This window comes from Pengzhenrongella frigida (genome assembly GCF_004168625.1).
Lineage (GTDB): Bacteria > Actinomycetota > Actinomycetes > Actinomycetales > Cellulomonadaceae > Pengzhenrongella > Pengzhenrongella frigida.
In genome coordinates this window covers 57,097-143,873 of sequence record NZ_SDWW01000004.1, presented here as the reverse complement: position 1 = coordinate 143,873, position 86,777 = coordinate 57,097, and the positions used below count along the sequence as shown (strand labels likewise).

At 71.9% G+C, this 86,777-nt stretch carries 73 protein-coding genes, 3 tRNA genes, 1 other RNA gene, 1 pseudogene and 1 riboswitch (1 of these 79 running past the window's edge); of the genes and pseudogenes, 34 read left to right on the top strand and 44 right to left on the bottom strand.

Annotated elements, in window-relative coordinates:
- The first annotated feature begins 249 nt into the window (after positions 1 to 249).
- The 4 genes from istA to EUA98_RS02775 all read left to right on the top strand — a co-directional run bounded on the left by istA (position 250) and on the right by EUA98_RS02775 (position 4,311).
- A complete protein-coding gene (gene istA, locus EUA98_RS02795; protein WP_130101132.1) occupies positions 250 to 1,797 on the top strand; it encodes an IS21 family transposase in 1,548 nt (515 codons plus the stop codon).
- Positions 1,794 to 2,609 (top strand): IS21-like element helper ATPase IstB, encoded by an 816-nt coding sequence (gene istB / locus EUA98_RS02790; RefSeq protein ID WP_305038276.1) that lies wholly within the window; start codon positions 1,794 to 1,796, stop codon positions 2,607 to 2,609. Before istA ends, istB begins: the two co-directional genes overlap by 4 nt.
- A 281-nt stretch (positions 2,610 to 2,890) precedes the next feature.
- Entirely contained in the window at positions 2,891 to 3,169 is a 279-nt protein-coding gene (locus tag EUA98_RS02780; protein WP_130101130.1) for a hypothetical protein, read from the top strand.
- A 197-nt stretch (positions 3,170 to 3,366) separates the two neighbouring features.
- The gene (locus EUA98_RS02775; protein WP_130101129.1) at positions 3,367 to 4,311 is read left to right on the top strand and encodes a hypothetical protein; all 945 of its coding nucleotides are present in this window, start codon (positions 3,367 to 3,369) and stop codon (positions 4,309 to 4,311) included.
- Between the two features lie 172 nt (positions 4,312 to 4,483).
- On the opposite strand, the gene EUA98_RS02770 is transcribed toward EUA98_RS02775, so the two are convergent.
- The 4 genes from EUA98_RS02770 to EUA98_RS20005 form a co-directional block, all read right to left on the bottom strand.
- Positions 4,484 to 5,506, bottom strand: coding sequence for a hypothetical protein (locus EUA98_RS02770; RefSeq protein WP_130101128.1), 1,023 nt, complete (start codon positions 5,504 to 5,506; stop codon positions 4,484 to 4,486).
- Complete coding sequence (locus EUA98_RS02765; RefSeq protein ID WP_130101127.1) at positions 5,503 to 6,093, bottom strand: RNA polymerase sigma factor; 591 nt, start codon at positions 6,091 to 6,093, stop codon at positions 5,503 to 5,505. Before EUA98_RS02765 ends, EUA98_RS02770 begins: the two co-directional genes overlap by 4 nt.
- 493 nt (positions 6,094 to 6,586) lie before the next feature.
- Positions 6,587 to 6,811, bottom strand: coding sequence for a DUF1254 domain-containing protein (locus tag EUA98_RS20010; RefSeq protein ID WP_207218947.1), 225 nt, complete (start codon positions 6,809 to 6,811; stop codon positions 6,587 to 6,589).
- A gap of 15 nt (positions 6,812 to 6,826) precedes the next feature.
- The gene (locus tag EUA98_RS20005; protein WP_207218946.1) at positions 6,827 to 7,030 is read right to left on the bottom strand and encodes a hypothetical protein; all 204 of its coding nucleotides are present in this window, start codon (positions 7,028 to 7,030) and stop codon (positions 6,827 to 6,829) included.
- A gap of 294 nt (positions 7,031 to 7,324) precedes the next feature.
- Between EUA98_RS20005 and EUA98_RS02755 the strand changes: the two genes are divergently transcribed.
- The 5 genes and pseudogenes from EUA98_RS02755 to EUA98_RS02740 all read left to right on the top strand — a co-directional run bounded on the left by EUA98_RS02755 (position 7,325) and on the right by EUA98_RS02740 (position 11,239).
- Positions 7,325 to 7,720, top strand: a complete 396-nt coding sequence (locus tag EUA98_RS02755) for an ArsR/SmtB family transcription factor (RefSeq protein WP_130101126.1) — start codon at positions 7,325 to 7,327, stop codon at positions 7,718 to 7,720.
- Positions 7,717 to 8,220, top strand: a pseudogene (locus tag EUA98_RS20515) (ABC transporter ATP-binding protein); the annotation flags it as partial. The gene EUA98_RS02755 and the pseudogene EUA98_RS20515, both read left to right, overlap by 4 nt.
- A 151-nt stretch (positions 8,221 to 8,371) precedes the next feature.
- Positions 8,372 to 8,587, top strand: a complete 216-nt coding sequence (locus EUA98_RS20165; RefSeq protein WP_242511233.1) for a DUF4162 domain-containing protein — start codon at positions 8,372 to 8,374, stop codon at positions 8,585 to 8,587.
- 40 nt (positions 8,588 to 8,627) lie between these two features.
- Entirely contained in the window at positions 8,628 to 10,226 is a 1,599-nt protein-coding gene (locus tag EUA98_RS02745; RefSeq protein WP_130101125.1) for an ABC transporter permease, read from the top strand.
- A 146-nt stretch (positions 10,227 to 10,372) separates the two neighbouring features.
- Entirely contained in the window at positions 10,373 to 11,239 is an 867-nt protein-coding gene (locus EUA98_RS02740) for a hypothetical protein (RefSeq protein ID WP_130101124.1), read from the top strand.
- 29 nt (positions 11,240 to 11,268) lie between these two features.
- On the opposite strand, the gene EUA98_RS02735 is transcribed toward EUA98_RS02740, so the two are convergent.
- The 9 genes from EUA98_RS02735 to EUA98_RS02695 all read right to left on the bottom strand — a co-directional run bounded on the left by EUA98_RS02735 (position 11,269) and on the right by EUA98_RS02695 (position 27,357).
- On the bottom strand, positions 11,269 to 11,781 hold the full coding sequence (locus tag EUA98_RS02735; RefSeq protein ID WP_130101123.1) for a gamma carbonic anhydrase family protein: 513 nt from the start codon (positions 11,779 to 11,781) through the stop codon (positions 11,269 to 11,271).
- Between the two features lie 66 nt (positions 11,782 to 11,847).
- The gene (locus EUA98_RS02730; protein ID WP_165372693.1) at positions 11,848 to 12,876 is read right to left on the bottom strand and encodes an RDD family protein; all 1,029 of its coding nucleotides are present in this window, start codon (positions 12,874 to 12,876) and stop codon (positions 11,848 to 11,850) included.
- Positions 12,877 to 13,058: 182 nt separating this feature from the next.
- Positions 13,059 to 15,398, bottom strand: coding sequence for a transglutaminase-like domain-containing protein (locus EUA98_RS02725; RefSeq protein ID WP_130101121.1), 2,340 nt, complete (start codon positions 15,396 to 15,398; stop codon positions 13,059 to 13,061).
- Positions 15,395 to 16,570 carry a DUF58 domain-containing protein gene (locus EUA98_RS02720; protein WP_130101120.1) on the bottom strand — a complete coding sequence of 392 codons (1,176 nt, stop codon included), beginning with the start codon at positions 16,568 to 16,570 and terminating at the stop codon, positions 15,395 to 15,397. The genes EUA98_RS02725 and EUA98_RS02720 overlap by 4 nt, the downstream gene beginning before the upstream one ends.
- A gap of 16 nt (positions 16,571 to 16,586) precedes the next feature.
- A complete protein-coding gene (locus tag EUA98_RS02715) occupies positions 16,587 to 17,549 on the bottom strand; it encodes an AAA family ATPase (protein WP_130101146.1) in 963 nt (320 codons plus the stop codon).
- Positions 17,550 to 17,679: 130 nt separating this feature from the next.
- Complete coding sequence (locus EUA98_RS02710; RefSeq protein ID WP_130101119.1) at positions 17,680 to 23,580, bottom strand: Ig-like domain-containing protein; 5,901 nt, start codon at positions 23,578 to 23,580, stop codon at positions 17,680 to 17,682.
- Positions 23,580 to 25,202 carry a serine/threonine-protein kinase gene (locus EUA98_RS02705; protein WP_130101118.1) on the bottom strand — a complete coding sequence of 541 codons (1,623 nt, stop codon included), beginning with the start codon at positions 25,200 to 25,202 and terminating at the stop codon, positions 23,580 to 23,582. The genes EUA98_RS02710 and EUA98_RS02705 overlap by 1 nt, the downstream gene beginning before the upstream one ends.
- Entirely contained in the window at positions 25,199 to 26,494 is a 1,296-nt protein-coding gene (locus tag EUA98_RS02700; protein WP_130101117.1) for an FHA domain-containing protein, read from the bottom strand. The genes EUA98_RS02705 and EUA98_RS02700 overlap by 4 nt, the downstream gene beginning before the upstream one ends.
- On the bottom strand, positions 26,491 to 27,357 hold the full coding sequence (locus EUA98_RS02695; protein WP_130101116.1) for a PP2C family protein-serine/threonine phosphatase: 867 nt from the start codon (positions 27,355 to 27,357) through the stop codon (positions 26,491 to 26,493). Before EUA98_RS02695 ends, EUA98_RS02700 begins: the two co-directional genes overlap by 4 nt.
- 337 nt (positions 27,358 to 27,694) lie before the next feature.
- Here EUA98_RS02695 and EUA98_RS02690 point away from each other — a divergent pair, with 337 nt between their 5' ends.
- The gene (locus EUA98_RS02690) at positions 27,695 to 28,354 is read left to right on the top strand and encodes a hypothetical protein (RefSeq protein ID WP_207218944.1); all 660 of its coding nucleotides are present in this window, start codon (positions 27,695 to 27,697) and stop codon (positions 28,352 to 28,354) included.
- Here EUA98_RS02690 and EUA98_RS02685 read toward each other — a convergent pair.
- On the bottom strand, positions 28,345 to 31,386 hold the full coding sequence (locus EUA98_RS02685; RefSeq protein WP_130101115.1) for a bifunctional [glutamine synthetase] adenylyltransferase/[glutamine synthetase]-adenylyl-L-tyrosine phosphorylase: 3,042 nt from the start codon (positions 31,384 to 31,386) through the stop codon (positions 28,345 to 28,347). The genes EUA98_RS02690 and EUA98_RS02685 overlap by 10 nt on opposite strands.
- Before the next feature lie 59 nt (positions 31,387 to 31,445).
- Positions 31,446 to 32,783 carry a glutamine synthetase family protein gene (locus EUA98_RS02680; RefSeq protein WP_130101114.1) on the bottom strand — a complete coding sequence of 446 codons (1,338 nt, stop codon included), beginning with the start codon at positions 32,781 to 32,783 and terminating at the stop codon, positions 31,446 to 31,448.
- A gap of 163 nt (positions 32,784 to 32,946) precedes the next feature.
- Between EUA98_RS02680 and EUA98_RS02675 the strand changes: the two genes are divergently transcribed.
- Together EUA98_RS02675 and panB are read left to right on the top strand one after the other, a co-directional pair.
- Positions 32,947 to 34,605: an NAD+ synthase gene (locus EUA98_RS02675; RefSeq protein ID WP_130101113.1), complete on the top strand. Its 1,659-nt coding sequence runs from the start codon at positions 32,947 to 32,949 to the stop codon at positions 34,603 to 34,605.
- Between the two features lie 22 nt (positions 34,606 to 34,627).
- Complete coding sequence (panB, locus tag EUA98_RS02670; RefSeq protein WP_130101112.1) at positions 34,628 to 35,488, top strand: 3-methyl-2-oxobutanoate hydroxymethyltransferase; 861 nt, start codon at positions 34,628 to 34,630, stop codon at positions 35,486 to 35,488.
- A 94-nt stretch (positions 35,489 to 35,582) separates the two neighbouring features.
- Here panB and EUA98_RS02665 read toward each other — a convergent pair whose 3' ends face one another.
- Complete coding sequence (locus EUA98_RS02665; RefSeq protein WP_130101111.1) at positions 35,583 to 35,774, bottom strand: SPOR domain-containing protein; 192 nt, start codon at positions 35,772 to 35,774, stop codon at positions 35,583 to 35,585.
- 56 nt (positions 35,775 to 35,830) lie between these two features.
- Between EUA98_RS02665 and map the strand changes: the two genes are divergently transcribed.
- The 4 genes from map to EUA98_RS02645 all read left to right on the top strand — a co-directional run bounded on the left by map (position 35,831) and on the right by EUA98_RS02645 (position 39,046).
- Entirely contained in the window at positions 35,831 to 36,703 is an 873-nt protein-coding gene (map, locus tag EUA98_RS02660) for a type I methionyl aminopeptidase (protein ID WP_207218943.1), read from the top strand.
- Positions 36,700 to 37,491, top strand: coding sequence for a polyphosphate--glucose phosphotransferase (gene ppgK, locus EUA98_RS02655; RefSeq protein WP_130101110.1), 792 nt, complete (start codon positions 36,700 to 36,702; stop codon positions 37,489 to 37,491). The genes map and ppgK overlap by 4 nt, the downstream gene beginning before the upstream one ends.
- A 6-nt stretch (positions 37,492 to 37,497) precedes the next feature.
- Positions 37,498 to 38,316: an MBL fold metallo-hydrolase gene (locus EUA98_RS02650; RefSeq protein ID WP_130101109.1), complete on the top strand. Its 819-nt coding sequence runs from the start codon at positions 37,498 to 37,500 to the stop codon at positions 38,314 to 38,316.
- Between the two features lie 118 nt (positions 38,317 to 38,434).
- The gene (locus EUA98_RS02645; RefSeq protein ID WP_130101108.1) at positions 38,435 to 39,046 is read left to right on the top strand and encodes a hypothetical protein; all 612 of its coding nucleotides are present in this window, start codon (positions 38,435 to 38,437) and stop codon (positions 39,044 to 39,046) included.
- An 18-nt stretch (positions 39,047 to 39,064) separates the two neighbouring features.
- Here EUA98_RS02645 and EUA98_RS02640 read toward each other — a convergent pair whose 3' ends face one another.
- The 3 genes from EUA98_RS02640 to EUA98_RS02630 form a co-directional block, all read right to left on the bottom strand.
- On the bottom strand, positions 39,065 to 40,105 hold the full coding sequence (locus tag EUA98_RS02640) for an RNA polymerase sigma factor (protein ID WP_130101107.1): 1,041 nt from the start codon (positions 40,103 to 40,105) through the stop codon (positions 39,065 to 39,067).
- Positions 40,105 to 40,488: a YciI family protein gene (locus EUA98_RS02635; RefSeq protein WP_130101106.1), complete on the bottom strand. Its 384-nt coding sequence runs from the start codon at positions 40,486 to 40,488 to the stop codon at positions 40,105 to 40,107. Before EUA98_RS02635 ends, EUA98_RS02640 begins: the two co-directional genes overlap by 1 nt.
- Positions 40,489 to 40,789: 301 nt before the next feature.
- Positions 40,790 to 41,257, bottom strand: coding sequence for a VOC family protein (locus EUA98_RS02630; RefSeq protein ID WP_130101105.1), 468 nt, complete (start codon positions 41,255 to 41,257; stop codon positions 40,790 to 40,792).
- A 106-nt stretch (positions 41,258 to 41,363) separates the two neighbouring features.
- Between EUA98_RS02630 and EUA98_RS02625 the strand changes: the two genes are divergently transcribed.
- On the top strand, positions 41,364 to 42,341 hold the full coding sequence (locus EUA98_RS02625; protein WP_130101104.1) for a helix-turn-helix transcriptional regulator: 978 nt from the start codon (positions 41,364 to 41,366) through the stop codon (positions 42,339 to 42,341).
- 140 nt (positions 42,342 to 42,481) lie between these two features.
- Entirely contained in the window at positions 42,482 to 43,327 is an 846-nt protein-coding gene (locus EUA98_RS02620) for a hypothetical protein (protein WP_130101103.1), read from the top strand.
- Positions 43,328 to 43,433: 106 nt separating this feature from the next.
- On the opposite strand, the gene rnpB is transcribed toward EUA98_RS02620, so the two are convergent.
- Positions 43,434 to 43,828: RNase P RNA component class A (rnpB, locus tag EUA98_RS02615), an RNA gene on the bottom strand.
- Positions 43,829 to 43,898: 70 nt separating this feature from the next.
- Between rnpB and EUA98_RS02610 the strand changes: the two genes are divergently transcribed.
- Positions 43,899 to 44,765: a YaaA family protein gene (locus EUA98_RS02610; RefSeq protein ID WP_165372692.1), complete on the top strand. Its 867-nt coding sequence runs from the start codon at positions 43,899 to 43,901 to the stop codon at positions 44,763 to 44,765.
- 54 nt (positions 44,766 to 44,819) lie between these two features.
- Here EUA98_RS02610 and EUA98_RS02605 read toward each other — a convergent pair whose 3' ends face one another.
- The 3 genes from EUA98_RS02605 to EUA98_RS02595 are packed head-to-tail and all read right to left on the bottom strand — an operon-like array spanning position 44,820 to position 48,043.
- Complete coding sequence (locus EUA98_RS02605) at positions 44,820 to 46,046, bottom strand: bifunctional RNase H/acid phosphatase (protein WP_130101101.1); 1,227 nt, start codon at positions 46,044 to 46,046, stop codon at positions 44,820 to 44,822.
- Between the two features lie 3 nt (positions 46,047 to 46,049).
- A complete protein-coding gene (locus EUA98_RS02600) occupies positions 46,050 to 46,796 on the bottom strand; it encodes a zinc ribbon domain-containing protein (protein ID WP_130101100.1) in 747 nt (248 codons plus the stop codon).
- Positions 46,793 to 48,043: a Nif3-like dinuclear metal center hexameric protein gene (locus tag EUA98_RS02595; protein ID WP_130101099.1), complete on the bottom strand. Its 1,251-nt coding sequence runs from the start codon at positions 48,041 to 48,043 to the stop codon at positions 46,793 to 46,795. Before EUA98_RS02595 ends, EUA98_RS02600 begins: the two co-directional genes overlap by 4 nt.
- A 187-nt stretch (positions 48,044 to 48,230) precedes the next feature.
- On the opposite strand from EUA98_RS02595, the gene EUA98_RS02590 reads away from it, so the two are divergent.
- Both EUA98_RS02590 and EUA98_RS02585 read left to right on the top strand, forming a co-directional pair.
- Positions 48,231 to 49,442 (top strand): serine/threonine-protein kinase, encoded by a 1,212-nt coding sequence (locus EUA98_RS02590; protein WP_242511229.1) that lies wholly within the window; start codon positions 48,231 to 48,233, stop codon positions 49,440 to 49,442.
- Complete coding sequence (locus EUA98_RS02585; RefSeq protein WP_130101098.1) at positions 49,439 to 49,909, top strand: mucin-associated surface protein; 471 nt, start codon at positions 49,439 to 49,441, stop codon at positions 49,907 to 49,909. Before EUA98_RS02590 ends, EUA98_RS02585 begins: the two co-directional genes overlap by 4 nt.
- A 91-nt stretch (positions 49,910 to 50,000) precedes the next feature.
- Here the strand turns inward: EUA98_RS02585 and EUA98_RS02580 are convergent.
- The 3 genes from EUA98_RS02580 to EUA98_RS02570 form a co-directional block, all read right to left on the bottom strand.
- Positions 50,001 to 50,074: transfer RNA gene (locus EUA98_RS02580), tRNA-Val, on the bottom strand.
- 91 nt (positions 50,075 to 50,165) lie between these two features.
- The gene (locus EUA98_RS02575) at positions 50,166 to 50,648 is read right to left on the bottom strand and encodes a peroxiredoxin (protein ID WP_130101097.1); all 483 of its coding nucleotides are present in this window, start codon (positions 50,646 to 50,648) and stop codon (positions 50,166 to 50,168) included.
- A complete protein-coding gene (locus tag EUA98_RS02570; RefSeq protein WP_130101096.1) occupies positions 50,649 to 51,083 on the bottom strand; it encodes a DUF3052 domain-containing protein in 435 nt (144 codons plus the stop codon).
- A gap of 284 nt (positions 51,084 to 51,367) precedes the next feature.
- Between EUA98_RS02570 and aceE the strand changes: the two genes are divergently transcribed.
- Positions 51,368 to 54,112 (top strand): pyruvate dehydrogenase (acetyl-transferring), homodimeric type, encoded by a 2,745-nt coding sequence (aceE, locus tag EUA98_RS02565; RefSeq protein WP_130101095.1) that lies wholly within the window; start codon positions 51,368 to 51,370, stop codon positions 54,110 to 54,112.
- Positions 54,113 to 54,188: 76 nt separating this feature from the next.
- Here the strand turns inward: aceE and EUA98_RS02560 are convergent, their stop codons facing one another.
- A complete protein-coding gene (locus EUA98_RS02560; RefSeq protein WP_130101094.1) occupies positions 54,189 to 54,875 on the bottom strand; it encodes a hypothetical protein in 687 nt (228 codons plus the stop codon).
- 146 nt (positions 54,876 to 55,021) lie between these two features.
- On the opposite strand from EUA98_RS02560, the gene EUA98_RS02555 reads away from it, so the two are divergent.
- From EUA98_RS02555 to EUA98_RS02535, 5 genes are all read left to right on the top strand, one after another.
- A complete protein-coding gene (locus tag EUA98_RS02555; RefSeq protein WP_130101093.1) occupies positions 55,022 to 56,188 on the top strand; it encodes a PucR family transcriptional regulator in 1,167 nt (388 codons plus the stop codon).
- Positions 56,189 to 56,267: 79 nt separating this feature from the next.
- Positions 56,268 to 57,245, top strand: coding sequence for an ACP S-malonyltransferase (locus EUA98_RS02550; protein ID WP_130101092.1), 978 nt, complete (start codon positions 56,268 to 56,270; stop codon positions 57,243 to 57,245).
- Positions 57,242 to 58,246, top strand: coding sequence for a beta-ketoacyl-ACP synthase III (locus EUA98_RS02545; RefSeq protein WP_130101091.1), 1,005 nt, complete (start codon positions 57,242 to 57,244; stop codon positions 58,244 to 58,246). The genes EUA98_RS02550 and EUA98_RS02545 overlap by 4 nt, the downstream gene beginning before the upstream one ends.
- 54 nt (positions 58,247 to 58,300) lie before the next feature.
- Entirely contained in the window at positions 58,301 to 58,549 is a 249-nt protein-coding gene (locus EUA98_RS02540; protein ID WP_130101090.1) for an acyl carrier protein, read from the top strand.
- A 94-nt stretch (positions 58,550 to 58,643) separates the two neighbouring features.
- Positions 58,644 to 59,888, top strand: a complete 1,245-nt coding sequence (locus tag EUA98_RS02535; RefSeq protein WP_130101089.1) for a beta-ketoacyl-[acyl-carrier-protein] synthase family protein — start codon at positions 58,644 to 58,646, stop codon at positions 59,886 to 59,888.
- 142 nt (positions 59,889 to 60,030) lie between these two features.
- Here the strand turns inward: EUA98_RS02535 and EUA98_RS02530 are convergent, their stop codons facing one another.
- From EUA98_RS02530 to EUA98_RS02500, 8 genes are all read right to left on the bottom strand, one after another.
- Positions 60,031 to 60,528, bottom strand: coding sequence for a DUF3145 domain-containing protein (locus EUA98_RS02530; RefSeq protein ID WP_130101088.1), 498 nt, complete (start codon positions 60,526 to 60,528; stop codon positions 60,031 to 60,033).
- A gap of 116 nt (positions 60,529 to 60,644) precedes the next feature.
- On the bottom strand, positions 60,645 to 61,133 hold the full coding sequence (gene def / locus EUA98_RS02525) for a peptide deformylase (protein ID WP_130101087.1): 489 nt from the start codon (positions 61,131 to 61,133) through the stop codon (positions 60,645 to 60,647).
- Positions 61,134 to 61,290: 157 nt separating this feature from the next.
- Positions 61,291 to 61,530, bottom strand: coding sequence for a BldC family transcriptional regulator (locus tag EUA98_RS02520; protein ID WP_130101086.1), 240 nt, complete (start codon positions 61,528 to 61,530; stop codon positions 61,291 to 61,293).
- A 16-nt stretch (positions 61,531 to 61,546) separates the two neighbouring features.
- A riboswitch (cyclic di-GMP riboswitch) is annotated at positions 61,547 to 61,620 on the bottom strand.
- Between the two features lie 348 nt (positions 61,621 to 61,968).
- Positions 61,969 to 62,298, bottom strand: coding sequence for a hypothetical protein (locus EUA98_RS19655; RefSeq protein ID WP_165372691.1), 330 nt, complete (start codon positions 62,296 to 62,298; stop codon positions 61,969 to 61,971).
- Between the two features lie 37 nt (positions 62,299 to 62,335).
- Positions 62,336 to 62,608 (bottom strand): hypothetical protein, encoded by a 273-nt coding sequence (locus EUA98_RS02515; protein WP_130101085.1) that lies wholly within the window; start codon positions 62,606 to 62,608, stop codon positions 62,336 to 62,338.
- A 357-nt stretch (positions 62,609 to 62,965) separates the two neighbouring features.
- Entirely contained in the window at positions 62,966 to 64,828 is a 1,863-nt protein-coding gene (locus EUA98_RS02510) for a substrate-binding domain-containing protein (RefSeq protein ID WP_130101084.1), read from the bottom strand.
- 217 nt (positions 64,829 to 65,045) lie between these two features.
- Positions 65,046 to 65,122, bottom strand: a tRNA-Ile gene (locus tag EUA98_RS02505).
- Positions 65,123 to 65,401: 279 nt separating this feature from the next.
- Positions 65,402 to 67,030 (bottom strand): methyl-accepting chemotaxis protein, encoded by a 1,629-nt coding sequence (locus EUA98_RS02500; protein ID WP_130101083.1) that lies wholly within the window; start codon positions 67,028 to 67,030, stop codon positions 65,402 to 65,404.
- 149 nt (positions 67,031 to 67,179) lie between these two features.
- Between EUA98_RS02500 and EUA98_RS02495 the strand changes: the two genes are divergently transcribed.
- Both EUA98_RS02495 and EUA98_RS02490 read left to right on the top strand, forming a co-directional pair.
- Complete coding sequence (locus EUA98_RS02495; RefSeq protein ID WP_130101082.1) at positions 67,180 to 67,689, top strand: hypothetical protein; 510 nt, start codon at positions 67,180 to 67,182, stop codon at positions 67,687 to 67,689.
- Positions 67,690 to 67,713: 24 nt separating this feature from the next.
- A tRNA-Asn gene (locus tag EUA98_RS02490) sits at positions 67,714 to 67,789 on the top strand.
- A 148-nt stretch (positions 67,790 to 67,937) separates the two neighbouring features.
- Here the strand turns inward: EUA98_RS02490 and dnaG are convergent.
- The 7 genes from dnaG to EUA98_RS02450 all read right to left on the bottom strand — a co-directional run bounded on the left by dnaG (position 67,938) and on the right by EUA98_RS02450 (position 78,546).
- A complete protein-coding gene (gene dnaG / locus EUA98_RS02485; RefSeq protein WP_130101081.1) occupies positions 67,938 to 69,935 on the bottom strand; it encodes a DNA primase in 1,998 nt (665 codons plus the stop codon).
- 59 nt (positions 69,936 to 69,994) lie between these two features.
- Positions 69,995 to 71,293 (bottom strand): deoxyguanosinetriphosphate triphosphohydrolase, encoded by a 1,299-nt coding sequence (locus EUA98_RS02480; RefSeq protein WP_434063469.1) that lies wholly within the window; start codon positions 71,291 to 71,293, stop codon positions 69,995 to 69,997.
- A 137-nt stretch (positions 71,294 to 71,430) separates the two neighbouring features.
- The gene (locus EUA98_RS02475) at positions 71,431 to 72,336 is read right to left on the bottom strand and encodes an endonuclease domain-containing protein (RefSeq protein ID WP_130101080.1); all 906 of its coding nucleotides are present in this window, start codon (positions 72,334 to 72,336) and stop codon (positions 71,431 to 71,433) included.
- A 386-nt stretch (positions 72,337 to 72,722) separates the two neighbouring features.
- The gene (locus EUA98_RS02465) at positions 72,723 to 74,582 is read right to left on the bottom strand and encodes a glycoside hydrolase family 13 protein (RefSeq protein ID WP_130101078.1); all 1,860 of its coding nucleotides are present in this window, start codon (positions 74,580 to 74,582) and stop codon (positions 72,723 to 72,725) included.
- The gene (locus EUA98_RS02460; protein ID WP_130101077.1) at positions 74,579 to 75,487 is read right to left on the bottom strand and encodes a sugar ABC transporter permease; all 909 of its coding nucleotides are present in this window, start codon (positions 75,485 to 75,487) and stop codon (positions 74,579 to 74,581) included. The genes EUA98_RS02465 and EUA98_RS02460 overlap by 4 nt, the downstream gene beginning before the upstream one ends.
- Position 75,488: 1 nt before the next feature.
- Positions 75,489 to 77,141 carry an ABC transporter permease subunit gene (locus EUA98_RS02455; RefSeq protein WP_242511228.1) on the bottom strand — a complete coding sequence of 551 codons (1,653 nt, stop codon included), beginning with the start codon at positions 77,139 to 77,141 and terminating at the stop codon, positions 75,489 to 75,491.
- 178 nt (positions 77,142 to 77,319) lie between these two features.
- Positions 77,320 to 78,546: a sugar ABC transporter substrate-binding protein gene (locus tag EUA98_RS02450; protein WP_130101076.1), complete on the bottom strand. Its 1,227-nt coding sequence runs from the start codon at positions 78,544 to 78,546 to the stop codon at positions 77,320 to 77,322.
- Between the two features lie 176 nt (positions 78,547 to 78,722).
- Between EUA98_RS02450 and EUA98_RS02445 the strand changes: the two genes are divergently transcribed.
- Together EUA98_RS02445 and EUA98_RS02440 are read left to right on the top strand one after the other, a co-directional pair.
- The gene (locus EUA98_RS02445) at positions 78,723 to 79,760 is read left to right on the top strand and encodes a LacI family DNA-binding transcriptional regulator (protein ID WP_130101075.1); all 1,038 of its coding nucleotides are present in this window, start codon (positions 78,723 to 78,725) and stop codon (positions 79,758 to 79,760) included.
- Positions 79,761 to 79,872: 112 nt separating this feature from the next.
- Positions 79,873 to 81,660 carry a glycoside hydrolase family 13 protein gene (locus EUA98_RS02440; protein ID WP_434063468.1) on the top strand — a complete coding sequence of 596 codons (1,788 nt, stop codon included), beginning with the start codon at positions 79,873 to 79,875 and terminating at the stop codon, positions 81,658 to 81,660.
- Positions 81,661 to 81,681: 21 nt separating this feature from the next.
- Here the strand turns inward: EUA98_RS02440 and dusB are convergent, their stop codons facing one another.
- Together dusB and EUA98_RS02430 are read right to left on the bottom strand one after the other, a co-directional pair.
- Entirely contained in the window at positions 81,682 to 82,845 is a 1,164-nt protein-coding gene (gene dusB, locus EUA98_RS02435) for a tRNA dihydrouridine synthase DusB (protein WP_130101074.1), read from the bottom strand.
- Between the two features lie 43 nt (positions 82,846 to 82,888).
- Entirely contained in the window at positions 82,889 to 84,274 is a 1,386-nt protein-coding gene (locus EUA98_RS02430) for a glycine--tRNA ligase (protein ID WP_130101073.1), read from the bottom strand.
- A gap of 149 nt (positions 84,275 to 84,423) precedes the next feature.
- Here EUA98_RS02430 and EUA98_RS02425 point away from each other — a divergent pair, with 149 nt between their 5' ends.
- The 3 genes in view from EUA98_RS02425 to EUA98_RS02415 are tightly spaced (at most 20 nt apart) and all read left to right on the top strand, a layout consistent with a single transcriptional unit that may run on beyond the window.
- A complete protein-coding gene (locus tag EUA98_RS02425; RefSeq protein ID WP_130101072.1) occupies positions 84,424 to 85,371 on the top strand; it encodes a metal ABC transporter substrate-binding protein in 948 nt (315 codons plus the stop codon).
- Complete coding sequence (locus EUA98_RS02420; RefSeq protein ID WP_130101071.1) at positions 85,362 to 86,141, top strand: metal ABC transporter ATP-binding protein; 780 nt, start codon at positions 85,362 to 85,364, stop codon at positions 86,139 to 86,141. The genes EUA98_RS02425 and EUA98_RS02420 overlap by 10 nt, the downstream gene beginning before the upstream one ends.
- A 20-nt stretch (positions 86,142 to 86,161) precedes the next feature.
- Positions 86,162 to 86,777: the 5' portion of a metal ABC transporter permease gene (locus EUA98_RS02415; protein WP_130101140.1), read on the top strand. 263 nt of this gene lie beyond the right edge of the window; only the first 616 of its 879 coding nucleotides appear in the window; it begins with the start codon at positions 86,162 to 86,164; its stop codon lies off the right edge, out of view.

Sequence of the window (86,777 nt, the reverse complement as noted above, 5' to 3'; positions counted from 1 at the left end):
TTGCGGCCCCGGCTACGAACAGGTCCCATCACGTCCTCCAACACCTCTCGGTGTTGCGACGTTCGCTGGAATCCGCCCTGCCCGGAGGCGGCCAATTAGCTGCCCGGTGGCGGACATGAGAGTTGCCCGCTGGCGGTCATGAGATCTGCCCGACACGACGTTCTTCGCCTCGCCGCTTGCAGCGGTTGAGGCCCCTCCTGGGGTGCGGTTGGCGGTGCTGATGCGCCGTTCGCCCCCAGGAGGGACACCGTGAAGTCTGCCGAGGAGATCATGAACATGTTGGAAGCGTTCGACTTGACCGGGTCGTTGCGTGATGCCGGGGAGCTGTCCGGGGTCTCCCACCACACCGTGGCCCGCTATGTCGCGGCCCGCGACGCGGGTGCGTTGTCCGATCGGGCCGCGGCCCGCGCGCAGCTGATCGACGAGTTTCTGCCCAAGATCGAGGAGTGGGTCGAGAGGTCCAAGGGCAAGGTCCGCGCGGACGTCGCCCACGACAAGCTCGTCGCGTTGGGCTTCACCGGCTCCGAGCGCACCACGCGCCGGGCGGTAGCGGTGGTCAAGGCGAGCTTCCGGGTCGGGCGGACCCGGGTCCACCGCCCGTGGGTGACCGAGCCCGGGATGTGGCTGCAGTACGACTTCGGCGACGGGCCCGTCATCGACGGGGCCAAGACCACGTTGTTCATCGCGTGGTTGGCGTGGTCGCGGTTCCGGGTGGTGCTCGCGATCAGGGACAAGACCTCACCGTCGGTGATGGCCGCCCTGGACGTCACGCTGCGGCGCATCGGTGGGGCGCCGACGTATCTGCTCACCGACAACGAGAAGACCGTGACCGTCGAGCACGTGGCCGGCATGGCGGTCCGCAACCCCGCGATGGTCGCCTTCGCCCGCCACTACGGCGTCACCCTGCACACCTGTGTCCCGGTGGACCCGGCCACCAAGGGCGGTAGCGAGTCGTCGGTGAAGATCGCCAAGGCGGACCTGGTCCCCAAGGACACCAACCTCCTGGACGCCTACGCCTCGTTCGCGGACCTCGAGGACGCGTGCGAGGCGTTCTGCGCGCAGGTCAACGCCCGCGTCCACCGCGTCACCCGCCGGACCCCGGACGCGATGCTCGCCGAGGAACACACCCGCCTGCACCCCGTCCCGGTCGACCCGCACACGGTCGCGTTCGGCCTGACACGGGTCGTGCCACCCAAGACGCCGATGGTCACGTTCGACTCCGGGCAGTACTCCGTGCCGCACGAGCTGCTCGGGGCCACGGTCTGGGTGCGGGTCCACGGGCGCGGCGCCGACGAGCAGGTCGTCATCGTCCACGTCGGGGCCACCGGACCGCTCGAGGTCGCCCGCCACGCCCGCGCGACCCCGGGCAGCCCCCAGATCATCGACGCCCACTTCCCACCTGCGCCGCCCGGCGCGCTCGGCCGGGTCCCGCTCGCGCGGACCACCGCCGAGGCCGCGTTCCTGGTCCTGGGCGACGGCGCCAGGGTGTGGTTGGCCGAGGCCGCCGCCGCGGGCACGACCAAGATGCGCGTGAAGATGGCCCAGGCCGTGGAGCTCGCCAAGCTGTTCACCCCCGAAGAGGTCGACTGGGCGCTGGGCCACGCCGCGGTCCATGCCCGGTTCGCCGAAGCCGACCTCGCCTCGATCCTGGACCACCACCACGCGGCCACCGCAGCCGGACCGGTCAACCAGGCCGGCGAGGACCGGTCGTTGACCCAGGGCACCCGCGGCTGGGCCACCCTCGGCACAGCGACCTCTGCAACCACGGCGACCACGGCGACGGAGGTGACCGCGTGAGCGCCCCGTCCCGGACCCGCGAGGCGTCCGTGCCGGTGATCGGGGTCCCGGCCGCGCCGGCGATGCCCGAGGACGTCCAGGCGCTGTTGCACCGGTTGCGCCTGCCGCACATCCGCCGCCACGCCCCGGACGTGATCGCCACCGCCAAGGCCCAGCGGTGGGAGCCCGTGGAGGTGCTGCGCGCCCTGCTGGTCGAGGAAGCCGCCGGGCGCGAACGCTCCGCGCTGGCAACCCGGCGGGCCGGCGCGGGGTTCCCCACCGGCAAGACCTTCGACGCCTGGAACCCCGCCGCATCCTCGATCCCGGCCCCGACCCAGCAAGCGCTCCGCACCCTGGAATGGGTGCACCGCCGCGAGAACCTCGTGGTCTGCGGACCCTCCGGGACGGGCAAGACGTTCCTGCTCGAGGCCCTCGGGCAGCACGCCGTCGAGCAAGGACTACGGGTGGCCTGGTTCACCCTGGAAGACCTCGACGCGCTGCTGCGCCACCACCGAGCGGACGACTCGGTGACCAAGGCCATCGCCCGGGTCCTGCGCGCCGACCTCGTCGTGGTCGATGACATCGGGCTGCTGCCGGTGGCGCAGGACGCGGCCGAGGGTCTCTACCGGCTCGTCGACGCCGCCTACGAGAAACGCTCGGTGGCGATCTCGTCCAATCTGCACCCGGCCGCGTTCGACGAGCTGATGCCCAAGACCCTGACCACGGCGACCGTCGACCGACTCCTGCACCACGCGCACGTCTGCCAGACCAGCGGCGAGAGCGTCCGCCAGGCCCAAGCCCTCGCTGGCCAAGGGGTGAGTCCGTTGAGCTGAGCACCCGGGCCGTTGATGGTCAGTACTGGGCAGATCCCATGGCCATCACCGGGCACTTCTCGTGGCCGTCACCGGGCAGGTCTCACGACCGCCTCTGGGCAGAACTCAATGGCCCTTGACACCGAAGGATCTTGATCGCTCGTGGGCCAAGCCCATGCAGGGCGAGAAGTTGGCGCTCGCTGGCGCCCTCGAGGTCGGCGATCGCGCGATATCCGGCGGACTCACAGGCGCGAGCCGCTGGACGGCCCACTATCGCCAGTAGTGGTGCTGATGAGTCGGCCATGCCCGACAGCGTTCACGCGAACCGCGCAATCGGCAAGGGGCAACCACCCGGTCCGGTCGCGATCCGCGCTGCCCGCGACACCGTCTACTGGTCGCCAAGTGCCTCCGGTCCGCTACGGGTGGCGCGGAGCCAAGGCCGACGGATCCGCACCTGCGGATCGATCGCATCGAGCAGCCTCAACGCCTGCACGACGGAGCTCGCCGTCGTGCAGGCAACGGTCGCCCGGCTGGTCGCGGGCGAGCTGCGGTCGGCCACGTACCCGGGCCACCGAGCTTGATCGTTGGACGTCCGGTCACCTCCGCGCCTTCGTAGGGTGAGGTCATGTACACAGCAGGGGATCTTGTGGGCACCGGGCGCGGACGACGACTTTGCTACGAGCTCGCACAGCGCAGCGGGAGCGGGGACGAGGTGCGCTGGGCCATGTTTGCCGAGGTGCACCGTGTGCATGAGGAGCGAGGGGACCTGGGTGGGAGCGTGGCTTGGGCCGTCTTAGGAACGGCGGGCGGCAAAGCGCCGGACCTGCCTCCCGCGCGCGCCCTCAGCGACGTGCTCACCGAAGTTGATCCGACCACCTTGAACATGGGTTCGAGAGATCTGCTCGCGGCGCTCTCCGACACCGTGACCTCGGCCATGGGCTGGCAGCCGCCGCACGCGGAAGACGTCGTGCTCGCCCACCCCGCGGTCCGAGCCGCGCTGACCCCGATCGCCGACGTCGTGGCGGACAACCCGAGATCTGGATGGTGGACGGCACCGCTGGACCGTGACACTCAGATCTACACCCGGTTCGAGCCGACGACGGTCGTCGGCCGGCCACGGGGCACCGCCGCCGAGCGGCTGCGCCGCTGGCGGGACGGCATCGCGGACCAGGAACGCGCCGCTGCGCAGTACCGCGCCAGCCACCCGTCGACCCCGTTGGGCGGCATGTGGTGGGTGACCCCTGCCCTCGCCGGACTCGACAAGACGACTCGCGCACTGCCCGACGCGGGATCTGCAGCCCTATGGCTCACGGAGGACGAGATGGGATGGGAGTCTGCGGACCTGGTGCCGTGCACCGTCGACCCTCATGCCCTCGTGCTCGAGATCGACGGGCCCGACGCCTGGGCGTCCCTCGTGGCGAGCTACCCGCTCGACGTCACCTCCTCGCGAGCGCCCGACTGGTGGGGCGCGGTGGACGCACACGAAGGCGACTGGCTGATCCCCGACTGGTCAGCCGTGGCGGCGGACTTCGCTGGGGTTCACGTCAGCGTCCTGGCCTGGCTGATGACGTCCGGCGAGGCCGTCTCTCCGCGGCCCCGTGCCACGACGACGCTGGCCGGCTGGGACCCCGACGCCACCTGGTGGCTCACCGACGGAGTGCACCATGCCGACACCGGCCACCTCTGGGTCCGCCAGGACCAGAACTGGGTGCGCGCCAGCTGATTCAGTCGCACTTGCCACAGCGCAAGGCTGTCGTCAAGCGCTGGGTCGGTCCTGAGGGGCAGTGCCGCGCCGTCGATTTGGCCGGACCGGTTACTCCAACGGTCAATGGTGGGCTGCGGCCGGTCCCCGCCCGTGATCGGGCGGGTCCCGGCCGCAGCGAGCGGCCTTCTGTCTACGGGGTTGTGGTGCTCGGTCCGCGGAGCGTGATCTCGATGCTTCCCCCGACGGCCATATCGACCCGTGTGCACGATGCTGCGGGGTCTTCGATTGCGGTCAACGGCCAATGGTGGGCATCTCCGAGCGCGCTTGTCGCGACTGCCTTCGCCTCACCCAGGTTCACGCACTTGTCCGCGATGCCGATCCGCAGCGAATCCCGAAGTTCGAAGACGAAAGGGTCAGTTCCGTGACCATTGTGTGTCTCGATGTCATCCCGGTTGTTCGGGGTGACAACCAGCGCGAGTTGATCCGGGTCGACGAACGCGGTCGCACAGATCCACGGTCCCTCCGGTTCGCCATTGACGGGCGGTGGTGGACGCGTGCCGGGCGCCTTGTTGGTGACCGACCAGTCCGTCAACCCGAGCCGGTCCAGCTCGGCCTGGGCGAACACGTTCGCGTCATCCGCGGCCAAGCAGCTCGAGCCGAGTCCGTCGACCATGTCCACAGTGCTCGCGTCGAGTTCGAACAGCACCTCGTCGCGCGGCGTGACCGCGGGAAACAGGGTGGCGTCCGCTGGCACCTGATCTCGGGGGGCCACGAAGACCATCGGGTTGCCGGCACGGAAGGCAACGGGGTCATCGATCGGGGGCCGGCCGCTTAGTGCCTGGTATTGCTGGCAATCGGCCACTGGATCGGCTGTCAGAGGCGGGCCGCCGGTGCTGTCTGCAAACCCGTCGTTGTTCCCCACCCAGTGCGTGAGGCAGGTGATCCCGTCCGCTGCGCCGCCTCCGCCGACGTACCCCAGCTGGTGCGCGGCGAAGGCGGCCCCGCCACCGAGCAGTGCGACCGTGACGATCGCACCGGTCACGCCGCGTCGCCCGATCCGTCTCCTGGAACTGTGTGCCAACGGCAACTGTCGACCGGTCATGGTGATCCCCTCTCGAAGGGCGACCAGCGCCCCCGCGTCGACGGGTGAGAGGTCCGCCTCGGATACCGGGTTCACCGCACCCAACTGCGCGAGCACGTCGTCGTTCCTCATCGGGCCTCCTCCGTTCCGGGACGGGCGGGCGCCCTTCCACTCATGACATGTCCGGATACTGCGGGCCGTTTTAGCGGCCCTACCCCGGGCGCGTCGCTCTCCACCGACTGCATCTCGGCGAGCAAGCGGCGACGCGCTCGATGCAAACGCACCCGAACGGTCGCGCGCGGTATCTGCAGCACCATCGCGATCTCCTCGCGGGCCAACTCCTCCCACGCGACCAGTCGCAGAAGCTCCCGGTCATCAGGACTCAAACGCTCCATCGCGATCTCGACGGCTGTGGCGCAAACCTGGGGCGGTGGCACTGCCACCTCGCGCAGCGAGGTCCGCAGCCGCTCGCCCAACGCGAGTCGGCGATGCTCGCCGCGGTAGTAGTTCGCCAGGACTCTGCGTGCGACGCCGAACAACCACGCACGCGCCTGCTCATCAGGCGGCACCTCGTCCAGCCGCCGCCACGCGACTAGGAACGTCTCGGCGACGATGTCGGCCGCGTCCGCGGGATCAGCAACCCGCCGCACGGAGTAGGCAAGTAGAGGTTGATGGGTGCGATTGAACAGAACGGCGAACCGCTCTTCCGGTGAGATCACTGGGCCCCTTCCACGGGTAAGAGTCTCTCAACCCGTTCATGTCCAGGTAGGGCCGAACCGTTACACGTCGCGGCACATTGCCAAGACCGCGCCGCTTGGCTGTCGCTTTGCGCTGTTGTCCATCCGGGCCGCCGGAGCTCGCTGGTACGCGTTCCCGCGGGAACGCCTTTCCAGAGCGGATGTCGGACAACGGTCGCAAAGGATCGACTCGCGATTCCGACAGGCCACCGTGGGTCGGGTGGCCTGATGCCCGACGAGATGCCCTGCGAGGTGCACCACCAACCCGGATCGGGAGGCGGGGAGCCATCGTCTCGGGCGTCAGAATGTTGCCTTGAGAAGCCGTCGTGTTCCTTGCCAAGTTCGAGATCCTCCGGCGGTCGGTAGCCCATACGCTCCGACAAGTGCATCAGGATCTCGAGCACCCGGTCGCGTGTCTTGTCCATCGCGCTTCCAAGAGTTCGAAACTCCGCGGTCGGAGCGTCGCAGATCTGGATTACCTCGATGTGCCGCCCTTGCCGTGGTCCGGGCCGGTGAGGCCGACATCGACGACCCAGTGATACCAGTGGTCGTCGATCGCCCCCAGGACGCCCTGCGGCACCTCGGCGACCAGGGGGCCGCCGTGGAGGTCGATCCACATCCAGGAGTACGGCGTGGTCGTGTTGGCAGTGAGTCCGATGTAGTGGGGGTGGATCAGTCGCTCCCAGGTCGGCAGCGTCACGTTCGGCGGCCCGAACTACAGTAGCCCCTTCTTCATGGCCACCTGGTTCACCGGCGCCAACGCCAGCAGGTACGCCTGCACCGCCCGCTGGAAGTCCAGGTTGTCGAACAGCGTTGCCGTCGTGGCGTCGTCGGGGAACCCGTCGAAGAACCGCAACGTGCCCAGTCGAGACTCGACAGCATCCGGAGTCTCGACGCCAGGCGGTGTAGGCGTCGTCATTGCAGCCTCCTGAAGAGATCCGAAAAACTACTCTCGCCGAGGACGATGAGTGCTTCACCCCGCACGGATTCGGCCCGCTACGTCCTGAAATGCACACTCAGCCGACACCGCGACGCTCCCTCCGGACCCTTCGCGCGCACAGCCGTCGGCGTGGACCGAGACCCCCAGCTTCGCGTCTCGCGGTCGCCACGTCGGCGCCGGAGGCGATCAGCAACCAAGCGTAGAAGCGTCAGACCTAGACAGTTAAGTGGTTGCGCAACTATGGTGATGGAAGAGCGATCGAAGGAGATGGTCATGAACCTCGACCCCCACCCAGCAGCACCCGACCGCGCCGTCCTCGATGACGCCGCCGAGGTGTTCGCTCTGCTCAGCGCGCCGGGGCGTCTGCACCTTCTCTGGATCCTCTCGAACGATGAGGTCGACGTGACCACGCTGGTCGCCGCCGTCGGCGGGACCAAAGCAGGGATCAGCCAGCACCTCGCCAAGCTCCGCCTGGCGGGGTGGATCGATCGGCGCCGCGAGGGGCGCCACGTCCTCTACCGGGTCGTCGACCCCCACATCGTCACCCTGGTCCACCAGGCTGTCGAGCACATCCTCGACCTGCGCGCCCACGGGACCACGGGGCCACAGACACCTGAGATGACACCCGGCGGACGCGCCAGCATCGCTCACGAGAAGGAACTCCGATGACACCCGCGATCGCGACCCACGATCTGAGCAAGCACTTCGGATCCGTGGCTGCCCTCGAGGGGATGGACCTCGAGGTCCGCCAGGGCGAGACGTTCGGGTTTCTCGGCCCGAATGGAGCCGGCAAGTCGACCACGGTGCGGCTGCTGCTGCACCTGATCCGCCCGACCCGCGGATCCGCCGAGATCATGGGCATCGACGTCGGCGATGTCGAGCGCGCCCACCGCCACGTCGGGTACGTGGCCGGCGACGTCGCCCTGTGGCCGCAGCTCACCGGAACCGAGACCCTCGACCTGCTCGGCAACCTGTCCGGCCACGTCGACACCGCGTTCCGCGCCGAGCTCATCGACCGCCTCCAGCTCGACCCGTCCAGGCGCGTGCGGTCCTACTCCAAGGGAAACCGGCAGAAGATCGCACTCGTCGCGGCCTTCATGACCCGACCCGACGTGCTGCTGCTCGACGAGCCGACATCGGGCCTCGACCCGCTCATGGAAGCCGTGTTCCAATCCCTCGCCCGTGAGGCGGCCGCCCGCGGGCAGACCGTCTTCTTGTCCTCGCACATCCTCGACGAGGTCGAGGACCTGTGCGACCGCGTCGGGATCCTGCGTGCCGGCAAGCTCGTCGAGGTCGCCACCCTCGACGACCTGCGCGCGCGTGCACACCACGGTCGTCGAGATCGTCGTCGACGGCCCCTTCCCCCTGTTCGACGACGTCCCCGGCGTCACCGCCGTCGACCTGATCCCGGGCGGCGCGCGCCTGTCCGTGACCGGCTCACCGGCCGCGCTGCTCACCCGGTTCGCAAATCTGCCCGTGCTGCGCATGCGAACCGACGAGCCCTCGCTCGAAGAGATCTTTCTCACCTACTACTAGGGGCCGCGCACCGCAAGCGCCGGCCAAGGAGCATCGCCCGATGAGTGGAAACCGTGGCACCAGGTGGGCCGTCGAACGGCTCACCATCCGCCTGACCCGGCGCTCGACGCTGCTGGCATCGCTCGCGCTTGCGGGCTACGCCGCGCTCGAGTTCCGCGTGATCGAGGCGACCTATCCCGACGACGCGGCGCGCGCCGCGCTCCTGACCTTCGGTGACTTCCCCCTGTTGCGGACGATGCAGGGAGTCCCCTACAGCACCGAGTCGGGCGCGCTCGTCGCGTGGGACGCCGGTTGGATGATGTCACTCGTCGTCGGGGTCTGGGCGATCACGACGACCGCCCGGATCCTTCGCGGCGACGAGGACGACGGGCGCGCCGAGGTCACCCTTGCCGGGCCCGTCCGGGCCTCAAGGATGCTCGCACGTCAGGCCGCCGTCTTGCTCGCCTCCTGCGCGGGCGTCGGCCTCGCAGTGGGCCTCGCGCTGATCACGTCGGGAACCCCGCCAGTGGGTGCGCTGCTCTTCGGGGCGACGATCTGGGCGGTCGGTGGGGCGTTCGTCGGTCTGACGGCACTGACCGCGCAGGTCTTCGCGTCCCGTTCCCGGACGCTGGGTGTCAGCACGGGCCTTCTCGGCGCGGCGCTCGTGCTGCGGATGACGGCGAACAGCACGGACTCGCGCAGCTGGCTCGCGTGGGTCACTCCCCTCGGCTGGTCCGACCACGTCCGGCCGTTCGGCGACAACCAGGCGCTCGCCCTGCTCGTCCCCGTCCTCGTCGTCGGGGGGCTCGTGGGCTGCGCGATCGCGCTTCGGGTCCGCCGCGACTCACGCACCGGATTTGTGCGGGAGCGAGGCGAACGGCCCTCCCGTGCCTGGGGCCTGACCAGCCCGCTCGCCTTCGCGTGGCGGACCAGCGTCGGCACGCTCGTCACCTGGGCGATCGCGCTCGCCGGATGGGGCCTGGCCACCGGCGCCCTCGTCCCGACGATGAATGACTTCGTCGCTGCCGACCCGGCCTTCCAAGACGTCCTGGCGGGCATGGGGATGAACGTCTCCGACGTCACCAAGGGTTTCGTCGGAATGACGGCGACGATCACCGGAGTGGCGTTGTCGGTCTTTGCCGCGACCCGGATCGGTGCGGCCCGCACCGAGGAGTCGTCCACGAGGCTGGACCAGATCGCGACACGATCGGTGCTCCGCCGGCACTGGCTCGCGGGGCACATCGTCCTGGCCCTCGCCTCGGTGATCCTCCTCGCCGTCGTCGCGGGATCCTCGACCTGGGCGGTCGCGGCCGCCATGGGTTCCGACCTGACCCTGCGCGACGCGATGGCTGCGGTCCTGAACACTGTTCCCGTCGCCGTCGTCTTCGGGGGGCTCGCGGTCCTGCTGCTCGGGTTCGCGCCGCGCGCCACCGTGACCGTGGCCGCGACGGGCGCCGCCGTCGCCTACTTGCTGCCGATCATCGGACCGGCCCTCGACTGCCCCGACGCCGTCGTGGGCGCGTCACCGTTCTGGCACCTCGGCGCCGTCCCGATCGACGCGGTCGACCTCACCGCGGCCGTCGCGCTGGTGGCCATCGGTGCTGTGTTCGCCGTCGTCGGCATGCTCGCCTTCGAGCGCCGCGACCTGGTCGGCGCCTGAAGCGCCGACACGCCGCCGATGGAGGGCAATCCGGACAACTGTGCTCTGATAGCACCTGTCACCCCTGGAACGAGGGGTCGACAGCTCGCACACCTGAGTCGCGGGACTGGCCGCGGTCACCGCCCCCGGGCGGGGAGGGGGTCCGCGTGGTCTACACGCTGTCAACGCCCACGATCATTGCCGGCGACGCGGCAACCCACCCGTACGCGGGCCAGCTGCTCGCCGCGCTCAGCGCCGTTTTCCGGCTCACCGAGCAGGGCGTCACCGCACTCGGAATGTGCGCCCTGGATGCCGACCCGGACGCCACCGCGCGCGCCTGGGACCTGGCGGAGTACGCCGACGCGTCCGCGCTGACCACCGCGCACGCCCTGCGCACGGTCAGTGTCGGCGGTCGGCGCGGCGCCAGCGAGGAGCTGTCGCGGGCACGGTTCGGGCACGTGGGCGACGTCGCGAGGCTCGTGGTGGCCGAGGCGGGCCGGTGGCCGGACCGCGCTCGGGTGGCGGTCCCCGGCGCGGGACTGTCACCCGGGTCCGCCGCGGCTGCTGCTGCCGTGGTCGCCGGGTGGTGGGTCCGCCCGCACCTCGCCGCCGCCCCCTTCGAGGTCCTCACCGAGCCGTGGCACGCCGCCCTCCGGTCGCAGGAGGGCGCGCTGGTCGAGGCGGCTGACCTGTACGGACCGCGCGGGGGCTACGTGGTCGACGTCCAAGATCGGGTCGGTGCGAAGGCCCTGACGCTCGACGCGCTGGCGTCGGTCCGCTGGGCTCCCGGGGTCTGGGCGGCCGCGATGCACTCGGCCGCCTGGGCGGCGTTCGCCACGGGGCGGCTGCACTCGCAGCTGCTCGCGGTCGTGGATGTCACGTCGGCCCTCGTGCACGCCCATCCGACGGCCGGAGCCTTCGCCCTGAGGTCAGCGCTCCCGGCGTTGCATGCGCTGACGGTCGCCGAGCTCATGGGAGACGTGCTGGGCGACGAGCCGCTGGCGGTCCTGCGCCTGGCGGACGGGCGCGGCTGAGGTCAGCGGTCGGCAGCCCGCGAGCGGTCTCAGGCCTGGGAGCCGTAGGCCTGCGCGCGGGTGACGTAGCGCGCGGAGTTGCCGTGCATGCCGGCGATCTCCTCGTCCGTCAGTTGACGGCGGACCTTGCCCGGCACCCCCGCGACCAACGACCGGGGCGGGATCACGGTCCCTTCGAGAACCACCGACCCCGCACCGACCAGCGAGTCACGGCCGACGACGGCACCCGTCAGGACGGTGGCGTTCATGCCGATGAGGCAGCCGTCCTCGATCGTGCAGCCGTGCACCACGGCGCCGTGCCCGACGCTGACGCCGGCGCCCACGATCGCCGGCGAGCCCAGCTCGGTGTGCACCACCACGTTGTCCTGGAAGTTCGACCCGGCGCCGAGGACGATCTCGTCGATGTCGCCGCGCAGCACCGCGCCGAACCACACGCTCGCGTCGGCATGGATGCGCACCTTGCCGATCAGGGCGGCGTTCTGAGCGATCCAGGCGCTCTCGTGTACCTCGGGCGTGCGTCCCTCGAAGGGCAGGCTGATCATGCGCCCGAGACTACTTGGCCGAGCAGGCCCGATCCGCAACGGGCGCGGACGGCGGGAGCCGCCCGGTCAGCCCTCCTCGACGACGGCGAGCCAGAAGTCGCCGAAGGCGACCGAGGAGCCGGCCGGGATCCGCACCCGCTGCTCGGCCGCGCACAGGATCTGGGCGCCGTCGTGGAGCGTGACGACCGTGCCGTTGGTCGAGTTCCGGTCCCGCAGCCACACGCCGTCGGCTTCGACCCCGATCGCGAGGTGCGTCTTGGAGACCGAGCGCCCGGGGTCGACGGCGGCGAGCAGCTGGCTGGGGGGTGCCTCGCCCGGGCGCGGCGCGGGGTTGCGCCCGATCAGCGCCGTGCCCTCGAGGACCACCGTTCGCCCGTCCCACAGCTGGAGCACGGCCTGCATCCGGGGCGGTCCGACCCGTCGGGCGGGTGTCAGCAGCGGCGTCGCGACGGCGTCCGTCGACGTGAGGCGGGTGAGCTCGACCTCGTCGTCCAGCGCGGGCGCCACCGCGGGACGGACCGCCCACGGCGGCGGCGTCGACACCGCGACCGCGCTGGCGACCAGCGGCTGCGGCGCGGTCCGACCGGGGCCGTCGTCGTACGTGCGCGCGGACCGAGGAGCGCCGACCCCCGCGTCGGCCGTGGCGGGGTCCCGTCCGACCGCGACGTCGAACACGATCGTGCCGGCGGCCTTGTCGTGCCAGCCTTGCCGCCACCCGCCCGCGTCGAGGAACGGTGAGGCGTACACCACGGCCTGCCCGATCCCGAAGACGAGGCTGCCGGCCATCACCACGAGCTGGCGCAGGAGGATCCGCATCAGCCCCGCGGGCTGGCCCGTCGCGGCCGCGAGGGTCCGCAGGCCGACCGCACGCTTGCCGAGCGTGAAGCCTCGCGTGCCCTGGTACCACCACTGGAACAGCGCGAGGCCGAGGATGAGCCCGTACCCCGCGAGGGCCAAGGGCGTGCTCGGCACGAGCGCGGTCGCGGTCGTGGCCCCGGAGTGGATCTGGTCGAGCCCGCTCGCCAGGACGATCCCCCCACCGACGATCAGATACGCCGCCTGGTCGATCACGAAGGCGAGCAGACGCTTGCTCATCGTGGCGGGCAGCGATCCTGGCGTTGACATGGGGTGTGGCCACTTCCTGGTCGGGTCGGCCCGCGTCGGGCGGCGTGGTCCTGGTCGGTGCGGCGCGGGTCCGGCACGGGACGGTCGACGGCCCGCGGTCCGATCCGGCTGCACCCGATACATCGGCAGCGCGGCGGGGTTTCGTGAGGGGATCAGGTGCGTCGCGCACGCCGTGGGGTGCGCCGAGCGCGCAGGGACGCCGTCGACCACCGGGCCCGCCAGCGATGGCGCCGTGGCACGACCGTGCGCATCGCCGCGGCGAGCACGTCGACCTGCGCCCAGTACGCGTCGACCTGAGCGACCGCGGGCGCGCCGCGCCCGAAGACGACGGCGTCCGCGTCGGCCGCGAGCCCCACGACCGCACCGCTGATGCCGAGCCGCCCGAAGGCGCCGGTGCGCCGGGTGTCGTCCGCGGCGGCGGCGAACGCCCCGGCGAGGTCGACCGCGATCTCGCGTCGGGTGGCGCGGGCCGGCGCGGCACGCCGGAGGTCACGAGCGTGATCGAGGATCTCGTCCCACCCGCCGACCACCTGAGCGACCCCGTCACCGGTCGACCGACGCAGACGACGTCGGCGACGCTTCGCCGCGATGATCAGGAGCAGCGGGGTGAGGACCAGGAGCACGGGGACCGTCGCGGCCGCACCGATGGCCACGAACGTGCGCCACGAGTCGTCGTCGCGGGCCTCCTGCTCGGCGTCCTCGGTGCGCGGCTGCTCGGTGTCTTCGGTAGGAGGCATGACCGGATCCGCCGGCGGCGGGGGCGGCTGCATGACCTGGGGCTGCGGCTGGGACTGGTCCTGCGGGGTGTCGTCCTGCGGGGTCTTGGTGTCGGGCGGCGTCGGGTAGAACGACACCCAGCCGCGCCCGGCGAAGTTGATCTCGACCCACGCCTGGACGTCCTCACCACGGATGGTGATCTGCACGGCGCCCGCCTGCTCCTCGTCGGGCACGAACCCGAGCACGACCCGGGCGGGCAGGCCCATCCCACGGGCCATGAGCGCCATCGCGGACGCGTACTGCTCACCGTCGCCGACCATGAGGTCGCCGCCGAGCAGGGTCGTCAGCCGGTCCGCACCGTGGCCGGACAGGGAGGGGTAGTCGCCCGAGTCGGTCAGCCCGTGGCTGAACCAGCCGCGCTCGGCGAGTCCCGCCTCCAGGCTCCGGGCGATGAGCACCGGCGAGGTGGCCGTCCCGGCGAGCTCGCCGGCGAACAAGGACACCGCGTCGGGGACGTTCCGCGGCTCGGGCAGGCTCACGGACCCCACGGGAGCCGCGCCGATCTCGTCGTCGTCGGGCAGGGCAGGAACCACGACCTCCTCGGTCCAGCGCGTTCCCGCGGGAACGCCCGAGGTGAGCACCGCGGTTCCGGTGGCGTCGTTGTAGCGCAGCTCATCGGCGAGGGCGCGCGCGTCGGGGCCGTCGAACGCGAAGCTCTCGGCATACCCGACTGTCGGCAGCCAGACGAGCGGCAGATCGTGCACCTCGATCTCCACCCGCGCACGCGAGCCGCGCTCCGCGGTGGCGATGTGCTCCCCGACCCGTCGGAACTCCCCCGAGCCCCGCGCCGCCTCGGCGCCCGCCACGTTCCAGACCACGCCGTCGAACGCATCCATGGTCGCGAGACGCACGGTGGCACCCTCCGGCAGGCCGTGCACCGTCAGCAGGTCGGTGTCCTTCCAGTCCTTGACGAACTCGCGGAACCCCGACAGCGGGCTCGGGTGGTCCTTGGGGTCGAACGGCGGCACGAGGTCGTCGCGCAGCACCATCCGGGCGGGCGGGGCGAGCAGCGGGCCGACGACGGCGCCGCTCGCCGCGACCACGGCGGCCATGACGGTGAGGGAGACCAGGCGGCGCGCCACGAGGCTCCCGCGCCGCATCGCCGCCCAGGTCACGAGGAGCACGACCAGGACGACACCGGCGGCCACCGGCTGGACGGTCTGCTTGGTGCCGAGCAGGACCGACAGCCCGAGGACCACCGGAGCGACCACGGCGGCCCACACCCCGGCCGCGCGCGGCTCGGCCCGCAGCGCGATGCTGACGGAGACGAGCACCCCGACGAACGCAAGCAGGTAGGGCGCGACGAGCAGGTTCCCGCTCGCACCGAGCTCGGGCTCGAGGGTGAGGACCTGCTTCCAGACGGTCACGACCGCGGCGAGCAGGGAGGTGATCGAGGCCGGGGTGGGCAGCACGGCGAACACCGTGGTGCCCGGCGTCGCGAGCGACGCACCGGCGCCGAGGTACACCAGGATGGCGACCGCAGCCGTCACCAGGGCAGACCAGCGGCGCCACGCGGCGACCACCGCGACGGCGGCACCCGCGACCAGGCCACCGAGGATCGGCGGCCACACGGCGGCGACGCCGTACACGGGCAGCAGCGGGAGCAAGGCGATGGCCAGGCCCGCCACCAGCACGACGACGTCGACGGCGGGCGGTGTGCCCGCCGCGCGCAGCTCACGGGCGCGCGGCTCCCGTGCACGCAGGTCCGCGGTCATCCCGCCACCACCCGGCGAAGCACGCGGGGCAGGTCGGCGAGCGACCCCAGCTGAGCCAGCGTGAGCGACCCGTGCTGGACGACGTCGACCGGCTCACCGTTGCCGCACAGCAGGATCAGCGCGCGGACACCCACGGGCAGGCGGGCCGCGTGGGCGCGCAGCGCGCGGCGGCTGGGGACCGACCCCGTCACGAGGATCGCCACCGACGCATCCGGCGCCTGGCGCGCGACCCACTGCGCCAGGTGCTCGCTCGACCGCCCGCTGGAGGTGGCCTCGATCGCGGAGCAGTCGTCGAGCAGCCGTGGCGGCGAGGCGGTGCGCAGCGCACCCGATCCGGCCAGAACGGTGAGGTCACGCTGGTCGCGCAGGGCCTGGACCCCGATCGAGGCCGTCGCCGAGACCGCGAGCTCGAACTCCTCGACGCTGCGGTAGTCCGCGGAGGCGGTCGACAGCGCGACGGCGGTGTGGGTGCGGCGGGTGTCCTCGAACTGGCGGACCATGAGCTCACCGACCCGGGCGCTGGTCTTCCAGTGGATGTGCCGCCGGTCGTCGCCGGCGACGTAGGCGCGCAGCGCGTGGAACGACATGTCGGAGTCCGAGATCACCCGGGTGGCCTGGCCCTCGAGGTCCCGCAGCACCCCGGCCGCCGCACCGCCGAGCGACACGAGCTCGGGGTGGACGTAGAGATTGACGGGCTCGGTCCAGCGCACGCGGCGGCGCACCAGGCCGACCGGGTCTCCGCGCACCGAGCGCACCGGGCCCACCACGACGACGGCGCGGCGCGTCGTCGGGATCGCGAAGACATCCTCGTGCGCGGCCCGCGGGCCGAGCGACGGCAGGTGGAAGTCCGCGGACCCCTGCCCGACGGGCAGCTCGATCTGGGCGGGCAGCAGGCGGCGGCGGGACGTGTTGCGCACCTCGAGGCGCCCCACGGCGCGCTGCCCCACGGTGACGCGGTTGGTCGACAGGTCGAGGTCGACCGCATAGGTGGACCGGCCGATCGTGAAGCCGAGCGCGGACAGCACGAACCCGGCCAGCGCGGCCGCGACCACGCTCAGCTCGACCCACCCGAGCCACCAGCCGACCGCTCCCGTCACCAGCGCGGCGACGACGACGCCCCAGCCGAGCCCCGAGACGGGACGCGCCGCGCGTCTCGCGCCGCGAGCCAGCATCCGCACAGCGTGCACGTCAGCCGATCCGCGCGGCCGGGGGGTCGGTCGCGGCGAGGATCCGGCCGAGCACCTGCTGGGCCGTGACGCCGGCGAACTCCGCCTCGGTCTCGAGCATGATCCGGTGGGCGAGCACGGGCTCGGCCAGCAGCTTGATGTCGTCGGGGATGACGTAGCTGCGGCCCTGGGACGCGGCCCAGACCTTCGCGGCCCGCACGAGCGAGAGGCCGCCGCGCACGCTCACGCCCAGCGCGGTCTGCGGGTCGAGCCGGGTCTCCTCCGCGAGCCGCGCGACGTAGTCCAGCACGGCGCCGTCGGTGTGCACGCCCGCCGCGAGGTCGGCCATCTCGGCGACCCCCGCCGTCGTGATCCTGGCGGTGAGGACGCTGGTCCGGTCGCGCTGGGCGGCCCCCGCGAAGATCCGGACCATGGAGTCGCGGTCGGGGTAGCCGAGCGAGGTCTTGATCAGGAACCGGTCGAGCTGGGCCTCGGGGAGCCGGTACGTACCCGCCTGCTCGATGGGGTTCTGGGTGGCGATGACCATGAAGGGCCGACCGACGAAGTGCGAGACCTTGTCCACGGTGACCCGGGACTCCTCCATGACCTCGAGCAGCGCGGACTGCGTCTTGGGCGAGGCCCGGTTGATCTCGTCGGCCAGCACCACCGAGGCGAAGATCGGACCTTCATGGAAGTCGAACGTCCGGGTCGCCTGGTCATAGATCGTCACCCCGGTCACGTCGGACGGCAGCAGGTCCGGGGTGAACTGGATGCGGCTGTGCGTGCCCTGGACCGTCGCGGCGATGGCCTTCGCGAGCGAGGTCTTCCCGGTTCCGGGCGCATCCTCGAGCAGCAGGTGCCCCTCGGCGAGCATCGCCGTCAGGGCGAGCCGCACCACGTGCTCCTTGCCGAGCACCGCCAGGCCGATGTTCTCGACGAGCGCGTCGAAGGTGTCGGCGAACCACGCGCTCTGCTCGGGGGTCATGGTCGTGGCTGTCTGCGAGAGCACTGCGTTCTCCTTGTGGGTAGCGGCGCCGCCGGGGCGGGCCACGAGGGTGCGGCGGACGAGGGTGCGGACGGGGTTGCCGACGGTAGCGGTCGCCGCGGCGGCGGGATCATCCGCTCGCCACCACCGGTGCGGTCGTCGGAGTCGGTGTCGGGGTCGGTTCCTCCGGTACCGGCTCGACCACGACGGTCACCGGCGCTCCCTCCCGGCCCCAGCCCGCCGCGTTGAAGGCCGTGACGGACACCGTCACCTCCGTGCCGGCGTCGTCGCGGAACGAGTAGGTGGCCTCCGCCTGCTCGACGACGATCTCCCGGGACCCGCGGGCCTTGATCCTGAACGACCATCTCGTGACGTCCGACCCGCCGGGTGCCGCCGTCGCGGTGAAGACGGCCTGCCCGGGCCCCGGCACGGCGGCCGTCACGGTCGCGTTCTGCGGGACGGTCGTGGCCGTCGCCGAGGTCGCCACGGCGGCCCCCAGCTCGCCCTTCGAGTTGCGTGCCGTCACCTGGAAGGAGTGGCTCACGCCACCCGTGAGGTCCGAGACGCGGAAGGTGGTCTCGTGGGTCTCACCGATCGGCGTCCCGTCCATCGAGACCAGATAGGCCTCGATGGTCACCTGCTCGCCGCCGGTGGTCGCCGGTGGGTCCCAGCGCAGCGCGACCTCGCCCTTGCCCCACGGCGTCTCCGCGGCGGCGACATCGCTCGCGGTCAGCCGCGCGACCGAGCCCGGCGTGCCCCAGATCTGCCCGGACGTGCCGGCCGCGAGCGACCAGTTGACCGTGTTGCGGGCCTGCACGCCGATCACGTACGCCTTTCCGGGCCGCGCCGGGAACGTGAACGAGCGTTCCGTGGCCGCCGTCGGAGCCTGCCATTCGCCGTCGAGGCTCACCCGGTAGCCGGTCACCGCGTCGCCGCCGTCGCTCACCGGAACCTCCCACCGCACGGTGATCGACCCTTCCGTCGCGAGCCCGAACGACGCCGTCACCGCGGTCGGGGCCTCCGGCTGGCGCGCCGGGACGACCGGGGCCGACGACGGGCTCCAGTCGCCCGGGTCGGGCGCCTTGTTCAGCGCCCGCACGCGCACGGTGTACGCCGTGCCGTTCGTGAGCCCGCCGAAGTCGTAGCTCGTCGACGTCGTCTCGACCGACGACTGGCCGCCGCGCGGCGCCGGGCTGATCTCCAGGAGGTACTTCACGATCGGCGAACCCGGCGTCTCCGGCGCCGTCCAGCGCGCCCGGAGCTGGGCGTCACCGCGCTCGACCTGTGGCGCCGCCGGGGCGAACGGCTTGGCGTCCGGCCGCGCGGGCGCGGAGCTCGGGCTGGGATCCGACCAGTCGACGACGTTCCTCGCCGCGACCGTGAACGTGTACTCGACGGCGTTGGTGAGGCCGTCGATGGTGCAGGTGGTCCCGGCGCACTCGCGTGCGGCTCCGCCGGGCTGGGTCGTGACGCGGTACCCGGTGATCGGGGCACCGTTGTTGACGGGCACGTCCCAGGCGAGCACGACCGTGCGGTCGCGCACCTCGACCACCCGCGGGGCGGTCGGGGCGGCCGGCCGGCCGCGCACCACGACCGTGATGCGCCCCTCGACCTCGCGGGCCGTGTCCCCGGTGGCGTCCCGCACGCGGTAGCGGGTGACCATCTCGCCGATGAAGCCCTTGGCCGGGCGCACGTTCACCGAGGTGCCCGAGACCCCGGCTGTGCCGGCGCCCGGGGTCTCGACGGTGGCGTCGACCAGCGTCAGCGCGGTCGACGGGAAAGGGTTGAACGCGCCGTCCAGCGCGGCGACGGTCGAGGATCCGCCCTCGACGCCGTCAGCCACCCGGTGGTCGAGCACCCGCGCCAGTGGCCGGATGCTCGCGACGACCCGGAAGTCGACCTGGGCGGGCAGCGCACCGCCTGCGGCGCCGTACCCGACCGCGACCGACACCCCGCCCGCGGTCCCCCGCGGGACGGTTGCGTCGGCGCTCACGCTGAGCACCGAGCCGGACACCGTGGCCTGGAACCCGTTCGGGATCGGCGAGGTGATCTTGTAGGTGTACCGGTCCGAACCACCCGCCGTGGCGACCGGTGACGACGTGAATGCGGTCAGGTCGACCCGGGCCGGCGCTTCGCCGGGCGAGACGTCGATGACCGAGGGGGAGAACGTCGGCGGGTAGTCCGCCGCCGCCAGAACGGTGATCGGCAGCGTGAGCACCTTGGTCCGTGCGGACGCGTCGCTCGCGTCGCCGTCGGTGACCGCGACGGTGATCGATGCGGGGCCGGCGTAGGTGGCCTGCGAGCGGAACACGAGCGTGCGGTCGTCGCGCACGAGCGGTGACCCGTCCGCCTTGGTGGCCTGCACCCGGGCGGCGTCTGCCACGCGTGCGGTCCGACCGGGGGCGACCTGGATCTGCTCGTCGAGCACGATCACCAGCTCGTCACCGGCGATCACCCTCAGCTCGGGCGCCTTCGGCCGGGGCATCGGCGGGAAGTCGCCGAGGGCCGGGACGGTGATGAACGCATAGGAGCTCAGGCCGTCCGCCTGCGGGCTGGTGTTCGTCACGAGGTACGGCAGCGTCTGGGCGTGACCGACCAGGGTGACCACGACCGACCCGCTCGGCGTCACTGACGCGGTGTCGGCCACGGAGGAGTCGACCGACACCTCGAGATCGCTGATCGGGCCGCTCGGGTTCTCCGCGACGGCGAGCACCTCGACCTCGATGCTGGTCCGGTTGATCGTCTCGGTCGCGGGCACGACGACGTCGCGCACCACCGGGGCGAGGATCAGCGCGTCGTCGGTCACCGTGACGGTGAGCACCGCGGTGTCCCGCCCGCCGCGGTCGTTCACCGCGCTGTAGGAGATCTGCAGGACCGCGGGCTGGTCGGGCGTCTGCACCGCGATGCGGTTGCCCTCCACCCGCGCGTCGATGCCCTCGGTGAGCTCGAGGGCGGGTTCCAGGGTCAGCTCGCCGCCACCGGTGTCGATGTCGTTGGCGAGCACGCGGACCTCGACGGCCTGGCCCGACCGCACGCTGACGTCGTCGTTGCGGCTGACGACCTGGGCCGCCGTCGTCGGCCGGGCCGCGATCCCGACCCGGATCGTGGCGACCGCGCGCTGGCCGACCCAGTCCTCGACCGCGTAGGTGAACGTGTCCGTGCCGAGCTCGCCGGGCAGGGCCTCGTACTCGATCCAGTCGGCGCCCACCGCGGTGATCCGCCCCTTGGTCGGGGCCTGGTCCTGGCCGAGGAGCGAGACGCCGTCGCCGTCGGGGTCGATCCCGGTGAGCGGGACGGGGATCCGGATGGTCTCGCCCTCGAACACGCGCGCGGTCAGCGCCCGGGGCCTCGGCGGTGACTTGGTCGCGGGGTCCGACGGCCGGACGTCGACCGTCACGGTCGCCGAGGTGACGTTGCCGGCCGGATCGGCCACGGCGAAGGTCGCGTGCGCCTGGACGGCGGTCGCCGGGGCCTGGTAGCGCAGCAGGTCACCGGACACGAACAACAGGCCCTGCCCCGAGCCGAGCGGTTCGACGAGCTCGCGCACCACGTGCATCGGGTCGCCATCGGGGTCGTAGGCGTCTGCCAGCACGGGGATGGTGACCACGCCTCCCGTCCGCACCGAGACGGTGATGTTGGGCACGACCGGGGCCTGCTGGGTGGCCGACGCCGGGATGGGTTGGACCAGCACGTCGCCCACCGCCGACGCGCCGCCGTTGGAGATCGTGTAGCGGACGGTGACCGGGGCGTCGAGCACGCGGGTCGAGGTGATCCGCAGCAGCTGGTGGCTGAGCGCGGCGACGCGCAGCCCGGAGTCGAGCGGCGCCTCGACGGACTGCAGCACGAGCACTCCACCGGCCGGGTCGACGTCGTTCGCCAGGGGGTCGATCGTGACCTCGCCGCCCGGGGGCAGCAGCGCGCGGTCGAGGACCGCGACCGGGGGCGGCACCTCGAGCGGACGCTCCCTGACGTCGATCCGGGCCACACCGGTCGCCTGCTGCGGGGACGCCGTGACCAGGAAGGCCACGTAGTACGTGCCCGCGCGGGCGGCACCGAACGTGAACGTCCCCGCCTCCAGGTCGGTGTCGACCGTCGCGCCCTGCACCTCGTCGACCCCCGCGAGACGCACCGGCTCGCGTGAGGAGCTGCGCACGCTGTCGAGCGGGTGCACGACCACGGCCTCGTCGACGTAGGTCACCGCGTGCACCGGGTCGATGACCGGCGCGAGCGAACCGGCGGGCTGGACGTCGACGGTGAGCGAACCCTCCACGGTCTCGGTGCCGTCGGAGACCAGGACGGTCACCTGCTGGCGGCCGAGCGTGGCGCCGTCGGACTGGAAGGTCAGCGAGCCGTCCTGGCGGGTGCGGACGGTCCCGCCGGATGCGGCGACGCCGCCCGCCAGGACCAGGAGGTCGCCGTCGGGATCGCGGAAGTCGGGCAGCACGTCGTAGGTGCCCTGCGCGCCCTGCTCGACGGACATCGAGCCGACCCGCACCTGCGCCGGTGCGCCGTTCTCGTCGGCAGCGCGCACGGTGAGCCGCACGGTGGCGGTCGACGGCGCGGTCGTGCCGCGTCCGTCGGTGATCGTGTAGGTGAGCTCGGCGGTCCCGGTGACGCCCGCCGGGGTCGTGAGCTGCAGCGCCCGACCGCCGTAGATCGGCACGACGGTGCCGAACTCCGCCGGCAGCGCGTCGTGCTCGGAGATGACGAGGATGCCGCAGTCCGACGACGCGTCGTTGTCGATCACGGAGAGGATCGCGGTCCGCCCGGCCCGCACGCCGTAGTCGTCGTTCACGGCCGAGGGTGCCGCCGACTGCTCGGTGCACTCGGCCTGGATGTTCTGCGTCGACGCCCGGCTCTCGGACTCCTGCTCGTCGTCCTGGGTGTCCTCCTCCGGCTCGATGTCCTGCCAGTTCGGCTCGCGCAGCTCGGGGTCCTCGAGCGGCACCCACAGCCGTCCGCGCAGGGTGTCGTTGAGCACGACGACGTCGCGGTTGACGCGGAAGACCAGCACGTCGGCCGTCGTCATCGCCTCGAGGTCGCTGACCACCGGGTCGCCGTCCGCGCACACCTGCAGGTAGCTGCCGACGGCGGAGGCCCACGCACCGTGGGCGCACTCGCCGACCCGCACGGGCGGCGCGGGCACGCCGGAGCCACCCGTGTCGTGCTCGCGCACGTCACCGCCGTCCAGCGGGACCTCGAGCAGCGCGGACCGGCTCGCGACGAGCACCACCTCCGCCGCCGGCCCGGGCTGCTGCAGGGCGAGGCCGTCGCCGAAGGCGGTGAGGTCGACGGACCCGCCCGACGTACGCACCGTGCGCCCGTCGAGGACGACGAGCCGGTCACCCACCGCGGTGACCCGGTCGAAGCCCGGTCCGCCACCGCCGGAACCGTCCGCACCGGCGAGCGTCCCGTCGGCGGTCACCGTGACCTCCGCCTCGGTGACCTCGGCACGCTGCAGCCCGCCCTCGGGGTCGACGGCGAGCACGACGCCGTCGCGGGACACCACCGCTGCGCCCCCGGCGCCGAGGTCGAGGTCGGGGTCCTCGGAGTCGACGCTGAGCGAGCCGAGGGTGCCGGTGGTGCGCACCCACACCGCGCCGCGGGACGGCTCGGTGACGGCGACGACCCCGCGGGCCATCGAGACCGTCGCGCCGAACGGGACGCTGGCCTGGGCGCCGAGCGTGACGCTGGCCGGGTCCACGACCGCGACCCGGCCGGGTTCGGTCAGGAGCACGTCACCCGCGTCCTGCAGGACGTCGAACTCGGCCGACGTCGACACGAGCCCGGCGTTGAGCTCGTCGATCTGGGGGTTGAACCGGCCAAGCCTGAGCGCCGACGTGTTCGTCAGCCAGGCGGCGCCGTCGTTGAGGTCCACCTGGGATACGGGTACGCCGGGGTAGAGGATCGCGAGGGTCGCCACGACTGCGGGGACGGTCACGGCCACGCCCGCCTTCAGCCAGGACCGCCCGGGGCGCGCACCGCGCACGAACCCGGCTGTGGTCCGCAGCCCACCCAGCACGGTGCGCATCAGCTCGTGCACCCGACCGCGGGCTCGGTCGAGGCGCGGCGATCCGCCCGGACGATCGCGACCTCGAGGCAGACGGGCGTGCCCGGGATCTCGGGCGTGATCGTCACGGTGGGGGCGTCGACGACGGCCATCACGGTGTCGGTGCGGGCGACGGCGACCCCCCAAAGGTACCGGTCGCCGGCCAGCGGCTCCGGGTTGACCCAGGTGAACACGGCGCTGCCGTCGACGGCCACCACGCCGAGCAGGTCGGTCGGGGTCGGGACCGCGAGCAGGGGCGCGGCCGACGGCGTCCCGGAGCCGCTGGGCTCCGTGGTGCGCACGGCGGCGGTGCCGGGATCCGAACCGAGAGAGCCACTGACGGCACGCGCGACGCCGACCAGGGCGCCGACCACGACGACGCCGGCGACGGCGGCGACGGCGACCCGGCCGCGCTTGCCGGGGCGCGGCGCTCCGACGGGGCGCGGCGCTCCGACGGGCGCTGCGCGGGAGGCGGGGAACGGCGCAGGGACGCGTACGGCCGGGAGCGCCGCCTGCCCGCGCTGCGGTTGCGGCGCGCCGGTCTGGGCGAACCGAGCGTCGACGCGCCCGGCGAGACCCTCGGCCAGATCCTCGGCGCGACCCTCGGCGCGGCCCTCGGGCGACACGCTCTGGATCGGGTGCAGTCGCGTGGCTTGGTTGGCCGGCTCCAGCTCGTCGCCCGCATCCCCTGCGCCGGGTCCCGTGCCCGGCGGACGAAGATCCGTGATCACGTCCAGGGGCAGGTCGAGCGCGGTGGGCGGGAGCAGCAGCTCGATCTCCACCTGCTGGAGCGCGCGAGCCAGGGCGAGGGCCGAGTGGAAGCGTCCGGCCGGGGTGCGGTGCATGGCGCGCGCGAGCACCGCCTGGAGGCTCGCGGGCACGTCGGAGCGGCCGGTGGTCGCCAGCGCGGCGCCCTCGATCCGTCCGATCAGATCGGCGGCGTTGTTCCGGGCGTCGGGGACCTCGAACGGCGAGCGTCCCGCCAGGAGCGAGTAGATGGTGGCCGCGAGCGAGTAGACGTCCGACTGCACCCCACCGACGGGGTTCTCCGCGAGCAGCTCGGGCGGGGACCACGGGATCGACATGCCCACCGCCGCCGCCGAGCTCCAGCCGGTCGTCGCGGCGATCCCGAAGTCCGTGAGCGCGGGCCAGCCGAAGTCGGTGACGAGGACGTTCGCCGGCTTGATGTCGCGATGCAGGATGCCTGCCTGGTGCGCCGTCTCCACCGCGCAGGCGAGCCGCACCCCGATGCGCAGCACCTCGGGCACGCCCATGCGCTCGGTGCGATACCGCTTGCCGAGGTTCGGGCGGGCGCAGTACTCCATCACGAGGAACGGGCGCCCGTCGGTGGCGACGTCGGCGTGATAGATCGTCACGATCGACGGGTGGTGCGACAGCCGGGCCATGAGGTCGGCCTCGGTCCGGAACCGCTCGCGCACCTCGTCGCTGAGCGAGCCCGCCAGCAGCACCTTCACCGCGACGGACCGGTGGGGCAGCTGCTGGGTGTAGCGGAAGACGTCGGCGAAGCCCCCCATGCCCAGGAGCTCGGAATACTCGTACCCACCGATCCGCGGTGGGACGGAGGGCTCGCGGCGCGCGCTCACACGCCCGGATCCACGGTGAAGGTCACGCCCTCACCGAGATCCACGGTCACCCCGGGTGCGACGACGGCGGGCTCGCCCGGGTGCAGCCGGCGCGGACCGCTCCCGGTCGCCAGCAGGATCACGCCGTTGGTGGAGTGCAGGTCCGTCACCAGGACGTCCTCGCCCTCGGTCCGGACCTCGGCATGCGTCCGCGAGATGTCCTGGTTGGGGCTCGCCACCGTGACAAGGCGCGGGATCTCGCTGTTCGCCACCCGCGACACCTGCGGAGCACGACCGAGCAGCACCGGCCGGTTGAGCGTCACCACGAGCCCGGTGGACAGGATCAGCTTCGCCGGCGCGGGAGCCTGCGCGGCCGGGACGTTGATCGGACCGGGCATGGCGTCGCCCACCCAGGCCGGCATCTGACGGCGCAGCGCGACGACGTCCGAGCTGAGCACCGTCATCCCGTCGTGGTCCTCGGGCGCGACGACGTCCGACGCGGTCGGAGCCATTCCCGCGATGGGGCGCACCGGGACGCCGAGTGCGACGGGCGGCACCGCCCGGGGTGCAGCGCGCCATTCGACCGCCGGGGCCGGCGCGACATGCAGGGGCGCGTGCACCATGGGCGCACGAACGAGGGCGAGCACGGGCACCGGCACGGGCTCCGGCACCGGCACGGGCTCCGGCACGGGCTCCGGCACCGGCACGGGCTCCGGCTCCGGCTCCAGCACGGGCTCCGGCTCCAGCACCGGCTCCGGCTCCGGCTCCGGCTCCGGCTCCGGCTCCGGCACGGGCGCAGGCTCGTCCCGCCGGGGCTCGACCTGCTCAGGCTCTGCCAAGGACAGCACGGTCTTCGCGGGTGCCCGGGACTCCCCCACCTGCAGCTCGAGGACCACCCCACCGGCACGCACGACCCCCGACAGCACAGGCAGGGCATCGTCCGTGACCCCGGTGGACCCGGGCGCGCGCACCGTCACGGTCACCGCGTCGGCGATGAGCTCTTCCAGCCAGGTCGAGACCTGCGGCGCACGCAGCGTGCGCATCCCCGCGCGGGTCGCGACGGTCACGTCGACCTCGCCCCGCACGATGACGCGGACGTCGGCACCCTCATGGGACACGAGGGCGAACGGCGGCAGCGACGCGATCCCCCCGCCGAGCAGGATCTGGAGCTGGTCGGTGAGGCGGGCGCCCCCGCGCAGGGAGGTCCACAGCTCGTTCACGACCGCGGCACTGGTCTCGGGCGGCACCAGCGCGACGCAGCCGTCGGTGATGACCGCGAACCAGTCACCGGGGGTGTAGGCGGGCAAGTTCACGAGGTGACCTCCGGAAAGGGGACGAGGGCGAGGCGCGGGACCGTGGCGCCATCGATCTGCTCGTCCCACGCGGCGCGGTCGGCAAGGACCTCGACGCGCGGGACCGCGAACCGGCCGGCGAGCACGGTGATGTCGGTGTCCGGTCCCCCGGGCGCCGAAGCGACGTCGACCACGACGGCGCTGACGTTGTCCCGGCAGCCGGCGGCGAGAGCGGCGTCGACCAGCGCCTGAGCAGCGTCCTGCGGGTCGGCGACGTTCGTCAGGAGGGCGCGCAGCGCGTCGTCGTCGAGCTCGCCGGTCAGCCCGTCGGAGCAGATCAGGACGCGATCCGCGATCTCGGCGGGGATGAGCCAGTAGTCCGGCTCCGGCTCCGCGCCGGTCCCCACGGCCCGCGTGATCACGTGCCGCTCCGGGTGCCGCAGGGCCTGCTCGGCATCGATCTCGCCGCGGTCCATGAGGTCCTGCACCACCGAGTGGTCCACGCTGATCTGTTCGAGCTCGCCGCCTGCGAGCCGGTAGATCCGCGAGTCGCCGATGTTGAAGACGAGCCAGTACGAACCGCCGTCGTGCGCCGCGATGGCGACGCCGGCGACCGTCGTGCCCGCCGTGCGGTCGGCGCCGACCGCCTCCCGCAGGCGGGTCGCGGTCCGGCGGAAGCATGCGTGCACCTCGTCGGGAGACGCGGCGGAGCGGCCGGCCAGATGGGAGAACTCCTCGACGGCCAGACGGCTCGCGACATCACCCGCAGCGTGACCGCCCATCCCGTCCGCGACGAGGAACACCGGCGGGTACGCGAGCAGCGCGTCCTCGTTGAGCGTGCGGACGGTGCCGCGGTCCGTCGCCGAACCCCATGACGTGCGCACTGTTCCCCCTGCCTGGTCCCGCGTGCGTGCCGCGCTGCGGTGCCCGACTGGAGCACCGATCTTCTCTCTCTTCGACGCGCCGGGGGTGGTTCATGAGCACACCCGCGCAAAGAGGTGCCAACGTCACACCACCAGCGTGCCGAAGTCGATCACGCGAGGGCTGGCGGACCCACCCATATCGGGCGCACAGTGGTCTGGTCTGTGGTGTCCTGTTTGTCTGGGTCTCGCCAGTCCGTCTTCCCGGGGGTGTCAGATGGCACGTCAGAACCTTCCGCCCGACTACATGCCAGTTCTCTCACGCGGCCGCCACCGGCGTCCGTCGCGTGGTGCGTGCTTCATGGAGTTCGCGTCCTTCCTTGCCGGAGAGAGGTGGAGCGACCACCCCGCCTGCACACATGCCCTGCTCGCCACCCTGGCCAGGAACGTGAACGACCAGATGAGCGACGCGGGTCGCCAGAAGCTCCTCGGCCTCGTCCCCTCGGTGGTCGGTCTCACGTCCGACGACCCCCTGGTCGACGTGCACCTCGCCCTGCTCTGCGCGACCACCGCGCTGCCGGTCGTGGCGGCCGACACCCAGCGCGTTCTCGCGGTCGGCATCCTGTCCGCCGAGCGGCAGCTCGCCCTGCTCGAGGGCCGGGACGACGGCGTGCTGACCGACGCGAGCCTGGCCGCGCTCGCTGACGTCCCACAGGCCGCGAGCTGGGCCCGGGACTTCTCCGCGGCGATCGAGCCGTCCGATGCCGGGTTCTACACCTCCGGTGCACCGAGCATCGTGTGCTGCTCGATTCTCGGCGTGGCGGTCGCGTGCACGAGAGACCGCGACGAGCGGCTCCTGGACCTGCTCGTCCGCGGGATCGGCGTCGTACAGGCGGCAGCAGCAGCGGCCCGGGTCGCGGCCCCCACCGCACCGGTGGCCGAGCCCGACCGGTACCTCCAGACCGAACAGGTGAACCCGCTGCGTCGGACGTTCCAGTCCTCGCGGTTCGATCACTCGTAGAAGACGCGCTCGACGACGGCGCGCGACCGCCGGGCCGCGCGCAGGTAGTCCTCCTCGAGCTCCGCACCGGACCCGGCCGGGTAGCCCAGCACGCGGGCGAGCCCGGCCAGGGCCTGGCGGTCGTGCGGGAGCTGGTCGGCGTGCGCCCCGCCGGACCGGCCCGACCACAGCACCAGGGCGTCGCGCAGCCGTGAGGCCAGCAGCCAGGCCTCGGTGAGCGTGCCGGCGTCGTCGGCCGCGATGAGCTCGGCCTCGACCGCCGCGTTCAGCGCATCGAGCGTCGCCGTCGTGCGCAGGCCGGGGACCTCGAAGGCGTGCCGGAGCTGCAGCAGCTGGACGGTCCATTCGACGTCGGCCAGGCCGCCGCGCCCCAGCTTGAGGTGACGCGCCGGCTCGACGCCGCGCGGGAGCCGTTCGGCCTCGACGCGCGCCTTGATGTGCCGCACCTCGCGCACGACGGCGGGTTCGAGCCCGCCCTCCGGGTAGCGCATCGGGTCCACCAGCTGCATGAACCGCTCACCGAGCCCGGCATCGCCCGCGACCGTGCGCGCCCGGAGCAGGGCCTGGCTCTCCCACGGCGAGGACCAGCGCTGGTAGTACTCCGCATACGACGCGAAGGAGCGCGCCAGCGGACCGTTGCGGCCCTCCGGGCGCAGGTCCGCGTCGACATCCAGCGGCGGCTCGGTCCCGACCTCGCCGAGCAGCTGACGGACCCGCGTCGCCACGGAGAGCGCCACCTGCTGCGCGAGAAGCTCGTCCTGACCCGGCAGCGGGTCGTGCACGAACATCACGTCGGCATCGGAGGAGTAGCCCATCTCGCGGCCGCCGAGACGACCCATCGCGACGATGAGCATCCGCGTGGGCGACTCCACCAGACCTCGCTCGGCCAGGGTCTCGTACAGGGCGATCCGCAGCCCGCCGGCGAGCACGACGTCGGCCGCGGCGGTGAGGCTCTCGGCAGCGGAGATGCTGGTCACGACGCCGAGCACGTCGGCCGCGCCGGTCCGGGCAAGCTCCCGGCGCCGCAGCGCGCGCAGGGCGGTCGCGGCCGGGACCGGCTCGTGCGCGCGGGTGAGGAGCGCATCGGCCTCGGCGGCGAGCCGCTCGGGGGAACGCGGGGCGAGCTCGGCGTCGTCGGCCAACCAGGCCACGGACTCGGGCGATCGGGAGAGCGCCTCGGCGACGTACTTCGACGTCGACAGCACCCGCGCGAGCCGCGCCGCCGCGGTGCCGGAGTCGCGCAGCAGCCGCAGGTACCAGTGGGTCGTCCCGAGCTTGTCCGACAGGCGGCGGAAGTTGAGCAGGCCGGCGTCGGCGTCGGCCCCTTCCGCGAACCAGCCCAGCATCACCGGCAGAAGCTGGCGCTGGATCGCGGCCCGCCGAGAGACCCCCTCGGTGAGCGCGACGATGTGCCGCAGCGCACCGACCGGATCGCGGTAGCCGATGGCGGCGAGCCGAGCGCGGGCCGCCTCGGGCGCGAGGCTGGCCTCCTCGGTGGACAGCTGCGCCGTGGCGGGCAGCAGGGGGCGGTAGAACAGCGCCTCGTGCAGGCCGCGGACCTCGCGCCGCACGCTGCGCCACCGTTCCATCAGCCCCTCGGCCCCCTCGGCCCGCAGACCGACCGACCGCGCGAGGCGACGCAGGTCCGCATCGGCCGTCGGCATGAGGTGGGTGCGGGTGAGCCGGTACAGCTGGATGCGGTGCTCGAGCGCCCGCAGCAGGCGGTAGCAGACCGCGAGCCGGGCCGCGTCCTCGCGCCCGACGTACCCACCGGCCGAGAGCGCCGACAACGCGGTGAGCGTGCTGGGGCTGCGGATCGACTCGTCGGCGCGACCGTGCACGAGCTGGAGCAGCTGGATGGTGAACTCGACGTCCCGCAGGCCGCCGACGCCGAGCTTGAGCTGACGGTCGGCCTCGGCCGCGGGGACGTGGTCCTCGACCCGACGGCGCATGGCCTGGGAGTCGGCCACGAAGTTCTCCCGGCTCACGGCGGCCCACACCATCGGGTTCATCGCCGCGACGTACGCCTCGCCGAGCTCACGGTCCCCCGCGACCGGGCGGGCCTTGAGCAGCGCCTGGTACTCCCAGGTCCGGGCCCAGCGCTCGTAGTACGCGGTGTGGCTCGCCAGGGTGCGCACGAGCGGGCCGTTCTTTCCCTCCGGCCGCAGGGCGGCGTCCACGGGCCACAGCGCGGGCTCGCCCGACGGGTTCGCGCACGCCCGGGCGAGTCCGGTCGCGAGCCGCGCGCCGACCGCGAGCGCGTGGTCCTCGTCGACCCCGGCGGCGGGCTCGACGACGTAGATCACGTCGACGTCGCTGACGTAGTTCAGCTCGCGCCCACCGCACTTGCCCATGCCCAGGACGGCGATCCGCACCCCGACGCCGTGGTCGTCGAGCTCGGCGCGGGCGAGCGCGAGGGCGGCCTCGAGCGCGCCGGCGGCCAGATCGGCGAGCGCGGCCGCGACCCCGGGCATGCGGCTCAGCGGGTCGGGCGAGGTGAGGTCGGTGGCGGCGATCCGCATCAGCCGCCGCCGGTACGACCGGCGCATCGCGTCCCACCCGGCGGGTCCGCTGACGTCGGCGACCGGCACCTGCGCGTTCGGGTCCGCGCCCACCGCGGTGAGCAGCTCGGCCCGGACCTCCTCGACCGGGATGCCCGTGCCAGGCGTGACGTCGGCCAGGACGGCGAGCTGGTCGGGGTGGGCCGCCAGGGTGTCACCGATCGCGACGGACGCACCGACGACGGCCAGGAGCCGGTCCCGCCCCGCGCCCCGCGTGAGCAGCCCGGCGAGCAGGGCACGTCGGGCGGCATCCGCGTTCACCACGCCCGCGATCCGGGCGAGGGCGAGCAGGGCCTGATCGGGGTCGGCCACGTCGCCGAGAGCCGGCAGCAGACCGGCAGGGTCCGCCTCGGTGACATCACCGATGATGTCGACCAGGGCGCGATCGGCCAACATGCTCGTCGCACGGCGAGCGTCGGCGAAACCCAGCCGGGTCAGCCTGCCTGCCAGGGTTCCACCACGGTTGCTCACGGGCCCACGCTATCGACTGCGGCGCGCGGCCCCGTCCGGCAGTCCAGCCCTGGGGCCGGCTACAGGATCGGCAGGAAGCGTCGCAGCTCGTACGGCGTGACCTGACCGCGGTACTCGTCCCACTCCTGCCGCTTGTTGCGCAGCACGAAGTCGAAGACGTGCTCACCGAGCGTCTCGGCCACGAGCTCCGAACGCTCCATGACGGCGATCGCTTGGTCGAGGGACTGCGGCAACGGCTCGATCCCGAGCGCTCGACGCTCGGCGTCGGTCAGCTCCCAGACGTCGTCTTCCGCGCCCTCGGGGAGCTCGTAGCCCTCCTTGATGCCCTTGAGCCCGGCGGCGAGCAGCACCGCGAACGCGAGGTACGGGTTGGCGGCCGAGTCGAGCGCGCGGTACTCCACGCGGCTCGAGTTCCCCTTGCCGGGCTTGTACATCGGCACGCGCACGAGGGCGGACCGGTTGTTGTGGCCCCAGCAGACGTAGCTCGGCGCCTCGGCGCCGCCCCAGAGCCGCTTGTAGGAGTTGACGTACTGGTTGGTCACCGCGGTGATCTCCGGCGCGTGCCGCAGCAGGCCCGCGATGAAGCTGCGCGCGACCTTGGACAGCTCGTACTGGCCGCCGACCTCGTTGAACGCGTTGCGGTCGCCCTCGAACAGCGACAGGTGGGTGTGCATGCCCGAGCCCGGGTGGTCCGCCATCGGCTTCGGCATGAACGAGGCGAACACGCCCTGCTCGAGGGCGACCTCCTTGACCACGGTCCGGAAGGTCATGAGGTTGTCCGCCGTGGTCAGCGCGTCGGCGTACCGCAGGTCGATCTCGTTCTGCCCCGGCCCGGCCTCGTGGTGGGAGAACTCGACCGAGATGCCCATCGACTCGAGCATCTGGATCGCGGCGCGCCGGAAGTCGTGCGTGGTGCCGCGCGGCACGTGGTCGAAGTACCCGCCCTGGTCGACGGGCACGAGCGGCGCCGCCGGGTCCTTCGGGTCCTCGAACAGGTAGAACTCGACCTCGGGGTGCGTGTAGAAGGTGAACCCCTGGTCGCTCGCCTTGGCGAGCGCCCGCTTGAGGACGTTGCGGGAGTCCGCGAGGGACGGCTCGCCGTCGGGCGTGAGGATGTCGCAGAACATCCGCGCGGTCCCCTGCCGCTCACCGCGCCACGGCAGGATCTGGAACGTCGTGGGGTCGGGCCGCGCGATCATGTCCGCTTCGTACACCCGGGTCAGGCCCTCGATCGAGCTCCCGTCGAACCCGATGCCCTCCGAGAACGCCGACTCGAGCTCCGCCGGCGCGATCGCGACCGACTTGAGGATCCCGAGAACGTCGGTGAACCAGAGGCGAATGAAGCGGATGTCGCGCTCCTCGACTGTGCGGAGCACAAACTCTTGCTGCCTGTCCATGTGTCCATCCTGCCCGATAGATGTTTCCACCTCGTGACAGACCACGCCGCAATCCGTCCCCGGCTCAACTCCCGCCCGCCCGGCACCCCCCTCTCGACGCGCGGACGGCCGGGGCAGACCCGGGCTGCCGTCGGTGTCCTCGGGCGGGCCTAGGCTCGTTCGCATGGCAAACGTACGGATCGCGCTGGCTCAGATCGACACCTGTGTCGGCGACCTGGAGGCAAACACCCAGGCCGTGCTCGAGTGGTCCCGCCGGGCGGCAGCGGCCGGCGCGGACCTCGTGGCCTTCCCCGAGATGACCGTCACCGGCTACCCGATCGAGGACCTCGCACTGCGCGCGTCGTTCCGGCGCGGGGCCGAGGCCGCCCTGCAGGCCACCGCCGCCCTGCTCGAGGCGGAGGGGCTCGGCGGACTCGTCGTGGTCGTCGGGAGTGTGGGCGAGGAGCTCCGGTCGGCACCCGACGGGAGCCCGGCCCGGCCCACCAACCAGGCGGTCGTGCTGCACCACGGCCAGGTCCAGGCCCGGTACGACAAGCACCACCTGCCCAACTACGGCGTCTTCGACGAGTACCGCATCTTCGCAGCGGGCACCCGGGCCTGCGTGCTCGAGGTCTGCGGGCGACGTGTCGGCCTCGTCATCTGCGAGGACATCTGGCAGGACGGCGGGCCGGTCGCCGCCATGGACGACGCCGACATCGCGCTCCTCGTGGTGATCAACGGCTCACCGTTCGAAGAGGGCAAGGGCCACCTGCGCACCGAGCTCGCCGCCCGCCGTGCCCACGAGGTGGGCGCCCCGGTCGCCTACGTCAACATGGTCGGCGGCCAGGACGACCTCGTGTTCGACGGCGGCTCGTTCGTGGTCGGCGCGGACGGCACCCTGCTCGCCCGCGCACCGCAGTTCGTCGAGCACCTGCTCATGTGGGACCTCGCCGACGACGCGCAGCCCCCCGCCCGAGGCGAGCTCGCCCCCGAGCTCGAGGTCGACGAGGAGATCTATCGCGCCGTCCAGACCGGGCTGGCGGGCTACATCCGCAAGAACGGCTTCCGCTCGGTCGTGCTGGGGCTGTCCGGCGGGATCGACTCCGCGCTGGTCGCGGCGATCAGCGCCGACGCGATCGGCGGGAGCCACGTCGTCGGCGTCTCGATGCCCTCGCGCTACTCGTCCGAGCACTCCAAGGACGACGCCGCCGACCTGGCCAAACGCCTCGGTGCCGACTACCGCATCCAGCCGATCAAGCCGATGGTCGACGTGTTCGAGGCCGAGCTCGGGTTGGAGGGCGTCGCGGCGGAGAACCTGCAGGCGCGGGTGCGCGGCGTGATCCTCATGGGGCTGTCCAACGCCGAGGGCCATCTCGTGCTCGCCACCGGCAACAAGTCCGAGCTCGCCGTCGGCTACTCCACGATCTACGGCGACGCCGTCGGGGGGTACGCGCCGCTCAAGGACGTCGACAAGTCCCGGGTCTGGGCCCTCGCCCGCTGGCGCAACAACGCCGCCCTCGACGCGGGCGAGCTGCCGCCGATCCCGGAGAGCTCGATCACCAAGCCCCCGTCGGCCGAGCTGCGCCCCGACCAGGTCGACCAGGACTCCCTGCCGCCGTACGACCTGCTCGACGAGGTGCTCGACGCGTACGTCGAGAACGCGGAGGGCCGCGCCGAGCTGCTCGCTCGCGGCTTCGACCCGGAGATCGTCGAGAAGGTGCTCTCGCTCGTGGACCGCGCCGAGTGGAAGCGACGGCAGTACCCGCTCGGTCCGAAAGTCACGGGTCTCGCCTTCGGTCGGGACCGTAGGCTTCCCATCACGTCGCTTTGGCGCGAGCCGTGAGCACCCACAAGGAGCTTCTTCGATGATCGAGTCCGCCGCCGGTTCGCCGGCGTCTGCCCCCCTGCCCGCCGTCACCCCCAAGCCCAAGCGGGTCCGGGTGCATCACCTGCGGGAGGCGAAGGAGCGCGGTGAGCGGCTGACCATGCTCACCGCCTACGACTACCCGACGGCCCGGATCTTCGACGAGGCCGGCATCGACATGCTGCTCATCGGCGACTCGATCGGCAACACCATGCTGGGTGCCGACTCGACGCTGCCCGTGACCGTGGACGAGCTCATCCCCGCGGTGCGGGCGGTCAGCGCCGCGTGCAGACGTGCGTTCGTGGTCGCCGATCTGCCGTTCGGTTCCTACGAGGCCTCAGCCGAACAGGCGTTCTTCACCGCCGTGCGCATGCTCAAGGAAGGTGGCGCGCACGCGGTCAAGTTCGAGGGCGGCCGTCGGGTCGCGGCCCAGGTCCGCATGCTCACCGACGCCGGCATCCCGGTCGTCGGGCACCTCGGCTTCACGCCCCAGTCGGAGAACCTGCTCGGCGGCAAGCGCGTGCAGGGCCGAGGCGACGAGGACGCCGAGCGGCTGTGCGAGGACGCGATCGCGCTGCAGGAGGCGGGGGCGGTCGCCGTCGTCCTCGAGATGGTGCCGGCTCCGCTGGCCGCGCGCGTGACCGAGATCCTGCACATCCCGACCATCGGCATCGGCGCCGGCCCGAGCTGCGACGGTCAGGTGCTCGTCTGGCTCGACATGGCCGGGATGGGCGACTGGTCGCCGAGCTTCTCCAAGCAGTTCGGGCAGGTCGGGACCGCGCTGCGGGACGCGGCCGCCGCCTACGCCCGGGAGGTCCGCACGGGCACGTTCCCCGACGCCGCGCACTCGTTCCTCGAGTAGCGGCCGTCCGGGGGTGACCCCGGACCCGGCAGTACCAGCAGGGCCGGCGGTGCCAGCAGTGCCGGCAGCGACGAGCGGTGACCGGCGAGACGGGTCACCGCTCGTCCTGCTCGTCCTGCTCGTCCCAGACCTTGTTGCGCACGGCCGCCTGCTCGAGCGCGTGCTCGGCGGCCTCGCGGGTCGAGTACGGCCCCATCAGGTCCTGCCACCCGCTGTGGTGCCCCTCCTCGACCTGCTTGGTGACGATGTTGAACCAGTACGTGCGGGGCCCCTCGGTGCCTGCCATCACGGACCTCCCCTCCCTGCCCGGAACCGGGCGTCATGGTCCGTACACTGCCAGCCATGGCGACTGCGAGCAGGACTAGTCGAAGTGTGACCCCCGGGACGATCAGTCCCCGTCGCAAGGTGCCGAGCACGATCGCCCGGCCCGAGTACGTCGGCAAGTCGGCCCCCACCCCGTACCGCGGCAGCGACGTCAACGATGCCGAGACGATCCACAAGATCCGGATCGCCGGCCGGATCGCGGCCCAGGCCCTGGTCGAGGTCGGCAAGGCGGTCGCTCCCGGCATCACGACCGACGAGCTGGACCGGATCGGCCACGAGTTCATGATCGACCACGGCGCGTACCCGTCCACGCTCGGCTACCGCGGCTTCCCGAAGTCGCTGTGCACGTCGGTCAACGAGGTCATCTGCCACGGGATCCCGGACTCGAGCGTCCTGCAGGACGGCGACATCGTGAAGGTCGACATCACCGCGTACCTGGACGGCGTGCACGGCGACAACTGCGCGACCTTCGGCGTCGGGGAGATCTCCGAACCTGCCGCGCTGCTCATCGAGCGCACGCGCGAGTCGCTCGCTCGCGCGATCAAGGCCGTGGTCCCGGGCCGCGAGGTCAACGTGCTCGGCCGGGTGATCGAGAAGTACGCCCGTCGCTTCAACTACGGCGTCGTGCGCGACTACACCGGCCACGGCGTCGGCCCGGCGTTCCACTCGGGCCTCGTGATCCCGCACTACGACTCGGCGCCCGACTACGCCACCGTGATCGAGCCCGGGATGGTGTTCACCATCGAGCCGATGCTCACCCTGGGCACCCAGGAGTGCATCATGTGGGACGACGACTGGACCGTCCTGACCGCGGACGGCTCCCTGACAGCACAGTTCGAGCACACCCTGCTCGTGACCGACATCGGAGCGGAGATTCTGACCCTGCCATGAGCCAGACCACTGGGACGAAGAAGTCCACGCCAACCCTCGCGTTCGGCGTCGACATCGGCGGAAGCGGTATCAAGGGTGCGCCCGTCGACCTGGAGCGCGGCGAGTTCGCCGCGGAGAGGGTGCGGATCCCGACCCCCGAGGTGTCGACCCCGGCCGCGGTGGCCGCCGTCGTCGCCAAGGTCGTGGAGTCGTTCCACCTGCCGCTCGACGTACCGGTCGGGGTCACGTTCCCCGCCGTCGTCCAGCACGGGATCGCGCGTAGCGCCGCGAACGTCGACTCCTCCTGGATCGGCACCAACATCGAGGCCGTCCTGGGCAAGGCCCTCGGGCGCAAGGTGGTCGCGTTCAACGACGCCGACGCCGCCGGGTACGCCGAGGCCACCTACGGCGCCGCACGGGGCACGAACGGGGTCACCCTCATCACCACGCTCGGCACCGGGATCGGCACGGCGATGGTCGTGGACGGCGTGCTCGTCCCGAACCTCGAGCTGGGCCACCTGGAGATCGACGGGCTCGACGCCGAGTCGCAGGCCTCCGACGGCGCGCGGGACCGCGACAAGCTCAGCTGGGAGGAGTGGGCCAAGCGGCTGCAGCGGTACTACGGCACGCTCGAGGACCTGCTGTGGCCCGATCTGATCGTCGTCGGCGGCGGGGTCAGCAAGAACCACGCGAAGTTCCTGCCGCTGCTGCACCTGCGCGCCCCGATCGTGCCGGCGCAGCTGCGCAACGCGGCGGGCATCGTCGGCGCCGCCGCCCTCGCTGCCCGCGCCGCCAAACCGCAGCACTGACGCCTCATGGCCGACGACGCCCCGGGCACCGCAGCGTGGGCGTCGTCGGGCCCGCCCGCGGCCGGGAGGCCGGCGGCTCCGATGCGTGAGCTCACCGAGGTCGCGCCCGGGGTATGGACGGCCACGGCCGAGATCTGGACGTCCCTGACCACCGTGGTCGTCGGGGACGACGGCGCGTGCCTCGTGGTCGACCCGGGGATCACCGTCGCCGAGGTCGCCGCCCTGGCGCGGGCGATCCGGGATCGCGGCTGGTCCGTCGCGGCGGGCTTCTCCACCCACCCGCACTGGGACCACCTGCTCTGGGCGGCCGAGCTCGGCGACGGACCGCGGTGGGCGACCCGCCGGGGCGCGGAGCACGCCCTCGCCGACCGGCCCGACGTGCTCGCCAAGACCGAGGCCGCAGCACCCGGGCACGACCGCGACCTGACCGGGATGGTCCAGCCCCTGCCCGACGGCGCGAGCACGCTCCCGTGGGACGGTCCGCGCGTGGTCGTCGTCGGGCACGAGGCCCACTGCCCCGGCCACGCCGGCCTGGTGATCCCGCACGCGGGCGTCCTGCTCGCCGGCGACATGCTCTCCGACCTCGAGATCCCCCTGCTCGACGTCGAGGCGGTGGACCCGATCGGCGACTACCGGACCGCTCTGGACGCGCTCGAGTCCGCCGCCCGCGAGCACGGGGTCGACGTGCTGGTCCCCGGGCACGGGCACGTCGGCAACGCGGCCGAGCTCGCACGGCGCCTGCAAGCGGACCGTGCGTACCTCGACGGCCTCGTCGCGGGGCGCACGAGCACCGACCCTCGGCTGGCTCTCCCGGCTCATACTTGACGCATGGAGTGGCTCCTCTTCCGGCGTCGCCGGCCGGCCGGAACCCGCCGCTCGGGCGGCGGCTCGGGCGCCTTCGGTGACCTGGTCGAGGTGTTCCAGCCGAACCACCAGCACGTTCGTGGCGGAGCAGGACCGGCAACGGCTCGAGATCCGGCAGTCCGGCTCCGCGGCTCCCGGGGACGGCATCGAGCTCGACCTCGCGCGCGGCGTGGTGACCATGTCGAGTCCCGATAAACTGCGCGCGCGCCGTCAGGTTCCGCGACGCCATCCGTTCCAGGGGAGTCCCGACATGACCGTCCGATCCGAGCTGTTCGTGGCCGACCACACCGGCGCTCTCGCCCGCACGGACGCCCGGGACGCAGGCCGCGAGCCGACGCCCGGACCCGTCGCGCTCGACCTGCCCGGCGTGGGCGCGATCGACCTCGAGCTCCTCGGCGAGATCGCTGCGCGCGCGGTGCACTTCGGGACCGGACCGCTCGAGCTCGAGGAGGTCGACCTCGACCGCGAGTCGCTGCTCGAGCTGCCGGCGTTCCTGCGGGAGGTGCTCGTCGAGCTCGGGACCGTTGAGGACGCCGAGCTCCCCGCCGAGGTGGCCGCCGAGTGGGCGACGGATGACGACCTCGGGCTCACCGCCGCCGCCGCGCACTCCCTCGTGACCGCGATCATCGCGCTGCTGACCGGCGCGGCCGCGTCCGGGAACTCGGTCTACCTCTGGACCGCCGCCGCCTGAGCGCACGGCGCGCGATCCTCAGCTCGCGGACCGTGCCAGGGCAGCGGCGAGGCCCTCTTCGGCGCCTCGAGTCGGGGCGACCGAGACAAGCCCGCGGTACAGCGTGACCAGCGCATCGGTGTCGACGTGGCCACTTCGCGCTCGGTCGCAGTGCACCGACTGGATGGCGGCCTCGAGCTGGAACCGGCCCAACGGCATCCCGAACGACGCGGCGCGCCTGAGCAGAGCCTCGCCCTCGCGGATGAGCTCGGGCGACCACAGCGCCGGATCCTGATCGTCCAGGCGCGGCCACGGGTCCCCGACGCGCGCCGGCGCCCGGGCCTGCGCGAGGGTGAGCAGCGCCGCGAGACCCCAGGCCTCCGGCTCGGTGTCGAGCAGGCATGCGGTGAGCACCGCGAGCCAGCGCGCCTCGTCGGCGATCGACTGCCGCACGTCGTCACCCTGCGACAGCCAGTCGATCGCGTAGGCGCCGTAGATCGCCTCGAGCACCGACGGCAGCCGGGCGGGCAGGTCGGCGCGGGTCGGCACGACGAACGGGATGCCGGTGTCGCGAATGCGGCGCTTCGCCCGCACCAGCCGCTGGGCCATCGCGGCGGGCTCGACGTCAAAAGCCGCAGCGATCCGCACGGCGTCGAAGCCGAGCACCGTCTGCAGCATGAGCGGGGTGCGGATGCGGGCGTCGATCGCCGGGTGCGCGCAGACGAACAGCAGCTCGAGGCGCTTGTCGGGGATCGCGTCGGCGTTCTCGACGAGGGCCGCGACGTCGAGCGTGTCAGCCATCTCGATGCCGTCGGAAAGGGGTGCCGAGGTGCGTCGGGCGGCAGAACCGAAGACGTCGCGCAGGCGATTGCGGGCCACGGTGAGCAGCCACCCTTCGGGGTTGTCGGGGATGCCGGACCTCGTCCACGTTGCGAGCGCGCGCTCGAAGGCGTCCGCGAGCACGTCCTCGGCGAGGGTGACGTCACGCGTGGACGCGGCGAGCAGCGCGACGAGCCTGCCGTAGCCCGTTCGCGCCGCGCGCTCGGCGACGGCACGAACGGACTCGGCGTCTGCGGCCATCAGAGGTGCGGGCCGCCCGTCCACTCGCCGTCGACGAAGCGCGTCGCCGTCGGGCGGATCTCGATGTGCCCGTAGCGCGCCGAGGGGGCTTGCTGCGCCCAGGCCAGGGCGGCGTCGAGATCGGCGACGTCGACGACGAACGTGCCGCCGAGCTGCTCCTTGGTGTCGGCGAACGGGCCGTCCTGCACGACGAGCTCGCCGGTCGCGAGGCTGACCGTCGTCGTCGCAGCCGACGGCATGAGCACCTCGGCCGAAGCGAGCACGCCGGCGGCGTCGAGCGCCTTGGCGTAGTCGTCGAACGCCTTCATCCCCTCGGCGAGCGCCTCGGCGCCGAGGGCCTCGGCGGACATCTCCGGGTAGTGCAGCAGAAGTGAGTAGCGCATGGGCCGTTCCTTCCGGGTCGTGTTCCGATACTGACACCAGAATGACGAACGAGTCCCGCACCGATCGACACACGATGCGGGATCCGTCAGCCCCGGTTTCTCGTCCGGGCCGGCTCGCCGCACCGAGATCCGTTCCCGCGGGAACGCGCCGAGAGAGCCAGTGGACAATTCTGTCTCAGTTGTTGGGACCAGACGTTCCCGCGGGAGCGCCTCGGCACCGCGGGCCGCCGCTCGCCATGTGCCCACCGCCCAGCGACGGACGGACGCTTCAGGTAGCCGGCCGGTCCGAGAGACTCCACGGTCAGCCGGCATAGGCGGCCTGGACGTCGAGAACCCAGGTGACGCCGAACTTGTCGGTGAGCATGCCGAAGCCGGGAGTCCAGGCTGAAGCCGCGAGCGGCTCGATGACGTCGGCGCCGTCGGCCAGGCCGTTCCAGTAGCCCTCAACTTCTTCGAGGGACTCACCGCGGACGGACTGGAAGAAGGTGCGGTCGGTGATGGTGGCACCGTTCTCGCGGTGCGTCGAACCGGCGACGGTCGAGGAGCCGGTGGCGTCGTGGCCGGGGACGTCGTAGGCCATGACGCGGAACCCGTCTTCATTCTCGAGCTGGCTGAAGATGATCTTGTCAGCGCCGGGAGCCTCCTTCGGCATGCCAAAGTCGCCGTAGGCGGCGCTGATGATCTGGCCGCCGAAGATGCTCTGGTAGAACTCGAGCGCCTGGCGCGCGGTGCCACGGAAGTTGAGGTGCGTGGTGGTCTTGATGCTCATGATGTGTCCTTCTGATCGCCGGTGTGAGCGGCACGATCGCCGTCAGAACGAACGATTCCAGCGGTAGCGGACAGTTGCGGTCCTCTGCTGAGAGGAGACTCGTTTCATGATCGGATCTTCTTCGCGGATGCTGTCTCTGCTGTCCCTGTTGCAGACCCAGCGCCGTTGGCCAGGGCACGTGCTGGCCGACCGCCTCGCGGTGACCCCGAGGACAGTGCGCCGGGACGTGGACCGGCTCCGCGAACTGGGCTACCAGATCAGCTCCGTGAAGGGCCCCGATGGCGGGTACCGGCTCGCCGCCGGTTCGGAACTGCCGCCCTTGCTCTTTGACGACGAGCAAGCGGTGGCGATCGCGGTGGCGTTGCAGAGCGTTCCCACCGGCGGTGTGGACATCGACGAGGCGGCAGCTCGAGCGCTGGCCACCGTGCGTCAAGTGATGCCGTCACGGCTTCGGCACCGCATCGATGGAATCCGGTTCACGGGAGCCGAAACCCCGTCACGGGTGGATCCGGCCGTGTTGGAGGCGGTCAGCACTGCTGTCCGCGATCAGCTCACCCTTCGCTTCGACTACATCGATCAGAAGGAGGCCCCCCGGCGGCTTGAACCGCATGCGATCGTGGCGCGAGCGAACCGCTGGTACCTGATCGGGTGGGACCTCGACAAGGCCGACTGGCGGTTCTTTCGCCTCGACAGGATGACCCCTCGCACTCCCGCAGGCTCCCGGTTCACACCCCGCACGCTCCCCGCGCCGGACGCACAGTCGTTTCTCGCAGCGAGATCGAAGGGCTCCGAGACGGAGGATCGCTGGCCTTGCGCCGGGCAGGTGCTCATCGAGCTTCCCGCGATCGACGTCGCACCGTGGATCGGCGACGGCGAACTCGAGGTGGTCACCGACAGCTCGACACTCATGACCATCGGCTCCTGGTCCTGGGCGGGATTGCTTGCGTTCGTCACCCGTTTCGACGCCCCCTTCACCGTCATCGGTCCCGAACCGCTTCGCAGGGCAGCAGGGACGCTCGCCGACAGATTCCGGGCCTCGCAAGACCAACCAGGCGACGCGCTCCGAAAGAAGGTCAGCTCGTGACCGGCGCCAACCGACGTCGGCCATGACGAGTGGGCGGCCCAGGTCCGGGGGATCCTGGGACCTTCGCCCCCTGTGCGACTCGCAGACGTCGACACGCTGGTGGTATGGCATCCGACGCGACGAGTTCCCTGCCCCGACCGATGACAGCCGTCGGAATGGATGTCTTTGCTGACCGCGAGCGTGCTGCGACCTGGTGGGCAACGTCCGCCGCGGCCGCGGTCATCGCACTGGTCGCCAGCGGGATCGGGCTCGCTGACGTGGACGGGACCTACGGCCGGGAGACCGCTTCCTTCGTCGACCAGGCGATCGCGCAGGATCTGGTGAATGTGACCCTCACGGCCCCGGCCACCGTGCTGCTCGCCTGGCTCGCCTGGAGGGGGTCCGTGCGGGCGGGGCTCCTGTGGACGGGTGTGCTGACCTTCACCGTGTACAACTACGTGATCTACACGATGTCGATCCACGTGGGCCCGCTCTTCCTCGCGTGGGTGGCGGTGCTCGGGCTGACGTTCTGGTCGCTCGTCGGCGGACTGCGCGCGCTACGCCCGACCGCGGTGGCCGGACGGCTGGCCGGCGCTCCGCGTCGTGTCGTCGGCTGGTACCTCGTGGTCATCGCCGGCGTGTTCACGATGCTGTGGCTGTCGGACATCGTGCCCGCCATGGTCGAGAGTCGCGTCCCGCAGGGCGCCGTGGACCTCGCCCTGCCGTCGAACCCGGTGCACGTGCTGGACCTGGCGTTCTTCCTCCCCGCCGTCGTCGCTGTGGGGCGCCTGGTGTTGCTGCGACGGCCGACCGGTCTCACGCTCGCCCCGGCCGCCGTTGTCTTCCTGGTGATGACCGGCCTGCCGATCCTCGTCACACCGCTGGTCACAGCGGCACGCGGCGGGGAGCCGGCATGGCAGGTCATGGGCCCCGTCGGCGCGATCACTGCTGCGGGTGTCGCCGTCCTCGTCGCGCTGCTTCGCCGCAGCACCGCGTCAGCGACCTGACGTCTCAGACACCCCATTCCGAATCCTCGAACGAAGATTCTGCGGACCATTCGCGGCCCCGGGGTTCTATCCGAAACCACTCCCGCAGGTCACAGGCCAAGAAGTGCGGATGAGCTGGCCTGTACGCCGGGTTCTGTCCCCGCGCGCGGTTACCCCCGCGCGGGTGGCGACCATCCATCTACGACGTACGTTGCCGCACGCCTCCAGCGGTCTACCCGGAAGCTCGGGCGGGCAGCCCTCGAGCGCTTCCTGTCTGACCTTGCTCCGGGTGGGGTTTACCTAGCCGCACCGGTCACCCGGCACGCTGGTGGTCTCTTACACCACCTTTTCACCCTTACCGCGCTCGTCCGCGAAGGACGACCGTGGCGGTCTGTTTTCTGTGGCACTTTCCCGCGAGTCACCCCGGGTGGGAGTTACCCACCACCCTGCCCTACGGAGCCCGGACGTTCCTCGGCCCCCACGACTTCACGTCGTGAGGAACGCGGCCGCCCAGCCAGCTCATCCGCGGTCACAGCCTAGTCGCACTCGACCGGGCCCCGGACGGCGAACGCCATCGCCTACTGTGGCGGACGTGCTCGTGCTGCTCCCGCCCTCCGAAGGCAAGACCCGGCCCGACGGCGGCGACCCCGTCGACCTCGCGGCGCTCGGCTCGGGCAGCCTCACCGCCCATCGGGTGGCGGTGCTCGACGCGCTCGCGAAGGTCAGCGGCCATCCGGACGCCCTCCGCACGCTCGGCGTCGGACCGAGCCTGACCGCCGAGGTCGAGCGCAACACCCTCCTGCGGACCGAGCCCGCCGCCGCCGCGACGGAGGTCTACTCCGGGGTCCTCTATGCCGCCGCCGGGCTCGCGCTCCTGCCCGACGACGCGGCCCGGGCTCGCGCGGACCGGTCGATCCGGATCATCTCGGCGCTGTGGGGCGTGGTCGAGCCGGCCGACCGCATCCCCGCCTACCGCCTGTCGATGGCCACCGACCTGCCCGGGGTCGGGCCGCTCGCCCGCTCCTGGCGTGCGCTGCTCGCCCTCGAGCTGGACCCGCGCGCCGCCGACGAGCTGATCATCGACTGCCGGTCGGCCAGCTACGTCGCGGCGTGGCGCCCGCCGGCCGGCTCCCCCGGCTGGGTGACCGTCCGCGTGCTGCGTGAGCTCGACGGTCGCCGCACCGTCGTGTCGCACAACGCCAAGCACACCCGCGGGGTGCTGACCCGGCATCTGCTGGTCCGCCCCGGCCCGGAGCCGACCGATCCCGACGAGCTGCTCGAGGCGGCCCGCGAGCTGATCCAGGGCACGCGCGCACGACGCCGGCCACCGCGCCGGGCGCTGGGCTCCGTGCAGCAGCCCGTCCAGCGGCCGGCCGCTCCGCACGTCCCGCGCGTGCTCGACGCCGAGCTCGGCCCGCCCGGCAACGGCCCGCGCGTCCTCACGTTGACCGTCACCTGACGAGACCCCGCTGCCCGGCCCGCAAACCGGGAGACGGGGTCGTCGACGGCAGGTTCAGGCGCCCGAGGGGGCGCCGACGACGGTGACCTCGCTCGTGCCGTCGGCCCAGAGCCGGATGATGCTCACCGACGCGGGAGCGACCCGGATGCGAGCCCACGCCGAGGAGTTCGCCGCGATCGCGACGCCGACCGCCGAACGCACCGAGACCGAGTGCGTCACGACGACGACGGTCCGACCCACCCCCGCGGCGCGGACGGCCTGGAGCCCGGTGCGCATGCGCGCGCCGACGTCCTCGATCGACTCCCCGCCGGGCGCGCGGAACGTCGCGTCGTCGTGCCATCGCTTGAGCTGCCCCGGCCAGCCCTGCTCGATCTCGGCCGCCGTCAGCCCCTCCCAGGCGCCGAAGTCGCACTCTGCGAACAGCGGCTCCGTCCGGACCGGCAGCCCGAGCCGCTGCGCGAAGACCTGCGCGGTCTCCTGCGTGCGCACCATCGGCGACGCGATCAGCTCGCTCGGATCCGGCACGTCACCCCACATGTCCCGCCCGATCCGGTACACGAGCTCGGCCGCCCGCGCGGCCTGCTCCCGGCCGTGCTCCGTGAGGGGCGGTCCGGGGACCGACGAGCCGGAGTACGCCTTGCTCACCGTCAGCGGGGTCTCGCCGTGCCGCACGAGCACGACCGTGACCGGCTGGGCGTCGTCGAACCGGATCGGAGCACCCGAGGCGACCCGCTCCGGCACGACAGCGCGCACCCCCGGTACGGCCGCCGGCGCCGAGCCCACCGGCTCCGCGTCTGCCGGTTCCGCGTCTGCCAGTTCCGCGGTCGCAGCCGCGGCCGCACCCGCAGCGTCGTAGTTGCGCACGATCGTCTGCCGCCGGTCCATCGCCGCGTTGGCGAGCACGTCGGCGGCACTGTTCTCGGCACGCGGCACCCAGGTGTACGACACCTGCTGCGGCGACACGATCGCTCGCGCCTGCGCGGCCAGCCGCCGCATGTCCTCGTGCTTGATCTTCCAGCGGCCGGACATCTGCTCGACGACCAGGCGCGAGTCGAGACGCACCTCGATGACCGCGTCGGGGTCGATCTCGACGGCCGCCCGGAGCCCGGCGACGAGCCCGGAGTACTCGGCGACGTTGTTCGACACGACTCCCAGGTACTCCGCGCGCTCCGCGAGGACCCGCCCGGTCGTCGGATCGCGCACGAGGGCGCCGTACCCGGCGGGCCCCGGGTTGCCCCGCGAGCCGCCGTCGGCCTCCACGACCAGCCGGGCGCCCGGCATGCGCTATCCCCGGACCGGCTCAGGCAGCCGGACGAGGATGCGGCCGCACTCCTCGCAGAGCACGACCTGCTCGGGGGCGGCCTTGCGGATCGCCTCCACGTCCATCGGGTTGAGCTCGAGTCGGCAGCCCTCGCAGCGACGTCCGCGGAGGGCGGCCGCGCCCAGGCCGCCGGACTGCGCGCGGAGCCGGTCGTACAGCTTCACCAGCCCGGCGTCCAGACCCTCGGCCTTCGCGGCCCGGTCGACCTCGAGGGCCACCAGCTCCGCGGTCAGGACGGCGAGGTCGGCGTCGCGCTCGGCCACGGCCTCGGCCTTCTGCGCCTCGATCACGGCCGCGGCGGAGTTCAGCTCGGCGAGCACGCTCTCGTGCGCCTCGAGCCGTTCCATCACCTCGAGCTCGACCTCCTCGAGCTCCGCCTGTCGGCGGCCCAGCGCCGTGAGCTCGCTGGTGATGGCCTGCAGATCCTTCGCCGTCCCGGTTCCCGCGTCGAGCCGCGCCTGGTCGCGGGCCGCACGGACCCGCACCTGCTCGACGTCGGCGTCGGCCTTGGTCACCTCGCGCTTGAGGTCGCTCAGCGCGGTTCGCGACGCGACCCGCGAGGCGTCGACGTCGGCGAGCCGGGCGTCGAGCTCGGTGATCCGAGCGATCGCCGGCAGCGTGCGCTGCCGGTGGGCGATCTGGGCCGCGCGCGTATCCAACGCCTGGACTTCGAGTAGCCGGCGCTGGTCCTCGAGCGGTGCTGTGGTCACGTAGCGGTCCTTTCCAAAGATGCGAGGCGGGCCGTCCACGGATCCGTCCGCAGCGTGCTGACGCGCGTGACCACCGTAGTGCCGAGCACGCCGAGATCCCCCACCAGCGCCGCCGCGGCCCGTTCGAGCCACGGCCACTCGCTCGCGAAGTGCGCGACGTCGACCAGGAACGGGCGCGCCGGCGTCACCCCTCCCGACCTCGCACCCTCGAACTCGGCTCGCTCACGGAGCTCGCTCGCGGGGTGGTGGCGCAGGTCGGCGGTCAGGTACGCATCGGCCCCGACGGCGCGCACCGCGTCGAACAGCGAGTCACCGGACCCGCCGACGACGGCGACGCGCGACACCAGCGCATCGAGGTCACCGGCGAGCCGCACACCCTGCTCGGTCGCGGGGATCGAGGCCGCCACGCGCAGACCGAACTCGCGCAGCGTCAGCGGTGGCACCAACCGCCCGACCCGGCCGATGCCGGTGGCGGAGGTCCCCGGAGCGAGCTCCAGCACGTCGAACGCCGGCTCCTCGTACGGGTGGGCCGTTCGCATCGCCGCGACGACGACGTCGCGCAGCCGTCGCGGCGCCACCATCTCCACCCGCGCCTCGGCCACCTGCTCGACGACGCCCGCGCGTCCGATCGCGGGGGTGGCCGCCGTCGACGGGGTGAACGTGCCGATCCCGGTCGACGTCCACGCCGCGCGGCTGTACTCGCCGATCCGACCCGCACCGACGGCGGCGAGCGCGTCGATGACGGCCTCCGCGTCGGCCACCGGGACGAACACCACGTGCTTGTCGAGCGGCTCCGCCGGTGCAGCGGCGAGCGGAACCAGGTCCACCAGCCCGACGGCGTCGGCCAGGGCCTCGGCTACGCCACCGACCGCCGCGTCCGCGTTGGTGTGGGCCACGTGCAGCGCGACCCCCGCCCGGATCAGCCGGTGCACCAGCGCACCCTTGAACGTGGTCGCCGCCACCGAGTGCACCGCCCGGAGCAGCAGCGGGTGGTGCGTGACGAGCAGGTCGGCGCCCCAGGCGATGGCCTCGTCGACGACGGCGGCGGTCGGGTCGACGGCGAACATGACCTTGCGCACGGGCTGGGTCGGGTCGCCGACGACGAGGCCGACGGCGTCCCAGGACTCGGCGGTCTCACGCGGGTAGCGACGATCGAGGGCGGCGACCGCGTCGGCGAGCGTCGGCGGACCCGACGACGGCCCGGAGGTCGATCCCGGACCGGGCTGGGCAGTCTCGAAGGAGCTCACCAGCCGAACGCTACCGGCCCACCCACGACCCCGGGTGTCAGCCCTCGTCCGCACCCGAGCCCGCGACCGGTCTGACACCCGGGCGAGCCCGGTCTCCTGAGCGGCCCGGACCACCGCGTAGCCTGGCAGGGCTCCCCCTCCCCGCTCGCCGTCCGGCGACGTCCGCCCGCACCCGATCGGATGTGCTGTGGTTCCCACCCCGTCGACCTCCGGCCCGCTGCTGCTCGCCGGGCGCTATGAGCTGGTCGGCAAGCTTGGCTCCGGCGCGATGGCCGAGGTGTACCGCGCCCGGGACACCCTGCTCGGCCGCGAGGTCGCCCTCAAGGTCTTCCGGGACACGTCCACCGAGTCCACGTTCGACGCCCGCCAGCAGGCGGAGATCGGACTGCTCGCCCGGCTCGACCACCCCGGCCTCGTCACGATCTTCGACGCCGGGTCCGGCGTCCTCGACGGCGCGACCCGAGCCTTCCTCGTGATCGAGCTCGTCCGAGGCCCGTCCCTCGCCGACCGGCTCGCCGGTGGCCCGCTCCCGCCGACCCAGGCCGCCCTGATCGGCACCCAGGTGGCCGAGTCGCTCGCCTACATCCACGAGGCCGGCGTCGTGCACCGCGACGTGAAGCCCGCCAACATCCTGCTGCCGGGCGACGCCCGCTCGGGCACGACGCAGCCGTGGGCCAAGCTCACAGACTTCGGGATCGCGCGACTGGTCGACGAGGCGCGCCTGACCGCGACCGGCATGCTGCTGGGCACGCCGAGCTACCTGAGCCCGGAACAGGCCACCGGCACGGTTCTCGGGCCGCCGACCGACGTGTACGCGCTCGGCCTCGTGCTGCTCGAGTGCCTGACCGGCGAACGCGTCTTCCCGGGCACGGTCCTGGAGTCGGTCGCGGCCCGCCTGCACCACGACCCGGTCGTGCCCGCCGCGCTGGGCCCCTGGTGGGTCGACCTGCTCACCTCGATGACCGCGCGCGAGCCGGCGAGCCGACTGACCGCGCTCGAAGCCAGCGCCGCGCTGCGCCACCTCATCGCGGTGCCCGACCCGACCCGGGTCCTGGGCGCCACCGCCGCGCCGACGTCGGCCCCCGCGCCCGTGCGCCGCACCGCGACGACGGAGGCCGCCGCGACCCAGGTCCTCCCAGGCCTGCCCGGTCCGACCCAGACCCTGACCCTCCCGCCCGAGCCCGCCGCCGTCGGGCAGACCCTGGCCGGGCCCGCCCTGGCCGGGCGGCGCCGGACGGTCGCGCTGGTTCTGGCCGCAGTCGTTCTCGGCGCGGTCCTCGCCGTCGTCATCGCGGTATCGGGCGGCGATGCGCAGCCCGATCCCGCCCCGTCCTACCCGGCCGTGCCCGGACAGCTCGGCGAGCACCTCGAGCACCTCCAGGAGAGTGTGACGCCATGACTCATCCGACCCGTCCCCGCACGGCATCCACCGTCGGCACCCTTGCCGCAGCCGCGCTCCTTGCGGGGCTGCTCAGCGGGTGCACCCCGGAACCGGACCTCACCCCGGCCGCGGCGAACCAGCTGCAGGCGAGCGTCCTCGAGGTCTCCCGCGCCGCCGCGGCCGACGACCTCCCCGCGGCCCGGACGGCGCTCGACGCCCTGACCGGTCAGCTCGCGGATGAGCGCGCGTCCGGCGGGCTGTCGCCGGAGCGCGAGGCGCTCATCGAGGCGGCGATCGCCGCAGTGTCCGCCGACCTGACCGCGCTCGAGGACGAGGCGGCCCGGGTCCAGGCCGAGGCGCAGGCCGCCGCCGATGCCGCCGCCGCGGACGACGCGGCCGCAGCGCAGAAGGCCGCAGCGGAGCAGGCCGCGGACGACGCCGAGGATGCGAAGGACCGCAAGAAGGGCAACAAGGACGACGACTGAGCGGTCAGGCGTCCGGGGGGCCGGACTCCGCCGGGCCGGATCGCGCGGGGCTGGACCGCGCTGTCCCGGAACGTGCGGTGGATGAAGGGGGTGGGCCCGGCCGGGTTCGAACCGGCGACCTCCGCGGTGTAAACGCGGCGCTCTAACCAACTGAGCTACAGGCCCTTTTTCGTTCGCGCCAAGCCTACCGAGCCGCACCGGCGCACCCGACACCGAGCGTCACGGCGGTCCGGTGCGGGCATGGGGACCGAACGCGTCAGAGCGCGGCGAGCGCCGTGCGATAGCCGGCCAGGTCGCGCGGCTGCCCGGACGGGTTGACGACCGTCCACCGCACGATGCCGGCGTCGTCGATCAGGAAGCTCCCGCGCACGGACCGACCCTTGGCAGCGTCGAAGACCCCGAACGCCTGCGCCGCCGCGCCGTGCGGCCAGAAGTCGGAGAGGAGGTCGAAACCGAAGCCCTCCTGCTCGGACCAGGCGCGCTGGGACGGGGTCGGGTCGCACGAGACCACCAGCAGGCGTACGCCGGCCGCGTCGAAGTCCCCGATGTTGTCGCGCAGCTCGCACAGCTCGCCCGTGCAGATCCCGGTGAACGCGAACGGCACGAACACCACCGCCACCGCTTCACCGCGCAGGTCCGACAGCCGCACGGGGGTGCCGTGCGTGTCGGGCAGCGTGAAGTCCGGGGCCAGCTCGCCGACCTGCACCGCGCGGGCAGCCTCAGTGGTGGTGGTCGACATTCAGCGGCCGCGGCCGCGGGTGCCGAGCTTGGTGGCCGACCAGTCGGTCGCGATCGACAGGGTGCTCGTGGCGTGGAGACCGGCCGTCGTGGCCGCCTCCTCGATGTCACCGTGGCTCACGTGTCCAGAGCGACCGGGCTTGAGGGTCAGGACCCAGATCAGCCCGCCGTCGTCGAGCACGGTCTGGACGTCGACGAGCGCGTCGGTGAGGTCGCCGTCGTCCTCGCGCCACCACAGCAGCACGCCGTCGGTCACATCGTCGTAGTCCTCGTCGACGAGCTCGGTCCCAGTGGCCGCCTCGACCGCGGCGCGCAGCGCCTCGTCGACGTCGTCCGACCAGCCAAACTCCTGGACGACGGCTCCGGCGGCGAATCCGAGCCGGCTCGCGCCCTGCGACGCCGCAGCCTCATCGATGGGGGTCGCGCTGGAAGACACGTGAAAACCCGTTCCCTTCTCGTCATCGTCGGCCCCGAGGGACCCTTGTTCTCTTTGCACACGCTAGCCCACCACGGCCCGGGGCGGTGTGGCATCCATGGACACCCCGCCGATGTCATGGACGTCACGCCTTTGGTGGACGGCGAGGTGTGACTTCCGCACCGAAACACCGGACAATGAAGATACTTCCGACGTATGCGGGGCCGATGGCGCTCCGACCGGTCTTTCCGACGATGCACGAAGACCCACCGGTCCTCGCTGCACAGGACACGCAAGGAGCGCTCGTGGCTTCGTTTGATGAGTCAGGTCCCCTGATCAACGGTCTTCTCAGCCAGGTCGACGACATCGATCCGGCCGAGACGGGCGAGTGGATCGAGTCGCTCAACGGCCTGATCGACGAACGGGGCGGTCCGCGGGCGCGGTACATCCTGCTCAACCTGCTCAAGCGGGCCCGTGAGCGCAACGTCTCCGTGCCGCGCACGACCTCCACGCCGTACGTGAACACGATCGGCGTGCACGAGGAGCCGTACTTCCCGGGCGACGAGGTGCTCGAGCGGCGCTACCGCTCCTGGATCCGCTGGAACGCCGCGGTCATGGTCACGCGCGCCCAGCGCCCCGGCGTCGGCGTCGGCGGGCACATCTCGTCCTACGCCTCGGTGGCGACGCTGTACGAGGTCGGCATGAACCACTTCTTCCGCGGCAAGGACCACCCCGGTGGCGGTGACCAGGTCTTCTTCCAGGGCCACGCCTCCCCCGGCGTCTACGCCCGCGCGTTCCTCGAGGGCCGGCTGAGCGAGCACCAGCTCGACGGCTTCCGCCAGGAGATGTCGCACGAGGGCGGCGGGATGCCGTCCTACCCGCACCCGCGCCTCATGCCCGACTTCTGGGAGTTCCCGACGGTGTCGATGGGCCTCGGCCCGGCGTCGGCCATCTACCAGGCGTGGACCAACCGCTACCTGCACAACCGCGGGGTCAAGGACACGTCGCAGCAGCACGTGTGGGCCTTCCTCGGCGACGGCGAGATGGACGAGCCGGAGAGCCGCGGCATGCTCCAGCACGCCGCCCAGCAGGGCCTGGACAACCTCACGTTCGTCGTGAACTGCAACCTGCAGCGCCTCGACGGCCCGGTGCGCGGCAACGGCAAGATCATCCAGGAGCTCGAGGGCCAGTTCCGCGGTGCGGGCTGGAACGTCATCAAGGTGGTCTGGGGCCGCGGCTGGGACAAGCTGCTCAACGCGGACAAGGACCGCGCCCTGGTCAACCTGATGAACATCACGCCCGACGGCGACTTCCAGACCTACAAGGCGAACGACGGCGCCTTCGTGCGCGAGCACTTCTTCGGTCGCGACCCGCGGACCAAGCAGCTCGTGGCAGGCATGACCGACGACGAGATCTGGGAGCTCAAGCGCGGCGGGCACGACTACCGCAAGATCTACGCCGCGTACACGGCCGCGATGGCCCACACCGGCCAGCCGACCGTGATCCTGGCCCACACGATCAAGGGCTACGGCCTGGGTTCGGGCTTCGCGGCCCGCAACTCCACGCACCAGATGAAGAAGCTCAAGGCGGACGACCTCAAGGTGCTCCGGGACTCGCTGCACATCCCGATCACCGACGAGCAGATCGACGCCAACCCGTACGAGCCGCCGTACTTCAACCCGGGCCCCGAGTCGCCGGAGATCCAGTACATGCTCGAGCGTCGTCGCGCGCTGGGCGGGTTCGTGCCCGAGCGCCGCACCGAGCACACCCCCGTCGTGCTGCCGCCGGACTCGACCTACGACCTGCTCGCCAAGGGCTCCGGTCACCAGGAGGTCGCCACGACCATGGCGCTCGTGCGCCTGTTCAAGGACCTGGTCAAGGACAAGGAGTTCGGCAACCGGATCGTGCCGATCATCCCCGACGAGGCGCGCACCTTCGGGCTGGACTCGATCTTCCCGAGCGCGAAGATCTTCAACACCCAGGGCCAGCACTACCTCGCGGTGGACCGCGAGATGATGCTGTCCTACAAGGAGTCCGAGTCCGGGCAGATCATGCACACCGGCATCAACGAGGCCGGCTCGGCGGCGGCGTTCCAGGCCGTCGGCACCTCCTACGCCACCCACGGCGAGGTCCTGGTCCCGTTCTACTTCTACTACTCGATGTTCGGGTTCCAGCGCACCGGCGACCAGTTCTGGGCGGCCGGCGACCAGATGACGCGCGGGTTCCTCATCGGTGCCACCGCGGGTCGCACCACGCTGACCGGCGAGGGCCTGCAGCACGCGGACGGCCACTCGCCGCTCCTGGCGGGGACCATGGCGCACGTCGTGCACTACGACCCGGCCTACGGGTACGAGATCCGGCACATCGTGCGCGACGGCCTGCAGCGGATGTACGGGGCCGACGACGCCCGCGACCCGAACGTCATCTACTACCTCACCGTCTACAACGAGCCGATGCAGCAGCCGGTCGAGCCCGAGAACGTCGACGTCGAGGGCATCCTCAAGGGGATCCACCTGATCTCCCCGGCAGAGGGTGACGGGCCGCGCGCCCAGATCCTTGCCTCCGGCGTGGCGATCCTGTGGGCCCTGGAGGCGCAGAAGCTGCTCGCCGAGGACTGGGGCGTGCGCGCCGCGGTGTGGTCGGTGACCAGCTGGAACGAGCTGCGCCGCGACGGCCTGGCCGCCGAGGAGCAGGCGTTCCTGCACCCCGACGAAGAGCCGCGCGTCGCGTACCTCACGGCCAAGCTCAGCGGCGCGGAGGGCCCGTTCGTCGCCACGACCGACTTCGACCACCTCGTCACCGACCAGGTGCGCCAGTGGATCCCCGGCACGTACGCCACGCTCGGGGCGGACGGCTTCGGCTTCTCCGACACCCGCGCCGCCGCGCGCCGGTACTTCAAGATCGACGGTCCGTCGACCGCGGTCCGGGTGCTCCAGCAGCTGGCCCGGGACGGCAAGGTCGCGAGCGACGCGCCGGCCAAGGCGATCGAGCGCTACCGCCTGCACGACGTCAACGCCGGGACCTCCGGCGCCGTGGGCGGCGATTCCTGACCGCAGCACGCACGCGATGAAGGAGGGCCCCGACGGATTTTCGTCGGGGCCCTCCTTCATACGGTCGGTCAGCGGGTCAGGCGCCCGCGATGTGCTGCTCGGCCTGCGCGACGGCGCGGGCGAGCTCGGCGCGCAGGTCGGCGATCGCCGCCTGGTCCGGGTAGAGGTCGAGGGACCTCAGGTGCTGCTTGGCCTCGAGCGGGCGATCGGCGTCGAGCGCCGCCTGCACGATCTGCCGGCCGACCTCCGGGGTCTGCTCCTTGGGGCGCCAGTGACCGATGCCGAGGCCGATCGCCTCGGACGACAGCCCGGCGTCGCGCAGCATCGCGATGCCCTCCGCGAGCGCCTCACCCGACGGGTCACGCTCGGCAGCGATCGCCAACCGCCGCAGTGCACCCTCGTGGTCGTCCTGCACGGACAGGCGGGCGAGCTCGATGAGCGGGTGCCAGGCGCGCGGGTTGCCCGCAAGCTCCTCACCCAGGGACCACACGGCAAGGTCGGCCGCGCGCTGCTTCTCGCTCGGGTCGAGCGCGCCCGTCAGCGGATCGCCGTCCGGGCCGTTCTCGGCCGCCCGACGGCTGACGATGGCTGCGAGCGCTTGGAAGGCCCGGACGTTGTTGGGATCGTCGTTCAACATGGACCGCAGCGCGTCCTCGTGCAGGGTGTCCCCGCGGCGGGCCGTCTTGGTCGGACGCGTCGAACCGACCCTCGAAGCGGACAGCGGACGCCGCATGAGCAGGCGTAGGCGAGGGAGCAAAGACATGAAAAGACCATAGCCGGTGGACCGCCGGAGTACCGCGTGCGCAGGCCGTCCAGCCCCTCGAAGCCCCCTGCACACCCGGCGCGGTTTGTCGACTCCCTACAACCGTCTGCAACGACCGCCCGCACCCCGCACCGTATGCTCGGGCGATGAGAGCTCAGCCTCCCCCGACCGGGACGGACACCCTGCAACGACTCCGGGAGGGGACCGGCCTGCTCGGGGCCGCCGCGATGCGGCGACTCGACGACGACCTGGCCTGGTACCGGAACCTCCCCGCGGAGCATCGCTCGTGGGTCGGGCTGGTCGCCCAGGCGGGTATCGACTCCTTCGTCACCTGGTACGCCGAGCCGACCGTGGCTCCGCACGGCGTGAGCGAGATCTTCGCCGGCGCCCCGCCCGAGCTGACCCGTGCCATCTCGTTGCAGCACACGCTGCAGCTGGTCCGGGTGATCGTCGACGTCGTCGAGGTGCACAGTGACCAGCTCGCCGCGCCCGGGGGCGAGCGGGACCTGCGGGAGGCCGTGCTGCGCTACTCGCGCGAGGTCGCGTTCTCGGCGGCCGAGGTCTACGCGCGTGCCGCCGAGGTGCGCGGCGCCTGGGACGCGCGGCTCGAGGCGCTCGTCGTGGACGCGCTCACCCGCGGCGAGGCGGACGACAGCTTGCGCTCCCGCGTGGCCGCGCTCGGGTGGAGCGGGCGCGGGGCGACCCTGGTGATGGTGGGCACGTCGAGCGGACCGCTCGACGAGACCCGGGCCGCCGACCTGCGGCGGGCCACCCGGCGGGCGTCCGACGACGCGCTGGTCGGGATCCAGGGCGACCGCCTCGTGGTGTTCCTGGGCGGGACCGGTGACCTGCAGGCCGCGGCCGCGTCGCTGCTGCCCCGGTTCGGTCCGGGGCCGGTCGTCATCGGCCCGACCGTGCAGAGCCTCGCCGACTCGGCCCGGTCGGCTCGCGCCGCGCTGGCCGGCCTCGCGGCGGCACCGGCGTGGGAGTACGCGCCTCGACCGGTCTCGGCCGACGATCTCCTGCCCGAGCGGGTGCTGATGGGCGACACGTCGGCGCGCCGCACGCTCGTCGAGCAGGCGTACGTGCCGCTGCAGGCGAGCACGGGGTCGCTGCTCGAGACGCTGTCCGCCTATCTCGGCGGCGGCCGCTCGCTCGAGGCTGCGGCCCGACAGCTCTACGTGCACCCGAACACGGTGCGATATCGCCTGCGCAAGGTCGCCGAGGTGACCGGTTGGGACCCCCTTGACCCGCGGGAGTCCTACGTCCTGCAGATCGCCCTGGCCCTGGGACGACTGGACGCCGCCTTGTAGGTAACCCACAAAGCCACTCGGAATCCTTGGTGCGGGTCGTGATCCGGTCCGGCGCCGCGCGTTCGACACAGTAGGACACGTGCTTGTCGTCGTGTGTCCCGGTCAGGGAGCCCAGTCTCCCGGCATGCTTGCGCCCTGGCTCGAGCTGCCGGGGATGGATGGGCGGCTCGGGGGGTACTCCGCCGTCGTCGGCCAGGACCTGGCGGCCCACGGCACCACGTCGGACGCCGCGACCATCCGGGACACCGCGGTGGCCCAGCCCCTGCTGGTGGCGGCGGCCCTGCTGACCTTCCACGCCGTGTTCGACGGCGACCTCACCCGCGCGACCGGACCGCGCATCGACGTCGTCGCCGGGCACTCCGTCGGCGAGTTCGGTGCCGCGGCGCTGGCCGGGGTGCTCACCGAGGATCAGGCCCTCGATCTCGTCGCCGTCCGCGGCGCGGCGATGGCGCGCGCTGCCGCCACGACCCCGACCAGCATGAGCGCGGTGCTCGGCGGGGACCCGGACGAGGTGCTGGCCCGTTTGGCCGAGCTCGGCCTCACCCCCGCCAACGTCAACGGTGCCGGCCAGGTCGTGGCCGCCGGCACCTTCGAGGCGCTGGCCGCCCTCGCTGCCGACCCGCCGGCGCGCACCCGGGTGATCCCGCTCCAGGTCGCCGGCGCCTTCCACACGATCCACATGGCCCCGGCGGTCGACGAGCTCGCGGCGCGCGCCGCGACGGTCACGCCCGCGGACCCCCGGATCACGCTGCTCTCCAACGCCGACGGCGCCGCGATCACCTCCGGCCCGACCGCGCTCTCGCGGCTCGTGGCGCAGGTCGCGAACCCCGTGCGCTGGGACCGGTGCCAGGTCACCATGCAAGAGCTGGGCGTCACAGGCCTGCTCGAGCTGGCCCCCGCCGGTGTCCTCACCGGACTGGCCAGGCGTACCCTGCCCGGGGTGGAGACGGTGGCGGTCAAGACGCCCGCCGACCTTGATGCGGCCCGGGATCTCGTGCGCCGCCACCTCCACACCGGCACTCCCCCCACCCCCCACAGCCAGGAGCTCCCCTCGTGACTCGTGCGACCCTGACCCAGGCGACTGGACCGGCCCATACGCGGATCCTCGGCATCGGCTCCGCCCGCGGCGAGCTGACGGTCACGAACGACGACCTCGCCGGGCCGATCGACTCGTCCGACGAGTGGATCCGCCAGCGGACCGGCATCGTCACGCGTCGGCGCGCCCTGCCGAGCACGAGCGTGCTGGACCTCGCTGAGAAGGCGGCCCTCGCCGCGCTCGAGCACGCCGGCCTGACGGGCGCGGACATCGACGCCGTGCTGATCTCCACGGTGACGAACTTCACCCAGACCCCGTCGGCCGCGGCGGTCATCGCCGACCGGATCGGCGCGACCCCGGCGGCTGCGTGGGACATCTCCGCGGCCTGCGCCGGCTACTGCTTCGCCATCGGCCAGGCGGACGCTCTCGTGCGGTCCGGCCTCGCCCGCAACGTCCTCGTGGTCGGCGCCGAGAAGATGAGCGACTTCGTCGACCCGACCGACCGGACGATCTCGTTCCTGCTCGGTGACGGCGCCGGCGCCGCGATCGTCGGCCCGTCCGACACCCCCGGCATCGGCCCGACGGTGTGGGGCTCGGACGGCTCGCAGGCCAACGCGATCCGCCAGACGCACTCGTTCCTCGACATGCGCGACCATGACGCCAGCTGGCCGACCCTGCGCCAGGAGGGCCAGAGCGTGTTCAAGTGGGCCGTCTGGCAGATGACCCCCGTCGCGCAGAAGGCCATGGACGCGGCCGGCGTCGGGCCCGACGATCTGGACGCGTTCATCCCCCACCAGGCGAACATGCGGATCATCGACCTGATGGCCAAGCAGCTCAAGCTGCCCGAGTCGGTCGTGATCGCACGCGACATCGCCGACACCGGCAACACGTCCGCAGGCTCGATCGGCATCGCGACCGATCGCCTCCTGAGCGAGGGCCAGGTCAAGAGCGGCGCCCTCGCGCTGCAGATCGGTTTTGGCGCCGGTCTGGTCTACGCGGCGCAGGTCGTCGTCCTGCCCTGAGAGACTTTCTTCCGTCCGTACGTGATCCGCACGATCTACCCCAAGGAGACAACGATGGCGAACACCGAGCAGGAGATCCTGGCCGGACTGGCCGAGATCGTCAGCGAGGAGACCGGTCTGCCCACCGACTCCGTCCTGCCCGAGAAGTCCTTCACCGACGACCTCGACATCGACTCGCTGTCGATGATGACGATCGTCACGCTCGCCGAGGAGAAGTTCGGCGTGCGCATCCCCGACGACGAGGTCAAGAACCTCTCGAGCGTGGGCGATGTCATCAAGTTCATCCAGGGCGCCCAGGCGTAGTTCGCCGGTTCCCGATCGCCGTGGTCGGGTGCTCGCCAGCCAAGCTGGTGAGCACCCGCCCCGGATTCCGTCATCCTCGGCCCCAGGAGCAGTCATGACCAACGCAATCGACGTCGTCGTCACCGGACTCGGCGCGACCACGCCCCTCGGTGGTGATGTCGAGAGCACGTGGACCGCGGCGCTTGCCGGCAAGTCCGGCGTGCGCACCCTGGACAACGACTGGGCGCAGAAGTACGAGATGTCCGTGTCGTTCGCCGGAACCCTCGCCGTGCCGGCCGCGGAGGTCCTCACCCGCCCCGAGACCCGCAAGATGGACCCGTCCGCCCAGTACGCCATGATCGCCGCACGCGAGGCCTGGGCCGACGCCGGCTCGCCCGTGGTCGACGGCGATCGCCTCGCCACCGTGGTCGGTTCCGGCATCGGCGGGGTCTGGACGATCCTGTCCGCGTGGGACACCATCCAGGAGAAGGGCGCCCGCCGCGCCCTGCCCATGACGGTCCCGATGCTCATGCCCAACTCCCCCGCGGCCAACCTGTCGATCGAGTTCGGCGCCCGCGCCGGCGCCCACGCCCCCGTGTCGGCGTGCGCCTCCGGTGCCGAGGCCATCGCCTACGGCACCCAGATGATCCGCGACGGCAAGGCCGACGTCGTCATCGCCGGCGGCACGGAGGCAGCGGTCCACCCGATGCCGATCTCCTCGTTCGCCGCGATGAAGGCACTCTCGACCCGCAACGACGACCCCGCCGGCGCCTCGCGCCCCTACGACATCACCCGCGACGGCTTCGTGCTCGGCGAGGGTGCGGGGATCGTCGTCCTCGAGAGCGCCGCACACGCCGCGGCCCGAGGCGCGCGGGTGCTCGCTCGGATCGGCGGCCTCGGCACGAGCTCGGACGCGTTCCACATCGCCGCACCCGAGCCCACCGGCGCCGGCCAGACGGTGGCGATGCAGCGGGCCCTGGCCGACGCCGACCTCACCCCGCGCGACATCGTGCACCTCAACGCGCATGCGACGTCGACCCCGGTCGGCGACATGATCGAGGCCCGCGCGATCCGGTCCCTGTTCGGGGACGACGTCGACCACATGGTGCTCTCGGCCACCAAGTCGATGATGGGCCACCTGCTCGGTGCAGCCGGAGCGGTCGAGACGATCCTCACGATCCTCGCGCTCCGCGACCGCCTGGCTCCCCCGACGATCAACATCACGCAGCCCGAGCCTGACCTGGGGCTCGACCTCGTGTGCAACACCCCGCGCGAGCTGCCGGCCGGCCCGCTGGCCGCGATCAACAACTCGTTCGGCTTCGGTGGCCACAACGTCGCCCTGGTGGTCACGAGCGCCTGACCGCACCGGAGGTCAGCCCCGCACCCCGCACGCAGATAGGCCCGGACGCCGTCAGGCCCAGCGCGAGAGTCACCTTCGCGCTGGGCCTGACGTGTCTGCGCCGGGCTGACCGGTGTCCGCGAGGGGCCGACGGCGGCTGGGGTCAGCCGACCCGGTGGAGCCAGCGCACCGGCGCGCCCGCGCCGGCGTACCGGAACGGCTCGAGCTCGTCGTCCCAGGCCTGCCCCAGCGCCAACCCGAGCTCGCTCCGCAACCGGGCCGCGTCACGGCCGTGCTCGAGCGCCGCGCGGATGCGGTCCTCGGGCACCACGACGTTGCCGTGCACGTCGGTGGCGGCATGGAAGATGCCGAGCTCCGGCGTGTGGCTCCACCGGGCGCCGTCCGCGCCGTGGCTGGCCTCTTCGGTCACCTCGTACCGCAGGTGGGCCCAGCCGCGCAGGCCCGAGGTGAGGCGCGCGCCCATGCCCTGCTCGCCCTGCCACGACCGCTCCGCCCGGAACATGCCGGGGGCCGCGGGCTGCTCGGTCCAGTCCAGGGTCAGGCGCACGCCCAATACCCCGCCGGCTGCCCATTCGATATGTGGGCAGAGCGCGCGGGGCGCCGAGTGCACAAAGAGCACACCTCGGGTGATCACAGCCATGTCGTGCCTCCTGACGGGTCGAGGTTCGTCTTCCCCAACGACCTATCCCCCTGCAGGAGATGTGCACGGTCATGAACCGTGCTGCGGCCATCATGCCGCACGTGGCTACGCCACGGCTACAGCTGTTCGCGCATGGCGCGCATCGCCTTCTTCCTGACCGACCGCTCGAGGCGGTCCAAGTAGAGCAAACCGTCGAGGTGATCCACCTCGTGCTGCAGGCAGCGCGCCATGAGCTCGGTCCCCTCGACGGAGACCTCCTTGCCGTCGAGGTCGGTGCCGACCACGCGGGCGTACCAGGCACGCTTCGTCGGGTACCAGAGGCCGGGGACCGACAGGCAGCCCTCGTCGCCGTCCTGGTAGTCGTCCGGCGAGAGCTCGACGATGACCGGGTTCAGCACGTAGCCGATCTCGTCCTCGATGTTCCAGGAGAAGGCCCGCAGGCTGACCCCGATCTGGTTCGCCGACAGGCCGGCCCGGCCCTCGTGGTCGACAGATTCGAGGAGATCCTCGACCAAGGACCGGACCCGCGCGTCGATTTCAGTGATCGGTTCGCACGGGGTGCGCAGGACCGGGTCACCGATCGTGCGGATTTCTCTCATCGCCATGCCCTAATCCTCCCATGAGGAGCATCGCTCCTGTGGCACGGGTGAACGGGGGTGTGTCGACGTGCACCATCGGCGCGATGATCCCGGAGGCATCGTCGACGAGTCACTTCGCGGATCTCACGTAGCGCCGGTTCGCGGCGCCAACGCGGCGTGGACGTCAGACCGTCGGGTTCCGCTGCTCCGGCACGCCACCGAGGAGCTGACGAACCTCGTCCTCGTGGAACCGGCGGTGGCCACCGAGGGTGCGGATGGCGGAGATCTTGCCGGCCTTCGCCCAACGCGTGACGGTCTTCGGGTCGACCCGGAACATCGAGGCAACCTCAGACGGCGTCAGGAGAGCGCCGGTGGGGTGCTGCTCGGGGGCACCGAAGGCACGCGGGTTGGGAGGGGTGTTCATGGTCTTGCTCCTGTCGTTCGGTAGCTCGGCTGGCCCATGGGCCCCGTGGCTTTGCGTCCCCGCCTCTCGACGGGTTTGCGGTTTCGCTGACAAGGGGAATCATTGCACCGAAAAGGACAAAAGCGCAAGTTCCGCACCGGCGCGTCGCGCGCCCCTCCTCGCACGCCCCACCGCGCCGCACGTCTCCCGAGCGACGACCCGGCGCCTGGCCATGCCCGGGAAGCACCAGTGATACCGATGACCTGGACTTGACGTTTCGCCATGCGCGAGTGGCGCACGTCACCTAGAGTCTGGATCAACGTCCAAGCGCGAGCAGGACGGGTGGGCGCGGGTCCACTGCACAAGACCGGGCACCTCACCCTGTGCGGGTGAGGTGCCCGATCTCTGTTCGGCGGACACGCGATCTCGATCGCGGTGCGGCTGCGGCCGCGGCCGCGATCACCGCTGCGGTGTCGGTTGCTGCGGCTGCGGTTGCTGCCGCGGTTGCTGCGGCTGCTGCGGCTGCTGCCGCTGAGTGAGCGCGACCCGACGGGCCTGCGCGAGCCGAGCGCTCGCAGCGAGCTGCCCGCCCCGGAGCGCCCCGGCCGCCATGCCCTCGATCCGCCGGCTCCGCTCACGATCGGGAACCTCCCACACCGCGCGCCGCAGGTCGCGTTCCTTGACCTCGATCAGCGCGTCGATCCCGGCGAAGTGTCGGACCCGCGCGTTACCGCGTCCCGCACCCACCACGGGTTGCGGTGCAGCCGTGACGGGCGTGCCAGGCGGCATCCGACCCGAGGATCGCAGGCCGCCCGACGAGATCGGCTCAGCCGAGAAACTCGCCGGGAAACCGACTGCCCCCAACGGCGGTGCCGAGCCCTTCTTTCTGGCCTGCCAGGGCACTCGTGGAGTCGACCCGGACGAGGTCGACCCACGCTCGGGAATCGGTCCCGACCTCTTCCACGCGGTAGATGAAATTGGCCAGGCCGCCGAGTCGTTCCAGCGCCACCATGACGGCCTCGACGGCATCGTTCGGATCGAACGCGTCCGCAAGCATGTCCAGATGGACGAGGTATCGCTGATCTTGCTGAGTACTCATGAAAACTCCTCGAAAACGTCGTGCTCACGAATGGGCGCGTGGCCGAACCCGCGGCGCGACAGCGCGGAACCACGCGTGAGGTGATGTCTTGGTGCCACGAGCGCGCGTCATGGGAAATGGACACCAGGGACTCGACGCTTCGATGGGGCACCCGACCGGCTGACGAAGCGATCTTCTCGCCGTGGCCAAATGAGTACAGCCAGCCAGCTCTTCGTCGTCACGCCTTGGAAAAGTGCTCGCGCTCGCCAATTCGAAAACCAGCGGCGCGGCCAACTCTCTCTTCCCGAAGTCGGTAATCTCAGGATACACCCGCTATGTCCTGATTTTGCCAAGTCAGATGGCTTCCCTGGCTTTTGGCTAACCAGCCACCAGCGTGATGGTGAGCGTCGAGGTGTAGCTCCCCTGGGCCGTGTTGCTCGGGATTGCGAGGTCGAGAACTGCTCCGAGGGTCGTCGTGCCCCGTCCACTGGAGGTCGTCCCACCCAGCACCTGGCCCACGCTGAGGCCGCTGCTCGCCATGTCGTTCAGGAAGGACGGCACGGCGGAGCCGGCCCGCGCGGCGAGTAGCCCGCCGGTTTCGGCGACGACCTGATGTATCTCGGGGGTCCAACCCAGGTACTTGGCATCGACGATCCCCGTCCCTCCGGTGAACGCTTGCGCCTGGGCGTGGACCTGCCAACTGGTGATCAGGTCGTCGGTGCGGGTGTCGACAACCGTGATCGTCGGCACTGCCGCGCTCGCGGTGACGCGGGTGTTGCCCGGGTCTCGTTGACCCGTAAGCGAGATGCCTGCGTCCGTCGGTACGGCGAGGACGAGGCCGGCCGGCGTTACCGGCGCGGACGGCACTCCGAGGGTCATCCGGATGCCACCCCCCGTATCAATGCCGGTGCCGTCCTGACCGGCGGATAGGCAAGGGCCGAACCCGGCTGCGTCACAGGTTGCAGGCATGGGCGCAATGTCAGCCAGATGGTTGGCATTGAGGTCACCGGCAACGAAGGTCGGGTTGTTGCACTTGGTCGCGTCGCGGTTCTGGATGTCGACGTTCGCGTCAGCGGTCTTGAGCTTGCCGAGCTGCTCGAACCCGGCCTGCACGAGGTTCAAAGGCAACGGCGAGTAGCCGTAGTCCATGGCCTTGGCCTGGCCCTCGCACAGGCCATAGAACATCAGGTCAAGCAACGACTGCCGCTTGAGCGTCGTCATCCGAGAGTCCTGGCCCGCGCCGGAACCCGACGGCCCGGTGGGCAGGATCAGGTATGAGTAGGACGACAACGGATACGCGCGCGGGTCGGGGTTGGTGTAGACGTCGTCAAGGATCGCCGTCATGTATCCGGGCGACGTAGCGTCGTCGTCATCGATCTTCGCCTTGGTCAGAGCGACGGCGACGTTCAGGGCCGAGGGCTCGACGAAGTAGCCGGCAGCGTTGAGCAGCTTGACCACCGGGTAGTCCTTGTTCAGCGCGTAGGAGTACTCGACGTACCCGATCGTGCCGTTGCCCGCGCTTGACGAGATCGTGTTCATCAGCTGGTCGGAACCGGCCGCCGAGAGCATCCTGGCTCCGCTCTTGGTCGGGTAGTAGGTGGACTGGCCTGCCTTGCCGAAGTAGGGCTGCCAGATCGCCGGGAACTGGCTGTTCAGCCACCCGGTGAGCTGAGCGGTCGTCCCTGACGGGTCCGCACGGACGACGGGGACGATGGGCAGGTTCGGGAAGAGGCGACCGTTGTTGTCTGCCGCGATGGCTGGGTCGGACCAGTTGACGATCTGGTTGGTGAAGACCTTCGCGATCGTCGCACCGGAGAGGCGTACGTCTCGCATCAGCTTGCCGCCGACCTCGACGTGGTAGCTGAAGGCTGTCCCGCCCGCCACGATCGGCACATAGGCGTACGGCCGGCCCAGTGAGGTGTCTGGCGCGCCGAACTCGTCAGTCCCCTGGTAGGGGATCTCGGTGATCGCGAAGTCGTCCTGGTAGTGGGCGAAGTTCTTCCGTCCGAGCGACGAGCCACCACCGCTGTAGACGACCTGGATCCCGTTCGCGCTGACATCGGCGACCCACTGGTTGACGATGACCCGGCTCCAGGTCGACCCGTCCCCCTCGATCAGGACGTAGTCGGCGGAGGCCGGGGCGGTCACGCCGCCAAGCAGCGCGACCAGGGCGCCCACGGCCACCAATGCCAATCGGCGTGCGCGACCCTGGGCATGGTCTGGGACTGCCGGAGAACTCATCTCGTACTCCTGATGGGCGAGCGACGCATAGCGGGCCGGCACTCAACCCACGTTCTCCGGGCGAGCGACCACGGTCAGCATCGTGTCGTCCATGTGGGTCCCCTGACCGTCCAGGAGGAGAACAAGGGACGGCACGCATGACGGCCCGCGCGGAGCCTGCCACCCCGCGGACCCGCGCCCCTGTCACCCAAGAGTCACTTCTCACGCGGATGCACGTTGGTGGGGCAGGTGGGGCTTGAACCCACGACCGACGGATTATGAGTCCGCTGCTCTGACCGGCTGAGCTACTGCCCCTAGTGATGCTGAGCGTACCCTGGCACAGCCGCTGACCTGCGCGAACGCTGTCTGACCTGCGCACCTGCGGCAATCACCGGCCCGACCGAAATCGGTGCCCGGGCTCGCGCGGCGGTTGCCCCATCGACGGGCCCCCAGGTCAGCGAGCCCGCAAACGGGGGTCGCCCCCGGTGATGGTCCGGGTGACGACCCCCAGCGAGCCGCGCGCATCCTGCTCCGAGGCGGCGAACCTCGGCCTTCAAGGCGCACGTGCGCGGAACCGGGCCGCGCGGGCCGCGCTCAGTAGGTGAAGGCGGCGACCCGCTCACGCAGGTCGGCCGACAGTCGCGCGAGCTCGTCGACCGATCCACCCATCTGGCCGAGGACCTCGCTGGAGCTGGCGGCGCCGGTGGCGACGCCGGTGATGTTGGCCGCGATCTCCCCTGAGCCCAGCGCGGCCTCGGTGACCGACCGGGACATCTCGTTGGTGGTCGCCGTCTGCTCCTCGACCGCACTGGCGATCGTGAGCTGGTAGTCGTTGATCGAGGCGATGATCGCGCTGATCTCATCCATCGCGGTGACCGCACCGGCCGTGTCGACCTGGATCGCCTCGACCCGCCGCGTGATCTCCTCGGTCGCCCGCGCAGTCTCCCGCGCCAGCTCCTTGACCTCACCGGCCACCACCGCGAACCCCTTGCCCGCCTCACCCGCACGGGCCGCCTCGATCGTGGCGTTCAGCGCGAGCAGGTTCGTCTGCTCCGCGATCGACGTGATCGTCTTGACCACGTTGCCGATCTCCTGGCTGCTCAGCCCGAGCTTGGCCACGGTGTCGTTCGTCTCGGCCACCACGCCGGTCGCCCGGCTCGCCACCTTCGCGGCCTCGTTCGCGTTCTGCGCGATCTCCCGGATCGAGGCGCCCATCTCTTCGGCACCCGCCGCGACCGTCTGCACGTTCCGGCTGACCTCCTCCGCCGCAGCCGCGACCACGCCGGCCTGCGCGCTCGTCTCGTCGGAGCCCGCCGAGACCTGCGTGTTCGCGGCCGAGAGCTCCTCCGCGGCCGCCGCCACCGTGGCCGCGGTCTCCCCGACCCCCGTCAGGGTCGCCCGCAACGACGTCTGCGCCGTCGTCAGCGCGGCGGCCATCATCCCGATCTCGTCCCGGCCGCGCACGTCGGCAGGGACCGTGAGGTCACCGTGGGCCATCGCCTCCAGCGAGACCCGCACCCGCTCGGCGCCGCGCCGGATCGTGCCGGCCATGACGAAGGCCAGGGTCAGCACCACGACGAGCGCCACACTGAGCGAGATGCTCAGCAGCTTCACCGACCGGTCAGACGTCGCGGCCGCCTCGGCTGCGAGCCCATCGGACAGTTCGGTGAGCGCGACGTCCAGCTCGTCGAGGTCCCCCGCGAAGACGCTGCTCAGCGGCACGCTCACGCTGTCCAGCAGATCCTGGTAGTCCCCTGTGGTCTGGTTGCTCATCGCTGCCGGGGTGAGCTGGGCGTCGCGGACCTTCAGCCAGGCGTCGTAGTCGACGACGAACGCCTGCCAGCTGGGCCAGTCGGCAGCCTCGGTCGCGTTGAACTCTTCGAGCTTCTCCTGCATGCCGGCGTCGTTGTCGACCTGCTTCTGCAGCCAGGTCGCCTTGGCCTCGTCCGACTGCATGGCCGCGAGGTTCGCGATCGTCATTCGGGCAGCCATCTGCTTGATGTGGATCTGGCTGCGCAGGAAGACCGGACCGCTCTGGATCGAGGCCATGTGCGCCGTCGTGCTGGCGATCGACCGCATCGAGGTGACCGCGAGCACCCCGGTACCCACCGCGACGACGGCGAGCAGCCCGACCACCGCAAGGATCTTCGTCCGCACGGACCGGTTGGTGATCCACCCCGTGACGGCGGGCGCTGGGGTGGCGGACCTCGGGTCAGTGCTCATCGGCAGAACCTTCCTCAACACGGGGTGGCGAAAACTGGACCGTGCCTCCCATCGGCAGCCGAGTGATTGGTAATACCTGTCTCGGATGTGATGCCGATCACCCCTGGGCGGCTGTGGGCGGCCGGACGGCGGCGCACTACCGTGGGGGAATGCCTTCGTTCACCCGACGCCACGCCCTGCCGCCCGACGTCCGGTCCCACCTGGAACTTCGCCGCGGCGACCGCGTCATCGCCGCCGCCGAGATCACCGGCGGGTGGGTCGTCGCCTCGCGGCTGGCCCTGTACGTCGCCCCGGCGGGGCTACCGGTGCAGCGGCGCCCCTGGGCCGACGTCGACCGGGCCAGCCTCGACCCGGAGACCGAGACCATCACGGTCGGCTGGATCGACGGCACCTCGCAGGACCTGCACCTGCTGGACAACCGCCGTCCGGCCTTTCCCCGGGCGCTGCGCGAACGGGTCCAGTCCTCGGTGGTGCACGCGGAGACCGTCGTCGTGCCCGGGGGCACCCAGGTGCGGGTGGCGCTGCGCCGCGACGAGGACGGGGAGCTCTTCTCGCAGGTGATCGGGCAGGGGCGGGTCAACCTCGCCGACCCCGCCGTCGCGGCCGTGGTCGACGCCGCCGAGGCGCGCGTGCGGGGAGCGGCAGGACTACCCCTGTAGGGCTGTTAGAGTTTGTCTCCGCGATCCCTCGTAGCTCAATTGGCAGAGCATCCGACTGTTAATCGGACGGTTATTGGTTCGAGTCCAATCGAGGGAGCCACGGACAGGGCCTCTCACCTGCGCACAGCGCAACGTGAGAGGCCCTTCGCACGTCTATCGACCAACGGTTGTGCGCCCCGCGTGACGGTCGCCGCCGCGTGCCTGTCGTCTCCGAACGGGGCCACCTGGTGCGGGGTCGGGGCGGAGGGTCAGCCCTCGGCGCGCAGGGCCCGACGGCGCCCCTCGCTCGCGATGAGCGCGGCGAACGCGGCCTGGTAGGCCTCCGGCTCCCGATCCGGGTCCATCCGTTGGAGCCGGCCACGAGCGTCGGCGATCTCGCGGGTCAGCCCGAGGTCGATGAGCGCCCCGACGACACCGCGGACGTAGGTCTGGATCGATTCCGGCCGGTCCTCCGGCAGCGGCGTGACCGCGAGCTCGGTCACGAGCGACCGGACGGGCGCCGCGGCCTCCTCGCTGACCTTCTCGACCCACGCACCGGCACCACCCTGTCCCTCGACGAGCCCGCGGGCCACCGCCATGCCGCCGGCGGCGCGGATCGCCTCGTGGACGGCACGGAAGGCCGGGACCGCGTACGCGTCCGAGCTCAGGGCGTCGAACTCGGGAGGCACGAGGTGCGCCTGCTGCAGGGCCACCTCCAGCGTCTGCGCCTCGAGCCGGGCGACCGGGTCGCGGCGGTCGGGCCCGGACGAGGCCTGACCGCGCGCTTGCGCGCCGGGCGCGTCCCCCGACGGCGGTCGCCCGTGCGCGCCCACGTCGTCGCCGCCCTGGCCGGAGTGCCTGCGGGTGCCCGACGACGAGGCGCCGCCGGCGGCTGTCCCGGACGTCTGCCGGCCGGCCGCGGCGACGGCGCGCAGCACGGTCTCGGAGTCCATCCCGATCCACCCCGCGAGCATGCGGGCGTACTCGGGACGCATGCCGGCGTCCCGGATCCCGGCGACGACCGGCGCAGCGGCGCGCAGCGCCCCCACCCGTCCCTCGACGGTGTTGAGGTTGAACGTGGTGAGCGTGGTGCGGATGACGAACTCGTACAGCGGGGTGCGTCCGGCCACCAGCGCGCGCACGGCGTCGGGGCCGCGCGCCTGGCGCAGCTCGCACGGGTCCATGCCGGACGGCTCGACGGCGACGAACGTCTGCGCCGAGAAGCTCTGGTCCTCGCCGAAGGCGCGCATGGCGGCCTTCTGACCGGCGGCGTCGCCGTCGAAGGTGAAGATGATCTCCCCGCCCACGCTCGTGCCGGAGGACAGCTGGATCCCGCCGACCCCGGAGGCGTCCCCGATCAGCCGCCGCACGATCCGGGCATGGTCGGAGCCGAACGCCGTGCCGCAGGTCGCGACCGCGGTCGGGACGCCGGACAGGTGGGCGGCCATGACGTCGGTGTACCCCTCGACCACGACGACCTGGTGGGACTTGGCGATCTCGCGCTTGGCCAGGTCCAGCCCGTAGAGCACCTGGGACTTCTTGTAGAGCGCGGTCTCCGGGGTGTTGAGGTACTTCGGGCCCTGGTCCTCCTCGAACAGCTTGCGCGCACCGAATCCGATCGTGTCGCCGGTGACCTCCCGGATGGGCCACACCAGTCGGCCGCGGAACCGGTCGTAGATCCCGCGGTTGCCCTGACTCATCAGGCCCGTGGCGACGAGCTCGGGCTCGGTGAACCCGCGACCGCGCAGGTGGCGCAGCAGGGAGTCCCAGCCCTGCGGGGCGAAGCCCATGCCGAACTGCTCGGCGTGCGAACGCTCGAACCCGCGCTCGGCGAGAAAGGCCCGCCCGGCGGCCGCCGCCGGCGTCGCGAGCCGCTCGGCGTAGAACTGGGCGGCGACGGAGTGGGCCTCCAGCAAACGCCGTCGGCTCCCGGTCTCGATGCCGGAGCGCGACCCGCCGCCCTCCTCGTACCGGAGCTGGATCCCGACCCGGCCCGCGAGGTACTCGACCGCCTCGGTGAACGTGAGTCCGTCGATCTTCTGCACGAACGAGATGACGTCGCCGCCCTCGCCGCACCCGAAGCAGTGCCACCGCCCGACCTGCGGCCGCACGTGGAAGGACGGCGAGCGCTCGTCGTGGAACGGGCACAGGCCCTTCATCGAGCCGACGCCGCCCGACTTGAGGGTGACGTGCGCACCGACGATGTCCTCGATGTGGGCGCGCTCGCGGACCGTCTCCACGTCTTCCCGAAGGATCAGTCCAGCCACGGCGCGAGTCTAGGCGGCGGCGAGGACACCTCGGACGGTTCCCGCGGGAACGTCGCGGGTCAGCGGTGCGGCGGCGGCACCAGGCGCGCGTGCCACTCCGCGGCGCTGACGTCCGTGAGCGAGGCGACCTGGTCGACGACGACGCGCAGCCGGGCGCCGTCGTCGGCCGCGTCGGCCCAGTCGGCCGCGAACGGCGGCTCGAGCGCGATCGGCGCCCGGTCGGTGATCACGCGGACGAGGTCGAGGAGCATCTCGCGCTGGCGCTGGTAGAGCGGCTCGAGCTCGCGGGGTGCCATCACGTACGTCACCGCCAGGCCCTTGAGCACGAGGATCTCGGCCAGGGTGTGGTGCGGCACGACGAGCGACGCCGCGTACCGGGTCAGCGGACCGTGCCCGTACCGCTCGCGGGTGGCCTCCTCGGCCGCGCCCGCGAACCGCCCGATCAGCTGGCTGGTGGCGTCCTTGAGCCCGGCCAACGCACCCCGGGAACCGTCGAACGCCGGGCCCCAGAGCTTCGTGGCCACGAGCCGGTCCATCGCCTCGCGCAGGCCGTCGGCGTCGACCGCATGGCCGTACCAGGCGTGCACCGCGGCGACGATCCGGACCCGCTCCTCCGCGCGCTCGAGGACGGCCAGGTCGAGCCGACCGCCCACGACGGCGTCCTCGACGTCGTGCACCGAGTAGGAGATGTCGTCCGCGAGGTCCATCACCTGCGCCTCGAGGCACAGCCGGCCGGCGGGAGCCCCGTCGCGCAACCACGCGAAGACCGCGGCGTCGTCGTCGTAGACCCCGAACTTCGGGGTCGCGGTGCCGTCCGCGCGCTGCGGCCCCTGCCCCGCGCGCCAGGGGTACTTGACGGAGGCGTCCAGGCTCGCGCGGGTGAGGTTGAGCCCGACGGCGCGCCCGTCCGGGGCGACGACCTTGGGCTCGAGACGAGTGAGCAGGCGGAGCGTCTGGGCGTTGCCCTCGAACCCGCCGATCGCGGCGCTGGCCTCCGCGAGCGCCCGCTCGCCGTTGTGCCCGAACGGTGGGTGACCGAGGTCGTGCGCGAGGCACGCGGTGTCCACGACGTCGGGGTCGCAGCCGAGCGACTTGCCGAGCTCGCGACCGACCTGCGCGACCTCGAGGGTGTGCGTCAGACGGGTGCGCACGAAGTCGTCGCTCGCGGGCCCGAGCACCTGGGTCTTCGCCCCGAGCCGGCGCAGCGCGGAGGAGTGCACGATCCGGGCCCGGTCACGTTCGAACGCGGTGCGGGACCGGGACTTGGGCTCCTCGAGGACCCACCGGGCGCGGTCGGCGCGCGAATACCCGAGCTCGACCGGCACCGCCGCGCGCGTGCTCGACTCGGCGTCCTGCAGCAGGACCTCTCGCGGCAACGGGCTCTCGATCGGCACGTTCGCCACCTTAACCACCCCTCACCCGCCCGACGTTCGTCGAGTGCGGGAAATCAGCTGTTGACCAGCGCCCGCGAGCAGCAGAAACACCGCACTCGCCGTCAGGCTCGGGCGTTGATGGCGGCGCGGACCCACGACACCATGCGGGTGGGGAACCGGATGACGTCGTCGGCCGTGAGGGTGATGATCCGCCAGCCGAGCGCCTGCAGCGCCTCGCGCCGGGCGATGTCCCGACGCCAGGTTCGGGCATCGGTCCGGTGGACGTCCCCGTCGTACTCGATGGCGATCCTGAGCTCCGGGTAGCTCAGGTCCGGCAACGCGACGAACCGGCCCCACGCGTCGAGCACGGGCGTGTTGACCTCGGGGCACGGCAGGCCCGCGTGCACCAGGACCAGGCGCGCGCGGGACTCCATCGAGGAGTCGGTCCCGGAGCGCAGGAGCGGGAGCGCGAGCCTGGCGGTGCGCACACCGCGCGCACCCGAGGACGCTGCCGCCGCATCCTCGAGCGCACCCCACGTCGTCGGTGGGAGCTTGCGGCGGAGCATCGCGTCCCCGAGGACCACGAGCTCCCCCAGGTCGAGGGCGGCGGCCAGGTGCAGCCACGTCTGCGCGGGACTGGTCACCGCGAGACCGCAGATCGGCGAACGGGCCGGGTCGATCCGGCCGGAGACGTGCGCCCGGATCTGCGGTCGCTGAGGACGACCGGAGCGGGTGGGCACCACGACGTGCAGGAGGTTGTCGCGCTCGAGGCTCCACGGCACCTCGATCTCCCGGAGCCGGAGCGCGGTGACGTGGCTGAACACGGCGCCGTCGGGCAGCACCTGGAGGGCGGCCCGGCACCGGGCGACCACGTCGTCGGGCCCGGTGGTCTGCTCACGGACGCCCCAGAACGGGCTGGTCAGCGTCGCCCGGCGCAGCTCGCCGGCGCTCACGCCGAGCCCGAGCGCCGCTCGGACCGTGAAGGGGCCGCCAGCGATGACGGGCGGGAGCGGGCGGGCAGTCGGCATGCGCCCAGGCTCACCGCCGGCACCCCGACCCGCGCACGCCCAGCCCCCAACCTGGGGACCCACGCGCCACGACCCCGCCCTGAGGTCGGCCGCCCCCCCCCCCCCCCCCCCACCACCTCCGTACCCAGCGGGCGTCGCGAGAGCCGAGCCCAGGCGGCGAGTGCGGTGTCGGGTAGAAGCGGCGAGTGTGGGCGATCTGCTGCCCGAAGGCTCCCGCCAGGGACCGTTCGCCCGCACTCGGCGAGTTTGGGTGTCGGGTAGAAGCGGCGAGTGCGGGCGATCTGCTGCCTGAACCTCCCGGCCAGGGACCGTTCGCGCGCACTCGGCGAGTTTGGGTGGGGAGGGTGGGGAGGGTGGGGAGGGTGGGGAGGGTGGGGAGGGTGGGGTCAGGCTAGGCGCCAGACTTGCACGCTTGGGCCGTCGCCCGGCAGGTGGAGGCCGTCCGGGCCGACGGCGAGGGTGCCTCCGCCGTAGAGGTTCTCCGGGCTGGCGCCGGGCGCGAGCAGATGCCGCGGCAGGCGGGTACCGGCCCAGCTCGACCGGGCGATCAGCACGAGCACGCGCTCGTCGGCGGTCTCGCGCAGGTACGCAAACGCGTCGTCGGCCACCACGGCCCAGCGCAGGCCGCCCTCGCGGAGCGCGCGCGAGCCCCGGCGCAGCGCGATCAGCGCCTGGTAGACCGCGAACGTGCGCGCGTCCCAGCGATCGGGACGGTCCCAGGGCATCGAGCCACGGCCGCGTTCGCCGTTGGTGCCGGTCAGGCCGATCTCGTCGCCCGCGAAGATCGTCGGGGTGCCGGGGTAGGTGAACAGCAGCCCGGCGGCGACCTCGACCAGCGCGGGGTCGCCCGTGATGGTCCGCACCCGCGGGGTGTCGTGCGAGCCGAGCAGGTTCCACTGGTTCGCCGTCACGGCCCACGGGATGGCCGAGTCGAACTCGCGCATCGTCTCGACGACGCTCACGCCACCCCGGCGCGGGATCGTGATCGGCAGGCTGAGGAAGCCGAGCGTCGTGGCGGGGTCGACCAGCCAGGTCCACAGCGGTCGGGTGAACGCCGAGTAGTTCATGTTCGCGTGCCAGCCGTCGCCGGACAGGTCCAGGCCCGCGTCGTGGAAGTGCTCGCTGACCAGGACCGCGTCGGGGTTGAGGTCGGTCATCGTGCGCCGGATCGTGCGCGCGACGGCGTGCGTGGCGTCGTCGACGGCGTGCCGCCCGGTCATGTTGGCGACGTCGATCCGCCAGCCGTCCAGCGAGTAGGGCGGCTGCAGCCAGTGCCCGATGACCGACTCCGGGCCGTCGATCATGCGGGAGGCGAGGGCCGGGGCGCGGTAGTCGAGCTTGGGCAGGGACGCGTGCTCGAGCCAGCTGACGTACCCGGGGTCGGCGTCGGACCACAGGTAGAGGCTGGCCTCCTCACAGGTGGCGTCGGCCTGGGCGCGCCGGAACCACTCGTGCCCGGCGCCGGTGTGGTTCGTGGTGAGGTCGCCGATCAGGTGCATGCCGCGGACCGCGAGCGCGCGGCGCAGGGAGACCAGCGCCGCGTCCCCGCCGAGCAGCGGGTCGACGTGGTCGAACGAGCTCGCGTCGTAGCGGTGGTTGGAGCGCCCTTCGAAGAACGGGGTGAGGTAGACGGTCCCGACGCCGAGCCGCTCGAGGTGGTCCAGATGCGCCTCGATCCCGCCGAGGTCGCCGCCGAAGAACTGCCGCGGCGTGCTCGGGCCGGAACCGATCGCGGCGTCGTCCCACCGGGCGGGCTCGGCCCAGTCGGGGACGGGCCGGACCGCACCGGACCGTGCGAACCGGTCGGGGAAGATCTGGTAGACGACCGTCTCGCGGAGCCACTCCGGTGCCGGCGGGTGCACGGTCAGGCGGAAGTCCGCGGCGTCCGGCACCTCGCGTGCGAAGGTCCCGCGACCGTTCAGCCAGCGGTACCCGCCCGGCTCGTCGAGCAGCGCGCGGTACTGCGTGACCGGGTTGTGCACGGGCACCTGCGCGACGTACCAGCGCTCGTCGTCGTCCACCGCGTCGAGCGTGGCCTCGACCATGCGCGGCTCGCCGTCGCGCAGCGTGCGCACCCACACGCCCCGCTCGGTCCCGGCCGCCGGGACCCGGAACCGCACGGGCACCACGTCCCCGAGGGCGGGCGTGCCCGCGGGGACGTAGAGCTCCGAGCCGTCGTGGTGCGCCGACCCGAGCAGGTGAGGCGGCGGGGCGTCAGCGCCCGCCGGCGGGGTGGGCGCGCTCAACCCTTGACCGAACCCGCGGTCAGACCCCCGACGATGTACTTCTGCAGGAACAGGAACAGGATCAGCACCGGGACGGCCGCGATGACCGCGCCGGCCGCGAACAGGCCCCAGTTGGCGTCGAGACGCTGGGAGACCCAGCCGTAGAGCCCGACGGCGAGCGTCCAGTTGCCCTCGGACTGCAGGATGATCCGCGCGATGATGAACTCCCCGAAGCTGGCGATGAACGAGAGCAGGCCGACGACGGCAAGGATAGGGGCGACCAGCCGCAAGATGATGGTCCAGTAGATCTGGGCGTGGGACGCGCCGTCGAGCTTCGCGGCCTCGTCCAGCTCCCGGGGCACGGTGTTAAAGAACCCGTACATGAGGAACGTGTTCACCCCGAGCGATCCGCCGAGGTACACGCAGATCAGGGCCAGCGTGCTGTTCAGCCCGAGGAGCGGCACCACGTTGCCCAGGCCCAGCAGCAGCAGGAAGATCGCCACGAAGGCCAGCATCTGCGGGAACATCTGGATGATGAGCAGCGCGGTCAGGCCACCGCGGCGTCCGGTGAACCGGAACCGGCTGAACGCGTAGGCCGCGGCGGCCCCCATCAGCACGGTGCCGATCGCGGTGACGATCGCGATGACCAGGGTGTTGCCCATCCAGGTCCAGAACAGCGTGTCGTTGAGCTCGGCGTAGTTCAGCCCGCTCACCTGGGCGAACAGCTGGTTCGACCCGGTCAGCGTGCCGTTCTCGCTGAGCGAGGCGGACAGGACGTAGACGATCGGGAAGCCGGCGTAGATCACGGCGAGGACGCCGACGACGTGCCGCCAGCCGATCTCGGTGAACCACCGCTTGCGGCTCAGGCGGTGCGGGGCGGCGGGAACGACGGACGGGCGAGGCACCTGCACGGTCTCGATTGCCATGTCAGTTGATCTCCTCGAGCTTGCGGGTCTGCCGGAACGCGATGGCCGAGATCGTCCCCACGATCACGAAGATGACGATCGACAGTGCGCTCGCCAACCCGTAGTCCTTGGCGGCGTTGCCGTCGACGCCGGAGATCGAATAGACCATCGAGATGAGGATGTCGGTGTGCCCGAGCGGTACCGACGCGTCGGCGAACCGCGGCCCACCGCCGGTCAGCATGTAGATCAGGGTGAAGTTGTTGAAGTTGAACGCGAACGACGAGATCAGCAGCGGCGCGGTCGCGATCAGCAGCAACGGCATCGTCACCGACTTCCAGGTCCGGATCCCGCCGGCGCCGTCGATCTTGGCGGCCTCGAGGACGTCGCCGGGGATCGACTGCAGCGCGCCGGTGCAGATCAGGAACATGTAGGGGAACCCCAGCCACAGGTTCACCCCGAGGACGGCGAGCTTGGCCAGCCACGGGTCGGTCAGCCATGGGATCTCGGCACCGCCGAGCAGGATCTGGTTGACGAACCCGAACTTGGTGTTCAGCATCCCCGACCACAGCAGCGCGGCCAGGAAGCCCGGGATCGCGTACGGCAGGATCATCAGGGTCCGGTAGATCTTGCGGCCCTTGACCCGCTCGTCGTTGAACACCATCGCCAGGAACAGCCCCAGCAGGAACGTGGTCACCACGGACAGTGCCGCGAACGCGACGGTCCACGCGAAGACTTTGAGGAACGGCGTCGAGTACCGCGGGTCGCCGAACGCCTTGACGAAGTTGTCGAAGCCGACCAGGACCCGCCAGCCCACGGCGAGCGTCGCGCCGTCGGCCGACTCGAACTGACCGTCGTCGTTCGGGGTGTACACCGTCCCGGTGAGCGCGTCCGTCATGGAGTCGGTGGTCTCGTCGTAGTGCATCGTCGAGATGAAGACGTAGCCGCTGCGCGCATCCTGCGTGCGGATCGAACCGTCCGCGGGATCGCTCGAGACCGGCACGCGCAGGTCGGTCACGTCGGACTGGCGCGCCAGGATCGCCTGGCGGCCGAGCACCTCGTAGCCGGGCACCGCCGTGACGACGTCGTCGTCGACCTCGGCCTCGTCGATGGTCTCGAGCGGCGCCTCGGCGCGCCCGACCCGGACGTCGCCGTCGGACGTGACGATCGCGAAGGCGAGCTCGTCGCCGTCGGCCAGGACCGTGAGCGGGTACGCGTCCGAGCCCTCGACGCGCCGCTCGTTCTGGATGAGCAGGGCCTCGATCGCGTCGGCCTTGGTCGAGTTGTGCCCGTCGCCGTAGTTCGTGAACGCGACGAAACCCGTGAAGAGGATGACGAAGATCTGGTAGACGAGCAGAAACGAGAGCCCCGGCAGGATGTACTTCATCGGCAGCGCGCGCTTGCTGAAGTACACGTAGTTCGCACCGACCAGCAGGCCGACCATCGACCAGAGGATCCCGAAGGACCCCTGCCCCCAGGCCGCCATGACGACGTAGACCCCGAGCGCGTCGATCATCGCCAGCAGCAGCAGCTTGACCACGAAGCCGCGCGAGAAGTTCGTGGCGTGACCGCCGTCGGCGTCCCGCAGCACGCGGCGTGCGGCCCGGCGGGACCTCGGGGTCTCGGGGGGAAGTGCGACCACAGGGTCGTGCATCTGCGGCAACAGGGGCGAACTCATCGGTACCTCCGTGCGCGGGTGGCGTCGTCGGGCCTCGCCGACGACGTCGTGGGGTGGCGCACGGTGGTGCGCAGCGGCTGGCGGCTCGCGAACGAGCCGGACTGACGCGCGAAGCGCGCAGCCGGTGACAGGTGTCCCGGCTGCGCGCCCCGCGGGTTCACGCGACGTGCGGTCGAGCTCAGGACGCGTCGAGCGCGCCCTGGATGTCCGCGACCATCTTGGTCCAGGCAGCCACGGGCTCCTGCGCCCCGGAGACGATGCCGGCCTCGGTCACGCCCCAGAAGGACCACACCGAACCCATCTCGGGGATGGACGGCATCGGGACGGCGTCGGCACCGACGGCACGGAAGCCGGCGGTGATCGGGTCGGCCGACGCGGTGTCAGCCGCGGCGATGAGGGCCGGCGGACGGTCGCCGGCCTCGTACAGCGCGAGCTGGGCGTCTTCGCTCGACATGAAGTTCACGAGGAAGTCGTTGGCCAGCAGGCCGTTCTCGCTCTTCGCGTTCACGTAGAAGCCGGCGACGCCGACGAACGGCTGGGCAGGCTGGCCACCAGCGCTGGGGATCGGGTCGATGGCGAGATCGAGACCCGGGAAGGAGTCGAGCATCCACGGTCCACCGACGATGTACGGCGACTCACCGGCCGCGAAGGCCGCGACGGCGATGTCGTAGGTGATGGCGGGGTCGAGGACCTTGGCCGCACCCTGGGCCGCGAGCCACTGCGAGAACGCGGTGCCCGGCTCGCCGCCGAGGGCGAGCTCGGGGGCGTACGAGCCGTCCTCGTTCTGGACGAACACCGGCGCCCCGAACGAGGTCTGCAGCGGGTACATCGTGTACGGGTCACCCTCGTCGCCCATCTGGACGAGGATCGGGTACGTCTTGCCGGCGGCCTTGCCCGTGGCGACGGCGTCGTCCCAGGTGGCGGGCGCCTGCGGCGCGAGGGCGGTGTTGCGGATCAGCGCGATGTTCTCGACCGCGTACGGGAGGCCGTAGACCTGCCCGTCCTGCGTGAACGCCTCGATGGAGACGGGCTCGAAGTCAGCCGCGATGTCGCCGAGCTCGATCGGGGCGACGACGCCGTTCGACGTCATCTCCCCGAGCCAGTCGTGCGCGCCGACGGTGATGTCGGGGCCTTCACCGGTCGGGACCTGGGCGAGGAAGTCGGCCCGGATGTCGTCGAAGTTCTTCAGGACGAGCTCGACGGTGGTGCCGGTCTCCTCCTCGAACGCGGTCGCGGCGGCCTCGACGGCCGGCTTCCGGGTCTCGTCGACCCAGATCGTGAGGCTGCCGCCATCGGCCGCCGCCTCGGTGGTCGGGTCGGCGGCGGGGGTGTCGGACGAGCTCGAGCAGGCCGCGAGGGCGAGCGCCGTTGCGAGCACGGCTACGAGACTGATGCTTCGTCGCATCGTGGGTTCTCCAAGCAATGGGTGTGTCGGCCGATGCGAGTGGAAGCCCCATCAACCCTGATGTCGCTGACGCTAATCTGCGGACGGGCCGCTTTGCAAGTTGTTGCGGTAAATTTCAGGTAACGTTTCAGCCTCACCCGATACGGTGGTTTCCGCCCTCAAGACGAGAAGGTCCGGTGTCCTCCACCCCTCCGCACGTGCGCACCCGACTGACTGACGTCGCCGACCAGGCGGGCGTGAGTACAGCCACGGTGTCGCGCGTCCTCAACGGCAAGCAGGGCGTCTCCTCGCAGACCCGCCAGGCGGTGCTCGCGGCGCTCGACATGCTCGGCTACGAGCGACCGGAGAAGCTGCGCACCCGCTCGGCCGGGCTCGTCGGGCTGATCGTCCCCGAGCTCACCAACCCGGTCTTTCCCACGTTCGCGCAGTACATCGAGTCGATGCTGTCGGTGCGCGGGTACACCCCGCTGCTGTGCACGCAGTCCCCCGGCGGCACGACCGAGGACGAGTACGTCGAGATGCTCCTGGAGCACGACGTCGACGGGATCGTCTTCGTCTCCGGCCTGCACGCGGACACCTCGGCCAGCCGCGAGCGCTACCACCGGCTGCGCAGCCGCGGGCTGCCGATCGTGCTGCTCAACGGGTTCGCCGAGGGCGTCGACGCCCCGGCCATCTCCTCGGACGACGGCGCCGCGATCGACCTCGCGGTCCGTCACCTGGTCGCGCTCGGGCACCGGAGCATCGGGCTCGCCATCGGCCCCGACCGGTTCGTGCCGGCTCAGCGCAAGGTCGTGAGCTTCGCGGAGAACCTGCGCAAGCATCTCGGCGTCCTGGACGCCGGCCAGCACATCGTCTCCACCCTGTTCACCGTCGAAGGCGGGCAGGCCGCGGCCGGCGAGCTCATCGCCTCCGGGCACACCGCGATCGTGTGCGGCTCGGACCTCATGGCGCTCGGGGCCATCCGCGCGGCCCGGGCCCGCGGCCTGCGGGTCCCGGAGGACATCTCCGTCGTCGGCTACGACGACTCCCCGCTGATGGCGTTCACCGATCCCCCGCTGACCACGGTGCGCCAACCGGCCCTCGCGATGGGCGAGGCCGCCGTCGCCACGCTCGTCGCGGAGATCAGCGGCACCCGGGGCCTGCGGACCGAGCTGCTGTTCCATCCCGAGCTCATCGTGCGCGGCTCGACCGGAGCCGCACCCGTCGTACCCTGAGTCCCCGCGCCTGCGCCGGTCGATCGGCCGCACGCGCTGCTCCCCGCCGGCTGCCTCGCCCCACCCCCGCGGCCGCACGACCCTCGTCCCCACCCCCGAGATTGGCTCCGCCGTGACCCCGCAGACGACCGCTCGCGCCCTGGCACCCACGACCACCCTCGTCCACGCCGCGCAGGCGCCCGGCGGCGAGTGGTGGCGCCACGCCGTGATCTACCAGGTCTACCCGCGGTCCTTCGCCGACGGCTCGGGTGACGGGATCGGCGACCTGCCCGGCATCACGGCCCGGCTCGACCACCTCGTGGCCCTCGGCGTCGACGCCCTCTGGCTGTCCCCGTTCTACCGCTCCCCCCAGGCCGACGCCGGCTACGACGTCGCCGACTACCGCGACGTGGACCCGATCTTCGGCACGCTCGCCGACTTCGACGCCCTGCTCGAGCGCGCCCACGGTGTCGGCCTGCGGGTCATCGTCGACCTCGTGCCGAACCACACCTCCGACGAGCACGACTGGTTCGTCGCGGCGCTCGCCTCGCCGCCCGGAAGCCCCGAACGCGCGCGCTACCTGTTCCGGCCGGGCACGGGCGCAGACGGCTCGCAGCCGCCGAACAACTGGAAGTCCATCTTCGGCGGGCGCGCCTGGACCCGGGTGCCCGACGGCGAGTGGTACCTGCACCTGTTCGACACGAAGCAGCCGGACCTCGACTGGGACAACCCGCAGGTCCGCTCCGAGTTCGAGGACGTGCTGCGGTTCTGGCTGGACAAGGGCGTCGACGGGTTCCGGATCGACGTCGCGCACGGCCTGGTCAAGGAGCCGGGCCTGCCCGACTGGGACGGTGACACGTCGATGATCGAGGGGGCCGACGGCGCTCCCGACGGCGCTGCCACTCCCGACGGCACCGTCGACCCGGACGACGTCTCCACCGGCGCCGGTGATCCCGGCCCGATGTTCGACCAGGAGGGCGTGCACGAGATCTACCGGGCATGGCACCGGGTGCTCGCCGAGTACGACGGTGACCGGGCGCTCGTCGCGGAGGCCTGGGTCGAGCCGCTCGCGCGGCTGGCGCGCTACGTGCGCCCCGACGAGATGCACCAGGCCTTCAACTTCTCGTTCCTCACCACCCGCTGGGCCGCCCCGGCCCTGCGCCGGGTGGTGACCGCGTCCCTCGAGGCGAGCGACGCCGTCGGCGCCCCCACCACCTGGGTGCTGTCCAACCACGACACCGTGCGGCACACCTCGCGGCTCGGCCTGACCGAGGCGAACGCCCGGCCCAACGGCATCGGCCACGGGGACGAGCAGCCGGACGAGGCGCTCGGCCTGCGCCGGGCCCGCGCCGCGTCGCTGCTGATGCTCGCGCTGCCGGGCTCCGCGTACCTCTACCAGGGCGAGGAGCTCGGCCTGCCTGAGCACACGGCGCTCGACGACGACCTGCGCCAGGACCCGGCGTGGTGGCGCTCCGGGCACAGCGAGCGCGGGCGCGACGGCTGCCGCGTGCCGCTGCCGTGGGCCGCCGGCGACCCCGGCTTCGGGTTCTCCCCGACCGGGACGACCTGGCTCCCCCAGCCCGCGTCGTGGTCCGGGTACGCGCTCGACGCCCAGCAGGGCGTGGCCGGCTCGACCTACGAGACCTACCGCACCGCGCTCGCGCTGCGGCGTCGGTTCGACCTCGGGGCCGGCTCGCTGGCCTGGGTAGATGCCCCCGGCGACGTCGCACCCGGGGCGGACGCCGCCGCCGTCCTGGCGCTGGTCAACTCCGGTGTCCTGGTGCTGGCCAACCTCGGCAGCGCGCCGGTGACCCTGCCCGCGGACGCGACCGTGCTGATCGCCAGCGCGCCGTTGGAGACGTCGTCGGGCATCACCACCCTGCCGACCGACACGACGGTCTGGCTCCAGCCGGCCCGCTGACCCCGACGCCGCGGGGACGGCTCAGCCGCCGGAGACGCTCAGCTCGGCCTCGCGCAGGGCGCGGCGGAAGTCGTCGCTCAGGTCGCGCGAGGCGAGCCAGCCCTCGGGCAGGGAGACCTTCTTCGGGGAGCCGGCGCGGCCGCGGGGGCCTTCGGCCGGCTCACCGGGGTACGGCTGGTCCAGGTCGAGCGCCGCGAGCAGGTCGTCCAGCTCGACGAGCGTCGAGACCAGCCCGAGCGACCGCCGCAGGTCGCCGCCGACGATGTACCCCTTGAAGTACCAGGCCATGTGCTTGCGCATCTCGCGCAGGGCCTTGCCCTCCTCGCCGAACGTCTCGACCATCAGCTCGGCGTGCCGGCGCACGACGACGGCCACCTCGCGCACGGTCGGGCGCACGCGCACGTCCGAGCCCGCGAACGCGGCGGCCAGGTCGGCGAACAACCACGGCCGGCCCTGGCACCCGCGCCCGACGACGACCCCGTCGCACCCGGTCTGGGCCACCATCGCGACGGCGTCCTCGGCCGACCAGATGTCCCCGTTGCCGAGGACCGGGATGTCGGTGACGGCCTCCTTGAGGCGCGCGATCGCCTCCCAGTCGGCCGTGCCCGAGTAGTAGTCGGCCGCGGTGCGCGCGTGCAGCGCGACCGCCGCGACGCCGGCGTCCTGCGCGACCAGGCCGGCCTCGAGATAGGTCAGGTGGTCGGCGTCGATGCCCTTGCGCATCTTGAGGGTGACGGGCACGCCGTACGGCGCGGCGGCGTCGACGGCGGCGCGCACGATCGACGCGAACAGGTCCCGCTTCCACGGCAGCACGGCGCCGCCGCCCTTGCGGGTGACCTTGGGGACCGGGCAGCCGAAGTTCAGGTCGATGTGGTCGGCCCGGTCCTCGGAGGCGATCATCCGCACCGCGGCGCCGACCGTCGCGGGGTCGACGCCGTAGATCTGCACGGAGCGCGGCCGCTCGTCGGGCTCGTGCGCGATGATCCGCAGCGACTCCTCGCCGCGCTCGACGAGCGCCCGGGACGTCACCATCTCCGCGACGTACAGCCCGGCGCCGCTCTCGCGGCACAGCCGGCGGAACGCGGCGTTGGTCACGCCGGCCATCGGCGCGAGCACGACGGGCGTGTCGACGGTCAACGGACCGATCCGCAGGGGCGGCAGCAGTCGGACAGCGGTCTGGGTCACCTACCGATTGTCCCCTACGACCCGACCGCCCCCACCTTCCCCGCTAGGCGCCCAGCAGGCGGGTCGCCAGGTAGGCGGCCACCTGGTCGAGGGCCACGCGCTCCTGGGACATGTCGTCGCGGTGACGGATCGTCACGGCCTGGTCCTCGAGGGTGTCGAAGTCGACCGTGATGCAGAACGGCGTGCCGATCTCGTCCTGGCGGCGGTACCGGCGGCCGATGGCCCCCGCGTCGTCGAACTCGACGTTCCAGAACCCGCGCAGCTCGGCGGCGAGGTCGCGCGCCTTGGGCGACAGGGCCTCGTTCCGGGACAGCGGGAGCACCGCAGCCTTGACCGGCGCGAGCCGCGGGTCGAGCTTGAGCACGGTCCGCACGTCGACGCCGCCCTTGGTGTTGGGCGCCTCGTCCTCGGTGTAGGCCTCGACCAGGAAGGCCATCAGCGACCGGGTCAGACCGGCGGCCGGCTCGATCACGTACGGCACCCAGCGCTCGTTCTTGGCCTGGTCGAAGTACGACAGGTCCGTGCCGGAGTGCTTGGTGTGCGTCTTGAGGTCGAAGTCAGTGCGGTTGGCGACGCCCTCGAGCTCGCCCCACTCGCTGCCCTGGAAGCCGAAGCGGTACTCGATGTCGACCGTCCGCTTGGAGTAGTGCGACAGCTTCTCCTGCGGGTGCTCGTACAGGCGCAGGTTGTCCCGGGAGATCCCGAGACCCGTGTACCAGTCGGTCCGCGCGTCGATCCAGTACTGGTGCCAGGTCTCGTCCGTGCCGGGCTCGACGAAGAACTCCATCTCCATCTGCTCGAACTCGCGCGTGCGGAAGATGAAGTTCCCCGGCGTGATCTCGTTGCGGAAGGACTTGCCGATCTGGCCGATCCCGAACGGCGGCTTCTTGCGGCTCGTGGTGACGACGTTGGCGAAGTTGACGAAGATGCCCTGCGCGGTCTCGGGCCGCAGGTAGTGCAGCCCGGACTCCTCCTCGACGGGGCCGAGATACGTCTTGAGCATCATGTTGAAGTCACGCGGCTCGGTCCACGCGCCGCGCGTGCCGCAGTTGGGGCAGGCGAGGTCGGCGATGCCGTTCTCCGGCTCGCGGCCCTTCTTCTCGACGTAGGCCTCGATCAGGTGGTCCGCGCGGAAGCGCTTGTGGCAGCTGGTGCACTCGGTCAGCGGGTCGGTGAAGACCCCGACGTGGCCCGAGGCCTCCCAGACCTTGCGCGGCAGGATCACGGAGGAGTCGAGCCCGACGATGTCGTCGCGGCTCGTCACCATGGTGCGCCACCACTGCTTCTTGATGTTCTCCTTCAGCTCGACGCCGAGCGGGCCGTAGTCCCAGGCCGAACGGGTGCCGCCGTAGATCTCCCCCGAGGGGAAGACGAAGCCGCGGCGCTTGGCCAGGGAGATGACGGAGTCAAGACGAGAGGGCGCAGCCACGGAAGGAATCACCTTTGCACACGGGCCCCGACCTGGCTGGGCGGGACGAACAGCACAGGCTACCGCCGGGACCGCGACCCACCGCCGTGTCGGTCGCGGACCGATTACTGGTTTTGACAATGATTCTCATATCGTTGAGAATCATCCTCATGAACAAGTCCCCCTCTCGCGTCCTTCCTGCCCTCGCGGCGACGGCCCTGCTGCTCACGGGCTGCACCTCGGCCGCGAGCTCCGGCGATGAGGCGGGCACCGGTCAGGCGGCCAAGGTCGAGGTTCTTGCCTCGTTCTACCCGCTGCAGTACGTCACGGAGCAGGTGGGTGGCGATCGCGTCGAGGTCAGCTCGCTGACGCCGCCGGGCGCGGAGCCGCACGACGTCGAGCTCTCCCCCCGGCAGGTCCGGTCCGTCGGCGAGACGGACCTGGTGGTCTACCTCGCCGGCTTCCAGAGCGCGGTCGACGAGGCGATCGCGGCCCGCGAGCCCGCGCACGTCGTCGACGCGGCCGACACCGTCGACCTGATCGAGGGTCACGACGACCACGCCGAGGAGGAGGGTGCGGACGACGCCGGGCACGACGACGCCGGGCTCGACCCGCACTTCTGGCTCGACCCGGAGCGCCTCGCCCGGCTCGCCGCCCCCGTCGCGGCCGCGCTTGCCGAGGCGGACCCCGCGAACGCCGACAGCTACACCGCGAACGCCGCCGCGCTCGAGGCGGACCTCGCGGCCCTCGACACCGAGCTCGAGACCGGGCTCGCCACCTGCGAGCGGCGCGTCGTGGTGACCTCGCACGACGCGTTCGGCTACCTTGCGGACCGCTACGACCTCGAGCTCGTCGGCATCTCGGGGCTCGACCCCGAAGCCGAGCCCTCCCCGGCCCGGCTCAAGGAGATCGGCGACGTCGTCCGAGCCGAGGGCGTGACCACCATCTTCGGTGAGCAGCTCGTCAACCCCAAGGTCGCCCAGACCCTCGCCTCCGACCTCGGGATCACCTCCGACGTGCTCGATCCGGTCGAGAGCCTGACCGACGAGACTTCCGACTACCGTGGCGTCATGGAGAAGAATCTCACCGCCCTGCGCGCCGCCCTCGCGTGCACGTGACCCCGGCGGTCCTGGCCCGCGGTGTGCGGGTCGTCCTCAGCGGAAACGTGATCCTGCGGGGCATCGATCTCAGCGTCAATGACGGTGAGGTCGTCGCCCTGCTCGGGGCGAACGGCTCCGGCAAGTCGACCCTCGTCCGCGCGCTCGTCGGCGCGGTGCCGATCGAGTCCGGTGAGGTCGAGCTCCTCGGCAAACCGCTGGGTGGCGCGGTCGACTGGTCCCGCATCGGCTACGTGCCCCAGCGCGTGAGCGCGGCCACCGGGGTGCCGACCACCGCGGGCGAGGTCGTGACGTCCGGACTGCTGCACGGGCACCGGTTGCGCCCGCCCCGCCATGCCCGCCGGCTGGTGCTCGACGCCCTCGAGCTCGTCGGGCTGACGCACCACCTCGACCGCCCGGTGCGCGAGCTCTCCGGCGGGCAGCAGCAGCGCGTGCTGATCGCCCGCGCCCTGGTGCGCGACCCCGCCCTGCTGGTGCTGGACGAGCCCGTCGCCGGCGTCGACCTGCCCAGTCAGGAGGCGTTCGCCACCACGCTCGGCGCGCTGACCGCCCGCGGCCGGACGGTGCTCGTCGTGCTGCACGAGCTCGGCGCGATCGCCCCGCTGGTGCAGCGCGCCGTCGTGCTCCGCCACGGCGCCGTCGTGCACGACGGCGCCCCACCCACCCCCGCGCGCGAGCACGGCGACCCCGACCACGACCACGTGCATCCGCACGACCCCGACGAGGCGTTCGCCGACACCGGCGTGGCCGGACTGAGGTGGGAACCGTGATCGGCGACGAGATCGCCGGCATGCTCGGCGACCCGCTGATGCAGCGGGCCCTGCTCGCGGCACTGCTCGTCGGCCTCGCGGCCCCGGTGATCGGGACCTACCTCGTCCAGCGGCGCCTGAGCCTGCTCGGCGACGGCATCGGGCACGTCGCCCTCACCGGGGTGGCGCTCGGGTGGCTGGTCGGCAACGCCATGAACCTGGTGCCGCACGACGTGCTCGCCGTCCCCGGCGCGATCGTGACGGCCATCATCGGCGCCGTCGTCATCGAGCTGGTCCGCGAACGCGGGCGGACCAGCGGCGACGTCGCCCTCGCGCTGCTGTTCTACGGCGGGATCGCCGGCGGGGTGCTGCTCATCTCCCTCGCGGGCGGCACCAACGCCAACCTCATGGCCTACCTGTTCGGCTCGATCTCCACCGTCTCGACCGGGGACCTCTGGCTGACCGTCATCCTCACGGCGATCATCCTGGTCGTCGGCATCGGCCTGCGCACCGCACTGTTCGCGGTGTGCCACGACGAGGAGTTCGCCCGCGCCGCGGGGCTGCCGGTGCGGGTGCTCAACATCACCATCGCCGTGGTGGCGGCGCTCACCGTGACGGTCTCGATGCGCGTGGTCGGGCTGCTGCTGGTCAGCGCGC

Excerpts from the sequence above, each read along its gene's own strand:
- panB (WP_130101112.1), top strand. The coding sequence starts at position 34,628 with ATGATCGAGTCCGCCGCCGGTTCGCCGGCGTCTGCCCCCCTGCCCGCC.
- EUA98_RS02650 (WP_130101109.1), top strand. The coding sequence starts at position 37,498 with ATGGCCGACGACGCCCCGGGCACCGCAGCGTGGGCGTCGTCGGGCCCG.
- EUA98_RS02710 (WP_130101119.1), bottom strand. The coding sequence starts at position 23,580 with ATGCGCACCGTGCTGGGTGGGCTGCGGACCACAGCCGGGTTCGTGCGC.
- EUA98_RS02510 (WP_130101084.1), bottom strand. The coding sequence starts at position 64,828 with ATGAGTTCTCCGGCAGTCCCAGACCATGCCCAGGGTCGCGCACGCCGA.
- EUA98_RS02605 (WP_130101101.1), bottom strand. The coding sequence starts at position 46,046 with ATGCCGGGCGCCCGGCTGGTCGTGGAGGCCGACGGCGGCTCGCGGGGC.
- EUA98_RS02585 (WP_130101098.1), top strand. The coding sequence starts at position 49,439 with ATGACTCATCCGACCCGTCCCCGCACGGCATCCACCGTCGGCACCCTT.
- ppgK (WP_130101110.1), top strand. The coding sequence starts at position 36,700 with ATGAGCCAGACCACTGGGACGAAGAAGTCCACGCCAACCCTCGCGTTC.
- EUA98_RS02675 (WP_130101113.1), top strand. The coding sequence starts at position 32,947 with ATGGCAAACGTACGGATCGCGCTGGCTCAGATCGACACCTGTGTCGGC.
- EUA98_RS02495 (WP_130101082.1), top strand. The coding sequence starts at position 67,180 with ATGCCTTCGTTCACCCGACGCCACGCCCTGCCGCCCGACGTCCGGTCC.
- EUA98_RS02530 (WP_130101088.1), bottom strand. The coding sequence starts at position 60,528 with ATGGCTGTGATCACCCGAGGTGTGCTCTTTGTGCACTCGGCGCCCCGC.
- EUA98_RS02520 (WP_130101086.1), bottom strand. The coding sequence starts at position 61,530 with ATGAACACCCCTCCCAACCCGCGTGCCTTCGGTGCCCCCGAGCAGCAC.
- EUA98_RS02720 (WP_130101120.1), bottom strand. The coding sequence starts at position 16,570 with ATGCTGGCTCGCGGCGCGAGACGCGCGGCGCGTCCCGTCTCGGGGCTC.
- EUA98_RS02500 (WP_130101083.1), bottom strand. The coding sequence starts at position 67,030 with ATGAGCACTGACCCGAGGTCCGCCACCCCAGCGCCCGCCGTCACGGGG.
- EUA98_RS02665 (WP_130101111.1), bottom strand. The coding sequence starts at position 35,774 with ATGGCAGGCACCGAGGGGCCCCGCACGTACTGGTTCAACATCGTCACC.
- EUA98_RS02560 (WP_130101094.1), bottom strand. The coding sequence starts at position 54,875 with ATGTCTTTGCTCCCTCGCCTACGCCTGCTCATGCGGCGTCCGCTGTCC.
- EUA98_RS02755 (WP_130101126.1), top strand. The coding sequence starts at position 7,325 with ATGAACCTCGACCCCCACCCAGCAGCACCCGACCGCGCCGTCCTCGAT.
- EUA98_RS02425 (WP_130101072.1), top strand. The coding sequence starts at position 84,424 with ATGAACAAGTCCCCCTCTCGCGTCCTTCCTGCCCTCGCGGCGACGGCC.
- EUA98_RS02640 (WP_130101107.1), bottom strand. The coding sequence starts at position 40,105 with ATGGCCGCAGACGCCGAGTCCGTTCGTGCCGTCGCCGAGCGCGCGGCG.
- EUA98_RS02770 (WP_130101128.1), bottom strand. The coding sequence starts at position 5,506 with ATGAGGAACGACGACGTGCTCGCGCAGTTGGGTGCGGTGAACCCGGTA.
- EUA98_RS02690 (WP_207218944.1), top strand. The coding sequence starts at position 27,695 with ATGGAGTTCGCGTCCTTCCTTGCCGGAGAGAGGTGGAGCGACCACCCC.
- EUA98_RS19655 (WP_165372691.1), bottom strand. The coding sequence starts at position 62,298 with ATGCCGCCTGGCACGCCCGTCACGGCTGCACCGCAACCCGTGGTGGGT.
- EUA98_RS02620 (WP_130101103.1), top strand. The coding sequence starts at position 42,482 with ATGACAGCCGTCGGAATGGATGTCTTTGCTGACCGCGAGCGTGCTGCG.
- EUA98_RS02635 (WP_130101106.1), bottom strand. The coding sequence starts at position 40,488 with ATGCGCTACTCACTTCTGCTGCACTACCCGGAGATGTCCGCCGAGGCC.
- EUA98_RS02555 (WP_130101093.1), top strand. The coding sequence starts at position 55,022 with ATGAGAGCTCAGCCTCCCCCGACCGGGACGGACACCCTGCAACGACTC.
- EUA98_RS02455 (WP_242511228.1), bottom strand. The coding sequence starts at position 77,141 with ATGAGTTCGCCCCTGTTGCCGCAGATGCACGACCCTGTGGTCGCACTT.
- EUA98_RS02450 (WP_130101076.1), bottom strand. The coding sequence starts at position 78,546 with ATGCGACGAAGCATCAGTCTCGTAGCCGTGCTCGCAACGGCGCTCGCC.
- EUA98_RS02730 (WP_165372693.1), bottom strand. The coding sequence starts at position 12,876 with ATGAGCAAGCGTCTGCTCGCCTTCGTGATCGACCAGGCGGCGTATCTG.
- EUA98_RS02735 (WP_130101123.1), bottom strand. The coding sequence starts at position 11,781 with ATGATCAGCCTGCCCTTCGAGGGACGCACGCCCGAGGTACACGAGAGC.
- EUA98_RS02535 (WP_130101089.1), top strand. The coding sequence starts at position 58,644 with ATGACCAACGCAATCGACGTCGTCGTCACCGGACTCGGCGCGACCACG.
- EUA98_RS02460 (WP_130101077.1), bottom strand. The coding sequence starts at position 75,487 with ATGGCAATCGAGACCGTGCAGGTGCCTCGCCCGTCCGTCGTTCCCGCC.
- EUA98_RS20005 (WP_207218946.1), bottom strand. The coding sequence starts at position 7,030 with ATGACGACGCCTACACCGCCTGGCGTCGAGACTCCGGATGCTGTCGAG.
- EUA98_RS02625 (WP_130101104.1), top strand. The coding sequence starts at position 41,364 with ATGATCGGATCTTCTTCGCGGATGCTGTCTCTGCTGTCCCTGTTGCAG.
- EUA98_RS02725 (WP_130101121.1), bottom strand. The coding sequence starts at position 15,398 with ATGACCGCGGACCTGCGTGCACGGGAGCCGCGCGCCCGTGAGCTGCGC.
- EUA98_RS02745 (WP_130101125.1), top strand. The coding sequence starts at position 8,628 with ATGAGTGGAAACCGTGGCACCAGGTGGGCCGTCGAACGGCTCACCATC.
- EUA98_RS02630 (WP_130101105.1), bottom strand. The coding sequence starts at position 41,257 with ATGAGCATCAAGACCACCACGCACCTCAACTTCCGTGGCACCGCGCGC.
- EUA98_RS02715 (WP_130101146.1), bottom strand. The coding sequence starts at position 17,549 with ATGACCCCCGAGCAGAGCGCGTGGTTCGCCGACACCTTCGACGCGCTC.
- EUA98_RS02515 (WP_130101085.1), bottom strand. The coding sequence starts at position 62,608 with ATGAGTACTCAGCAAGATCAGCGATACCTCGTCCATCTGGACATGCTT.
- def (WP_130101087.1), bottom strand. The coding sequence starts at position 61,133 with ATGGCGATGAGAGAAATCCGCACGATCGGTGACCCGGTCCTGCGCACC.
- EUA98_RS02680 (WP_130101114.1), bottom strand. The coding sequence starts at position 32,783 with ATGGACAGGCAGCAAGAGTTTGTGCTCCGCACAGTCGAGGAGCGCGAC.
- EUA98_RS02780 (WP_130101130.1), top strand. The coding sequence starts at position 2,891 with ATGCCCGACAGCGTTCACGCGAACCGCGCAATCGGCAAGGGGCAACCA.
- EUA98_RS02540 (WP_130101090.1), top strand. The coding sequence starts at position 58,301 with ATGGCGAACACCGAGCAGGAGATCCTGGCCGGACTGGCCGAGATCGTC.
- EUA98_RS02575 (WP_130101097.1), bottom strand. The coding sequence starts at position 50,648 with ATGTCGACCACCACCACTGAGGCTGCCCGCGCGGTGCAGGTCGGCGAG.
- EUA98_RS02475 (WP_130101080.1), bottom strand. The coding sequence starts at position 72,336 with ATGCCGACTGCCCGCCCGCTCCCGCCCGTCATCGCTGGCGGCCCCTTC.
- map (WP_207218943.1), top strand. The coding sequence starts at position 35,831 with ATGGCGACTGCGAGCAGGACTAGTCGAAGTGTGACCCCCGGGACGATC.